At 71.4% G+C, this 112066-nt stretch carries 110 protein-coding genes, 1 tRNA gene and 2 pseudogenes (2 of these 113 running past the window's edge); 66 read left to right on the top strand and 47 right to left on the bottom strand.

The features are described 5' to 3' along the window. The 9 genes from AB0C12_RS21395 to AB0C12_RS21355 all read left to right on the top strand — a co-directional run. A protein-coding gene (locus tag AB0C12_RS21395; protein WP_360550409.1) for a PadR family transcriptional regulator crosses the window boundary here: on the top strand, nucleotides 1-130 show its 3' portion. 215 nt of this gene lie to the left of the window's left edge; the window shows 130 of its 345 coding nt (coding positions 216-345); the start codon falls outside the window, past its left edge; its stop codon occupies nucleotides 128-130. Continuing rightward, nucleotides 127-1143: a hypothetical protein gene (locus AB0C12_RS21390; protein ID WP_360550407.1), complete on the top strand. Its 1017-nt coding sequence runs from the start codon at nucleotides 127-129 to the stop codon at nucleotides 1141-1143. The genes AB0C12_RS21395 and AB0C12_RS21390 overlap by 4 nt, the downstream gene beginning before the upstream one ends. Continuing rightward, nucleotides 1140-1292, top strand: a complete 153-nt coding sequence (locus AB0C12_RS21385) for a hypothetical protein (RefSeq protein ID WP_360550405.1) — start codon at nucleotides 1140-1142, stop codon at nucleotides 1290-1292. Before AB0C12_RS21390 ends, AB0C12_RS21385 begins: the two co-directional genes overlap by 4 nt. Nucleotides 1293-1356: 64 nt before the next feature. After that, the gene (locus AB0C12_RS21380) at nucleotides 1357-1794 is read left to right on the top strand and encodes a hypothetical protein (RefSeq protein ID WP_360550403.1); all 438 of its coding nucleotides are present in this window, start codon (nucleotides 1357-1359) and stop codon (nucleotides 1792-1794) included. After that, nucleotides 1791-2663: an HTTM domain-containing protein gene (locus AB0C12_RS21375; RefSeq protein WP_360550401.1), complete on the top strand. Its 873-nt coding sequence runs from the start codon at nucleotides 1791-1793 to the stop codon at nucleotides 2661-2663. The genes AB0C12_RS21380 and AB0C12_RS21375 overlap by 4 nt, the downstream gene beginning before the upstream one ends. Beyond that, complete coding sequence (locus AB0C12_RS21370) at nucleotides 2644-4290, top strand: alpha-amylase family protein (RefSeq protein ID WP_360550399.1); 1647 nt, start codon at nucleotides 2644-2646, stop codon at nucleotides 4288-4290. Before AB0C12_RS21375 ends, AB0C12_RS21370 begins: the two co-directional genes overlap by 20 nt. A gap of 109 nt (nucleotides 4291-4399) precedes the next feature. Then, nucleotides 4400-5158 carry a 3-oxoacyl-ACP reductase FabG gene (gene fabG, locus AB0C12_RS21365; RefSeq protein ID WP_360550397.1) on the top strand — a complete coding sequence of 253 codons (759 nt, stop codon included), beginning with the start codon at nucleotides 4400-4402 and terminating at the stop codon, nucleotides 5156-5158. Nucleotides 5159-5243: 85 nt separating this feature from the next. Continuing rightward, the gene (locus AB0C12_RS21360; protein ID WP_360550395.1) at nucleotides 5244-5642 is read left to right on the top strand and encodes a hypothetical protein; all 399 of its coding nucleotides are present in this window, start codon (nucleotides 5244-5246) and stop codon (nucleotides 5640-5642) included. A gap of 3 nt (nucleotides 5643-5645) precedes the next feature. Beyond that, a complete protein-coding gene (locus tag AB0C12_RS21355; RefSeq protein ID WP_360550393.1) occupies nucleotides 5646-7109 on the top strand; it encodes a glutathionylspermidine synthase family protein in 1464 nt (487 codons plus the stop codon). Nucleotides 7110-7121: 12 nt separating this feature from the next. Here AB0C12_RS21355 and AB0C12_RS21350 read toward each other — a convergent pair whose 3' ends face one another. After that, on the bottom strand, nucleotides 7122-7553 hold the full coding sequence (locus AB0C12_RS21350) for a hypothetical protein (RefSeq protein WP_360550391.1): 432 nt from the start codon (nucleotides 7551-7553) through the stop codon (nucleotides 7122-7124). Beyond that, on the bottom strand, nucleotides 7546-7911 hold the full coding sequence (locus tag AB0C12_RS21345; RefSeq protein ID WP_360550584.1) for a hypothetical protein: 366 nt from the start codon (nucleotides 7909-7911) through the stop codon (nucleotides 7546-7548). Before AB0C12_RS21345 ends, AB0C12_RS21350 begins: the two co-directional genes overlap by 8 nt. Nucleotides 7912-7990: 79 nt before the next feature. Here AB0C12_RS21345 and AB0C12_RS21340 point away from each other — a divergent pair, with 79 nt between their 5' ends. Next, a complete protein-coding gene (locus AB0C12_RS21340) occupies nucleotides 7991-8902 on the top strand; it encodes a Gfo/Idh/MocA family oxidoreductase (RefSeq protein ID WP_360550390.1) in 912 nt (303 codons plus the stop codon). Here the strand turns inward: AB0C12_RS21340 and AB0C12_RS21335 are convergent. After that, nucleotides 8899-10125, bottom strand: coding sequence for a hypothetical protein (locus AB0C12_RS21335; RefSeq protein ID WP_360550388.1), 1227 nt, complete (start codon nucleotides 10123-10125; stop codon nucleotides 8899-8901). The genes AB0C12_RS21340 and AB0C12_RS21335 overlap by 4 nt on opposite strands. After that, nucleotides 10122-10634: a SigE family RNA polymerase sigma factor gene (locus AB0C12_RS21330; RefSeq protein ID WP_360550386.1), complete on the bottom strand. Its 513-nt coding sequence runs from the start codon at nucleotides 10632-10634 to the stop codon at nucleotides 10122-10124. The genes AB0C12_RS21335 and AB0C12_RS21330 overlap by 4 nt, the downstream gene beginning before the upstream one ends. A 152-nt stretch (nucleotides 10635-10786) precedes the next feature. Here AB0C12_RS21330 and AB0C12_RS21325 point away from each other — a divergent pair, with 152 nt between their 5' ends. The 5 genes from AB0C12_RS21325 to AB0C12_RS21305 all read left to right on the top strand — a co-directional run bounded on the left by AB0C12_RS21325 (nucleotide 10787) and on the right by AB0C12_RS21305 (nucleotide 14915). After that, nucleotides 10787-11407, top strand: coding sequence for a sigma-70 family RNA polymerase sigma factor (locus tag AB0C12_RS21325; RefSeq protein WP_360550384.1), 621 nt, complete (start codon nucleotides 10787-10789; stop codon nucleotides 11405-11407). Next, complete coding sequence (locus AB0C12_RS21320; protein WP_360550382.1) at nucleotides 11404-12162, top strand: anti-sigma factor; 759 nt, start codon at nucleotides 11404-11406, stop codon at nucleotides 12160-12162. The genes AB0C12_RS21325 and AB0C12_RS21320 overlap by 4 nt, the downstream gene beginning before the upstream one ends. 68 nt (nucleotides 12163-12230) lie before the next feature. Next, complete coding sequence (locus tag AB0C12_RS21315) at nucleotides 12231-12605, top strand: DUF4383 domain-containing protein (protein WP_360550380.1); 375 nt, start codon at nucleotides 12231-12233, stop codon at nucleotides 12603-12605. A gap of 100 nt (nucleotides 12606-12705) precedes the next feature. Continuing rightward, nucleotides 12706-13338 (top strand): fasciclin domain-containing protein, encoded by a 633-nt coding sequence (locus AB0C12_RS21310; RefSeq protein ID WP_360550378.1) that lies wholly within the window; start codon nucleotides 12706-12708, stop codon nucleotides 13336-13338. A gap of 68 nt (nucleotides 13339-13406) precedes the next feature. Then, the gene (locus tag AB0C12_RS21305) at nucleotides 13407-14915 is read left to right on the top strand and encodes a molybdopterin-dependent oxidoreductase (protein WP_360550376.1); all 1509 of its coding nucleotides are present in this window, start codon (nucleotides 13407-13409) and stop codon (nucleotides 14913-14915) included. 3 nt (nucleotides 14916-14918) lie between these two features. Here AB0C12_RS21305 and AB0C12_RS21300 read toward each other — a convergent pair whose 3' ends face one another. Next, nucleotides 14919-15209 (bottom strand): hypothetical protein, encoded by a 291-nt coding sequence (locus AB0C12_RS21300; protein ID WP_360550374.1) that lies wholly within the window; start codon nucleotides 15207-15209, stop codon nucleotides 14919-14921. A gap of 275 nt (nucleotides 15210-15484) precedes the next feature. On the opposite strand from AB0C12_RS21300, the gene AB0C12_RS21295 reads away from it, so the two are divergent. Together AB0C12_RS21295 and AB0C12_RS21290 are read left to right on the top strand one after the other, a co-directional pair. Beyond that, nucleotides 15485-15856: a hypothetical protein gene (locus AB0C12_RS21295; protein WP_360550372.1), complete on the top strand. Its 372-nt coding sequence runs from the start codon at nucleotides 15485-15487 to the stop codon at nucleotides 15854-15856. Between the two features lie 373 nt (nucleotides 15857-16229). Then, on the top strand, nucleotides 16230-16586 hold the full coding sequence (locus AB0C12_RS21290; protein ID WP_360550370.1) for an STAS domain-containing protein: 357 nt from the start codon (nucleotides 16230-16232) through the stop codon (nucleotides 16584-16586). Nucleotides 16587-16661: 75 nt separating this feature from the next. Here the strand turns inward: AB0C12_RS21290 and AB0C12_RS21285 are convergent, their stop codons facing one another. Beyond that, nucleotides 16662-17567, bottom strand: coding sequence for a LysR family transcriptional regulator (locus AB0C12_RS21285; protein WP_360550368.1), 906 nt, complete (start codon nucleotides 17565-17567; stop codon nucleotides 16662-16664). A 72-nt stretch (nucleotides 17568-17639) separates the two neighbouring features. Between AB0C12_RS21285 and AB0C12_RS21280 the strand changes: the two genes are divergently transcribed. Then, nucleotides 17640-18491 carry an oxidoreductase gene (locus AB0C12_RS21280; RefSeq protein WP_360550366.1) on the top strand — a complete coding sequence of 284 codons (852 nt, stop codon included), beginning with the start codon at nucleotides 17640-17642 and terminating at the stop codon, nucleotides 18489-18491. 6 nt (nucleotides 18492-18497) lie between these two features. Then, entirely contained in the window at nucleotides 18498-18959 is a 462-nt protein-coding gene (locus AB0C12_RS21275) for a VanZ family protein (RefSeq protein ID WP_360550364.1), read from the top strand. Here AB0C12_RS21275 and AB0C12_RS21270 read toward each other — a convergent pair. Beyond that, on the bottom strand, nucleotides 18874-19776 hold the full coding sequence (locus AB0C12_RS21270; protein WP_360550362.1) for an alpha/beta hydrolase: 903 nt from the start codon (nucleotides 19774-19776) through the stop codon (nucleotides 18874-18876). The genes AB0C12_RS21275 and AB0C12_RS21270 overlap by 86 nt on opposite strands. A 77-nt stretch (nucleotides 19777-19853) precedes the next feature. Here AB0C12_RS21270 and AB0C12_RS21265 point away from each other — a divergent pair, with 77 nt between their 5' ends. Beyond that, a complete protein-coding gene (locus AB0C12_RS21265; RefSeq protein WP_360550360.1) occupies nucleotides 19854-20225 on the top strand; it encodes a helix-turn-helix domain-containing protein in 372 nt (123 codons plus the stop codon). Here AB0C12_RS21265 and AB0C12_RS21260 read toward each other — a convergent pair. From AB0C12_RS21260 to AB0C12_RS21245, 4 genes and pseudogenes are all read right to left on the bottom strand, one after another. Beyond that, nucleotides 20171-20827 (bottom strand): NAD(P)-binding domain-containing protein, encoded by a 657-nt coding sequence (locus tag AB0C12_RS21260; RefSeq protein WP_360550358.1) that lies wholly within the window; start codon nucleotides 20825-20827, stop codon nucleotides 20171-20173. The genes AB0C12_RS21265 and AB0C12_RS21260 overlap by 55 nt on opposite strands. A gap of 53 nt (nucleotides 20828-20880) precedes the next feature. After that, nucleotides 20881-21426: a VOC family protein gene (locus tag AB0C12_RS21255; RefSeq protein WP_360550356.1), complete on the bottom strand. Its 546-nt coding sequence runs from the start codon at nucleotides 21424-21426 to the stop codon at nucleotides 20881-20883. 875 nt (nucleotides 21427-22301) lie between these two features. Next, on the bottom strand, nucleotides 22302-22580 hold the full coding sequence (locus tag AB0C12_RS21250; protein ID WP_360550355.1) for a DUF3817 domain-containing protein: 279 nt from the start codon (nucleotides 22578-22580) through the stop codon (nucleotides 22302-22304). A gap of 419 nt (nucleotides 22581-22999) precedes the next feature. Next, nucleotides 23000-23314: pseudogene (locus AB0C12_RS21245) on the bottom strand (hypothetical protein); the annotation flags it as partial. 95 nt (nucleotides 23315-23409) lie between these two features. Between AB0C12_RS21245 and AB0C12_RS21240 the strand changes: the two are divergent. After that, a complete protein-coding gene (locus AB0C12_RS21240) occupies nucleotides 23410-24357 on the top strand; it encodes a helix-turn-helix domain-containing protein (protein ID WP_360550354.1) in 948 nt (315 codons plus the stop codon). Nucleotides 24358-24367: 10 nt separating this feature from the next. Here the strand turns inward: AB0C12_RS21240 and AB0C12_RS21235 are convergent, their stop codons facing one another. Beyond that, complete coding sequence (locus AB0C12_RS21235) at nucleotides 24368-24835, bottom strand: hypothetical protein (RefSeq protein WP_360550352.1); 468 nt, start codon at nucleotides 24833-24835, stop codon at nucleotides 24368-24370. Then, the gene (locus AB0C12_RS21230; protein WP_360550350.1) at nucleotides 24832-25218 is read right to left on the bottom strand and encodes a helix-turn-helix domain-containing protein; all 387 of its coding nucleotides are present in this window, start codon (nucleotides 25216-25218) and stop codon (nucleotides 24832-24834) included. Before AB0C12_RS21230 ends, AB0C12_RS21235 begins: the two co-directional genes overlap by 4 nt. A 74-nt stretch (nucleotides 25219-25292) precedes the next feature. On the opposite strand from AB0C12_RS21230, the gene AB0C12_RS21225 reads away from it, so the two are divergent. The 4 genes from AB0C12_RS21225 to AB0C12_RS21210 all read left to right on the top strand — a co-directional run bounded on the left by AB0C12_RS21225 (nucleotide 25293) and on the right by AB0C12_RS21210 (nucleotide 29526). Then, the gene (locus AB0C12_RS21225) at nucleotides 25293-26288 is read left to right on the top strand and encodes a zinc-binding alcohol dehydrogenase family protein (RefSeq protein WP_360550348.1); all 996 of its coding nucleotides are present in this window, start codon (nucleotides 25293-25295) and stop codon (nucleotides 26286-26288) included. A gap of 33 nt (nucleotides 26289-26321) precedes the next feature. Then, complete coding sequence (locus AB0C12_RS21220; protein ID WP_360550347.1) at nucleotides 26322-27488, top strand: serine hydrolase domain-containing protein; 1167 nt, start codon at nucleotides 26322-26324, stop codon at nucleotides 27486-27488. A 60-nt stretch (nucleotides 27489-27548) separates the two neighbouring features. After that, nucleotides 27549-27917 (top strand): nuclear transport factor 2 family protein, encoded by a 369-nt coding sequence (locus AB0C12_RS21215; RefSeq protein ID WP_360550345.1) that lies wholly within the window; start codon nucleotides 27549-27551, stop codon nucleotides 27915-27917. Nucleotides 27918-28080: 163 nt separating this feature from the next. Then, nucleotides 28081-29526, top strand: coding sequence for a protein kinase (locus AB0C12_RS21210; RefSeq protein WP_360550343.1), 1446 nt, complete (start codon nucleotides 28081-28083; stop codon nucleotides 29524-29526). Nucleotides 29527-29717: 191 nt separating this feature from the next. Here AB0C12_RS21210 and AB0C12_RS21205 read toward each other — a convergent pair whose 3' ends face one another. Then, nucleotides 29718-30500, bottom strand: a complete 783-nt coding sequence (locus tag AB0C12_RS21205; protein WP_360550341.1) for a helix-turn-helix transcriptional regulator — start codon at nucleotides 30498-30500, stop codon at nucleotides 29718-29720. Between the two features lie 63 nt (nucleotides 30501-30563). On the opposite strand from AB0C12_RS21205, the gene AB0C12_RS21200 reads away from it, so the two are divergent. Both AB0C12_RS21200 and AB0C12_RS21195 read left to right on the top strand, forming a co-directional pair. Continuing rightward, a complete protein-coding gene (locus AB0C12_RS21200) occupies nucleotides 30564-31370 on the top strand; it encodes an SDR family NAD(P)-dependent oxidoreductase (RefSeq protein ID WP_360550339.1) in 807 nt (268 codons plus the stop codon). Between the two features lie 211 nt (nucleotides 31371-31581). Continuing rightward, on the top strand, nucleotides 31582-34947 hold the full coding sequence (locus tag AB0C12_RS21195) for a CARDB domain-containing protein (protein WP_360550337.1): 3366 nt from the start codon (nucleotides 31582-31584) through the stop codon (nucleotides 34945-34947). 48 nt (nucleotides 34948-34995) lie between these two features. Here AB0C12_RS21195 and AB0C12_RS21190 read toward each other — a convergent pair whose 3' ends face one another. The 4 genes from AB0C12_RS21190 to AB0C12_RS21175 are packed head-to-tail and all read right to left on the bottom strand — an operon-like array spanning nucleotide 34996 to nucleotide 37544. Further along, on the bottom strand, nucleotides 34996-35649 hold the full coding sequence (locus AB0C12_RS21190) for a nucleotidyltransferase domain-containing protein (protein ID WP_360550335.1): 654 nt from the start codon (nucleotides 35647-35649) through the stop codon (nucleotides 34996-34998). A gap of 8 nt (nucleotides 35650-35657) precedes the next feature. Beyond that, a complete protein-coding gene (locus tag AB0C12_RS21185) occupies nucleotides 35658-36617 on the bottom strand; it encodes a hypothetical protein (protein ID WP_360550333.1) in 960 nt (319 codons plus the stop codon). 31 nt (nucleotides 36618-36648) lie between these two features. Beyond that, complete coding sequence (locus AB0C12_RS21180) at nucleotides 36649-37227, bottom strand: helix-turn-helix domain-containing protein (RefSeq protein WP_360550331.1); 579 nt, start codon at nucleotides 37225-37227, stop codon at nucleotides 36649-36651. 23 nt (nucleotides 37228-37250) lie between these two features. Further along, nucleotides 37251-37544 carry an antibiotic biosynthesis monooxygenase gene (locus AB0C12_RS21175; protein ID WP_360550329.1) on the bottom strand — a complete coding sequence of 98 codons (294 nt, stop codon included), beginning with the start codon at nucleotides 37542-37544 and terminating at the stop codon, nucleotides 37251-37253. 105 nt (nucleotides 37545-37649) lie between these two features. Between AB0C12_RS21175 and AB0C12_RS21170 the strand changes: the two genes are divergently transcribed. After that, nucleotides 37650-38261: an NAD(P)H-binding protein gene (locus AB0C12_RS21170; RefSeq protein ID WP_360550327.1), complete on the top strand. Its 612-nt coding sequence runs from the start codon at nucleotides 37650-37652 to the stop codon at nucleotides 38259-38261. A gap of 76 nt (nucleotides 38262-38337) precedes the next feature. Next, the gene (locus AB0C12_RS21165; RefSeq protein ID WP_360550325.1) at nucleotides 38338-39201 is read left to right on the top strand and encodes a hypothetical protein; all 864 of its coding nucleotides are present in this window, start codon (nucleotides 38338-38340) and stop codon (nucleotides 39199-39201) included. A gap of 154 nt (nucleotides 39202-39355) precedes the next feature. Here the strand turns inward: AB0C12_RS21165 and AB0C12_RS21160 are convergent. From AB0C12_RS21160 to AB0C12_RS21150, 3 genes are all read right to left on the bottom strand, one after another. Beyond that, a tRNA-Arg gene (locus tag AB0C12_RS21160) sits at nucleotides 39356-39427 on the bottom strand. 66 nt (nucleotides 39428-39493) lie between these two features. Further along, nucleotides 39494-40159: a DUF305 domain-containing protein gene (locus AB0C12_RS21155; RefSeq protein WP_360550323.1), complete on the bottom strand. Its 666-nt coding sequence runs from the start codon at nucleotides 40157-40159 to the stop codon at nucleotides 39494-39496. Beyond that, nucleotides 40159-40968 carry a DUF3105 domain-containing protein gene (locus AB0C12_RS21150; protein ID WP_360550321.1) on the bottom strand — a complete coding sequence of 270 codons (810 nt, stop codon included), beginning with the start codon at nucleotides 40966-40968 and terminating at the stop codon, nucleotides 40159-40161. The genes AB0C12_RS21155 and AB0C12_RS21150 overlap by 1 nt, the downstream gene beginning before the upstream one ends. Nucleotides 40969-41064: 96 nt before the next feature. On the opposite strand from AB0C12_RS21150, the gene argS reads away from it, so the two are divergent. The 4 genes from argS (at nucleotide 41065) to thrC (ending at nucleotide 46553) form a co-directional block, all read left to right on the top strand. Further along, entirely contained in the window at nucleotides 41065-42729 is a 1665-nt protein-coding gene (argS, locus tag AB0C12_RS21145; RefSeq protein WP_360550319.1) for an arginine--tRNA ligase, read from the top strand. Between the two features lie 2 nt (nucleotides 42730-42731). Beyond that, complete coding sequence (lysA, locus tag AB0C12_RS21140) at nucleotides 42732-44117, top strand: diaminopimelate decarboxylase (RefSeq protein WP_360550317.1); 1386 nt, start codon at nucleotides 42732-42734, stop codon at nucleotides 44115-44117. Next, nucleotides 44114-45424, top strand: a complete 1311-nt coding sequence (locus AB0C12_RS21135) for a homoserine dehydrogenase (RefSeq protein ID WP_360550315.1) — start codon at nucleotides 44114-44116, stop codon at nucleotides 45422-45424. The genes lysA and AB0C12_RS21135 overlap by 4 nt, the downstream gene beginning before the upstream one ends. A 79-nt stretch (nucleotides 45425-45503) precedes the next feature. Continuing rightward, nucleotides 45504-46553, top strand: coding sequence for a threonine synthase (gene thrC, locus AB0C12_RS21130; protein ID WP_360550313.1), 1050 nt, complete (start codon nucleotides 45504-45506; stop codon nucleotides 46551-46553). 172 nt (nucleotides 46554-46725) lie between these two features. Here thrC and AB0C12_RS21125 read toward each other — a convergent pair whose 3' ends face one another. Continuing rightward, nucleotides 46726-47232 (bottom strand): MarR family winged helix-turn-helix transcriptional regulator, encoded by a 507-nt coding sequence (locus AB0C12_RS21125; protein WP_360550311.1) that lies wholly within the window; start codon nucleotides 47230-47232, stop codon nucleotides 46726-46728. A gap of 136 nt (nucleotides 47233-47368) precedes the next feature. Here AB0C12_RS21125 and AB0C12_RS21120 point away from each other — a divergent pair, with 136 nt between their 5' ends. Then, nucleotides 47369-50710 carry an efflux RND transporter permease subunit gene (locus AB0C12_RS21120; RefSeq protein ID WP_360550309.1) on the top strand — a complete coding sequence of 1114 codons (3342 nt, stop codon included), beginning with the start codon at nucleotides 47369-47371 and terminating at the stop codon, nucleotides 50708-50710. A gap of 73 nt (nucleotides 50711-50783) precedes the next feature. Beyond that, a pseudogene (locus AB0C12_RS21115) lies at nucleotides 50784-52004 on the top strand (MFS transporter); the annotation flags it as partial. Between the two features lie 543 nt (nucleotides 52005-52547). On the opposite strand, the gene AB0C12_RS21110 reads toward AB0C12_RS21115, so the two are convergent. Together AB0C12_RS21110 and AB0C12_RS21105 are read right to left on the bottom strand one after the other, a co-directional pair. After that, nucleotides 52548-53360 carry a hypothetical protein gene (locus AB0C12_RS21110; RefSeq protein ID WP_360550307.1) on the bottom strand — a complete coding sequence of 271 codons (813 nt, stop codon included), beginning with the start codon at nucleotides 53358-53360 and terminating at the stop codon, nucleotides 52548-52550. Nucleotides 53361-53602: 242 nt separating this feature from the next. After that, on the bottom strand, nucleotides 53603-54088 hold the full coding sequence (locus AB0C12_RS21105; RefSeq protein WP_360550305.1) for a hypothetical protein: 486 nt from the start codon (nucleotides 54086-54088) through the stop codon (nucleotides 53603-53605). A 64-nt stretch (nucleotides 54089-54152) separates the two neighbouring features. On the opposite strand from AB0C12_RS21105, the gene thrB reads away from it, so the two are divergent. The 3 genes from thrB (at nucleotide 54153) to AB0C12_RS21090 (ending at nucleotide 58912) form a co-directional block, all read left to right on the top strand. Further along, entirely contained in the window at nucleotides 54153-55088 is a 936-nt protein-coding gene (gene thrB / locus AB0C12_RS21100; RefSeq protein ID WP_360550303.1) for a homoserine kinase, read from the top strand. 293 nt (nucleotides 55089-55381) lie between these two features. After that, nucleotides 55382-57598, top strand: coding sequence for a transcription termination factor Rho (gene rho, locus AB0C12_RS21095; RefSeq protein WP_360550301.1), 2217 nt, complete (start codon nucleotides 55382-55384; stop codon nucleotides 57596-57598). Nucleotides 57599-57733: 135 nt separating this feature from the next. Then, entirely contained in the window at nucleotides 57734-58912 is a 1179-nt protein-coding gene (locus AB0C12_RS21090; protein WP_360550300.1) for a nitric oxide synthase oxygenase, read from the top strand. Between the two features lie 97 nt (nucleotides 58913-59009). On the opposite strand, the gene AB0C12_RS21085 is transcribed toward AB0C12_RS21090, so the two are convergent. From AB0C12_RS21085 to AB0C12_RS21075, 3 genes are read right to left on the bottom strand one after another with little or no spacing between them, the layout of a single operon-like run. Next, nucleotides 59010-59642: an RNA ligase family protein gene (locus AB0C12_RS21085; protein WP_360550298.1), complete on the bottom strand. Its 633-nt coding sequence runs from the start codon at nucleotides 59640-59642 to the stop codon at nucleotides 59010-59012. After that, the gene (locus tag AB0C12_RS21080; RefSeq protein ID WP_360550296.1) at nucleotides 59642-60538 is read right to left on the bottom strand and encodes an AAA family ATPase; all 897 of its coding nucleotides are present in this window, start codon (nucleotides 60536-60538) and stop codon (nucleotides 59642-59644) included. Before AB0C12_RS21080 ends, AB0C12_RS21085 begins: the two co-directional genes overlap by 1 nt. Continuing rightward, a complete protein-coding gene (locus AB0C12_RS21075) occupies nucleotides 60535-61608 on the bottom strand; it encodes an RNA ligase (protein WP_360550294.1) in 1074 nt (357 codons plus the stop codon). The genes AB0C12_RS21080 and AB0C12_RS21075 overlap by 4 nt, the downstream gene beginning before the upstream one ends. Before the next feature lie 229 nt (nucleotides 61609-61837). On the opposite strand from AB0C12_RS21075, the gene rpmE reads away from it, so the two are divergent. After that, on the top strand, nucleotides 61838-62062 hold the full coding sequence (gene rpmE, locus AB0C12_RS21070; RefSeq protein WP_212994012.1) for a 50S ribosomal protein L31: 225 nt from the start codon (nucleotides 61838-61840) through the stop codon (nucleotides 62060-62062). A 78-nt stretch (nucleotides 62063-62140) separates the two neighbouring features. After that, nucleotides 62141-63232, top strand: coding sequence for a peptide chain release factor 1 (gene prfA, locus AB0C12_RS21065; RefSeq protein ID WP_360550292.1), 1092 nt, complete (start codon nucleotides 62141-62143; stop codon nucleotides 63230-63232). On the opposite strand, the gene AB0C12_RS21060 is transcribed toward prfA, so the two are convergent. After that, nucleotides 63216-64565, bottom strand: a complete 1350-nt coding sequence (locus AB0C12_RS21060; protein WP_360550290.1) for a hypothetical protein — start codon at nucleotides 64563-64565, stop codon at nucleotides 63216-63218. The genes prfA and AB0C12_RS21060 overlap by 17 nt on opposite strands. A gap of 25 nt (nucleotides 64566-64590) precedes the next feature. Next, the gene (locus tag AB0C12_RS21055) at nucleotides 64591-66096 is read right to left on the bottom strand and encodes a GGDEF domain-containing protein (RefSeq protein ID WP_360550288.1); all 1506 of its coding nucleotides are present in this window, start codon (nucleotides 66094-66096) and stop codon (nucleotides 64591-64593) included. Between the two features lie 98 nt (nucleotides 66097-66194). On the opposite strand from AB0C12_RS21055, the gene prmC reads away from it, so the two are divergent. Genes prmC through AB0C12_RS21035 form a run of 4 tightly spaced genes read left to right on the top strand, consistent with a single transcriptional unit; the run spans nucleotide 66195 to nucleotide 69328 of the window. Next, nucleotides 66195-67070 (top strand): peptide chain release factor N(5)-glutamine methyltransferase, encoded by an 876-nt coding sequence (gene prmC, locus AB0C12_RS21050; RefSeq protein ID WP_360550286.1) that lies wholly within the window; start codon nucleotides 66195-66197, stop codon nucleotides 67068-67070. A 37-nt stretch (nucleotides 67071-67107) separates the two neighbouring features. Further along, a complete protein-coding gene (locus AB0C12_RS21045) occupies nucleotides 67108-67752 on the top strand; it encodes an L-threonylcarbamoyladenylate synthase (RefSeq protein WP_360550284.1) in 645 nt (214 codons plus the stop codon). A gap of 2 nt (nucleotides 67753-67754) precedes the next feature. Further along, nucleotides 67755-68378 (top strand): phosphotyrosine protein phosphatase, encoded by a 624-nt coding sequence (locus tag AB0C12_RS21040; protein ID WP_360550282.1) that lies wholly within the window; start codon nucleotides 67755-67757, stop codon nucleotides 68376-68378. Continuing rightward, nucleotides 68375-69328, top strand: coding sequence for an L-threonylcarbamoyladenylate synthase (locus tag AB0C12_RS21035; RefSeq protein WP_360550280.1), 954 nt, complete (start codon nucleotides 68375-68377; stop codon nucleotides 69326-69328). Before AB0C12_RS21040 ends, AB0C12_RS21035 begins: the two co-directional genes overlap by 4 nt. A 15-nt stretch (nucleotides 69329-69343) precedes the next feature. On the opposite strand, the gene AB0C12_RS21030 is transcribed toward AB0C12_RS21035, so the two are convergent. Next, nucleotides 69344-70792, bottom strand: coding sequence for an SDR family oxidoreductase (locus AB0C12_RS21030; RefSeq protein ID WP_360550278.1), 1449 nt, complete (start codon nucleotides 70790-70792; stop codon nucleotides 69344-69346). Between the two features lie 81 nt (nucleotides 70793-70873). Between AB0C12_RS21030 and glyA the strand changes: the two genes are divergently transcribed. From glyA to AB0C12_RS20965, 13 genes are all read left to right on the top strand, one after another. Next, complete coding sequence (glyA, locus tag AB0C12_RS21025) at nucleotides 70874-72163, top strand: serine hydroxymethyltransferase (RefSeq protein WP_360550276.1); 1290 nt, start codon at nucleotides 70874-70876, stop codon at nucleotides 72161-72163. A gap of 83 nt (nucleotides 72164-72246) precedes the next feature. Beyond that, on the top strand, nucleotides 72247-72648 hold the full coding sequence (locus AB0C12_RS21020) for a hypothetical protein (protein WP_360550582.1): 402 nt from the start codon (nucleotides 72247-72249) through the stop codon (nucleotides 72646-72648). Between the two features lie 209 nt (nucleotides 72649-72857). Continuing rightward, nucleotides 72858-73091 (top strand): hypothetical protein, encoded by a 234-nt coding sequence (locus tag AB0C12_RS21015; protein ID WP_360550274.1) that lies wholly within the window; start codon nucleotides 72858-72860, stop codon nucleotides 73089-73091. Nucleotides 73092-73106: 15 nt separating this feature from the next. Next, nucleotides 73107-73898 (top strand): F0F1 ATP synthase subunit A, encoded by a 792-nt coding sequence (atpB, locus tag AB0C12_RS21010; protein WP_360550272.1) that lies wholly within the window; start codon nucleotides 73107-73109, stop codon nucleotides 73896-73898. Between the two features lie 68 nt (nucleotides 73899-73966). Next, nucleotides 73967-74209, top strand: coding sequence for an ATP synthase F0 subunit C (locus tag AB0C12_RS21005; RefSeq protein WP_203775387.1), 243 nt, complete (start codon nucleotides 73967-73969; stop codon nucleotides 74207-74209). A 26-nt stretch (nucleotides 74210-74235) separates the two neighbouring features. Further along, complete coding sequence (locus AB0C12_RS21000) at nucleotides 74236-74790, top strand: F0F1 ATP synthase subunit B (RefSeq protein WP_360550270.1); 555 nt, start codon at nucleotides 74236-74238, stop codon at nucleotides 74788-74790. Next, a complete protein-coding gene (locus AB0C12_RS20995; RefSeq protein WP_360550580.1) occupies nucleotides 74787-75608 on the top strand; it encodes a F0F1 ATP synthase subunit delta in 822 nt (273 codons plus the stop codon). Before AB0C12_RS21000 ends, AB0C12_RS20995 begins: the two co-directional genes overlap by 4 nt. Before the next feature lie 80 nt (nucleotides 75609-75688). Then, nucleotides 75689-77341: a F0F1 ATP synthase subunit alpha gene (gene atpA, locus AB0C12_RS20990; RefSeq protein ID WP_360550268.1), complete on the top strand. Its 1653-nt coding sequence runs from the start codon at nucleotides 75689-75691 to the stop codon at nucleotides 77339-77341. Nucleotides 77342-77344: 3 nt separating this feature from the next. Further along, nucleotides 77345-78274, top strand: a complete 930-nt coding sequence (locus AB0C12_RS20985) for a F0F1 ATP synthase subunit gamma (RefSeq protein ID WP_360550266.1) — start codon at nucleotides 77345-77347, stop codon at nucleotides 78272-78274. Beyond that, entirely contained in the window at nucleotides 78271-79716 is a 1446-nt protein-coding gene (gene atpD, locus AB0C12_RS20980; RefSeq protein WP_360550264.1) for a F0F1 ATP synthase subunit beta, read from the top strand. The genes AB0C12_RS20985 and atpD overlap by 4 nt, the downstream gene beginning before the upstream one ends. A 211-nt stretch (nucleotides 79717-79927) precedes the next feature. After that, nucleotides 79928-81061 (top strand): LCP family protein, encoded by a 1134-nt coding sequence (locus tag AB0C12_RS20975; protein ID WP_360550262.1) that lies wholly within the window; start codon nucleotides 79928-79930, stop codon nucleotides 81059-81061. A gap of 112 nt (nucleotides 81062-81173) precedes the next feature. Beyond that, nucleotides 81174-81455: a F0F1 ATP synthase subunit epsilon gene (locus tag AB0C12_RS20970; protein WP_212994031.1), complete on the top strand. Its 282-nt coding sequence runs from the start codon at nucleotides 81174-81176 to the stop codon at nucleotides 81453-81455. An 8-nt stretch (nucleotides 81456-81463) separates the two neighbouring features. Then, nucleotides 81464-81931, top strand: coding sequence for a DUF2550 domain-containing protein (locus AB0C12_RS20965; RefSeq protein WP_360550260.1), 468 nt, complete (start codon nucleotides 81464-81466; stop codon nucleotides 81929-81931). 1008 nt (nucleotides 81932-82939) lie between these two features. Here AB0C12_RS20965 and AB0C12_RS20960 read toward each other — a convergent pair. Continuing rightward, the gene (locus tag AB0C12_RS20960) at nucleotides 82940-83512 is read right to left on the bottom strand and encodes a cob(I)yrinic acid a,c-diamide adenosyltransferase (RefSeq protein WP_360550258.1); all 573 of its coding nucleotides are present in this window, start codon (nucleotides 83510-83512) and stop codon (nucleotides 82940-82942) included. Between the two features lie 40 nt (nucleotides 83513-83552). On the opposite strand from AB0C12_RS20960, the gene murA reads away from it, so the two are divergent. Continuing rightward, the gene (murA, locus tag AB0C12_RS20955; RefSeq protein ID WP_360550578.1) at nucleotides 83553-84839 is read left to right on the top strand and encodes a UDP-N-acetylglucosamine 1-carboxyvinyltransferase; all 1287 of its coding nucleotides are present in this window, start codon (nucleotides 83553-83555) and stop codon (nucleotides 84837-84839) included. 24 nt (nucleotides 84840-84863) lie between these two features. On the opposite strand, the gene AB0C12_RS20950 is transcribed toward murA, so the two are convergent. Both AB0C12_RS20950 and AB0C12_RS20945 read right to left on the bottom strand, forming a co-directional pair. Beyond that, nucleotides 84864-88130 carry an NACHT domain-containing protein gene (locus AB0C12_RS20950; RefSeq protein WP_360550256.1) on the bottom strand — a complete coding sequence of 1089 codons (3267 nt, stop codon included), beginning with the start codon at nucleotides 88128-88130 and terminating at the stop codon, nucleotides 84864-84866. A 104-nt stretch (nucleotides 88131-88234) separates the two neighbouring features. Further along, complete coding sequence (locus tag AB0C12_RS20945) at nucleotides 88235-88591, bottom strand: hypothetical protein (protein ID WP_360550254.1); 357 nt, start codon at nucleotides 88589-88591, stop codon at nucleotides 88235-88237. 124 nt (nucleotides 88592-88715) lie between these two features. Here AB0C12_RS20945 and AB0C12_RS20940 point away from each other — a divergent pair, with 124 nt between their 5' ends. Next, entirely contained in the window at nucleotides 88716-89564 is an 849-nt protein-coding gene (locus tag AB0C12_RS20940; protein WP_360550252.1) for a 3-hydroxyacyl-CoA dehydrogenase family protein, read from the top strand. Here the strand turns inward: AB0C12_RS20940 and AB0C12_RS20935 are convergent. The 6 genes from AB0C12_RS20935 to AB0C12_RS20910 form a co-directional block, all read right to left on the bottom strand. Continuing rightward, complete coding sequence (locus AB0C12_RS20935) at nucleotides 89561-90343, bottom strand: ABC transporter permease (RefSeq protein WP_360550250.1); 783 nt, start codon at nucleotides 90341-90343, stop codon at nucleotides 89561-89563. The genes AB0C12_RS20940 and AB0C12_RS20935 overlap by 4 nt on opposite strands. Next, entirely contained in the window at nucleotides 90340-91218 is an 879-nt protein-coding gene (locus AB0C12_RS20930; protein ID WP_360550248.1) for an ABC transporter ATP-binding protein, read from the bottom strand. Before AB0C12_RS20930 ends, AB0C12_RS20935 begins: the two co-directional genes overlap by 4 nt. 24 nt (nucleotides 91219-91242) lie before the next feature. Then, on the bottom strand, nucleotides 91243-91980 hold the full coding sequence (locus AB0C12_RS20925; protein ID WP_360550246.1) for a hypothetical protein: 738 nt from the start codon (nucleotides 91978-91980) through the stop codon (nucleotides 91243-91245). Then, nucleotides 91967-94600: an FtsK/SpoIIIE domain-containing protein gene (locus AB0C12_RS20920; RefSeq protein WP_360550244.1), complete on the bottom strand. Its 2634-nt coding sequence runs from the start codon at nucleotides 94598-94600 to the stop codon at nucleotides 91967-91969. Before AB0C12_RS20920 ends, AB0C12_RS20925 begins: the two co-directional genes overlap by 14 nt. Before the next feature lie 85 nt (nucleotides 94601-94685). After that, complete coding sequence (locus tag AB0C12_RS20915; protein ID WP_360550242.1) at nucleotides 94686-96041, bottom strand: hypothetical protein; 1356 nt, start codon at nucleotides 96039-96041, stop codon at nucleotides 94686-94688. 8 nt (nucleotides 96042-96049) lie between these two features. Next, the gene (locus AB0C12_RS20910) at nucleotides 96050-96676 is read right to left on the bottom strand and encodes a DUF4126 domain-containing protein (protein ID WP_360550240.1); all 627 of its coding nucleotides are present in this window, start codon (nucleotides 96674-96676) and stop codon (nucleotides 96050-96052) included. 58 nt (nucleotides 96677-96734) lie between these two features. On the opposite strand from AB0C12_RS20910, the gene nucS reads away from it, so the two are divergent. Continuing rightward, on the top strand, nucleotides 96735-97394 hold the full coding sequence (gene nucS / locus AB0C12_RS20905; RefSeq protein WP_360550238.1) for an endonuclease NucS: 660 nt from the start codon (nucleotides 96735-96737) through the stop codon (nucleotides 97392-97394). On the opposite strand, the gene AB0C12_RS20900 is transcribed toward nucS, so the two are convergent. Genes AB0C12_RS20900 through AB0C12_RS20890 form a run of 3 tightly spaced genes read right to left on the bottom strand, consistent with a single transcriptional unit; the run spans nucleotide 97391 to nucleotide 101062 of the window. After that, nucleotides 97391-98902 carry a DUF6297 family protein gene (locus tag AB0C12_RS20900; RefSeq protein WP_360550236.1) on the bottom strand — a complete coding sequence of 504 codons (1512 nt, stop codon included), beginning with the start codon at nucleotides 98900-98902 and terminating at the stop codon, nucleotides 97391-97393. The two genes, nucS and AB0C12_RS20900, sit on opposite strands and share 4 nt — an antisense overlap. Further along, a complete protein-coding gene (locus AB0C12_RS20895) occupies nucleotides 98899-99546 on the bottom strand; it encodes an ATP-binding cassette domain-containing protein (RefSeq protein ID WP_360550234.1) in 648 nt (215 codons plus the stop codon). The genes AB0C12_RS20900 and AB0C12_RS20895 overlap by 4 nt, the downstream gene beginning before the upstream one ends. A gap of 22 nt (nucleotides 99547-99568) precedes the next feature. Continuing rightward, nucleotides 99569-101062 (bottom strand): aldehyde dehydrogenase family protein, encoded by a 1494-nt coding sequence (locus tag AB0C12_RS20890; protein WP_360550232.1) that lies wholly within the window; start codon nucleotides 101060-101062, stop codon nucleotides 99569-99571. A gap of 57 nt (nucleotides 101063-101119) precedes the next feature. Between AB0C12_RS20890 and AB0C12_RS20885 the strand changes: the two genes are divergently transcribed. Further along, complete coding sequence (locus AB0C12_RS20885) at nucleotides 101120-101449, top strand: hypothetical protein (protein ID WP_360550231.1); 330 nt, start codon at nucleotides 101120-101122, stop codon at nucleotides 101447-101449. Nucleotides 101450-101459: 10 nt separating this feature from the next. After that, nucleotides 101460-102260 carry an alpha/beta hydrolase gene (locus AB0C12_RS20880; RefSeq protein WP_360550229.1) on the top strand — a complete coding sequence of 267 codons (801 nt, stop codon included), beginning with the start codon at nucleotides 101460-101462 and terminating at the stop codon, nucleotides 102258-102260. 4 nt (nucleotides 102261-102264) lie between these two features. On the opposite strand, the gene AB0C12_RS20875 is transcribed toward AB0C12_RS20880, so the two are convergent. The 4 genes from AB0C12_RS20875 to mce all read right to left on the bottom strand — a co-directional run bounded on the left by AB0C12_RS20875 (nucleotide 102265) and on the right by mce (nucleotide 107696). Beyond that, nucleotides 102265-103437, bottom strand: a complete 1173-nt coding sequence (locus AB0C12_RS20875) for an AI-2E family transporter (RefSeq protein WP_360550227.1) — start codon at nucleotides 103435-103437, stop codon at nucleotides 102265-102267. A gap of 312 nt (nucleotides 103438-103749) precedes the next feature. Continuing rightward, nucleotides 103750-105453, bottom strand: a complete 1704-nt coding sequence (locus AB0C12_RS20870; RefSeq protein ID WP_360550225.1) for a Laminin subunit beta-1 — start codon at nucleotides 105451-105453, stop codon at nucleotides 103750-103752. Between the two features lie 229 nt (nucleotides 105454-105682). Further along, nucleotides 105683-106981, bottom strand: a complete 1299-nt coding sequence (locus AB0C12_RS20865; RefSeq protein WP_360550223.1) for a DivIVA domain-containing protein — start codon at nucleotides 106979-106981, stop codon at nucleotides 105683-105685. 280 nt (nucleotides 106982-107261) lie between these two features. After that, the gene (gene mce / locus AB0C12_RS20860) at nucleotides 107262-107696 is read right to left on the bottom strand and encodes a methylmalonyl-CoA epimerase (protein WP_360550221.1); all 435 of its coding nucleotides are present in this window, start codon (nucleotides 107694-107696) and stop codon (nucleotides 107262-107264) included. Nucleotides 107697-107758: 62 nt separating this feature from the next. Here mce and AB0C12_RS20855 point away from each other — a divergent pair, with 62 nt between their 5' ends. Both AB0C12_RS20855 and meaB read left to right on the top strand, forming a co-directional pair. Further along, on the top strand, nucleotides 107759-108943 hold the full coding sequence (locus AB0C12_RS20855; RefSeq protein ID WP_360550219.1) for an acetyl-CoA C-acetyltransferase: 1185 nt from the start codon (nucleotides 107759-107761) through the stop codon (nucleotides 108941-108943). A 26-nt stretch (nucleotides 108944-108969) separates the two neighbouring features. Then, a complete protein-coding gene (gene meaB, locus AB0C12_RS20850; protein WP_360550576.1) occupies nucleotides 108970-109929 on the top strand; it encodes a methylmalonyl Co-A mutase-associated GTPase MeaB in 960 nt (319 codons plus the stop codon). On the opposite strand, the gene AB0C12_RS20845 is transcribed toward meaB, so the two are convergent. Next, entirely contained in the window at nucleotides 109926-110522 is a 597-nt protein-coding gene (locus tag AB0C12_RS20845) for a helix-turn-helix transcriptional regulator (protein ID WP_360550217.1), read from the bottom strand. The genes meaB and AB0C12_RS20845 overlap by 4 nt on opposite strands. Before the next feature lie 62 nt (nucleotides 110523-110584). On the opposite strand from AB0C12_RS20845, the gene AB0C12_RS20840 reads away from it, so the two are divergent. Beyond that, nucleotides 110585-111766, top strand: a complete 1182-nt coding sequence (locus tag AB0C12_RS20840; protein ID WP_360550215.1) for an FAD-dependent monooxygenase — start codon at nucleotides 110585-110587, stop codon at nucleotides 111764-111766. Between the two features lie 85 nt (nucleotides 111767-111851). After that, nucleotides 111852-112066: the 5' portion of a GGDEF domain-containing protein gene (locus AB0C12_RS20835; protein WP_360550213.1), read on the top strand. Its footprint extends 1303 nt past the window's final position; 215 of the gene's 1518 nt are visible here — the first part of the coding sequence; its start codon is at nucleotides 111852-111854; its stop codon lies off the right edge, out of view.

The following is a 112066-nucleotide window of genomic DNA, read 5'->3' as shown; positions in this document are numbered from 1 at the left end:
CCGCTACTACCGGCTCACGGGGGCCGGGGAGAAGCGGCTGGCCGCCGAGAGCAGCCGCCTGCGCCAGCAGGCCACTCTGGCCGAGGGCCGGCTGCGCGCCCGGCACGACCTGGGAGGGGCACCCGCGTGACCGCACCGCTCGAGATCCGGTACCGCCGCCTGCTGGCGATCTATCCGCCGGCGCACCGCCACGCCTACGAGGAGGAGATGGTGACAGTGCTGATGGAGGGCGCCGCACCCGGGCAGCGCAGACCCGCCCTGGGCGAGGCCGTCGACCTGCTCCGGGCCGGCCTCCTCGCGCGCCTCGGCCGCGGCGCGCAGGGCCTGCGCACCTCCGCCTGGCGCGATGCCGCCGCGGTGGCGGCCCTGCTCGGCGCGGTGCTGCTCACGGCGATCGCGGGGCGCCGGCTGATCGTCGGCCTGCTGTACGCCCGGGAGTCCGGCGACCCGATGCGCGCCTTCGGCCTGGACGGTGGCCTGCTGATCGACGTGGCCGCCCGTTCGCTGGCGTGGCTCGCGGTCGTGGTCGCCCTGCTGCTCGCCGCCCGGCGTACGGCGACGGCGCTCACGATCGTGGCGGTGCTGGTCGAGATCGCCGCCATCGCGGTGTGGCTGCCGAGCCAGGAGTTCCGCGCGGTCCGGATGTCCTGGGCCCTGGTCGCGGCCCTGCTGACGGTCGCTTTGCTGGTGCTGTCCCGCCAGGGTCGCCCGGCCACCGTGATCCTGGGCCGGCGTGGTGGCGCCCTCCTCGCCGCCGGTCTGGTCCTGGCCGCGGCAGGTGCGTTCTCGCTCCCGTGGTGGTCGATCCCGCCGCAGATCCTGGGGCTGGTCACCGTGCCCGACGCCCTGCTCCTCGCGGCCGGCGCGATGCTGCTGGCGGGTCTGCACCGGATCCCCGCTGGGATCCGGCGCCGCATCCTGGTGCTGCTCGCGCCCCTGCTCGCGGTGCCGGTGGCGCAGCGGCAGCTGGAGCAGGCGATCGACATCAGCCTGGCGCGGTCCGTGACGCCCGGCATCGTCGTGGTCGACGTCCTGCTGATGACCGGCGTCCCGCTGCTGGCCTTCGCCCTCGCGGCTGCCGCGTTGCACCTGCGGGAGAACATCACGGTGACGATCACCCGGACCCCGGAGCAGGCCGCATGACGTCCGAGGCGATCCTGGAGCGCCGTCACCGGCAGTTGCCGCGGCTCTTCCGGGGCGGGACCCCGGTGGTGCCGCTTGCCGCCGCCTGGGTGGTCGTCCGCCCGGATCGCCGGTTCGAGCAGAGTCCGCCGGGGTCGCCGTCCGTGTGAACGGGGCCGCCGCGTCGTGCCGGGATGGTCCCGGGTGGCGCGGCGGCGGTAGTGTCCCGGCGCGATGGAAACGTTGAGTACGCGCGGGCGGACGACCCGGGTCGCGGTGACGGTGGCCGGGCTGGTGCTGCTGCTCCTGGGCACCTTCTGGGGGCAGGACGACGACTTCCCGTTCGGGCCGTTCCGGATGTATTCCACGGCACCCGATCCGAACGCCGACGCGCCGGACACCCGGGTCGAGGGGGTCGACATCAGCGGGCGCACGGTGGTGCTGACCGAGGCCAACAGCGGGTTGCGCCGGGCCGAGATCGAGGGCCAGCAGCAGGCCTACATCGAGGACCCGGCCCGGCTGCGACAGGTCGCCACGGCATACGCGGAGAAAAGTCCCGGGGCCGCGCCGCTGCGCACCGTACGGATCGTCATCCGCTGGGAGGGCATCGAGGACTCGCGGCCCACCGGCACCAGCCGGGACGAGATCATCGCCTCCTGGAGCGCACCGTGAACCGGCTCACCCGCTGGCTGACCGAGCCGGTTCCGCTGGGCCGGGTCGCCGCGTTCCGTACGCTGATCTATCTCTTCGTCGCGGCCGACCTGGTGATCTTCACGCCCTGGGTCCGCCACCACGCCAGCACGCCCGGCGATCTGTACAAACCGTTGCTGGTCGGCCGGTTGCTGCACCTGCCCACCCCGACCCCGCTGCTGGTGCACGGCATCTTCTGGGTGCTGCTGGTGGTAGCGCTGGCCGCGGCCACCGGGCGAGCTCCCCGGCTGCTCGGCTGGACCGTCTTCGCGCTCTACTTCGAGTGGATGGTCATCGCGATGAGCTACGGCAAGGTCGACCACGACCGGGTCGGTCTGCTGGTCGCGCTGGCCGTGCTGCCGACGGTGGGGCGGGCCCGGCACGGCGATCCCCGGAGCACGGAGGCCGGCGGCTGGGCGTTGCGGGTCACCCAGATCGCCGTGGTGTGCACGTACTTCCTGGCGGCCTGGGCCAAGCTGCGCTTCGGTGGCATCGACTGGGTGACGAGCTCGGTGCTGGCCCGGGCGATCATCCGCCGCGGCACGGACCTGGCCGACCTGATCGCCGGTGTGCCGTACCTGCTGATCCTCGCGCAGTTCGGGATCGTGGCGTTCGAGCTGGCCAGCCCGGCGATCTTCTTCCTGCGGCCGCGCTGGCGCAACTACGCGGTGGCGTTCTTCTACTCGTTCCATCTGGTCACGTTCGCCACCATCACCATCTCGTTCGCCCCGCACCTCGCCGCGATCACCAGCTTCCTCGCGCTGGAGAAGGTCCGGCCCCTGACGTGGGCCCGACGTTTCCTGAAGCGGAGCCGGGGACAAGTAAGGGGACATGAGCGACCGGTGGTATGAGAAGGCCGTCATTTACTGCGCCGACATCGACACGTTCGCCGACTCCGACGGCGACGGGGTCGGCGACATCAAGGGCATGATCGGGCGGCTGGACTATCTGGCCCGCCTCGGCATCACCTGTCTGTGGCTGAACCCGGTCCACCCGACGCCGAACCGCGACGACGGCTACGACGTGGCCGACTTCTACAACGTCGACCCGCGCCTGGGTACCCTCGGCGATTTCACCGAGCTGGTGCACCAGGCCCGGGACCGGGGCATCCGGGTCATCATCGACCTGGTCGTGAACCACACCTCCGACCAGCACCCGTGGTTCCAGTCGGCGCGTTCGTCGCCGGACTCGCCGTACCGGGACTGGTACGTCTGGTCCGAGACCCAGCCCGAGGACCGGCACCAGGGCATGGTGTTCCCCGGTGAGCAGGCCGAGACGTGGACCTACGACCGCACCGCGAAGCTCTGGTACTACCACCGGTTCTACAAGTTCCAGCCCGACCTCAACATCAAGAACCCCGAGGTCCGCGAGGAGATCAAGAAGATCTGCGCGTTCTGGCTGCAACTGGGCGTCTCCGGGTTCCGGATGGACGCGGTGCCGTTCATCATCGAGGAGACCGAGCCGGGCAACCCGAACTCGCCCAAGGACATGGCGTTCCTCAGCGAGCTGCGCCAGCACGTGCAGTGGCGCCAGGGCGACGCCGTGCTGCTGGCCGAGGCCAACGTCGAGCCGGAGCAGCTCAAAGACTTCTTCGGCGACGGCGGCGGTTCGGCCAACCGGATCCACATGCTGTTCGACTTCATGCTCAACGGCCGGCTGATGCTCTCGCTGGCCCGGCGCAACCCGGAAGCGATCATCGACGCGCTGCGCGACACGCCGCAGCTGCCGGTCGGCGGTCAGTGGGCCACCTTCCTGCGCAACCACGACGAGGTCGACCTGTCCCGGCTCACCGCCGAGCAGCGCAACGAGGTGTTCGCCCAGTTCGGCCCGGACGAGGACATGCAGCTCTACGGCCGGGGCATCCGCCGCCGGCTGGCCCCGATGCTGGGCGGCGACCGCCGGCGCATCGAGCTGGCCTACGCGCTGCAGTTCAGCCTGCGGGGCACGCCGGTGCTGCGGTACGGCGAGGAACTGGGCATGGGCGACGACCTCACCCAGGACGGGCGGAACGCGATCCGTACCCCGATGCAGTGGAACATGGCCGCCAACGGCGGCTTCTCCACCGCCCGGACCGGCCGGCTCGTGCGCCCGGTGATCACCGGCGGCGAGTACGGCTACGAGAAGGTCAACGCCACCCTGCAGCGGCACGACCCGAAGTCGCTGCTGTCGTGGTTCGAGCGGATGATCCGGACCCTCAAGGAGGCACCGGAGGTCGGCAGCGGGAGCTGCACCCACGTGGACGTGCCCGCCCCGGCGGGACTGCTCGTGCACCGCGCGGACGACTCCACCGGCACCATGCTCTTCCTGCACAACCTGGCCGAGGAGGACGGCGTGGTGGACCTCAGCAGCCTGTACCCGGAGGCCGACTTCCCCAACGACGTGCTCGCCGACCAGGAGTATCCGGAGCCGGGCAAGTTCGACCAGCTCAAGGTCGCGGGCTACGGCTACCGCTGGATCCGGCTGTGCCGGAAGCCGTGACCGTAAATTTGCAGCCTTGATGCAGAAAGATGACCCCACCAGGTAACCCGCGGGTAACAGCTGGGTTAGAGTCGGCCGACTGCGTAACAGATCAAGCGGGAGGCCAGCAATGACCCAGCCGAGTCGGGTAGCGATCGTGACCGGGGCCGCACGTGGCATCGGTGAGGCGACCGCGCGCAAGCTCGCCGCCGACGGCCTGTCCGTGGCGGTCGTCGACCTCGACGAGGGTGCCTGCGCGAACACGGTGACCGCGATCCACGACGCCGGCGGCACCGCCCTCGCCGTCGGCGCCGACGTCTCGGACGCCGTTCAGGTCGCCGCCGCCGTCGAGCGGGTCACCGCCGAGCTCGGCGCGCCCACCGTGCTGGTCAACAACGCCGGCGTGCTGCGCGACAACCTGTTGTTCAAGATGAGCGACGACGACTGGGAGACCGTGATGGCGGTCCACCTGCGCGGCGCGTTCCTCTTCAGCCGGGCCGTGCAGAAGCACATGGTCGACGCCCAGTGGGGTCGCATCGTCTGCCTGTCCAGCACGTCGGCGCTGGGCAACCGGGGTCAGGCCAACTACGCCGCGGCCAAGGCCGGCCTCCAGGGCTTCACCAAGACGCTGGCCATCGAGCTGGGTCGCTTCGGTGTCACGGCCAACGCGGTCGCGCCCGGCTTCATCGTGACCGACATGACCGCGGCCACCGCGGCCCGGGTCGGCGTCGACTTCGCGGACTTTCAGAAGGCGGCGATCGGTCAGATCCCGGTCGGCCGGGCGGGCCGTCCCGAAGACGTGGCGAACACCGTATCCTTCCTGGTCAGTGAAGGAGCGGGATTCGTCTCCGGCCAGGTGATCTACGTGGCCGGCGGTCCTCGCGACTAGCCGTCATGGCTTGATCCGGCGAGCTACACATGATGGAGCGGGCCGGACGGGTCGAAGGGTGGAGAAGCCGACAGTGAACCGACGGATGAGCTCTCGTAGTGTGTCGCTGACCAGCACGTTCCTGTTGCTGGCGGCAGGCGGGGTGGCTGCCTGCGACAACGGCAACGACTACCAGGACGAGGGTTTCTACTGCGCCGACGAGAACGGCGTCATCGTCGACGAGGACTACTGCGACGATGACGACAACAACGGCGGCGGCGGAGGCGGCTTCTTCATCTGGCACTCGTCGGGCTACCGCTCGGGCTACCCGGTCGGTTCGCGGCTGCCCTCGGGCGGCAGCAAGTTCGCCTACAACGACAAGACCGCACGCTCCCGGTTCGGGCTGCCGTCGTCCGGCCGGATCAGCAACGGCACGGTCAAGACCAGCGTTGTCGGCAAGGGTGGCAGCGGCACGTCCGGCAAGTCCGGCAAGTCGGGCGGCTGAGCGTTGAAGCGGGTTCCCTACGGCCCGGTCCGCGACGGCTGGCGACTCACCAACTACAGCCTCGGCCTGACCTACAACGACACCGAGCTGCCGGACGGCACGATGATGTCGTACTGGCAGGAGGGGCCGTACTACGACTTCAGTCAAGCCGAGATCGAGGAGCTGGAAGCGGCGACGACCGCGCTCAACAGCATGTGCCTCGAGGCCGGCGACTGGATGGTCCAGCAGTGCCCCCGGCACACCGCGCAGGGCCGCCGCGACGGCTACTTCGCCTCGGTCTGCGGCCCGGAGACCTGCTTCCTGGCCAGGATCGGCATCCCGGAGTACACCCACGAGCAGATCATCCGCACGTGGTTCGACGGCGACGCCGAGACCTGGACGCACCAGGACAAGGACCCGGACGGCCGGATCCCGATGCAGACCCCGGACTACTCGCCGTCCGTCTACGGCCGCTTCGACCTCTGGTACAACGGCGCCGGCAGCGTCCCGCGCCTGCTCGAATACAACGCGCAGACGCCGACGTCGCTGGTCGAGGCCGCGGTCATCCAATGGCACTGGGTCGACCAGACCGGTGTGACCCAGCACCCCTGGCGGCAGTGGAACTCCATCCACGACCGGCTGGTCGGCTGGGAGGCGGCCGACGGTGAGCCCGCCAATCCCGGCGCCTGGCGGCGCAACATCGGCAAGCTGCGCGAGGCGCGCCCGTGGCTGCCGGAAAAGCCCAAGATCTACTTCGCGTACGAGACCAGCGAGACGTCCGGTGAGGACCGGATGAACGTGGCCTACCTGATGGCGACCGCCGAGGAGGCCGGCTATCCGGTCGAGCTGATCGCGATGAGCCAGATCGGCTGGGACGTGGCCGGCGACCGGGTGCTCTTCGTGCCCGCCCCGGGCCAGGAGCACAAGGCGCAGCCGATCGACGTGATCTTCATGCTGTACCCGTGGGAGTGGTTCTGGAACGAGGAGGGCGGCAAGGCCTTCTTCCGCAACATGGCCGACCCCGCCAAGCGCGGCACGGTGTGGATCGAGCCCCCGTACAAGGCGGCGCTGCTGGGCAACAAGGCGCTGCTGCCGGTGCTGTGGAAGCTCTTCGGCGACGACCCGGAACGCGGTAAGTACCTGCTCCCGGCCTACTTCGCGGAGTCGTCGAAGGCGGCCACCCTGACCTCGTACGCGAAAAAGCCGGTCTGGGGTCGCGAGGGCGGCTCGGTCAAACTGGTCCGCGAAGGCGTCACCCTGGTCGACAACCCCACCGAGTACGGCAGCGACGGCCGTTTTGTGGTGCAGGAGCTGCTGGAACTGCCGTCGTTCGACGGCCTCGAAGGCACCGTGCACCCGGTGATCGGCGCCTGGCTGATCGACGGCGAGCCGGCCGGCATGGGCATCCGTGAGGGCCTGGGCACCGACGGCCTGGTCACCCGGGACAACTGCAACTTCCTGCCGCACACCGTCGGCGCCGATTCCTGAGGACCGGCCCGGTCAGCGATCTCCGGGCCGGTTGCGCCACAGCCACCAGAGGCCGATCAGCGGCAGCACCAGCGGCACGTAGCCGTACCCGCTGCCGAAGCGCGACCAGACGGTGGCGTCCGGGAACGCCTCCTGGTCGAGCACGCTGAGGGTGCCCACCACCAGGACGCCCACCAGCTCGATCGAGCAGCTGGTCAGGGCGATCAGGCGGCCCCGGGTGCCACCGACGGCGAGGCCGATGGTGGCCGCGAGGTAGACCAGCGCGGCGAACGCCGACAGCAGGAACGCCAGCGGCGCCTCGGAGAACTTGGTGGCGATCTGCACGCCGGCCCGGGCGCCCGCGGAGACCGCGAAGATGCCGTACACCAGCAGCAGCACCCGGCCGGCGCCGGTGCCCAGGGCCGCGTCCCGCGGCCTGGTGTGGGTCGGGGTCGGCTCAGCCACCGGTGGCCTCCGCGATCTGCTGCAACCGCAGCACGAGAACCGGCAGCACCAGGCAGGCGACGCCGAGGATGAGGGTGCCCCAGCGGGTCGGCTCGAGCCGGGCCAGATAGAAGCCGACCGGGGCGAACGCGACGGTGGTGATCAGGTAGCCGATGAAGGTGGTGGTCTCGCTCGGCCGGTCGCCGGTGATGAGCCCGACGACGGCCACCACGACGAGCACCGCGACCAGAGCGCTGAGACCGAGCATGGCCCACAGGTCGGTGTTGCCGGGGGCGCGGTTGAGCGCCGAGCGGATCAGATACCAGATCCCCAGCAGGAGGGCCACGACGATGGTCGCGGTCGACAGCGGGCCGTTCATCACCGGCACAGCGTACTGATCAGCGGCAGCGTGTTAGCTTTCGGCCGGGTGTGATCTCCAGCGGGAAGGCGGCACGAGGATGCGGTTCGGACTTTTCGGTACGGGACCGTGGGCCCACCAGGCGCACGCCCCGGCGCTGGCGGCGCACCCGGACGTCGAGTTCGTGGGGGTCTGGGGCCGGGACCCGGCCAAGGCGGCCGCGCTGGCCGGGGAGCACGGCGCGCAGCCGTACGCGGAGATCGACGCGCTGATCGCCGACGTGGACGCGATCGCCGTCGCGCTGCCCCCGGACGTGCAGGCCGACATCGCCCTGCGCGCGGCCAGGGCGGGCAAGCACCTGCTGCTGGACAAGCCGATCGCCTTCACCACCGAGGCCGCCGCCGAGATCGTCACGGCCGCCGCCGAGCAGCAGGTGGCCGGGGTCGTCTTCTTCACCCGGCGCTTCATGCCGCAGATCCAGCAGTTCATCGACCAGGTCCGGGAGGCCGGCGGCTGGCTGGAGGCGCGGATCGACCACCTCGGCTCGATCTTCCAGCCCGGCAACCCGTTCGGGGCGTCGGTCTGGCGCAAGCAGAGCGGCGGCCTGTGGGACGTCGGACCGCACGCGGTCGCCCTGATCCTGCCCGTGCTGGGCCCGGTCGCGCAGGTCACCGCGCTGGCCGGCGACCGCGACATGACGCACGTGCTGCTGCGGCACACCGGCGGCGCGATCAGCACGCTGACGCTGTCCGTCGACGCCCCGGCCGCCCTGGAACGCGAGGACGCGGCATTCTTCGGCGAGTCGGGGGTCGCCGACGTGCCGACGGTGCCGTGGCTGCCGGTGGAGGCCTTCGGCCGGGCGGTGGACGCCCTGATCGGCGCGGCGAAGGGTGGCCCCGCGTCGGCGCTGGATCTGACCTTCGGTGCGGAGGTGGTGGCCGTGCTGGCCGCGGCCGGTGAATCGATCTCCACCGGCCGCACCATCAGCCTGGAGCCGGGCGAGCCGGGCTAGCGGCAGCGCCAGAGCAGCGGGTGGTTCTCGGTGTTCGGCCCGGCCGAGTAGCCGGCCACGACCAGGCCGTCGTCGCTGATGCTCTCGACGATGTACTGCTGCTCGCCCTTGAGCTTCGGGTCCGCCGGGAGCTTCGTGTTGCGTTTGCCGACGGTGATCACCGGCCGGTCGGCCTCGCCCACCACCCAGCCGTTGGCCGCCACCCGCGCCGGCATCCCCGCGCCGGACACCAGCCGCTCGTAGGTATTGCTCGCGATGCGGTAGCGGAAGAAGGCGAACGATCGCGTGTCGGCGGTGTCGATCACGGCCCGGCCCACCACCCAGCCGTCGCGGATCGCGGCCGGCCAGAACATGGTCGCCTTGCGGCCGTCGACCTCGGGCAACGGCATACGGCGGGCGGTGCCGTCGGCCAGCCACAGGTAACCCGTGCCTTCCTTGCCCTTCGGCGTGATGGTGCCGAGCACGTTGCCGGCCTCGTCGATGTCGCCGGCCTCGCCGGACTCCGCGCCGGCCGGCAACGGCAGCCGCTGCGGCTTCGCGGTCACGGACGCCCAGCGCGCCGGGACGCCCTCGTACAGCGGACCGAGCGAGCCGACCACGACCCCGGCGTCGTTGATCGCCGACGCCGCGCCCTCGCCACCGGCCAGCGGCTTGACCTTGCCGTCGCGGTACGCGTACGGCCGGATCTCCGGGTCGAACCCGGAACCGACCGCCTGGCCGCGCGAGTTGATGTCGACGAAGCTGTCGTCGGAACCGCCGACCCGGATCTGGCTGACGATCTTGCCGTCCCGCCACACCACGAGGGGGCGACCCTGCCCGCCGCCCGGTGGGTACAGCCGGCCGACGTGCCAGCGCCCGCTCGCGTCACCCCCGGTGACCAGTGCTTTCTCGATGCCGGCGGTGGGCAGCCGGCTGACCGTGCAGTCCTTGGGTCCGGCCGGCGGGGCGGCCACCGCGATCGACGGGGACGGGGTGACAGCCGGGCGCGGCGGTGGTGGCGTGGGCCGGCCCAGGGCGGAGAAGGCCAGTGTGCCCCCGGCCGCGGTGGTCGCGGTGACGGCCACGACCGCCATTCCGCTGGTCCACCACCGGGTGCGGCGGCGGCGCCGGCCCTCGGCCATCGCGCCGGCCACGTCGATGCGGGACGGGCCGGCCGGATCGCCGGCGAGCGGGCTCAGCAGGGCCACCGCGTCGCGGTCGGCGCTGTCCGGATGCTGGTTCATCGTGTGCCCCCGAGGGAATGGATGCGGTCGCCGAGGATCCGGCGCAGGGCCGTGAGTCCATGGGCTGTCTGACTTTTCACGGTGCCCTCGCTGCAGCTCAGCACCCGGGCGACATCGGCAATTGACTGATCGCAGAGAAAGCGCAGCACCAGCACGGCCTGTTGCCGCGGCGGCACCTGGGACAGCGCGGCCCGCAGCACGGCGCGTTCCTCGACGCCGTGGCCGTGGTGCGCCGGCGCGGGCCGGTCGGGTGGGACGCCGAGGCGTACCTTCCACCAGCCCCGGCGTTTCTCGTCGAGGAAAATGCGGACCAGCATCGTGTGCACGTACGCGTCGATGTTGTCCACACCGCTGATCCGCGACCACCGCACATACAGCTTGGTGATGGTCTCCTGCACCAGATCGTCGGCATGGTGCTCGTCCCCGCAGAGCAGGTACGCGGTACGCCGCAGACCTGTCGTCCGCCCGTGCACGTACGCCAGGTACTCCGCGTCCGATCCGTTGGTCATCCCTGCTCCCGCCGTCGTCCCTGTAGTAAACGGTGACGTCGGACGATCGGTTGTATGCCGATGCGGCCGCTCTGTGGTGCGATGACCCATCCGCGTAGCCGTCCGTGCCGAATGGCAGTTGATACGGCATGAGCGATGGAGAGGCTGACTTCATGACTGAGCGCGGCGCCGCCCGCCGGCCTGACCATCTGTCGGCCGTGCCCGATGCTCCGGCCGGCCCCACCTCCGACGTCGGCGACCTGGTACGCGCGGTGGCCCGCGGCGACGAGCCGGCGTTCGCCCGCCTCTACGATCTGGTCTCGCCCCGGGTCTACGGCCTGATCAGGCGCGTGTTGCGCGATCCGGCCCAGGCCGAGGAGGTCGCGCAGGAGGTGCTGGTCGAGGTGTGGCGTACGGCGGCCCGCTTCGACGCCGCCCGCGGTACGGCGACGTCCTGGATCTTCACCATCGCGCATCGCCGCGCGGTGGACCGGGTGCGCTCCGAGCAGGCCTCGTCCGACCGCACCATGAAGGTCGGTATCGCCGCGGTGGAGACCCCGTACGACGAGGTCGTCGACGAGGTGGCCGGGCGACTGGAACGCCAGCAGGTACGGCACTGCCTGGACGATCTCACCGAGCTCCAGCGGCAGGCGGTGACGCTCGCGTACTACCAGGGCCACTCCTACCGAGAGGTGGCCGAACTTCTGCAGACCCCGTTGCCCACGATCAAGACCCGGATGCGTGACGGCCTGATCCGCCTGCGCGACTGCCTGGGTGTGGAGGTGACCGCGTGACCACGACGGACATTCACGCCCTGGTCGGCGCCTATGCGCTGGACGCGGTGGACGACCTGGAGCGGGCCGCCTTCGAGCGGCACATCGTGGCCTGCGAAGGCTGCCGCAGTGAAGTCGACGAGCTGCGCGAGACCGCGTCGCGGCTGGCCGACAGCACCTGGTCGGTCCCGCCGCCGAAGCTGCGCACGGACGTGCTCGCCGCGATCGGCCGGACCCGGCAGCTGTCGCCGGGCGAGTCGGCCCGGCCCGAGCCGGATGCGCGGGCGGCGGTGTCGCGCTGGCGCCGGTACACAGCGGGCGCGGCCGCGGCGTGCATCCTGGCCACCGGGGCGGGTGCGGCCACGTGGGCGGTGCAGGAGCAGCGGGTACGCGCCAAGAACACCGCAGTCGCCGCCGCGGAGCTGCGGGAGGCCCGTACCCAGGCCATCCTGGCCGCCCCCGACCTGGTGGTCCGCACCGCGCCGATGATCGGCGGGGGCCGGGTCACCGTGGCCTCGTCCGCTCAACAGGCGGCCAGCGTCGTCTCGATGCGGGCTGATCGGGCACCGTCGGCGGACCGGGCTTTCCAGCTCTGGACGATCCGCGACGTGTCCGCTCCGGCGCCGGTCAAGGCCGGGCTGCTGTCGCCCGGGGAAGCCTCGGCGGCCCAGATCGTCGAAGGCGTGCCCGGGAACGAGGCCTTCGCTGTCTCGGAGGAGCCGGCCGGCGGCTCGCCGCAGCCCACCCAAGTGGTGGCCCAAGTTCTCCTGACGTAGACCCATCCGGTCCCCATACCGCTCCGAATCGTCTGTAGAGGAAAGAAAACGACGAAACGGAGATACTGATGGTCACCGACATCCGGCGCGCGGCGGTCCAGGGGGTACGCGACAACAGCGGCCCCGTGACCTTCGCCTTCGGGTTGGTGCTGGTGGCCATCGGTATCGCCGGTTTTCTCGCCGTCGGCCGGGGTGAACTGCTCGGGCTGTTCGAGGTCACGATGCCGTTCGGTGTCCTGCACCTCGGGCTGGGCACCGCCCTGGTGTCCGCCGCGATTCTCGGCTCGCGTCCGGCGCGGGTCACCGCCACCTGGGCCGGTCTCACGTTGCTCGCCCTGGGTCTCGCCGGCCTGGCCGGTGTCACCCGGGTCGCGCCGAACGGTGCCGATATCGCCCTCTGTCTCGTTCTCGGTATAGCGCTGACGGCTGTCGGCCGCCGCTGATCATCAAGCACCGCCCCGTAAAAAGGCGCCCCTGTGCGCATCTGTTCGAGCAGTTCGTCACGAATATTCCGTGACATCCAATTCCGAAGGGGATCCCATCATGCGCGCCACCAAGATCACTGCCATCGCCGCCGCCCTCGTCTTCTCCGCCTCCCTGGCCGCCTGCGGCGGGGACGACGCGAGCGGCGAGAACACCGCGGCGGCGCCGGCCGCCACCACGGCGTCGGCCGCTCCCTCCATGGCCGGCACGGACTCCATGGCGACCTTCGGGGCCGGCTGTGCCGCCGTGCCGACCGAGGCGTCCGACCCGGGCAGCTTCGACGCCATGGCCAAGGTGCCGGTCGCGACCGCCGCCTCCGGTAACCCGCTGCTGTCCACACTGGTCACCGCGGTCAAGCAGGCCGGGCTGGTCGACACGCTGAACACCGCGCCCGCGCTGACCGTCTTCGCGCCGACCAACGACGCGTTCGCCAAGATCCCGGCGGCCGACCTCAAGGCCGTGCTGGCCGACAAGAAGACGCTGACCAGCATCCTCACCTACCACGTGGTCGAGGGGAAGCTCACCCCGGAGCAGCTGGCCGGCACCCACAAGACCATCCAGGGTGACGAGGTCACGGTCGAGGGCAGCGGCAGCGACTTCAAGGTCAACGAGGCGTCGGTCGTCTGCGGCAACGTGCAGACCGCCAACGCCACCGTCTACATCATCGACTCCGTCCTCATGCCGAAGGGCTGATCTTTCTTCGGGAGTGCGCCGGCCGTGGTGGTGACCACGGCCGGCGCCCGGCAGGGAAGGAGATCGTCGTGCGCCGTATCGCCTGGCCCGCCCTCATCGGTGTGCTCTCGGCCGCATTCGGAGTCGCTCTCGCGGAAGTGCTCGCGGCCGCGACCCGGCCTCAGGCCGGACCGCTGGTCGCCGTCGGGGGCGCGGTGATCGACGCGGCGCCGACGCCGCTCAAGGAGTTCGCGGTACGCACGCTGGGCACGAACGACAAGCCCGTCCTGCTCGCCACGATCGCCCTGGCCCTGATCCTGTTCACAGCCCTGGTCGGAGTGCTCAGTGTCCGCCGCCGCTGGGTTGCCGTGGCCGGTGCCGCACTGTTCGGCCTGGCCGGCGCGGTCGCCGCGGCACTACGACCCGCTGCGATCGCCTACGACGTGGTGCCGTCCATTGTGGGCGCCGCGATCGCCGGGGCCACGCTGCTGTTCCTGCTCCACCGCTCCTACCGGACCGCTCCGGCGGAGCCCGGCCCGGCCGGTTTCGATCGCCGCGCGTTTCTGCGGACCGCCGCGGTGATCGCCGGTGGCGCCGTTGTCGCGGGGGCCACTTCCGAAGTCGTCAAGCGGGTCCGCGGCGGAGCCGTCACCCGATCCCGCGAGGCCATCGAGCTGCCGGTGGCCGCGAGCCCCGCGAAGCCGCTGCCCGCCGGCACCGCCCCGGGCTTCGTGACCGCCAACGCGGACTTCTACCGGGTCGACACCGCCCTGACCGTGCCCTCCATCGACGTCGAGACGTGGCGCCTGCGCATCCACGGGATGGTCGGGCGGGAGGTCGAGCTGTCCTTCGACGACCTGCTGAAGCGGCCGCTGATCGAGCGGGACGTCACCCTGAACTGCGTGTCCAACGAGGTGGGTGGGCCGTACATCGGCACTGCCCGCTGGCTCGGTGTCCCGCTCGCCCCGCTGCTGCGGGAGCTCGGGGTCAAGCCGGGCGCCGACCAGGTGGTGGCCCGCTCGGTCGAGGGCATGACCATCGGCACGCCGGTCGAGACGGTCTTCGACGGCCGCGACACGATGCTCTGCGTCGGGATGAACGGCGAGCCCCTGCCCCTGGCGCACGGCTTCCCGGTCCGCATGCTGACCCCCGGCCTGTACGGCTACGCCGGGGCCTGCAAGTGGATGACTGAGCTCGAACTGACCACCTTCGCCGACTTCGACGCCTACTGGGTGCGCCGGAAGTGGGGTGCCCGCGGCCCGGTCAAGACGGCGTCGCGGATCGACAAGCCGGCGCCGTTCGCCAAGCTGGCGGCGGGCAAGCTGACCGTGGCCGGCGTCGCCTGGGCGCAGGGCCGCGGCATCAGAACGGTCGAGGTACGCGTCGACGACCGCCCGTGGGCCAAGGCCGAGCTGCTGCCGGTCCCGTCCACGGACACCTGGGTCCAGTGGCGCTACGAGTGGCCCGCCACCGCCGGTCTGCACACTCTTTCCGTCCGGGCCGTGGACGGCACCGGCGCTGTGCAGACCGAGCAGCGGGCGACACCGTTCCCGGACGGCGCGACCGGCTGGCACACGGTCACCGCAACGGTGGAGTGACCGTCAGGGAACCGTACGCTCGATGGCCGCCGCACCGTCGCGCTCCAGCTCCTGGCGGGCGCGCTCGATGTTCTCCGGCGTCGGGTCCCGGCCCTCGGCCTGCGCCAGGTCGACCGGCTCCCATTCCTGCTCCGCTCCGGTCCGCACCGCCGGCTCCTCGCCGGGCTGCAGAAACTCCGGGTTGTCGGAGTCGGGGCCGCCACCGGTGACGAAGGCGCTCACGGCGACGTCGTCCTCCACGGCGTCCGCGACCTCCTGCGTCTCCTCCAGCGGCGGGCGGTTCTCGTCGGTCATGGCCCCTCCAAGGTGGATGCCTCGATACCTCGATCTTCTTCTTACCCCGCCTTACCCGCCTTGCCCAGCACGCAGTCCACGGGCGCATAAATCGGACGATCGAGCCCTTCGACCTCCAAGCGAGCGTGATTCGGACAACGGTCGCGCGCATCGGATGGACGGTGTGTAGTGAGCCGAATACATTTCTGCGTTGGCACGTGTATGAGTGTTCCGGCGGGGACCGCTCAGTGCGTGGGCCGCCGGCGGCGACTCGCGGCACGTGGCGCGAGGGGAACGTGACAGATGATCGATCGCTGGGATGTTCAGAGGTGAGCAGCCTGCCGGATGCGGAGCGGGACGCGAGCGAGGTCGTCCAGTTGCTGGCGGGGCTGGCCGCTCTGCTGCGCGGCCGGGATCGCGCGCTCGACGAGGACACCCGCGTGATGCTGAACATGGCGCTGGAGGGCAGGCTCTCCGCGGGGCGCGTGCTGGAGTATCTCCACGCTCTGCAGGGCTCCGGTGACGGGGTGGCCGCCGCGGTGCCACCGCGGCTCGGCCCCTGGCGGGACTGGGTGCCGCCGAGGGGAAATCTGCTCGGCGAGAAGGCCGGCGCACCTCGGATAGAGGAGCTGCCCCGCCATCGTCGCCGCCACGACCCCGGCGAATAGCGGCGACCCGCGACCGGCGTCACTTCGAGGCGGAAAGCCGGGCGGCCGACCGTCCCAGGTCCGAGTCGGATCATGTCGTACGCGGCCGGCCGCCCGGCCTCAGCAGGCTTGAATCGCGCTCAGCCGCCGGCCCGGCCCGGGCCCGCCGGCCCTCGACGCGCGGGCCGTCCGCTGACCGATCCCGCACATTCTGGCCATATGAACTACTCTGGCGTTCCGCGCCTACCTGGCGTAACTTGCAGACCAGCGGACTGTTGTTGGACGCGGTATCCGGTCGGCGCCTGGGTGAGGCGCCGAGCTGCGCAGCTGGTCAGCGCAGAGACCCCCGCGCGGAGGTGGCGTCGTCCGCACGACGCCCAGGAAGAGGGCAGCTGTGTATCTGCCGATCACCACTCGTCAGTTGGCCGATGGCACCGTCGAGATCGCGCCGAGCGGCGAGATCGATCTCGACAACGCGCACGTGATGCGTGACGCGGTCAACGATGTGCTCACCACCTCCACACCCGCGAAGATCGATCTCGACCTTCAACGGGTGATGTTGATCGACAGTATCGGCATCGGCATTCTCGTGGCCTGCTTCCACGCGGCCGCCGCCAGCGGCGTCAAGCTCGTGGTGAGCCACCCGAGTCCGACGGTCTACCGCCAGCTCTGGATCTCCGGCCTGGTCGGCCTGCTGGGCTGCGCCGAGCCGCCCTCTCCGCGCACCTCGGTGGGCCTTCGGCCCAGCTGACCCGCGTCACCCGATCGAGGGAATTCGCGCGCCGGTCTGTCCGCCTCATCGTTGCCGGTATCCTCGCTGCCGGTCTCATCCGCCACGGGTGAGATCCGTCGAGGCCGCCAGGTCGGTGGCCACCTCGAGCAGGTGGGTCAGCACCGGCCGGTCGGCCCGCGGATGCCAGGCGACGACGGTTTCGGCCCGGTCCCCGGCCAGCGGCACGAAGACCACTCCACTGTCCCGCAACGTGCGGGCCGAGCGGGCCAGCCGGGTCACTCCGACGCCGGCCGCGACCAGTCCCAGCAGGCTCGGCACGGTGGCCGACCGCTGCACCACCCGGGGCGTGAAGCCGGCGACTGCGAAGTCCCGGTCGTACTTGGCGTGCCACGGCGGCCACGACTCGCGCGGTGTCAGCACCCACGGATCGCCGGCCAGCTCACCCAGCTCCACCTCGTCACGGCCGGCGAGGTGGTGCCCGGCCGGCAGTACGGCGCAGACCGGCTCGACGATCAGAGTGCGGGTGACCAGGTCGTCCACCAGCGGCGGCCGGGTGAAGGCGGCGTCGAACCGGCCGTCGCGCAGGCCGGCGACCAGCTCGGCGATGCCGGTGTCGGCGGTGACCAGCTCGACGTCCGGATACTGCGCCCGGAACGCCCGTACGACCGGCGGCAGCATGTAGTTCGCCACCGAGGACAGGAACGCCACACTCAGCCGGCCGATCTCACCCCGGGCCGCCCGGCCGACCGTCGCCACCGCCTCCTCCGCCCGCGCCAGCACGGCACAGGCCTCGGGCAGGAACAGCCGGCCGACCTCGGTGAGCCGGGTGCCGCGGCTGTCCCGATCGAACAGTCGCGCCCCGAGAATGCGTTCGAGCACGGTGATCTGGGCCGACAGCGACTGCTGGGCGATGTGCAGGTCGGCCGCCGCGCGGGTGAAGCTCAACCGCTCGGCCACCGCGACGAAGTAGCCCAGCTGCCGCAGCTCGGGAGTGGTCACAGTCTCCGACTGTAGTGACGTCAGGAAGTCGATGTTGGCCGCGCCGGACCCGGCACCGGCAGGCTGGCAACCATGGTCGAAACAGACAAGGTATGGCTGATCACCGGCTGCTCCGCGGGCTTCGGCCGGGAACTGGTGCGGGCGGCCCACGCGGCCGGCGACCGGGTGCTCGCGACCGCCCGCCGCCCGGAACAACTTACGGATCTGGTCGCCGCCGGCGGGGGCCGGATCGCCGCCACCGCCCTGGACGTGACTGATCCGGCATCGGTCGCGGCAGCCGTCCGCACCGCCCTGGACACGTTCGGGCGCATCGATGTGGTGGTCAACAACGCCGGGCACGGCTCGGTCGGCGCGGTGGAAGAACTCGAGATGGCCGACCTGCGCGCGCTGATGGAGGTCATGTTCTTCGGGGCGGTCGAGGTGACCAAGGCCGTCCTGCCCCACCTGCGGGCCCGGGGCAGCGGCGCGATCGTGCAGATGAGCTCGATGGGCGGGCAGGTGAGCATGCCGGGCTTCGGCGCGTACTGCGCGGCGAAGTTCGCGCTGGAAGGGCTGTCGGAGGCGCTCGCCGCCGAGGTCCGGCCGCTGGGCATCACGACCCTGATCGTCGAGCCCGGCGCCTTCCGTACCGAGTTCGGCGGGGGCCGGATGCACCGGTCGGCGCCGATCGACGCGTACCGGGAGTCGACCGGGCCGACCCGTGCGGCCGTCGACCGGATGGACGGCACCCAGCCCGGCGACCCGGCCAAGGCGGCCCGGGCCATCGTCACCGTGCTGCGCAGCGACGACCCGCCACTGCGGCTCGCCCTCGGTGCCGACGCGGTCGACCACATCGGCGCGCACCTCGACGCGGTCCGGGCGGATCTCGACAAGTGGGCGGAGCTGAGCCGTTCGACCGCGCTGTCCGGGGTCGCCTACCGTTGACAGATCATGGTGCGGCGGCTGACAGTCACGGTCTTCTTCCTGTACGCCCTGAGCGTCATCGCCATCACCGTCTTCCCGATCCGGGTCCGGTCCGCGGCCTACTGGACCGGCGAACCATGGTGGACGATGCTCCACTGGATCCCCGGCGACGTGGACGCGCCCAGCTTCGTGCTCAACGTCATCATGTTCATCCCGCTGGGCGTGCTGCTGCCGCTGCTCCGGCCGTCGCTGGACGCCGTACGCCGGCTCGCCGGGTGCGCGGCCGCGGCCAGCTCGGCCATCGAGCTGATCCAGTTCGTGCTCGGGATGACGCTGGGCAGCCGCCGTACGGTCGACGTCAACGACCTGATCGCCAACACCGCCGGCGCGCTGCTCGGCCTGCTCATCCTGCGGCTGGCCGTGCCGTCGCGGCGGCACCGCGCAGCGTTCGGCGCAGGAAGTCCGCCGTCGCCGTCACCGCCCGGCTGACGTGCGGTTCCCGGTCGTAGAGGTCGACGTGCTGCCCGGCGTCCAGCCAGACGATCTCCTTGTCGCCGGGCGTCTCCTCGTACATCCGGGCGGCGAGTTCCGGGCTGCAGTAGTCGTCCCTGCGGCCGTGCACGATCAGCAGTGGCGTCTCGGCCAGCAGCGCCGCCCGGCCCAGCGCGTCGAAGGTCAGCAACGCGTGCAGCGACCCCCGTGTCACCCTGTTCTCCCAGGTGGCGGCCGCGGAACGGGCAGTGCCGTAGTACGACCACGGTTCCGCGCCGGCCATCGCGGCCGCGCCGTCGCCCGGTGCCACGGCCGGCAGGTAGTCGTCGTAGGAGTCGATGAAGCTCCGCAGGCCGGCGCGGTAGGCGACCGGGTCACGGGCGAACCACGCCGGGCTGTTGTAGGCGCCGGCGATCCCGGCCACGGCGCGTACCCGGGGGTCGGTGGCGGCGGCGCTGACCGCGTACCCGCCGCCCAGACAGACGCCCACCAGGCCGATCCGTTCCGCGTCCACCTCGGAGCGCGCCTGCAGCAAGCTCACCGCCGACCGCAGGTCGGCGAGCTTGCCCTGAGTGTCCTCATGACCGCGACGCCCTTCGCTGGCCCCGAACCCGCGGTGGTCGAAAGCCAGCGTGACCAGGCCGGCCCGCGCCAGCCGCTCGGCGTAGCGGCCGGTGACCTGCTCCCGCACGCCGGTGAACGGCCCGGTGAGCGCGACCGCGCTGCCGTCGGCGCCGGCGGGCACGCGCAGAGTGCCGCGCAGGGCAAGGCCGTCGCTGGCAAAAGTGATTTCTTCGGTACGGATGTCGTCCACGAACCGACGCTAGGCTCAGCGCAGGCGGCTGCCCAGAAGGCACTTCACAGTGCCCATCCGGCTCGGGGGTACGGACGATGACGCTGGTGATCCCGGACGTGCTCGAGGAGAGCTGCGCGACGCGGCAGGCGCTCGAACGCCTCGCGGCGAAATGGCGGGTGCTGCTGATCTACGCGCTGCTGGCCGGCCCGCAACGCCCGGCCGCACTGCGCCGCCGGCTGCCGGGGATCACCCAGAAAGTGCTCACCGAGACGCTGCGGGCGATGGCCGCGGACGGCCTGGTGGAGCGACGGGTCCTGAAGGAGGAACCGCCGCAGCACGTCGAGTACGCCCTCACGCCGCTGGGCCGCACGCTGGAGGAGCCGCTGGCCGCGATCTGCGGCTGGGCCGCGTCTCAGGCCTCGTTGAGCAGTCCGGCCAGCTTGGCGGCGTCCACGTCGGGACCGTAGGCCGGAGTGCCGGGCTGCTGCCGCCGCGACTCGTCGAGCCCGCCGATGTCAACGGCGTCGAAGCCGAGCTCGTCGACCAGGTTGAGCACGACAACCTTGGCCCGCTGGTCGTCGCCGGCCACCGGCAGCGCCCGCCGGCCCTCGGTGCCCGGCGGAGTGGGCCGGTCCAGCAACTGCTGGGCGACGATGTTGTTGAAGACCTTCACGACCGGGTGACCGAGCTGCTCACCGACCCACCGCGAGGAGACCATCCCGTCGTCGATCGGACGGATCTGCCCGTCCCGCTGCGGGTAGTAGTTGTTCGTGTCGATCACGACGACACCCGGCGCGGCGCTGTCGAGCAGCCCCGTGGGCAGCTCGGCGACGGCCCTGAGCGGCACCGCGACGATCACGACCTCGGCGTCCCGCGGGGCGTCGAGGACATCGACCGGCGTGGCGCCGGTCCGGGCGGCAACGTCATCGAGGGTCTGGGGCCCCCGCGAATTGGCGATGGCCACCTGATGGCCGTGCCGGACAAGAAGCTGCGCCAGATTCCCGCCGATGTGCCCGGCGCCGATGATCCCGATCTTCATACCGATCCTCCGTCTCTCCGAGCATGACAATGCCCGATGACGCCCCCGTCATCCCGGACGTGTCGCACGCCATGCCGGCACCGTCAGACCATGAGCTCCGGCTCCACCTGATGAATCTTGATCGGCATCCCGTCGGGCGTCTCGACATGCAACCGCACCCCGAGATCCCGATCGACGGCAACCTCGACAACATTGACACCCTGCGCCCGAAGCAGCTGCTCGAGCCGGTCGAGCGGCATCGTGGCGGTGAAGTTGAGCTCAACGGTGGACTCGCCGCGCGAAGGGTCCGGCGGGCGGGTGACCAGGCCGATCTGGGAGGTACCGACCTGCATGAGGACCCACTCGCCGTCCCGGTCGCCGTGGTTGATCTCGCCGCCGAGCTTCTCGTAGAAGGCGACGGCCGCGGGCATGTCGTCGACGTGGACCATCGGCTGGAGTTGCAGTCCGGGGAGCACGGGGCGGACCTTGGCGACGCCTACGGTGTCGGGCCGGCGGCCGGTGGGCGGGGCGAAGGACCGCTGGTTGCCGGCGGCGGGAAGCGGGTTGGGCCGGGCGGCCGCGGGCGACGAGTTCTGCGGCTCCGACCGGCGCGGATCAGGTTCGGGGGTATCGGTGGGGGTGTCGCCCATTTCGGGTTCGTGCGGGTGGGTGGGCGTGCTGCTGGTCACGGGCCGGGGTGGATCGGTGGGCGTGCCTGCTGGGGGGTAGGGATGGGCCGCCGGCCCGGCTGAGTTCTCCGGCGGCGGGGTGCGCCTGGGGCTCGGCATCGGGCGACCGGACGTCCGGACAAATCGGGGGCCGCTGTTTGCCGTCGGGTCACCTTCGACCGGTCCGGCCGCGGGCTCCGTTCCGGTCGGCCTGAGCGCGCTGGTCGGGCCGGCTGCTCCGGCCGTTCTCGCCGCCGCGGCCGCTCCTGCCTCGCGGGCGGCTGTCTCCGCGCCTGCCATTCCGGTCGGGCCGGTGGCTGCCTCCGCTCCCGTCATTCCGGCTGGGCCGGTGGCTGCCTCCGCTCCCGTCATTCCGGCTGGGCCGGTGGCTCCCTTCGCTCCCGTCATTCCGGCTGGGCCGGTGGCTGCCTCCGCTCCCGTCATTCCGGCTGGGCCGGTGGCTCCCGCCGCTCCGGCGGCTCCGGGCGCTCGTTGTTCGAGCATGCTCCCGCGCTGGTCGGTGGCCGGGTGCATGGCCTCGGCAGAAGGCCGGCCGTGCTCCGCGTAGCCGGCTGCGGGAACGTGCTGTTCACCCAGGGCGTCAGGCGCCGGATGCTGCATGAACGGGGCAGCGATCGGCCGCGGGTCGGACGGGTCGCCCGCGGGTGGCCGCCGGGGGCCGGGTGGCGTGGGGACGGTCGGTGGGCGGGCCGGGGTGGCCTGGTGGTCCCGGGGATTCGCCGGCTTCCTGCCGCCGGGCGGGACCGGTCGTTGCTTGGCCATGGCGGGCTCCTGTCGCGCGGGCTCTCGGCGCCGGCGAGGTACCGGCCGCCGAAAGGTTCAACGACCCGTCGCGCTCATCGATACATCTCCACCCCCGCGGCCGGCGCCGGACCGCGCCGCAGCCGGCGGATCACGAGCAGGCCGCCGATGCCCGGCACGGCTGCCAGGAGACGGGTACGCAGGTCCCCGGTCACCTGAACGGTCGCTCCGATCACGAACAGATAGGCGCAGCCGTGCACCGGCCCGAGCAGCGACGCCACGGGCGCCCAGTGCACGGTCGCGAGGTTGGTCAGCAGCAGGACCAGGCTGGCCAGCTCGACCAGGGCCGCGATCCGCAACAGTCGGTTGGCCATGGTCAGACCCCCGTCGTCGAGCCGGGCCGGACGATCATCAGCACGACGACCACCGCCCACAGCAGGTTGAAGATGCCGGTGACCATGCCGAGCCGGGCAGCGAGGCGCCGTCCGGTCGTTTCGCCGGCCGGCGGGGCCAGCCCCACCGCATCTCCCGGCGGCGAGGCCAGCGCGGAAAGAGCCGGGGAAAAAGGCGCGATGGCCACCGGAGAGGCGGGTGCGGTGGCCGATTGCGAGTCGGGTGCGGTGGCCGGTTGCGCGGCGGGGGCGGAGGCAGGTGCGGTGGCCGACTGCGCGGCGGATGCGGAGGTAGGAGCGGTGGCCGACTGCGAGGCGGGTGCGGAGGTAGGTGCGGTGCCAGATGGCGAGGCAGGTGCGGTGACCGGCGGGGAGGCCGGGAGCGACCGCAGCACGGCAGCCTGGCCGGGCAGGACGAAGAAGATCAACATCGCTGCCGCCGCCGCGGTCAGGATGATCGAGATGATCAGCCAGGCGTCCCCCAGCACTCCCAGACTGCTCGCCGTGGCCAGCCCGAACACCGGGACCAGCACGCCCAGCGTCGCGTACACCCGGCAGATCCGGTGCAGGTTGTGCAGGACCGCCACCCCGCGCGGGTCCGTCGGCGAGGCCCAGGCGCGCCGGGTCGCCGCGGGGAACATGCTGGCCGCCACGGTCACCGGCCCGATGGCGATGATCGCGACCAGGACGTGGATCGAGAGAAGCAGTTTTGTCACGGTCGATCACGCTATGCAGGCCACCGTACGGCCGACAGTGGCTGGAACGCCACATGCCAACGGATTCTCGCCACGACTGGGTTAGGCTCCGCGCCATGCACATCGTGGCCGTGCTCGCGCTCGACGGCGTCGTCGCCTTTGACCTGTCCACGCCTCTGGAGGTTTTCGCCCGCACCCGCCTCGCCGGGGGAGAGCCCGCCTACGACGTACGGGTCTGCGCCCCCAAGCCCGAGATCGACGCCGGGGCCTTCGTGTTGCGGGCGCCGTGGGGGCTGGAGGCGCTGGACACGGCTGACACGATCATCCTGCCGGGGCTCGTTGAGCTGGCTGCCGCCGTACCGGAAGAGGTTCTGGCTCGGCTGCGTGCGGCCTCGGCGCGCGGCGCCCGGCTCGCCTCCATCTGTGCCGGCGCTTTTGTCCTTGCCGCGACCGGGCTGCTCGACGGGCGGCGCGCGACCACCCACTGGCTGGCCGCCGCCCAGCTCGCCGAACGCTTTCCGGCGGTTGACGTCGACCCGGACGTGCTCTACGTCGACGAGGGTCAGCTCCTGACCTCGGCCGGGGCCGCCGCCGGGCTCGACCTCTGCCTGCACCTGATCCGGCGGGACCACGGCTCCGCGGTCGCTGCCGATGCGGCCCGGCTCTCCGTCATGCCGCTGGAACGCGACGGTGGCCAGGCGCAGTTCATCGTGCCGGAGCGGCCACCGGCGCCGCGGGGCTCCATCATGGAACCGCTGCTGCGCTGGCTCGACGAGAACGCCGGCCGGGAGCTGACCATGGCCGAGATCGCCGCGCACGCCGGCATGAGCACGCGCACGCTCAACCGCCGGTTCCGCGAGCAGACCGGGACGACGCCGTTGCAGTGGCTGCACCGGGCCCGGATCCGTCAGGCGCAGCACCTGCTGGAGACGACCGCCGAGGGCGTGGACCGGATCGGCGCCCGGGTCGGTTTCGGCTCACCCACCGCCTTCCGGGAACGCTTCAAGCGCATCGTCGGCACCAGCCCGCACGCCTACCGCCACGCCTTCCGTTCGGCCGTCTGAAAGCTCTCTCCTAGTCGTTGAGCTGGGCTCTTTCGATCTCGCCGAGCGCCAGCGTGATCACCTCCGCCAGCGGCCGCGGCCCCAGCAAGTGGGCGATCAGCAGCGCGGAGTGCCGGGCCAGCGCGTCGGCCTTCGGCGCGGGATCCTCGTCGTCGTGCACGCCCAGCGCGCCCGCCAGCAGGACCAGCATCACGTGCGGGTCCACCTCCGGCTGCCAGATCGCGGCCGCCCGGACGCTCTGCTCCAGGACGGCGCGGATGTCGTCGCCGTCCAGGCCGTCCGGGTGGGTCAGCTCCAGCAGCAGGCGCACCGTCGTGCCCAGGATCAGGCCCGTCTGGGCCTGATCCAGCGCGGCCAGCTCATTGACTGCCGAGGTCAGCGCCTCGGCGTCGTGATCCCGAGCGGCCACGACGGCGGCGTCGGTGGCCGCGGCGATCGGCCGTGCGGGTGCGGGCAGGTGCCGCCACTGGTTGGTCACACTCCGACGTTAGCGGTCGGGTCCGACAGAACCGGGCCGGGGAAGCGGTCGATGTTGTCGACCACCCAGCGGCGCAGCAGCGCCAGCGGCTCGCAGGCGTCCTGGCCCAGCGGGGTCAGCGAGTATTCGACGTGCAGCGGAACCGCGGGATACACCGTACGGTCGACCAGGCCGTGCTCCTCGAGCCGGCGCAGTGTGGCGGTGAGCACTTTAGGGCTCACGCCCTCCAGCTTCGCGCGGATGGCGCCGAAGCGGCGCGGACCGTCCTCCAGGGCGCCCAGGGCCAGGGCACTCCACTTGTTGGCCAGCAGATCCAGCATGTCCCGGCACGGGCACGCCGCCGCGTAGACGTCGTGCGGCTTGCCGCAGGAGGTGGTCGCCATCGGGCCATCGTAGTTCCCTTTGGGTACCAGTGACCGTTGACGGTAACCAGGACCACCGGCATAGCTTCGCGGGCATGGCTGAACTCATGCGCGCGGTGGGCTACCGCAAGAATCTCCCGATCTCCGACCCGGCGAGCCTGCTCGACCTGGAGCTGCCGGTGCCGGTCCCCGGCGAGCACGACCTGCTGGTCAGGGTCGAGGCTGTCTCGGTCAACCCCGTCGACGTCAAGGTCCGGGCGGGCAGCGACCCGGGCGGAGAGCCCAAGATCCTGGGGTACGACGCGAGCGGCGTCGTGGTCGCGGTGGGCAGCGCGGTCACGCTCTTCCGGCCGGGCGATGAGGTCTGGTACGCCGGTTCGATCGCCCGCCCCGGCACGGACGCCCAGTTCCACCTGGTCGACGAGCGGATCACCGGCCCCAAGCCCGCGTCGCTGGACTTCGCCGAGGCCGCCGCCCTGCCGCTGACCACCCTGACCGCCTGGGAGGCCCTCTTCGACCGGCTCCGCCTCACCGCCGGCAGCACGGGCACCCTGCTGGTCCTGGGCGCGGCCGGCGGCGTCGGCTCGATCCTGGTCCAGCTCGCCCGCCGGCTGACCGACCTGGAGGTCATCGGTACGGCGTCGCGCCCCGAGTCGCAGCAGTACGTCCTCGACCGTGGCGCGCACCGGGTGGTCAACCACCACGACGACCTCGCGGGCGCCCTGCCCGACGGCGTCGACTACGTCTTCTCCCCGCACTCCGCGGGCATGATCGACACGTTCGCCGAGATCGTGCGGCCCTTCGGCGCGGTGGTGGCCATCGACGAGCCGGCCGGGCTGGATCTGCGGCCGCTGAAGTCGAAGAGCATCGCCTGGCACTGGGAGCTGATGTTCACCCGGGCCCTGTTCGACCCGGAGAGCACCGCGCAGCACGACATCCTCCGGCAGGCCGCCGAACTGGTCGACAAGGGTGTGCTGCACACCACCCTGACCGAGCGGATCGACGGCATCACCGCCGAGCACCTGCGGCGGGCCCACGGGATCGTGGAACGCGGCTCGGCGATCGGCAAGACGGTCCTCGCCGGGTTCTGATTTTTGTCGGTGCCGGATGGCAGGGTGGTCGTCATGCAGACCTCGAAGATGCGGCAGGCGATGACGGCACGCGTCGAGCGTGGCGAGTTCCCCGGGATCGTCACGCTCGTCGCGCGCGGCGACGACGTCCGGGTCGAGACGATCGGCTCGACGGCGTTCGACGGTGGCGTGCCGATGCGCCGCGACACCGTGTTCCGGATCGCCTCGATGACCAAGCCGGTGCTCGCCGCGGCCACGATGATCCTGGTCGAGGACGACGTCATCGACCTCGAGGAGCCGATCCACAAGCTGCTGCCCGAGCTGGCCGGCCAGCGGGTGCTGGCCCGGATCGACGGGCCCCTGGAGGAGACCGTCCCGGCGCACCGCCCGGTCACGGTGGAGGACCTGCTGTCTTTCCGCAACGGCTTCGGCACCCTCATCGAGCCCACCTTCGACCCGCCGTTCCCGATCGTCCGGGCCGCGGCCGAGCTGGAGCTCGAGCTCGGCCCACCGACTCCGCGGACGCCGCACGACCCCGACGAGTGGATCCGGCGTTTCGCCACGCTCCCCCTGATGTATCAACCCGGCGAGCGCTGGCAGTACAACGTCGGCACCCTGATTCTCGGTGTGCTGCTCGCCCGGGCGGCCCGGCAGCCCCTCGGCGACCTGCTGCGCGAGCGCCTGTTCGAGCCGCTGGGCATGACCGGCACCGGCTTCTGGCTGCCGGCCGAGCGGGCCGCCGAGCTCCCGGCCCACTACCTGACCGATTCCGCGACCGACCAGCTCACCGAGCAGCTGACCAGCCCACCCGAGTTGTGGAGCAGCCCGCCGGTCTTCCCGTCCGGCTCCGGCGGTCTGGTGTCCACCGTGGACGAGTTTCTCTCGTTCGCCCGCATGCTGCGGCACCGCGGCGTGCACGGCGGCACCCGGCTGCTGTCCGAGCAGTCCGTCGAGCTCATGACCACCAACAGGTTGACGCCGGAGCAGATCGCCACCGGCGGCATGCTCCTGTCCGGCAGCGGCTGGGGCCTCGGCCTGGCCGTGATCGTGACGCCGCAGGCGCCGGCCACCAGCCCGGGGCAGTACGGCTGGTCCGGCGGCTACGGCACGACCTGGTTCAACGACCCGCACGAGGACCTGACCGCCATCGCGATGACCCAGGTCAGTGACTTCCTGTGGAGTGGCGCCCTCGACGAGTTCCGGCAGGCGGCATATTCGTGAGCGCCACCGGCCGACCGGCTCGGTAGGCTGACCTGCGGTGTTCCCACGGAAGGGGAGACGATGACCAGCCTCGACGCGGTCACTGCCTGGGTGCGTAACTACCGGCGGGCCTGGGAGTCCAACGATCCCGGGGACATCGGCGGGCTGTTCACCGACGACGCGGTGTATTTCACGGAGCCGTACGCCAAGCCGTGGCTCGGCCGCGACGAGATCGTGACGCAGTGGCTGCAGGCCCGCGACGAGCCCGGCACCACCACCTTCGAGTGGCATCCGCTCATCGTCACCGAGGACCTGGCGATCATCGAGGCCACCACGGTCTACCGGGAGCCCGCCCGGACCTACAGCAACATGTGGGTGCTGCGTCTGGACAATCAGGGTCAGGCCCGGCAGTTCACCGAGTGGTGGATGAAGCACCCAGCGGCGGAGTGAGGCTCAACCGCCGGTGGGTTTTCTCCTCATCTGCAAGATCTCCCCGTGATGAGCCGCTCACTTTCCGATTTGAGTGCTCTGGTCGCCGTCCCGGGTGAAGGTGAGCCCCCTTCACCGGCGCCGTACGGTGCGTATCCGCGTCATTGCAGGCAGACTGCCTCGGGTGGAGGTGCAGCAGAAGATTCTCGGTGGCCGCTACACGCTGCTGCATGAGCTCGGCCGGGGCGGCATGGCGGTCGTCTGGCGTGGCCGCGACGAGGTGCTCGGCCGCTCGGTGGCGGTCAAGGTGCTCGCCGGCCGGTACGCCGGGAACCCGCAGCTCCGGGCGCGGATCCGCGATGAGGCCCGGGCCGCCGCCACGCTGTCGCACCCCAACATCGCCCAGGTTTACGACTTCGGCGAGTGCGACGGACAAGACGTGCCGGTCCCGTACGTGGTGATGGAGCTGATCCACGGCAGCACGCTGCACCAGCGGATGAAGGCCGGGCCGATGCCGCCCGGGCAGATCTTCCGCATCTGCGGCCAGGTGGCGGCGGCGCTCGCCGCGGCCCACGCCGACGGTCTGGTGCACCGCGACATCAAGCCGGGCAACGTCATGGTGACCGAGGAGGGCGCCAAGGTCGTCGACTTCGGCCTGGCCGCGGCGGCCGGACCGGCCGATCCGGACGACGAGGTGTTCGGCACACCCGCCTACCTGGCGCCGGAACGGCTGACCGGCGGCCCGGTGGAGCCGGCCTCGGACGTGTACGCCCTGGGCGTGCTCATGTACAGGTTGCTGGCCGGCGAGTCGCCGTGGACCGTCGAGAGCACGACGCAGATGCTGACCGCGCACGTCTACGTCGAGCCGACGCCGCTGCCGCCGCTGCCGGCGGTTCCGTCGCAGGTCACCGAGCTGGTGAATCAGTGCCTGGGTAAGGAACCAGCGCGCCGGCCGAGCGCGGCGAAGGTGGCCACGGTCCTGGACCGGGCCGCTCTCCTGACGCCGCTGCCGTCGCCTTCGCCGCCTCCTGCTGCCCCCGGAACGCCTGTCGTCGGGCGGCCCCGCAAGCGGCTGATCCTCGGCGCTGTCGCCGCAGCCGCGGTGGTGGCCGGCCTGTTGTGGCTGGTCCTGCCCGGTGGCTCCGAGGGTGACACCGAGGTGGCGGCGTCCCCGTTGCCGTCGGTCTCCGGCCGGTACGGCAGCGGCGCTGCCCCCGGCGGACCCGCTACGACCGTGCCCAGGCCGGGAACGGTGGCAACGCCCGGCGGGCAGCCCCGCCCCACGCCGTCCGTGACGGTGTCGGCTGCCGTCGTCGTGCCACCGGCCGAGACCGACGAGCCGTCCGCGCCCGTGACGTCGTCGACTCCGGCGGCCGAACCGTCCACGGCGCAGCCGATCGCGAATGTCCGGACCTTCGAGTCCCGCGGCGGGACGATCGAGGCGCGTTGTGACTCCCGGGGCCGGGCGGAGCTGACCTCCTGGACGCCGGCGGATCCCTACGAGGTGCAGCGGGTCAACGAGGGGCCGGCGCTCACGGCGGTGATCGTCTTCCGGGACGGCAAGAGCCGGATCCGCATGACGGTGACCTGCGTGGCGGGCACACCCACCGTCGTCAGCCTCCCTTTGTAGGCGCAGCCACCGGAATGCGGCCGAGCCGGTGCCGCGACCGGAATGCGGGCGGAGCCGGCGCCGCGACCGGAATGCGGGCCGAGGCGGCGCCGCGACCGGAATGCGGGCCGAGTCGGTGCCGTGACCGGAATGCGGGCCGAGCCGGTGCCGCCGCCGGAATGCCGGGTCGGGCCAGGCGCGTGTCGCCGCTGCTATGCCAGTCGGGCGAGGGCCGCCGCCGACAAACTGCCCGGCTCGGCCTGGTAGGCGATGATCACCTGGTCTTCGGCGCCGGCCACCACCAAGGCCTGCCGCCGCAACGTGAGCGGGCCGACCACCGGATGGTGGAAATGCTTGGTCTCGTCCCGCGCCGGCCGTACGTCGTGCCGCGCCCACCATCGCCGGAAATCGGCATCCCGATCCAGCTCCGCGACCAGGGCCATCAGCTCCGGATCCCGGGGATCGGCGCCGGCCCGCAACGCCGCAACAGTCTGCGCCGCGATGACCTCCCACTCCGGGAAAAGCTTGCGCACACTCGGCTCCAGGAACATGTCCCGGGCGAGGTTGCGTCCCGCTGAATACATCGGCGACAGCGCCGCAGCCAGCCGGTTACCGGCCAGCACGTCCAGGTGCGGACCACGGACATATGCCGGAGTGCCGGCCCAGTCGTCGAGCAACCGCTGCACCGCCGGATCAAGCGGACGCCGCTGCCCACGAACGGGCGGCTGCGCCAGCGCGTGCAGGTGCGCAGTCGTGTCCGCGTCCAGGCGCAGGGCCCGGGCCAGCGCGTCCAGGACCTGCGGCGACGGGTGCCGGTCGCGGCCCTGTTCGAGCCGCATCAGGTAGTGGGTGCTCACTCCGGCGAGCCGCGCGAGCTCGTCACGCCGCAGCCCGGCGACGCGTCTGCGGCCGTACGGGATGAGCCCGACGTCCTGTGGCAGCAGCAGTGCCCGGCGGGCTTTGAGGAACTCCCCGAGCGGGTTGCCGTCCACCATCGCTGCAGGGTAGCCCGGCCACGGTACTGGCTACCGCCACCCGCCGGAGCGAGCGTGGAGCTCATGAAGACATGGTTCATCACCGGCGCGGCCCGCGGCCTCGGCAACGTCTGGGCGGCCGCGGCCCTCAGCCGCGGCGACCGCGTCGCCGCCACGGCCCGGCACCCTCAAGACCTCAAACCCCTGATCGACGCGTACGGCGACAGCGTCCTCCCGCTGGCCCTCGACGTCACCGACCGCCCAGCGGCGTTCGCGGCGGTCGAGCAGGCGGCCCGGCACTTCGGTCGCCTCGACGTCGCGGTCAACAACGCCGGCTACGGACTGTTCGGCATGGTGGAGGAGACCACCGAGGAGCAGGCCCGCGCGCAGCTGGAGACCAACCTGTTCGGGGCGTTGTGGGTGACCCAGGCAGTGTTGCCGATCATGCGGGCCCAGGCGGCCGGCCACATCCTGCAGGTGTCGAGCATCGGCGGCGTCGCGGCGTTCCCGACGCTGGGTCTCTACCACGCGTCGAAGTGGGCGCTGGAGGGACTGAGCGAGTCGCTGGCCCAGGAGGTCGCACCGCTGGGCGTCAAGGTCACGATCGTCGAGCCGGGCCCATACGGCACCGACTGGTCGGGCGCGTCGGCCGTGCACACCGAGCCGATCGCCGCGTACGAGCCGATCCGGGAGGCACGGCGGGCGGGGGCGGCCAACCGGGCGCCGAACGATCCCGCCTCGACCGCCGCGGCGATTCTGACCCTGGTCGACGCGCCGGAGCCGCCGCTGCGCCTGTTCCTGGGCTCGTTCCCGTACGCGGTGGCCGAGCGTGCGTACCGCGATCGGCTCGCCACCTGGGAGGCCTGGCGGGCGGTGGCGGAGACCGCCTGATCCCCGCGCTGTGCCGATCGGCCCGTCCGGCTCTGCCGGGCGGGCCGATGTCGTATGTGTTTCCGGGCGTTGACGAACCAGTGAAGCATCTGCAACATTGAATGCCCGCCCCGCAAGAACTCGACAGTAAGCCCGCAATTTTCGTGGTTCCTGTCGAAAAAGTCGCGTCATTCCCCCTGTTGCCCTCACGGACAAGGACGCCATGAAACCCATGCAGCTCAGGAGACGGCTGGTCAGCAGCCTGTTCGCGGCCGGTCTCGTCGCCGCCGCCGCGCTCGTCCCCACCCCGGCCCTCGCCGCCGGCGGCCCGAACCTCGCCGCCGGCAAGTCAGCCTCCGCCAGCGGCGCCAACGGCCCGTACGGCGCGGCCAACGTCAACGACGGCAACGCGCAGACCTACTGGGAGAGCCCGTCCAACGCGTTCCCGCAGTGGGTGCAGATCGACCTCGGCAGCGCCGTCGCCCTCGATCAGGCCGTCCTGAAGCTGCCGCCCGCGACCGCGTGGGGCGCCCGTACCCAGACGCTCAGCCTGCAGGGCAGCACCACCGGCAGCAGCTTCAGCGTGCTGTCCGGCTCGGCCGGACGGGTCTTCGACCCGGCCTCGGGCAACACCGTGACGATCAACTTTACCGCGGCGACCGTCCGGTACGTGCGGGTGGTCATCACCGGCAACACCGGCTGGCCCGCCGCGCAACTGTCCGAACTGGAGGTCTACGGCGTCGCCGGCACCGACCCGGATCCCGACCCCGATCCGGACCCGCCGACCGGGACGAACCTGGCCGGCGGCAAGCCGATCGAGGCGTCGTCGTCGATCTTCACCTTCGTCGCCGGTAACGCCAACGACACCAGCCCGACCAGTTACTGGGAGTCCAACGGTTTCCCGGCCACGCTGACCGTCAAGCTCGGTGCCGACGCCGACGTCACGGGCGTGGTGGTCAAGCTCAACCCCGACCCGGTCTGGGGTACGCGTACCCAGAGCATCCAGGTCCTCGGCCGCGCGCAGACCGCCACCGGGTTCACCTCCCTGAAGGCCCGGGCCGACTACACGTTCAACCCGGCGACGAACCAGAACGCGGTCACCATCCCGGTCACCGGCCGGGTCGCGGATGTGCAGCTGCAGATCTTCAGCAACACCGGCGCACCCGGCGGGCAGGTCGCCGACCTGCAGGTGCTCGGCACCGCGGCGCCGAACCCGGACCTGGTCGTCACCGCGGCGACCTGGACCCCGGCGGCGCCGAGCGAGGCTGCGCCGATCACCCTTTCCGCCACCGTGAAGAACCAGGGCACCGCGGCCGCCGCGGCGACCAAGGTGGACTTCAAGCTGGGCGGCACGGTCGTGGGCAGTGCGCCGGTGGGCGCGCTCGCGGCCGGCGCCTCGGCCACGGTCTCGGCGAACGTCGGGGCACAGCCGATGGGCAGCTACAGCGTCGCGGCGGTGGCCGACCCGGCCAACACGGTCGCCGAGCAGAACAACGACAACAACACCTTCACGGCGGCGACGCAGCTGGTGGTCGGCCAGGCCCCGGGCCCGGACCTGCAGGTCACCGGCATCACCTCCAACCCGGCGAGCCCGGCCGCCGGTGCCGCGGTCTCGTTCACCGTCGCGGTCAACAACCGAGGCACCTCCGCGGCCGGCGCGTCCAGCACCCGCCTGGTCATCGGCGGCACCACGCTGACCGGCGCGACCCCGGCGATCGCGGCCGGGGCAACGGCGAACGTGGCGATCAGCGGCACCTGGACCGCCACCAACGGCGGGGCCACCCTCACCGCCACGGCCGACGTGAGCAACGCCGTCGCGGAGACGAACGAGAACAACAACACGCTGGCCCGCTCGATCGTCGTCGGCCGCGGGGCCGCGGTGCCGTACACCGAGTACGAGGCGGAGGCGGCCCGCTACCAGGGCACGTTGCTGGAGACGGATCCGCTGCGCACGTTCGGGCACACCAACTTCGCCACCGAGTCCTCGGGCCGCAAGTCGGTGCGGCTCAGCGGCACCGGTCAGTTCGTCGAGTTCACGTCGACCAACCAGGCCAACTCCATCGTGGTGCGCAACAGCATCCCGGACGCGCCGGGCGGTGGCGGCCAGACCGCAACCCTGAGCCTGTACGCGAACGACACCTTCGTGCAGAAGCTGACGCTCTCGTCCCGCAACAGCTGGCTCTACGGCACCACCGACGACACCGAGTCGCTGTCGAACTCACCGTCGGCCGACGCGCGCCGGCTGTTCGACGAGTCGCACGCGCTGCTGGCCCAGTCCTACCCGGCCGGCACGAAGTTCAAGTTGCAGCGGGACTCCGGTGACAACGCCGCCTTCTACGTCGTCGACCTGATCGACCTGGAGCAGGTCGCTCCGGCCGCGAGCAAGCCGGCCGACTGCACCTCGATCACCACCTACGGCGCGGTGCCCGACGACGGCGTCGACGACTCCGCCGCGATCCAGCGGGCGGTGACCGACGACCAGAACGGGGTGATCAGCTGCGTGTGGATCCCGGCCGGGCAATGGCGCCAGGAGCAGAAGATCCTCTCGCCGGACCCGGCCCGCGGCCAGTACAACCAGCGCGGTATCCGCAACGCCGTGATCCGCGGCGCCGGCATGTGGCACTCGCAGCTCTACACGACCACCGAGCCGCAGAACGTCACCGGCAACATCAACCATCCGCACGAGGGCAATGTCGGCTTCGACATCGACGACAACACCCAGATCTCCGACCTGGCCATCTTCGGCATGACCACGAACCGGGCCAACCGCGGCCACGGCCTCAACGGCCGGTTCGGCAAGAACACGAAGATCACCAACGTGTGGATCGAGCACGTCAACGTCGGCGCCTGGGTCGGCCGCGATTACTCCGACACCCCGGCCTACTGGAACCCGGGCGACGGCCTGGAATTCTCCGGCATGCGGATTCGCAACACCTTCGCGGACGGGATCAACTTCTCCAACGGTACGCGTAACTCGAAGGTCTTCAACTCGTCCTTCCGTTACACCGGCGACGACTCGCTGGCGGTGTGGGCCAACCCGTACGTGAAGGACCAGGCGGTCGACATCGCTTCGAACAACCACTTCCTCAACAACACAGTGCAGCTGCCGTGGCGGGCCAACGGCATCGCCATCTACGGCGGCTCGAACAACTCGATCGAGAACAACCTGGTGTCCGACACGATGAACTACCCGGGCATCATGCTGGCCACCGACCACAGCCCGCTGCCGTTCGGCGGGACGACCCTGATCGCCAACAACGGCCTGTACCGCACCGGCGGCGCTTTCTGGAACGAGGACCAGGAGTTCGGGGCGATCACCCTCTTCCCGTCCACGAAGGACATCACCGGGGTGACGATCCGCGACACGGACATCGTCGACTCGACCTACGACGGCATCCAGTTCAAGAACGGCGGCGGCAACATGCCGAACGTCGCCATCACCAACGTCCGCATCGACAAGTCCAATAACGGCGCGGGCATCCTGGCGATGAGCGGCGCCCGCGGCAACGCGACCCTGTCCAACGTGACCATCACGAACTCGGCCGACGGCAACGTCGTGATTCAGCCGGGCTCGCAGTTCACTATCGCCGGCAGCTAGCCCGTTCTGCCACAGGTGGCCCCCGGCCGTTCCGGCCGGGGGCCCTTCTCAAGCCCGATAGCCCTCGAACAGAGGACCGCCGGCCTTCGCGAGCACCTCCGCAGCGAATGCAGCCGGTTCATCCCGGGCGGCCAGCCACCGGTCGGCGAAGTCCGGGTCGAGGGCCCGCAGCTCGCGCAGCAACCACTTGCCACTGCTGAGCCACCGCCCGGCGAACGCCAGGGCCACGCGGGCCGACTCGGTCCAGACCGCGGCGGCGATCACCGCACGTTCGCCGACGTCCACGGCGTGCTTGTGGTCATCGAGCAGGTCGGTCAGGCCGTACCGCAGGCGGTCGCCCTCGGCCGCGGTCAGCGGAGGCGGCCCGTCGGCCAGGACCCGCGCGCACCGCCCCGCCAGATCTCCTGGATCACCGCGCAGCGGTACGCCCAGCGCGATCATCCGATGTGTGCTCGGCTTCCGCTGGGCCAGCTCCCTCTCGAGGGTGCCGGCCAGCCGGTCCGGCGTGTGCACGAACAACTCCACCGGCCACCCGCGGAAGTAGAGACTCTCGCGAAAGCCGGGCTCCTCCCGCAGCACCACGATGTCCAGGTCGGAGCCGGCCGTCCGGTCGGGACCGAGCACGCTGCCGGTGAGCATCGCCCAGGTGGCGTTCGGGAACCGCTCGGCCACCAGATCCCGGGCATCGGTCAACGCGTCCATGCCGCCCCCTAAGGCTCCCGGCGCGGTGTGATCAGGTAGGTCAACCGTTGGCGAAGCCGGGGGAGTGCGCCGGTCGCGTCGAGCAGCGTGAGCCCACCGACGGCCAGCGCCAGCCCCATCGTGGCCAGCAGCGGCACCGTGATGAGTTCCCGCCCGTCACCGGTGAGGCCGATCAAGGTGCCGACCGCGGTGAGCGACACCCCGGCCAGGGCAAGCAGTACCCCGACGAACGGGCTGTGGCGTTCCGGCAACCACAGGACGACCTCCACGCCGGCCAGGCAGAGCGCGGAGAACAGGGCCAGAACGGTGGCTGCCACATGCTCCCCGGTCGTCAGCGCGAGGACGCAGAGCACCACGATGACGCCGTTGAGGCTGATGAGCAGGCCGGATCCCGGCCCCTCGGCGACGAACCGGCGAAGGCGTCGCAGGCCGGCCATGGTCAGCCCGGCCGGGCGGACCACCCGTTCGGGACGGCTCAGCACGGCCAGCCCGGCCAGCGAGATCATGACGCCGAAGGAGACGAAGACGGCCACGAGCAGACCGGGAGCGGTCGGTGCCGGGGCTAGGAAAACCAGGCTGACGCCGTACGTGAAGACGCTGATCCCGATCAGTGACGCGAGCACGGTACCTCGCTGCGGGGTGAGCAGGACGAGCAGAACGATCAGCAGGATCAGCGTCCCGACGACCGGCCGGGACCAGGACGCCGGCAGCAGCAGGGCCGCCACGATCCCGGCCGTGATGACCCGCAGCAGCATCCTCGGCAGACCCCGCACCAGCGGCGCCGTGGCGTCCAGCCGGCTGAGCCCGTACAGGATCGCGACCAGCAAGAGCGCCCCGGCCACGACCACATAGGGCACGACGTCGGCGAGCTGGTTGAGCGCCACCCCGCACACGGCGGGACCCAGCCACCGCACCAGCGTCCGCTGCCACCGGGGGACCGCCGGCGTCAGCGGCGTGTCTTCGGCCATGAGGACAGTCTGTGGCCTACCCGCTACCCCGTCAGCCCCGGCGGGGCCGGAGCCCGTCGCAGGCGATCTCGATCATGCGCTGCTGGGCGGCGCCGTCGTCGTCACGGGCGATGCAGCCGGCGATGAGGGCCTTGATGTCCGCGGTGTCGACGTCGGCGCGGACCGTTCCGGCCTGCTGTGCCCGGCTGAGCAGGCCGGTCATGGCCGCGCCGAAGTCGCTGATGGCTGTCGACGCCGCGGCCTGGAGATCGAAGCCAGCACCGGTGAGGGCGTCACCGACGGCGTGATCGGCTGCGCTCTGCCGTACCAGGAACGCGAAGAAGGTGAAGAACGCGGTCGCCGGAGCCTCCCGGGCGGCGATGTCCTCCGCGCTGCGGACGAGGTGTTCGATCCGGTGCAGCGCAACCGCCCGGAAGAGCGCCTCCTTGGTGGGGAAGTGCCGGGTGACGGTGCCAGTGCTCACGCCGGCTCGGCGGGCGATCTCGCGGATCGGCACCGCGGCGCCGTGCGCTGCGAAGGCGGCGAAGGCCTCTTCCAGGACCCGCGCCTGATTGCGCCGGCCGTCGGCACGCTGGGGCCGGGCCGCCTTCGCGCCCGCGTCGGTGCTCATCGTTGCGATGGTAAGCCGCTTGCTCAGCCTCGGAGCGGGTCGGAGGCGCTGATCTCGTACCGGACGAGCTCCACGCTGCGCACGTCCGGCATCGGCGGCGCGGTCCGCGCGACGCCGGCCAGGTGGGCGTTGAGGTGGGCCTCCGATTCCCATCGCTCGTAGATGGTGACCCGATCGGGCTCGACCGGGTCGGCCGCGACCACGTAGTCCAGGCATCCGGCGGCGGCCCGGTTCCGACGGAGAGCCGGGGTGAGGCTCTCCAGGAGTGCATCGCGGTGGTCGGGGTCGACGTAGCCGGCTCCGGCGACGATCAGCATGACTGGCTCCCAAGGGTTGACGTCCGATGCGGCCATCGGCACTGTAACAACTAAGCGGGACAGGCGTCCCGGATAAGTTCGTCATCCCCATGTGAGGAGCATCAATTGCGGTTGGCCATCTTCGGCGGGACCGGCCGCGCGGGCCGCGTCGTCGTCGGGCAAGCCCTGCGGGACGGCCACGAGGTCAGCGCGCTCACCCGCGATCCGTCCCGGATCGGCCCGCACGCGCAGCTCCGCGTGGTCGGCGGCGACGTGCGTGATCTCGCGGCGGTGACCCTGACACTCAAGGGTGCCGACGCGATCATCAGCACCCTGGGCCGGCGACGGCGAGGCCCCGACGTGTGCACCGAAGGCATCCGTACGGTGCTGGCCGCCGCAGCCGGCAACGGCCTCCGTCGGCTGATCATCTTGAGCAACTACGGCGTCGCCGAAAGCCGCGACCGCAGCGCCTACGTCACCGCGTCATGGCTGCTCGAACGGGCGGTGCTCCGGGACAAGGAACAGATGGAAGCTCTCGTCCGGGACAGCGACACCCAGTGGACCGTGATCCGCGCACCGGTCCTCACGAACGGGCCTCGCACGGGCACCTACCACGTCGGCACCAACCTCCGGCTTTCCTTCACCGCCAAGGTGTCCCGCGCCGACCTCGCGGAGTTCATGCTCACCGAGCTTCACGACAACGCCTACCCGCGCCGAGCCGTGGCCATCACCTCGTGAACGGTCGCGCTCGACGAGATCAGGGTGACGCAGCGACAACGGTATGCTCCCTCGTCTGACAGCCATGGGGAGACCGATGAGCCCTTACCCGCCAGCAGCGAAACGCGAGTACCTGAAACGGCTGGGCGGGAGCTGGCGCGACCTGGCCGACGAGGTCGGCATGCCGCGCCACGAGTACGCCGGGGCCACGGACGGGGACGGGCCCCGCGTCGTCTGGGATTGGTTGGCGGACCGCAAACGGCTGGCCGGCCTGCCCGAGGCGCTTCGGGTCATCGGCCGAGGGGATCTGGTCGCAGAACTCGAGGCTTTGGCTGTCACCCCTCGGCCGTCAGGACCACAGGTCGGACCGGTCGAGCAACCGGCGGCCAAAGGGTCGGTCCGTCGCGGATGGCGGCCTGGATGGGCGTTGGCAGCGATGGCCGGGCTTGTGGCGCTCGTGGCTTGCGGGGCGATCGGTTGGGTGGTGTGGAACAGCCGGGACGCTGGAGACAAGAAGTCCTCCGGAGTGGACTCGACCCAGACCCTGCCCAGCGGGAGTGTCGTGGCGGAGGTCGACGTTCGTCCGCCGGACGGCGAGCAGTGTTGCGGGCCGGACCTCGCGGTCGAGTTCCAAACGACGGGGACCGCTCCGCGCGGCCGTACGCTGTGGCTCTGTGTGAGCCTCACACCCCCGTCGTCGTCGATCACCTACTACTTCCCACAGCAGTCGGTGTCGTCGCGACCCGGACCAGTCCTGCGGACTGTCGTACACGTCGACCGAGCCGCGGTGGGGTCCGTCGTCCGGGTCTTCGTCGCCAGTGTCGACCAACCGGGCTCGGCGACGCTGCAGGCGATGTTGGCACTCGACGATGGTGCGGGCGACTGGAGCGACAGGGCGGCGCTACCGCCAGGATCGCTGGTGGTGTCGGCGGGTGCGGACGTTCGGATGACCCATGCGTGAGGGCGTCAACCGTGCTGGGTGCTCGGCAACACCGGAGCCTCTCCGCCAGGCCGGCATCGTCGCCGCGCGACCCGGCAACAACCGGAGATACAAGAAGGGCCACCGACCGGCTCTCGCCTGGTCAGTGGCCTTGTTGTCAATGCTAAGCCTGGGGTGCCCCCGGCAGGATTCGAACCTGCGCTTTCGCCTCCGGAGGGCGACGCTCTATCCCCTGAGCTACGGGGGCTCAGCGGAACTGAGCCTAGCAGGCGCCGCGGATCCCTCGCCAATCGGTTCCGCGGCGCGCCGCCGGTCAGGTCGCCTGGATCTTCTTCAGCATCGAGTCGATCAGGTTGATCTCGCCCTGCTGGTTGCGGACCTGGGACTCCGCCAGCCAGGTGACGTCGGCGTTGTCCGACTCCTCGAGGATCTCCTGGGCCATGTGGATGCCGCCCAGGTGGTGCTGGCGCATGAGGGTCAGGTACTGCACGTCCAGGGCTTTGCCGGTCGCCTTGCGCAGGTCGGCCAGCTGGGCCGGGGTGGCCATGCCCGGCATCAGGCCGTTCTGCACCGAGCCCGCCGAGTCCTTCATCCAGGTCATCGGGGGTGTCGACGCCGTCGGGCTCAGGTGCCAGTCGCGCAGCCAGGCCTGCATGTAGCCGATCTGGCCGTGCTGGGTCAGGGCGATGTCCGCGCTCAGGGAGATGACTTCCGGGTCGGTCGAGCCGGCGTGGGCGATCATCGACATCTCCACCGCCTGGGCGTGGTGGGTGCTCATGTCGCGCAGGAAGCCGGCCTCGACCGAGTCGTCGCCGGGGGTGGTCAGGCGCGGGCCGAGCAGGCCGATGGCCAGCCCGACGAGCAGGCCGAAGACCAGTACGGCGGCGAGCCACGCCGCCCCGAACCGGTGGCGGCCGGCCGGAGTGGTGTCGTTCGCGTCGGCTTCGGCCGGGGCGGTCGACTCGGTCGAGACTGTCATCAGTTGCCCGCGGGAGGAGCTGCGGCCTGCAGCGGGCCGGTCGAGGTGTTGCCGCTCGAGCAGGCGGCGTTCGGCTCCAGTGACGCGTTCAGGCGCAGCGCCTGGATGAACTGGTCGATGCGCTTGTCGTCGGCGTTGTCGACCTTGAGCTGGTAGCCCCACGCCTGCAGGGAGATGTTCTTGTCCAGGTTCGCGATCGGGCTCATGAGCATGTAGTCCCGGCCCTGGACCTTCTCCTGGAGCTTGGCGACCTGGTCGGCGGCGAGACCCTGCTTGTACGTCACCCAGACGGCGCCGTGCTCGAGGCTGTGCACGGCGTGCTCGTTGGCGATCGGCTGGGCGTACACGTCGCCCATGCAGTTCTGCCACCGGGCGTTGTGCGCGCCACCCACCGGCGGGTTCGTCACGTACGTGAGCGGGCCCTCCTTGTGGTCCTGCGCGTTGATCGCCGGGTTGTTCTGAGCGCGGTAGTTGACCACGCCCTCGATCCCGGCCGCCTTGTCCTGCCAGGACTCGGTGCCCTTGATCGAGGCGAACACGCCGTACCCGATGATGCCGACCGCGATCAGCACGACCACACCGGCCACCGCGATCGGGCCCCAGTTGCGGCTGCCCTTGACCGTCACCGGCGCGGTGGGCTTGCGGCCCTTGCCGCCCTTGCCCTGCGGGCGGGCGCCCGGGCGGGTTCCGGACCTGGCCCCGGCGGACTTGGCCCCGGCGGACTTCGCGGGCGGCTTGCCCTGGCCCGACGTCTTGTCGACCTTCACGGTGGACGGGACCCGCTCGGGTCCCGGGGTGCTCATGCTCATCGTTCCTCGTCAATCCGATGGAAAGGTCGGGCCGGGCCCGCGAGCAGGCCCCGGTACGCCGCCGGGCGGCAAAGTCTACCCGGATAGCATGGCTCAGTGACTCCCGCTGACCTCGCTTCCACCGTTCTCACAGCTGCGCGTGCCGTATTCGTCACCCGCGGCCTGGATGTCTCCCTGCTGCCGGAGACCACGACGGTGGAGCGACCCCGAAACCCCGAGCACGGCGACTACGCGTCGACCATGGCGATGCAGCTCGCCAAGAAGGCCGGTGTCGCGCCGCGTGAGCTGGCCGCGGCCCTCGCCGACGAGCTCAGCAGCCGTCCCGGCATCAAGTCGGTGGAGATCGCGGGGCCCGGCTTCCTCAACATCCGCCTGGACGCGGCCGCGGCCGGGGTGCTGGCGCGCGACGTGGTGCTGGCGGGACAGGAGTACGGCCGCACCGACCGCCTGGCCGGCCAGCGGATCAACCTGGAGTTCGTCTCGGCCAACCCCACCGGTCCCGTGCACATCGGCGGGGTGCGCTGGGCGGCTGTCGGTGACGCCCTGTCCCGGCTGCTGCGGGCCGCCGGCGCCGACGTCGGCACGGAGTACTACTTCAACGACGCCGGTTCGCAGATCGACCGGTTCGCCCGTTCGCTGTACGCGGCGGCCAAGGGTGAGCCGGCCCCCGAGGACGGCTACGGCGGCGCCTACATCGCGGAGATCGCCACCGCGGTGCTGGCCGAGGCCCCGGACACGCTGAAGCTCGGTGAGGACGAGGCGCTGGAGGTGTTCCGGGTCGAGGGCGTCAAGCTGATGTTCGCCGAGATCCGGCAGTCGCTGGACGAGTTCGGCGTGCACTTCGACACGTACTTCAACGAGAAGGACCTGCACGACCGGGGTGAGCTGCAGGAGGCCCTGGACCGGCTGCGCGAGCAGGGGCACATCTACGAGGCCGACGGCGCCACCTGGCTGCGGACCACCGACTTCGGTGACGACAAGGACCGGGTGCTGCGCAAGTCCGACGGCGACTGGACGTACTTCGCCGCGGACTGTGCCTACTACCTGGACAAGCGCAAGCGTGGCTTCGACCGGGTCGTGATCATGCTGGGCGCCGACCACCACGGTTACATCGGCCGGATGAAGGCCATGGCGGCGTGTTTCGGCGACGATCCGGACGCCAACCTCGAGATCCTCATCGGCCAGCTGGTCAACCTGGTCCGCGACGGCGAGCCGCTGCGGATGAGCAAGCGGGCCGGCACGGTCATCACGCTGGAGGACTTCGTCGACGCGCTCGGTGTCGACGCGGCCCGGTATGCCCTGGCCCGGTTCTCCTCCGACTCGCCGATCGACATCGACATCGCCCAGTGGACGCGGGCCAGCAACGACAACCCGGTGCACTACGTCCGTTATGTCGCGGCACGGACGGCCGGGGTCGCGCGCAACGCCGCCGACGTCGGCCTGACCCGGGGCGAACCGGACGACTTCCACCCCGAGCTGCTGAGCCACGAGAAGGAGCACAGCCTGCTCAAGCGGCTGGCGTCCTACCCCGACGAGGTGGCCACCGCCGCCGAGCTGCGCCAGCCCCACCGGATCGCCCACTACCTGGAGAAGCTCTCCGGCGATTACCACCGGTTCTACGACCAGTGCCGGGTGCTTCCCGTGGGCGACGAACCGATCACCGACCTGCAACGCTCCCGCCTGTGGCTGAATGACGCCACCCGAACGGTGATCGCGAACGGTTTGGCACTGCTGGGCGTCTCCGCCCCCGAGAGGATGTAGTCATGCGGGCACATGAGGCCGGGGCGCTGCACGGCGACATCGGCAACCGGGGACCGGCGTGGCTGCGTACCCCGCAGAACGTGAACGCGCTCGTGCCGCAGCTCTGGCCGCGGACCGTGCGCCGCGCCGAGGCCGGGGCCCTGGAGATCGGCGGCGTGAGCGTGCTCGATCTGGCCGCCGAGCACGGCACTCCGGCGTACTTCCTGGACGAGGACGACCTGCGCTCGCGCTGCCGCGACTTCGCGGCCGCCTTCGCCGGCGCGGATGTCTACTACGCGGGCAAGTCGTTTCTCTGCAAGGCCGTGGTCAAGGTCATCGACGAGGAGGGCCTCTTCCTCGACGTCTGCTCCGGCGGCGAGCTGGCCGTCGCGCTGGCCGCCGGTTTCCCGGCCGAGCGGATGGGCTTCCACGGCAACAACAAGTCGATCTCCGAGCTGACCCGGGCGCTGGACGCGGGCGTCGGACGGATCATCCTGGACTCGTTCCAGGAGATCGACCGGCTGACCGCGCTGGCCCGGGAGAGCGGCAAGCGGCCCAAGGTGCTGATCCGGGTCACCGTCGGCGTCGAGGCGCACACCCACGAGTTCATCGCCACCGCGCACGAGGACCAGAAGTTCGGCTTCTCGCTGGCCGGCGGGGCCGCGTTCGAGGCGGCGATCCGGGTCCTCGACGAGGGCGTGCTGGACCTGCACGGGCTGCACTCGCACATCGGCTCGCAGATCTTCGACACGTCCGGCTTCGAGGTCGCCACCCGGCGGGTGCTCGAGCTGCAGGCGCAGATCCGTGACGCGCGCGGCGTCGAGCTCGAGGAGCTCGATCTCGGCGGCGGCTTCGGCATCGCCTACACGACCCAGGACGACCCGTCGCCGGCCGGCGACCTGGCCAAGCGGATCAACAAGATCGTCGACGCCGAGTGCGCGGCGGAAAATCTGCGGCGGCCCAAGCTCTCGATCGAGCCCGGCCGGGCCATCGTCGGACCGGCCGTGTTCACCCTGTACGAGGTGGGCACGGTCAAGGACGTCGACGGCATCCGGACGTACGTGAGTGTGGACGGCGGGATGAGCGACAACATCCGCACCGCCCTCTACGACGCCTCGTACTCGGCCACGCTGGCCGGTCGCGAGTCCGACGCGCCCCCACTGCTCGCCCGCGTCGTGGGAAAGCATTGTGAATCCGGGGACATTGTCGTGAAGGATGAATTCCTGCCCGCCGACGTGCAGCCCGGAGATCTTCTCGCCGTGCCCGGTACGGGTGCGTACTGCCGGAGCATGGCCAGCAATTACAACCACGTGCCCCGGCCGCCGGTGGTCGCCGTGCGCGACGGCGCGTCTCGCGTGATCGTCCGCCGGGAGACCGAAGATGATCTGCTCGCATTGGATGTGGGATGAGTTCTGAGAAGCCCGCGGTTCGCCTGGCCCTGCTCGGATGCGGCACTGTCGGCAGCGAGGTCGTGCGCCTGCTGCACGAGCAGTCCGAGGATCTGACCGCCCGGATCGGCGCCCCGCTGGAGCTCGTCGGCATCGCGGTGCGCCGGCCGGGCCGGCAGCGCGGCAGTGACATCGACCCGGCGCTGTTCACCACCGACGCGCTCGGCCTGGTCAAACGCGACGACGTGGACGTGGTCATCGAGGTGGTCGGCGGGATCGAGCCGGCGCGCTCGTGGCTCACCGAGTCGCTGAAGGCCGGCAAGAGTGTGGTCACGGCCAACAAGGCGCTGCTGGCCGAGGACGGCGCGACCCTGCACGACGCCGCCGCCGAGGGCGGCGCCGACCTCTACTACGAGGCCGCCGTCGCCGGTGCGATCCCGCTGCTGCGCCCGCTGCGCGAGTCGCTGCACGGCGACCGTGTCACCCGGGTGACCGGCATCGTGAACGGCACGACCAACTTCATCCTGTCGTCGATGGACGCCACCGGCGCCGGCTTCGGCGAGGCCCTGGACGAGGCCACCGAGCTGGGGTACGCGGAGGCCGACCCGACCGCCGACGTCGAGGGTTTCGACGCCGCCGCCAAGGCCGCCATCCTCGCCTCGCTCGCCTTCCACACCCGGGTCACCGCCGCGGACGTGTTCCGCGAGGGGATGACCGGTGTGACGGCGGCCGACATGGCCAGCGCCAAGGAGATGGGCTGCACGATCAAGCTGCTGTGCATCGCCCAGCGCGGCCCGGACTCCGCGGGCACCGACTCGGTCAGCGTCCGGGTGCACCCGGCGATGATCCCGCGCAGTCACCCGCTGGCCGGCGTCGGCGACGCCTTCAACGCGGTGTTCGTCGAGGCCGAGGCCGCGGGGCAGCTGATGTTCTACGGCCGGGGAGCCGGGGGTACGCCGACCGCCAGCGCCGTGCTCGGCGACATCGTGGCGGCGGCCCGCAACCGGCTCTCGGGCACCCGCGCGCCGAGCGAGAGCTCGTACGCCCACCTGCCGATCCGTCCGATCGGCGAGTCCGTCACGCGCTACCACATCAGCCTCGACGTGGCCGACCGCCAGGGTGTGCTGGCCACCGTGGCGGGCGTCTTCGCCAAGCACGAGGTGTCCATCGCGACGGTGCGGCAGTCCGGCCGGGACGAGGACGCCACGCTGGTGATCGTGACCCACGGTGCGCCGGACGCGAACCTGGCGGCCACCGTCGAGGATCTCCGGTCGCTCGACATCGTCCGCTCGATCGCCAGCGTGCTGCGCGTCGAGGGCGGCGCCTGATCCCGCGTACTGGACGGTCAGTCTCGGTATTCGGGTGAGTACGGCATGCTTGCAGGGTTGACGACGAAGGGGCAGTGCCATGTGGCGGGGCTTGATCGAGGCGTACCGGGACCGGCTGCCGGTGTCGGAGACCACCCCGGTGGTCACGCTGCATGAGGGCAACACGCCGCTCGTGCCCGCGCCGGTGCTGTCCCGGCGCACGGGCGCGGACGTCTACCTCAAGGTCGAGGGGGCCAACCCGACCGGCTCCTTCAAGGACCGCGGCATGACGATGGCCGTGTCCAAGGCCGTCGAGGAGGGGTCGAAGGCGATCATCTGCGCCTCGACCGGCAACACCAGTGCCTCCGCGGCCGCGTACGCCGCCCGGGCCGGGCTGACCTGCGCGGTGCTGGTGCCGCAGGGCAAGATCGCGCTCGGCAAGCTGGCCCAGGCGCTGGTCCACGGGGCCAAGCTGCTCCAGGTCAACGGCAACTTCGACGACTGCCTCGCGCTCGCCTCGAAGCTGTCCCAGGACTTCCCGGTCTCGCTGGTCAACTCGGTCAACATCTTCCGCCTGCACGGGCAGAAGACGGCCGCCTTCGAGATCGTCGAGGCGCTCGGCACCGCGCCCGACATCCACTGCCTGCCGGTCGGCAACGCGGGCAACATCTCCGCGTACTGGATGGGCTACCAGGAGGACCACGAGGCGGGCAACAGCAAGGTCGTGCCCAAGATGTACGGCTTCCAGGCCTCGGGCGCGGCCCCGATCGTCAACGGCCAGGTGGTGCCGGAGCCGTCGACGATCGCCACGGCCATCCGGATCGGCAACCCGGCGAGCTGGACGAAGGCCCTCGACGCCCGGGACAGCTCCGGCGGGCTCATCTCGGCCGTGACCGACCGCGAGATCCTGTCGGCCTACCGGCTGCTGGCCCGTGAGGTGGGCGTCTTCGTCGAGCTGGGCAGCGCGGCGAGCGTGGCCGGGCTGTTGCAGCAGGCCGAGGCGGGGATGATCCCGGCCGGCAGCACGGTGGTCTGCACGGTCACCGGGCACGGCCTCAAGGACCCGGAGTGGGCGATCAGCACCGCGCCCTCACCGACCACGATCCGGAACGACGTGATGGCGGCCGCGCAGGCCCTCGACCTGGCCTGACGGCCCGCCGCGCACCGCCGGACCTGCCGCCCGTCTCCCGTGCGTCGGGTCCGGGCCGCGCCCGGTTTGGGCCGCGCCCGGTTTGGGCCGCGCCCGGTTTGGGCCGCGCCCGGTTTGGGCCGCGCCCGGTTTGGGCCGCGCCCGGTTTGGGCCGCGCCCGGCTGGGGCCGCGTCAGGTTTGGGCCGCGTCGACGGATGATGGCGTGTCGGCGGCCGGCGGAACTCCGCACGCGGCCGACTCGGCCTCCTCCGAGGCCGCCCGGACCATCGCCGTCATCGCTTCCGCGACCGTGCGCAGCTCGGCGTCCGTGAGCCGCTTGAGCACCCGGGTCTGCTTCTCCGTCCCGGCCGTGATGATGGTGGCGATCATCCCGGCGCCGGTGCTGCTCAGCGTGATCCGGCGGACCCGGCGGTCGTGCGGGTCCTCCGTCCGGGTCACCAGGTCGTGCGCCACCAGCCGGTCGACCATGCCGCTCATCGTCGCCAGGCTCACGCCCAGCAGTCCGGCCAGTTCCCGGCCCGACGTGTCACCCAGGCGGTGCAGCAGCAGCAGGATCTTGAGCTGCGGCATGGTGAGCTGGGAGGCGAAGAGCGGGTCCGAGCGGTCATAGGCGAACAGGTGCTGGAGCCGCTGCTGCGCGCCCATAATGTCGGCGATGAGTCGTTCTTTCTCGGCCACCGCACCTCCTGTGTTGCGCGCCGGTGGCCGGAGCGCGTCCTTCTTGTGACGGGACGCTATCAGCGGACCCCGGCGAAAACCATTTGTTCGCGTCGGGCAAACTATATGCCTTGGCCGAACTTTCACGGGGGAGCACATGTCGTTTCTGACCAGGCTCAGTCTCGCCAACCGGGGGCTCGTCGCCCTCATCGCGGTGGTGATCACCGGTTTCGGCATCTACACGGTGCCATCGCTCAAGCAGCAGCTGCTGCCTTCGCTCGAGTTCCCGGGCGCGTTCATCGGGGTGGTCCTGCCCGGTGCCAGCCCGGAGATCATGGAAGCGCAGGTGACCAAGCCGATCGAGGACGCCGTCAAGGGCGCCGACGGCCTGGACACCATCACGTCCACCACCCGTGAGGGCTCGGCCACCATCCAGGTCCTCTTCGAGTTCGGCACCGACCTCGACAACGCGGTCAACCAGCTGACCACCTCGGTCAACCGGATCCAGCCGACGCTGCCCGACGACGTCGAGCCGACCATCTTCGCCGGCAGCACCGACGACATCCCGGCGATCATTCTGGCCGCGTCCGACGGCGGCAAGGACCAGGCGGCGCTGGCCAACCGGCTCCAGCAGAACGTCGTGCCCGAGCTCAACGCCATCGAGGGCGTCCGCGAGGTGGCCGTCACCGGCACCCGGGCCCAGCAGATCGTGATCACGCCCGACCGCGCGAAGCTCGGGGCCGCGGGCGTCGACCCGCGCGCGATCGCCACCCTGCTGCAGAGCAACGGCGTCTCGATCCCGGCCGGTGCGGTCACCGACGGCAGCCGCTCGCTGAGCGTGCAGGTGGGCCAGCCGATCCAGACGATCGACGAGCTCAAGGGCCTCTACCTGAGCGGCAGCAAGGGCCCGGTCACCCTGGGCTCCGTCGCCTCGGTCAACCAGCAGCTGGCCACGGCCACGTCGTTCACGCGTACGGACGGGGTCGAGAGCCTCGGCATCGCGGTCACCGCGTCGCCGGACGGCAACCCGGTCAACATCTCCCACGAGGTCCGCGACAAGATCGCCGAGCTGGAGAAGTCCTCGAACGCCAAGCTGACGGTCATCACCGACCAGGCGCCGTTCGTCGAGAAGTCGATCGAGAGCCTGACCACCGAGGGCCTGCTCGGCCTGATCATGGCCGTGATCGTCATCCTGGTGTTCCTGCTGTCGGTGCGTTCGACGCTGGTCACCGCGGTGTCCATCCCGCTGTCCGTGGTGATCGCGCTCATCGCTCTCAAACTCGGCGACTATTCGCTCAACCTGCTCACCCTGGGGGCGCTGACCATCGCGGTCGGCCGGGTGGTCGACGACTCGATCGTCGTGCTGGAAAACATCAAACGGCATCTGGGGTACGGCGAGACGAAGGTCCACGCGATCACGTCCGGCGTCAAGGAGGTGGCCGGCGCGGTCACCGCCTCCACGCTCACCACGGTCGCCGTGTTCGCCCCGATCGCCCTGGTCGGCGGCTTCGTCGGTCAGCTCTTCGCGCCGTTCGCCATCACGGTCACGGTCGCGCTGATCGCCTCGCTGTTCGTGTCGCTGACCGTCGTGCCGGTGCTCGCGTACTGGTTCCTGCGGCCCGCCGCCGGCGGTTCCGAGTCCGAGGAGGTCCGCCGGGCCGCCGAGGAGAAGGAGCTGCGCAGCCCGCTGCAGCGCGCGTACCTGCCGATCATCCGCTGGGTGACCCGCAGCCGGATCACCCGCTGGAGCACCATCGCGATCGGCCTGGTCATCCTGATCGGCACGCTCGGCCTGGCCAGCCGGCTCGAGACGAACTTCCTCGACGAGTCCGGCCAGGACACCATCGCGCTCACCCAGGACCTGCCGGTGGGCACCGACCTGGCGACCACCGACGCGGCGGCCAAGAAGGTCGAGACCGTGCTGGCCGCCCGCAACGACATCAAGAACTACCAGGTCACCGTGGGCAACGGGGAGTTCAACCCGTTCGTCGGCTCCGGCGGGGCCAGCGGCGCCAGCTTCAACGTGGCGCTCAAGGAGGACGTCGACGCGGCCAAGGTCTCCGACGAGCTGCGCGAGCAGTTCAAGGGGATGACGGACGTCGGCGAGGTCACCGTCGGCAACGACAGCGGCACCGGCTTCGACGGCAGCGCGCTGGCCGTCGTGGTGCAGGCGGGCGATCAGCAGGCGCTGACGGCCGCCACCAAGCAGGTGCAGGACGCGATGGCCGGCACGCCGGAGGTCACCGACGTGAGCAGCACGCTCGCGGCGAGCGTTCCGCGTCTCGACGTCAAGGTCGACCGGGCCGCCGCCGCGGCCCGCGGGCTCACCGAGGCCGCGATCGGCCAGTCGGTGGCCGGGGCGTTCCGCTCGGCTCCGGCCGGGCAGATCACCGTCAACGGGGTCGGCCAGGACGTCGTCGTCGCGCTGGGCGCGCCACCGGCCGGCGCCGACGCGCTGCGCAAGCTGCCGCTGGCCACGCCCGGCGGCCAGCTCGTCACCCTCGACTCGGTGGCCGACATCACCGAGGTCGACGGTCCGGAGGAGGTCACCCGGATCGACGGCAACCGCAGCGTCACGGTCGAGGGCACGGCGACCGGCTCGAACGTCGGCAAGACCACGACGGAGCTGACCAAGCGGCTCGACGCGCTGCAGCTGCCGGCCGGTGCGAGCTACGAGATCGGCGGCGTCAGCCAGGACCAGGCGGACGCGTTCGCCGACCTCGGCCTGGCCGTGCTGGCCGCGATCGCGATCGTCTTCGTGATCATGGTGGCCACGTTCCGCAGCCTGCTCCAGCCGCTGATCCTGCTCATCTCCATCCCGTTCGCGGCGACCGGCGCGATCGCGCTGCTGCTGGCGACGGGCACCCCGCTCGGCGTCCCGGCCCTGATCGGTGTGCTGATGCTGGTCGGCATCGTGGTCACCAACGCGATCGTGCTGCTCGACCTGATCAACCACTACCGCCAGGCGGGTCTGGGCGTGCAGGAAGCCGTCGTCGAGGGCGGCCGGCACCGGTTGCGCCCGATCCTGATGACGGCCATCGCGACGATCTTCGCGTTGCTGCCGATGGCCCTCGGGCTCACCGGCGAGGGCGGCTTCATCTCGCAGCCACTGGCCATCGTGGTCATCGGCGGCCTGGTGAGCTCGACCCTGCTGACCCTGGTCCTGGTGCCCGCGCTCTACACCATGGTGGAGAACACCAAGCTGAAGGGCCGCACCCGGCGCGAACGGCGCCGGGCCCGCAAGGCGATGAAGCGCAGCGGTGCGACCGAGGCGGCGGAGACGCCGAAGCACGCGGCCGACGAGCCCGGGGGCGCGGTTCCGGCCGACGACGCGGTCCCGGACTCGAGCGGCGGCGCGCACGAGGCGCCGGAGGGCGCACCGGCCGGACAGCCGGCGCGGGCCGAGGCGGAGCCGCAGAGCGGAGCCCTGCGCGGCTACACGGACCAGTTCGAGGTCCTGAAGATGCCACGCCGCCCGGCGACACCACCGCCGGCCTGACAATGCCGCGGCGGCCGGCCCTGCGGGGTCGGCCGCCGCGCCGCATCAGGACCCGACCGGTAGATTCCGGTACGTGGCGACTCCCTTCTCGGTCCTTACCCGTAACCGTGACTTCCGGCGGCTGTTCGGGGCCGAGCTGGTCGTGTTCGGCTCCGACTGGTTCGTCATGGTGCCGCTGCTGGTGCTGCTGCCCGAACTGACCGGCAGCGGCGTGTGGGGCGCGCTGGTGCTGGCCGCGGACACCGGGATCAATGCGCTGCTGCTGCCGTACACGGGAACCGTCGCCGACCGCCTGGACCGCCGCACCATCCTCATCGCGGCCAACGTGGCCGCGCTCGTGGCCATCCTGCTGTTGTTCTTCGTCCGGTCGGCGGCCACCGCACCGCTGGCCCTGGTGGCCATCGGCGCCGTGGCGATCGCCAAGGCTTTCTACTCGCCGGCCGCGTCCGCGGCCCTGCCGAACGTGGTCGACCCGGCGGACCTCGCCGCGGCCAACTCGGTGGCCGGCTCGGCCTGGGGCACGATGACCATCGTCGGCGCCTCCCTGGGCGGCATCGTCAGCAGCGCCTTCGGCCCGTACGTGAGCTTCGCGGTCGCCTCGGTCAGTCTGTTCGTGGCGGCCGTACTGACCGCGATGATCCGCCGGCCGCTCCAGGCGCCCCGAGACCCGAACTATGTGCCGCCGCGAGCCTGGCACGCCCTGATCGAAGCGCTGCGCTACATCGGGGCCCGGCCGAGGCTGCGCGCTCTGGTCACCGTGAAGTCGGCGGTCGGTCTCGGCAACGGCGTACTGACAGTCTTCCCGCTACTGGCCGGCATCTACGGCGTCGGCGCCCTGGGCGCGGGCCTGCTCTTCGCGGTACGCGGCGCCGGCGCCCTGGTCGGACCGCTGGTGATGCGGCCGGTCCTGAACCACCGCACCTGGCTGCTGCCCGGCCTGGCCCTGTCGATGGGCCTGTACGGCCTCGGCTACATCGGCGTGGCCTTCGCGCCGTGGTTCCCCCTCGTGCTGGCGCTGGTCTTCGTGGCCCACTTCGCGGGCGGAACGAACTGGGTGCTGTCCAACTACGCCCTGCAGGGCGAGGTGCCGGACCGGCTCCGCGGCCGGGTCTTCGCCACGGACATGATGCTGGCGACACTGGCGATCTCGGTGAGCCAGCTCGGCGCGGCGGCCTTCGTGGACCGCGTGGACGAACGCGTCATCCTGATCGCCTGCGGCCTGATCACCCTGCTGTACGCGATCGGCTGGCGCTTCGCGACCCGTCGGCTGTCGCTGGCCGACCCGGTGGCCGCCGACGGCAGCGAGCCGCCGCCCGGTGCGTCGGCGCACCACCCCGCCGGCTCGGCTCTCCCCGATGGCCCGGCTCATCCCGCCGGCCCGGTGCGGGTCGACGGCTCGGCTCATCCCGCCGGCCCGGTGCGGGTCGACGGCTCGGCGCGGGCCGCAGGGCCGGCGGATTCCGGCGGGGTGGGGCAGGCTGACGGCTTCGGTCGGGCCGATTCCGCGGTGCCGGGAGCTGGGCCGGCACATTCCGCCGCGACGGGGCAGGTCGCCGGCTCGCCGCAGGTTGCCGGCTCGCCGCAGGTCGCCGGCTCGGCGCAGGTCGCCGGGTCGCCCCCCGGCGGTGGGTGGCCCGGCTGCCAAGGTCCCACCGCCGAAGGTCTGCCCGGCGATTCCGCGCCGGCCCCGAAGCACTAGCCGAAGCGTCCGGAGACGGCCGGGTCCGTAGCTGCCGGCGAGCCGGGGACGAAGTGACCCGGCAGACGGGACGCTGGTTCCAGCCGCTCGGCGAGGGCCGGTCTTACCGCCCGGCCCTCGCGAGATCGGGTGGGTCACTCAGGACAGGACGGCCGGCACGAGTCCTTCGGTGCTGAGCGTCGGCACGGGCTTGCCCGGCGGCTCCGGAGCGGCGGCGGCACCGCGGGGGAATGCCGGCAGTGTGGCGCCCCAGTTGCTCAACAGCGTCTGGATCGGGATGAAGCAGCCGTTGTGGGTGTCCTCGTAGTAGGCGACGGTGATGCCGACGGCCACGACCCCGCCGGCACCGTCGGTGCGCCAGACCGGTCCACCGCTGTCTCCGGCCGAGGTGCGCGCGACGCTGCAGTAGGCGGTCATGCCGTACCAGGGGATGGTTCCGTAGATTCTGCCTTCGGTCCAACCGGTGGTCACGCCCATCTTGCCGACGAGGACGCCGTTGCCCAGCGAGCTGGTCGGGAAGACCCCCGAGACTTTGCCCGGGCTCCGGCCGGTCCTGGGATCGACGACGATCTGGTACGCGTCGACTCCGCTGTCCGGCTGGATCAGGGCAGTGTCGTTGGTCGTCCACCGGCTGTACGCGATGCGGCCGAACCGGGCGTCGGTGCCGTAGATGACCGAACCGACGCCGCCGCAGTGGCCGGCGGTCAGGAAGAACAGCCCGCTCGTGCCCCGGATCGCGTAACCACCGGTGCAGGGCACGCCGGACCTGCCGCCGACGAAGGTGGGGTGACCCGGTTGGAAGAAGTAGGTGGCGGCTTGTGCGGGACCGGCCCCGGCGAGCGCGCCGACGGCGGTGACTGTGGTGGCGACCAGCAGGGCCGCCAGGCGCCGGCCGGCCCGTAACCAAGCTTCGCCGTTGATCGCGCGAAGTCGTCCTACGGGATCGTTCATGCGAACCTCCATGTCCGGGAATCAGGACATCGATCGTCACGCATGTCTGAACGGTGCCGTCGCGGATGGCCGCATCCTGCCAAGCGCGGTCGGAGTCGCTCCGCGGAGCGGGTTCGCACGAGGGCGCCGCTTCGTCCGGCGCTGAGAACGTCGCGGTCAGGTCCTCGATCTCCCGCTGTGGTCCGGCTGATGGCCGGCCACTCACGGGGCCGCTCGGCTGTGCGGTCCCGCCGGCGAAGGGGTCAGCCTGTGAAGGGCGAGCCGGCGGGCCGGTCCCCGGCGCCGTAGGGCGGATCGCCGGCAGGGGTATGTCCGAAGGGCGGGCCGCCGAAGCCCTGGCCGCCCGGCGGAGGTGGTCCGGCGAACGGCTGGCCGCCCGGCGCCGGCCCCGGGAAGCCCGGTGCCGACCCGCGCGTCACCACGGCCGCGATGAGCAGGCCCACCCCCGTCGCCGAGATCAAGGCCGTGATCAGGCCGAACAGGCCGAACACGAGGCCGTACCGGGTCGCTGAGTAGTCCAGTGACGAGTACAGCACCGGGATCAGCATCGTCGAGGCGAACTGGAGCAGGCTGCCGAGCAGCAGCGCGCCCAGGCCCAGCCGGGCGAAGAGCATGCTGCGTGGGCCCAGCCGGTCTCGCCGGGCGGCGACCAGGACGAAGCCCGCGATCAGCACCGCCAGCAGGGGCAGGTGGCCCAGCAGGCCCGAGAACAGGTATCCCACCGTCATGTCCGCGACCTTAACGGCCGGGTGCGACATCCCGCGGATGATGATCAACGCCTAGCATGAGGCGATGGGCCTGACCTTCGTCTCCGAGCCGGTGCGGGTGCGTACCCCGGCGACCAGCGCCAATCTCGGTCCGGGCTTCGACACGCTGGGTCTGGCGCTCACGCTCTACGACGACCTGGGCGCCCGGGTCACCGGCGATTCCTGGACCGTCGCCGTGACCGGTGAGGGTGCCGGTGAGCTGCCCACCGATGAGAGTCATCTGGTTGTGCGGGCCATGCTGGCCACGTTCGACGAGCTCGGTGGCCGTCCGGCCGGGGTGGCTGTGGAGTGTGTCAACCGCATCCCGCAGGCGCGGGGGCTCGGGTCGTCGTCCGCGGCCATCGTCGGCGGGGTGCAGCTTGCCCGTGCGCTGGTGCGGGAGCAGCTGGATGACGAGGCCGCCCTGCGGATCGCGGCGCGGCTGGAGGGGCACCCGGACAACGTCGCTCCTTGTCTGCTCGGGGGCTTCACCATCGCCTGGACCGAGGCGAGCGGTTCCCGGGCCGTACGGCTGGACGTCGCTCCCGGCGTACAACCGACGCTCTTCGTTCCGCAGGAACGGGGCCTGACCGCCACCGCGCGGGCCGCGCTGCCCAGTGCCGTGCCCCATGCGGACGCCGCGTTCAACACCGGCCGGGCCGCGCTGCTGGTCCATGCCCTCACCCGGGAGCCCGAGCTTCTCTTCACCGCCACCGAGGACCGGCTGCACCAGGGGTATCGGGCCGAGGCGATGCCCGGCACGGCTTCCCTGGTGGCGGCGCTGCGTTCTGTCGGGGTTGCGGCAGTTGTCAGCGGCGCGGGGCCGACGGTGCTGGCGCTGAGCTCGGTACCTGCCGATTTCCGGCCCGGAACCGAATGGCGCGCCGAGTCGTTGGGCGTGGATAGCGGCGGCGCCCTTGTCAAAGGGAGTATGGTGGAACACGCCGAGCGGGGCCCTGTTGCCGCAGGTCGTCAGAGTTGACTACGCTCAAGACCTAGCACAGCCGCGAAGCAAGCGATCTCTGCGGTTCGGCGCGCACCCGAGACTCATGGCATTCTGCCGGTCTCAATTCTCATCAAGGCACGTCGCCGAGCAGCGGATCTCCAGATCGCTGCACTCGCCGAGACCTATCCGTCACTGTCCGACGGGTCGGGAAACCGTCGAGCTGCCGTGCTGCAAACTCCCGCGCCGCAGTTGCGAAGCGGGTTCCGAGGGCACCCGGCCACCAGGCTGCAGACCCGGGTGGACTTGGCTTTTTCGACGGAAGGAATCCATTGAGCGACACCACCGACGTGACGTCGGGTGTTTCTGACGTCGCTGACGACGGCGCCACCACCGCTGCTGTCACCAAGCGTCGCCGCGGCGGCACCGGGCTGTCGGCGATGCTGCTGCCCGAGCTGCAGAGTCTCGCCGCCTCCCTCGGCATCTCCGGCACCGCCCGGATGCGCAAGGGCGAGCTCATCACGGCCATCTCGGAGCGCCAGAGCGGCGGGGCCCCGGCTGCCTCGGCTGCCTCGACCAAGGCCACCAGCACCCCCCGCGCGCGCACAGCGAACGGTTCCGCCGCCAAGACGGCCGAGCCCGCCGCCCAGGTTCCGGCGACCCAGGTTCCGGCGGCTCAGCCTCCTGTAGCCGAGGCCCCGGTGGCCCAGGCCGCAGTGGTCGAGGCCCGGGCGACGGCGGCTCCGGCCCCCGAGACGCAGGCCCAGCCCGCCGCCACCCAGTCCGCCGCCGCCCAGTCCGCGGCTCCGGCGACCGAGCAGCCCGCGACCGAGGCCGAGCCGGCCCGCCGCAGCCGCCGCGACCAGTCCAGCCGCGACCAGAGCGGCCGCGACCAGGGTTCCCGCGAGCAGGGTGGTCGTGACCAGAACGGTCGTGACCAGAACGGCCGCGACCAGAGCGGCCGCGACCAGAACGGCCGCGACCAGGGCGAGAGCCGGCGCGACAGCGCACCGGCCGACGGCCAGGGCGACACCGAACGCGCCGACCGGGGGGACCGGCCGGAGCGTGGCGAGACGCGCAACCGAGACCGCCAGCGCAACCCGCAGCGGGCCGAGGGCGGCGACCGTAACGACCGCCCCGACCGCGGCAGCAACGACCGTAACGAGCGCTCCGACCGCAACGACCGCGGCCCGCGCAACGACGGTCCGGACGACGAGGACGGCGACAACGGCGAAGGCGGTCGGCGCAGCCGGCGCAGCCGGTTCCGGGACCGCCGGCGTGGCCGGGACCGTGACGGCGAGGGCGGCGGCACCGGTGGTGGCCGCGACGGCGGCCGGGACGGTGGCCGCGATGGTGGCCGGGACAGCGGTCGGGACGGTGGCCGCGAGCCGCACGTCAACGAGGACGACGTGCTGGTGCCGGTGGCCGGCATCCTCGACGTGCTGGACAACTACGCGTTCGTCCGCACCACGGGTTACCTGTCCGGTCCCAACGACGTCTACGTCTCCATGTCGCAGGTCAAGAAGCACGGGCTGCGTCGCGGGGACGCCGTCACCGGTGCCGTGCGGGCCGCGCCGCGCGACGGCGGCAGTGGTGACCAGCGCCGGGACAAGTACAACCCGCTGGTCCGGCTGGACACCATCAACGGCATGGAGCCCGAGGAGGCCCGCCGGCGTCCCGAGTTCTACAAGCTGACCCCGCTGTACCCGCAGGAGAGGCTGCGTCTCGAGACCGAGGCGCACATCCTCACCACCCGGGTCATCGACCTGGTCATGCCGCTCGGCAAGGGCCAGCGGGCCCTGATCGTCTCGCCGCCGAAGGCCGGTAAGACGATGGTGCTGCAGGCGATCGCCAACGCGATCACCCACAACAACCCCGAGTGCCACTTGATGGTCGTGCTGGTCGACGAGCGGCCCGAAGAGGTCACCGACATGCAGCGCTCGGTCAAGGGCGAGGTCATCGCGGCCACGTTCGACCGGCCGCCGCAGGACCACACCACGGTCGCCGAGCTGGCCATCGAGCGGGCCAAGCGCCTGGTCGAGCTGGGCCACGACGTGGTCGTGCTGCTCGACTCGGTGACCCGGCTCGGCCGGTCGTACAACCTGGCCGCGCCGGCCTCCGGCCGCATCATGTCCGGTGGTATCGACTCGACCGCGCTGTACCCGCCGAAGCGGTTCCTCGGTGCGGCGCGCAACATCGAGAACGGTGGCTCGCTCACCATTCTCGCGACGGCGCTGGTGGAGACCGGCTCGATGATGGACACCGTCATCTTCGAGGAGTTCAAGGGCACGGGTAACGCCGAGCTCAAGCTCGACCGGAAGATCGCTGACCGGCGTACGTTCCCGGCCATCGACATCCACCCGTCCGGCACGCGCAAGGAGGAGATCCTGCTCGGCAAGGAAGAGCTGGCGATCGTCCACAAGCTGCGCAAGGTGCTGAGCTCGCTGGAGTCCTCGGCGGCGCTGGATCTTCTGCTCGATCGGCTCAAGCAGTCCCGGACGAACATCGAGTTCCTGATGCAGATCGCCAAGTCCACGCCTGGCGAGTAAACGCCCGAAAACGGCATAAAGGGGCAGTCACCGCGAGGTGGCTGCCCCTTTGTCGCACAACGTGTGCGTTTCGACCCTTACGGGATCATGCGAACCTCCCCCTCACACCTCAGCTCAATGTGGGGAGGACGCTCGATGATCCCTGGCTACCGGGACCAACCGACCGAGAGATGGGACCCGATCGCACCGGTTGATCCCGGCGAGGCCGAGGACTTCCTGCGGCAGTGCTACGTCGAGAACCCCCGGCTGGGCCCGGTCGAGCCGCGACTGGCCATCGTGCGCGCGCAGATCGCGGCGACCGGCGGCTACGTGCACACCACCGAGGAGCTGGCGTACGGCGCCAAGATGGCCTGGCGCAACGCGAGCCGCTGCATCGGCCGCCTCTACTGGCGCAGCCTGGTCGTGCTGGACCGCCGCCGGGCCCGGAGCGCCGACGAGATCTTCTCGCTGCTCGTGCACCACCTGCAGACCGCTGGTGGTGGCAGCGAACGCCCGGGCGCGATCCGGCCGGTCATCAGCATCTTCGCCCCGGCGCTGCCCGGTCAGCCGTACGCGCGGGTCTGGAACGAGCAGCTGATCCGCTACGCCGGCTACCGCACCGAGGACGGCAGTTCGGTCGGGGACCCGCGCAACGAACAGTTCACCGCCGCCATGCAGGGCTTCGGCTGGCGCGGCAAGGGCGAGGCCTTCGACGTGCTGCCGGTGGCGATCGAGACCCCGGCCGAAGGCGTACGCCTCTACGAACTCCCGGAACGCGCCATCCTCGAGGTGCCGCTGACCCATCCCGAGTTCGGCTGGTTCGCGGAGCTCGGCCTGCGCTGGCACGCCGTCCCCGCGATCGCCAACATGCGGCTCACCATCGGCGGTGTGCAGTACCCGCTGGCGCCGTTCAACGGCTGGTACATGGGCACCGAGATCGGCGCTCGCAACCTGGCCGACGCCGACCGCTACAACATGCTGCCGATCGTCGCCGCCCGGATGGGACTCGACACCAGCCGCGAGTCGACGCTGTGGCGGGACCGGGCGCTGGTCGAGCTGAACCGTGCGGTGCTGCATTCGTACGAGAAGGCCGGTATGAAGATCACCGACCACCACACCGAATCGGCCCGCTTCCTGACCCACCTGCGCAACGAGGAGAAGGCCGGCCGCCGGGTGCCGGCGGACTGGACCTGGATCGTGCCGCCGATGTCCGGTGGCATCACGCCGGTCTTCCACCGCTACTACGAGGAGCTCGACCTGCGGCCCAACTTCTACCTGGATCCGGAGGCGGCGGCTCTGTCGCGGGAGGGGACGCGCTGCCCGTTCGGCGGATAGATCAAGATCATGATCAAGGGCCAGCGGTCGTGCCTGGTTGCATGGTGCTGACCGTCGCTCCCGCCGATGACATGTCCGTGCGTGGGGAAACCCGGGCTCAGGCGAACTCGTTCAGCGGGAAGTCGTCACGGTGGCGCCAGGCCGCATCCGTGCGGACATGATCCTCGCGGACCCATTTCAGGAGCCGATGGGAGAACTCCGCCGCCGGGATGCGGCCCGCGCTGCGGACCACAAAACCCTCCGACGTCTCCTGGTCGCGGACCCTGGCCCAGGCCGCGCGGGCCTCGGTCAGGCTGCCGCCGCGGTACAGGACCGGGACCACCGGCAGCTCCAGGCGCTGTGCCCAGTCGACGGTGTCGTCCCAGCCGAGCAAGGTGTCCGTCTCGTCCCAGATGCCGAAGACGATGAAGACGCCCGGCAGGTCCGTGTAGGCGATGCTGCGGCGGGCCCACATGGACTCGCCGCAGACCCGCCAGTCGTCCGGGATCCGGTACGCCGTCATCGCCCACAAAGCCTTGGCCGGCCGGTCCCACGGGTTGGTGCCGGAGTCGACGGAACGGGCGTACATGGCGTCGCGGGTGAAGGTGAGGTTGCCGCCGTCGAGCTTCTCCGTCACCACCAGCTCACCGTCCAACCAGGACAGGTCGGGCTGGACCCGGTCGTCGGCGGTGGCCCCGGGGGAGTCGGGCAGGTGGAAAGTCCGCGGATACTTCCCGTCCCGCCCGTCCATCAGAAGTCCCCCTCCGCCACCTGGAACACCGTCAGGCCCAGGGCGCGCCACATACGTACCACCTGCTGACGGTCGTCGAAAACCCCGATGACCCGCCAGCGGTCGCGGATCTCCCGATCGAAGATCTCCCGCTTGACGACGGCGTCCTTGCGCGAGTCCCCCTCGGGCCGCATGAAGAGTCCTTCGTACGGCACATCGACATAGAGGTCCAGCCACGCCTCGGTCTCGGCGCGGCACACCTCGTCCCGCCCCGAACAGAAGACGATGGCGTGCCCGGCCGCGTGCATGGCCCGCACGGCCGCGATGACCGCCGGATTCGGCGCGTCCGCACCGACCCGGCCCCAGTCGTACGGGCTGCGGCCGTTCATCAGCGCCACCGTGCCGTCGATGTCCACCAGCACCACCGGCGGCAGCTCCGGATCCGGGTCGTAGACGACACCCGGCCCGCCCGGATCGACGTACGGCACCGGCAGCGGCAGGTTCTTGCCGGCCAGATACCGCTGGTGCATCCGGCGGATCCCGGCCTCACCGACCCGCTCGTCGTCCGGCCGCCCGGCGTCCCGGCGCAGGCACTCCTCCAGCGGCACATCGGTGAAGTCGTGCACCTCGAAACTCGCGTGGAAACGCGCGGCCAGCTCGGCCCACTCGCGTACCGTCTTGGCCCGCAGATTGGTGTCATCGACGATCACGTCGGCGTGGGCGCGCAGCAGCGCCTCGACGGCGGCCCGCTGGGCGTGCGTCACCTGGCCCTCGGCCCACTGGGTGAACAGGCGCTGCCCGTGCAGCATCCGCCGCAGATCGTCGCGGTTGACCCGGACGACCTGCGGCTGCAGCTTGCGCGCGAAGGTGGTCTTGCCCGAGGCGGGCAGCCCCCGGGTGATCAGCAGTCTGGTCATTCCTCACTCACCTGGTTACCGCCGGGCGTGACATCGCCGGCCGGCCGGACGAGCTGCCACAGGCCGGGACGGTAGTCCTTGTCGTCGAGCCGCAGGAAGAGTGCCCCACGGTGCTCGCTGCGCACGGCCCGGGCCGCGAACTCGCGCCGGCCCCAGCCCGCCGGCAGCTCGGCCACGATCGCCGCGAACTCGGCCTCGACGGCCTGGGCCAGCGCCGCGACGGCGCCGGTCAGCTCGGCGGCCACCGCGCTGACCCACGCGTGGAACTCGTCGGGCAGCGGTTCGGTCAGCGCGTCCAGGTCACCGCCGGAGACCAGGACCTCCCATACGGTACGGGCGGACAGCCCGGTGACGAGCCGGTGCAGGCGTACGTACTCCGCGTACTTGATTTTCACCCGCTCGTCCGAATCGGTGAGGTGCACGACCAGCCCCTCCCGGCCGTTCCGCGGCGGCGCGGCGAGCGCCTCGGCCAGCGTCGCGTACGCGAACGACTCCACGACCGGGCCCGGCCACTCCGGCACGGCGGCCGGGCCGAAGGTGCGGCCGGTCGCGATGTCGACGGCGCCGAGCAGGATCAGGTCGTCCAGGCTGCCGTAGTCGAGCACGATCCGGTTGCCCGGGTAGACGATCTCGACCAGCACGGTGAGCCCCGCGGGCGGCGTGAAGTCCGCATAGCGGGTACGCAGCACCGCGGTCGCGTGCCGCGCCTGGTCCGAGGCGAACGAGCCCCGGGTCGCGACCGCCCACCCGTCCTCGTCGGGGAAGATGATGCCCAGGCTGCCGTCGGCCTTGTCGGTCACCGAGACGGGCGCGTCCGGCCGCAGCGGGGGCGCGTGTCCCTCGGAGTGGTTGAAGAACTTCCGCCAGGGCCGGGCCAGCACTGTGTCGCCCGTCACGATCAGACCGCGGCAGGCCAGCGTGACCGGGGTCCAGGCGCCGGCGTACTGGCAGGCCTCGGTGTAGTTGTAGATCTCGTACGGCCGCGACGGGTGACGCTGGACCCGCACGTGCCCGTTTTCGACCGCCGAAGCCAGTTCGGCCGGGTCCAGGACGTCCGCGAGCAGCGTCATGACAATTCCTCCCGTGCGATCCCCGCCGCGGGAATGCGGTGAGGGCGGCTCACGTTATCGATCACGGACGCAGGAATGCCTCCTGATTTCTGATCAGGGCACGTGACATGGCAGACTGGTCCATCGGCCAGCAAAGGTTCCGGTTCACGCTCGAGTCGTCCGCCCTAGCGGGGCGGTTCGGTGCTGACGGCGACCCGGCGACCACTTCATCGAGAGGGACCGAGTAACCATGAAGAGCGGTATCCACCCGGAGTACACCTCGACCGAGGTCATCTGCTCCTGCGGCAGCACCTTCACGACCCGCAGCACCGCCAAGGGCGGCGAGATCCGCGTCGAGACCTGCAGCGCCTGCCACCCGTTCTACACGGGCAAGCAGCGCGTGCTGGACACCGCGGGCCGGGTCGCCAAGTTCCAGGCCAAGTACGCGAAGGTCAACGCGACCAAGAAGAAGTAGCTACCTCGACGGCGCCCACCCCGGAATCCGGGGTCGGGCGCCGTTCGTGTGTTCGATCCCCAGTGAAGGAGGCGCGGCGTGAGCACAGACCGGTTGTCGACCCTGCTCGAGGAGTACGCGCAGCTCGAGAAGCAGATGGAGGACCCCTCCATCCACTCCGACCAGGCCCTGGTGCGGCGGGTCGGGCGGCGCTTCGCCGAGCTCGCGCCGCTCTATGCCGCCAACGCCGAGCTGGAGGCCGCCCGCGCCGACCTGGCCGCCGCCAAGGAGCTGGCCGCCGAGGATCCCTCGTTCGCCTCCGAGGTCGAGGCGGTCGCCGCCGTGCTGGCGCCGCTGGAGGAGAAGCTCGGCGAGATGCTCATTCCGCGTGACCCGCACGACGCCAAGGACGTGATCGTCGAGATCAAGGCCGGCGAGGGTGGTCAGGAGTCGGCGTTGTTCGCCGGCGACCTGCTGCGGATGTACACCCGGTACGCGGAGAAGCACGGCTGGGTGGTCGAGGTCATCGACGCGCAGGATTCCGATCTGGGCGGGGTCAAGGACGTCTCGGTCGCGGTCAAGACCAAGGGTGTGCCCGACGGCGGCCACGGTGTCTGGTCGCGGCTCAAGTGGGAGGGTGGCGTGCACCGCGTGCAGCGGGTGCCGGTCACCGAGTCGCAGGGCCGGATCCACACCAGCGCCGCCGGGGTGCTGGTGCTGCCTGAGGCCGAGGACGTCGACGTGCACATCGAGCCGGGCGACATCCGGGTCGACGTGTTCCGGTCCTCGGGTCCCGGTGGCCAGTCCGTCAACACCACCGACTCGGCCGTACGCATCACCCACCTGCCCACCGGCACCGTGGTGAGCTGCCAGAACGAGAAGAGCCAGCTGCAGAACCGGGAGTCGGCGATGCGCATCCTGCGGTCCCGGCTGCTCGCCATGGCCCAGGAGCAGGCCGACGCGGCCGCCTCCGACGCCCGCAAGCTGCAGGTCCGTACGGTGGACCGGTCGGAGCGGATCCGGACGTACAACTTCCCGCAGAACCGGATCAGTGACCACCGGATCGGCTACACCGCGTACAACCTGGATCTGGTGCTCGGCGGGGAGCTCGATCCGGTGCTCGACGCGCTGGCCGAGGCCGACCGGGCCGCCCGGCTGGCCGGCGAGACGGAGATCAGCCGACGTCCGTGACGGTCAGCCGGTTGTCCGAGGTCTCGCAGACGATCAGGTCGCCGCTGCTCTGGCAGCCGAAGTCGAGCACCGTCGCGACGGTGCCGCGGAGCAGCACTTCGCCGGATGCCGCGTCCACCCGGCTGATCAGCGTCAGGTCGTTGGAGGTCTGGGCGCGGGCGACCACGTAGCGGGTGCCTTGCAGCCCGTAGTCCCAGACCGGCATCGCCGTGCCCAGGTCGACGAGCGGCCGGCCGGTGGCGGTGTCGACCAGGCGGTGCCGCGCGCCGGTCTCGTCGTCGCCGACCAGCAGCAGACCGTTGAGCAGCGGGAAGCCGTTGGCGGCGCCGGGGATCCGCCAGCGGACCTCGCCGGTCGCCCGGTCGTGGCCGGTGGTGTCGTCCGTCCCGTTGAGACAGACCACCGGGCCGCAGCCGTAGGCGCCGCCCGGCGCTGTCCCGTCGATGCGCCAGAGCTGTCGCAGGGTGTCGGTGTCGTAGGCGGTGACTGTCGACGTGTCGCCCTCGCTGCGTTCCAGATAGAGCTGTCTGCCGTCCACGGTGACCGTCGTGTAGTCGTTCTCGGACGCCGACTCCGGTCGCCAGGGGAATGTGCCGGTGGCCACCAGCGAGCCGTCGTGCAGGTCGAGCACCTCGGCCCGGCCCTTGGCGGTGACGGTCACCAGGCGGTCGGCTCTCGCGCCGGGTGCGTTGTCGGTGGACCAGGAGCCGATGTCCCCGGCCGGGCGGGACCAGATCGTGCTGCCGTCGCTGAGCCGTACGGCCCGGATGGTCGTGATCTGGTCGCCCGCCTGGTTCCATTCGGTGAGCAGGGCCCGATCGTCCGCGGCGTTGATCAGCTCGCCGGCCTGCCGCCAGAGCAGGCGGCCGGTGACGGTGTCCACGGCGGCCGTGTCCCGGTTGAGCTCGCGGGTGACGGTGGAGCCGTCGGCGTCCTCGTACGTCGCGGTCGACAGTCCGGTCGGCAGCAGCAGCGCGCCCGCCCGGATGCCGCTCAGCCAGCTGCTGTCGTCCGGCGCCGGGTGTGACCAGCGCAGCCCGCCGGTGCGCAGGTCGTAGGCACTGAGCCGGTCCTGTCCCGCCTGGGTCAGCACGTAGACGCTGTCCGGGGTGAGCGTGTAGGCGCCGCCGCCCAGCTCGAACGGGATGCTCCAGAGCTCGGTCAGCCCGCTCGGGTCGGGCCGCGCCGACCCGGTCACCGTGAGAACGCTGACGGCCGTGACGATCGCCACCAGCAACGCCCGCAGGTCGCGCCGGCCGAGCGGGCGCCGGGCGGGCCGGACGTCCGGCTCGTCGCCGCCCTCGCTGACGAGCCCGAGCTCGATGACGGCCATGCGTCGAGCCTAGGACCCGGACGCCCTACGCGGGGGTACGGTGCGAGGCCGCGGCGGCCAGGGCGGCGCTGAGCGTACGGCCGTTGGTGCCGACCTCGGACCAGCCCGCGGCCAGGCCGATCGGCGTGCCCGGGACCAGGACCTGCCAGTTCTCCGCGGCGGCGGCCGCGCTGATCCGCCGGGACACCTCCGCCGCCTGGGTCGGCCCGGCGCCCGGCAGCACCACCACGAACTCGTCGCCGGCGAAGCGGGCCACGAAGTCGCCGCGGCGCATGACCCGGTTGAGCACACCGGCGATGCGCTGCAACACCAGATCGCCGCAGTGCCGCCCGTGCCGGGCGTTGACCGCGGTGAAGCCGATCAGGTCGCAGACGCCGATCGCCGCGCGTTCGCCGCGGGTCAGCATCGCCGCCACGTAGCGTTCGAGCTGGCGGCGGTTGGGCAGGCCGGTGAGCGGATCGGTGAGGTTCTCGTCGCCGTAGCGGCCCATGTCGCGGTGGGTCTCCTCGGCGTCGAGGCGGGCCGCGACCCCGTCCAGGTAGCCGTCGCGGAGCCGGTCGATGCGCTGGGCGGCCAGCCGGAAGGCGTACCGGTCGGCGGCGTGCGCGGCCTCGTGGTCGCCGGCCGAGGAGTGGCAGATGCTGCGCAGCCGGGCCGGTTCGGCCGGGCCGAGGATCTCCTGGGAGACCGGTACGGCGTCGAGCTTGCGCAGCGCGTCCCCGGCTTTGTCGGCGGCGATGTCGAGGCACACGGTGCCGAGATGCCGCAGGTCGCGGGAGCGGACGCTGTCGCCGCCGCCGGTCAGCAGGGCGGCCACGTCGGTCTGCGTGGACTCGCCCAGGGCGGCCCGGCGGGCCAGCGCGTAGCCGTAGACCGGCCGGCTGCTCGGCCGCAGCCGCACGTCGGCGCCGGTGGCGACGTAGCGGGTCAGCTCGGCGTCGATGTCGCGCAGCACCCGCAGGCAGCCGTCGGTGTCGCCCTGGTGGTCGAGCGAGACCGCGTTGCGCAGCCGGATGCCCGGCGCGGCGAAGACCTCGCTGGCCATGCCGGCCGCGGCACCGACCTGGCGGGCCTGCTCGATCGCGGTCAGCGCGTGGCCGTGAAAACCGAGATAGCTGTACGCCATGGCGAGGTCGTGCCAGCCCCACGCCGTCTCGCTGTCGCCGTCCGGCACCGCCGCCAGCGCGCGCGACGCCTGCACGAGGTGGGTGACCCCGCGGTCCAGGGCGCTCTGCAGGTGGGCACCCAGAGCCGCGAACGCGTGCATCTGACCGCGCAGGTACGGGTCGGAGGTCTCCCGGACCGCGTTCGAGGCGAGCGTCATCGCGGTGGCGAACTCGGCGACCCGGCCCAGGTTGATCAGGGCGCCGAACCGCTGGACGAGCGCGTACGCCCGGGTCAGCGGGTCGGTCGTACGGGCGAGCACCTTGTCGAGGATCGTCAACGCCTCCGCGGACCGGCCGCCCTGCTGGAGCTTGCCCGCCGTACGCAGGTCGTCAACGTTGTCGCCGAGCTGATCGAGCCACGTCATGGTGCCGCCACGGCCATCCAGGCCCCTCCCGCCGACGCCGTTCATCGCCGAGTGACCCGGCCGGTCACCGTCGAGAGACGACGTTCCATGATTATGCCGTGACGCCGACGCACGAACACCCCTCGACCGGAACGGAACGGACGCGCCTGGCCCCGGTGCTGGCCAAGGCCACCGCACTGCTTGCCGGGGCGGGCGTTTCGTCGCCGCGCGTCGATGCCGAACTGCTCGCCGCGCACGTTCTCGGGGTGGGGCGCGGCCGGTTGCTGCTGATCGACACCGTGCGCGGCGACGAGGCGAGCCGGTTCGCCGGGCTGGTCGAGCAGCGGGCGCGGCGGATCCCGTTGCAGCACCTGCTCGGCACGGCCGCCTTCCGGCATCTGGAGCTGGCGGTGGGCGAGGGGGTGTTCGTGCCGCGGCCGGAGACCGAGCTGCTGGCCGGCTGGGGGATCGAGCACACGGCGCCGGGTGCCACGGTGGTCGACCTGTGCAGCGGTACGGGCGCCATCGCGTGCTCGGTCGCCGACGAGGCCGCGCCGGGCCGGGTCATCGCGGTGGAACGGTCCCCGGCGGCGCTGGCCTATCTGAGCCGCAATGCCGCGGCGTTCCCCGTGGTGCGGGTGGTGCCGGGCGACGTGACGGATCCGGGGTTGCTGGCCGACTGCCGGGGCATGGTGGACGTGCTGCTGTGCAACCCGCCGTACGTGCCGGACGGGACCGCCGTACCCCCGGAAGTGGCCGACCACGACCCGGCGGAGGCCGTCTTCGGCGGCGCGGACGGCCTGGTCGTGATCCGGCCGGTGATCGCCCTGGCCGCGGTGCTGCTGCGGCCCGGCGGTGTGCTCGGTGTCGAGCACGACGATGTGCACGCGGCGGCCGTTCCGGAGCTGCTGCGGGCCGACGGGCGCTTCACCGGGGTCGCCGCCCATCAGGATCTGACCGGCCGCCCACGATATGCGACGGCCCGCCGCGTGTAGGGCACTTCGTGCGCGCCATGGCACACTGCAACTTGTGATGCTCTACGACTGTCGGGCCGTGGCCGAGCGCGATCGCGGCATCGCCGCGGCTGTCGAGGCGGTCAAGAGCGGTGAGCTCGTCGTGCTGCCCACCGACACCGTGTACGGCGTGGGTGCGGACGCGTTCACCGCGCATGCCGTCAACGCCCTGCAGAACGCCCGCGGTGCGGACCGGCGCGTGCCCCCGCCGGTGCTGGTCGGCTCCAGGCACACCCTGGACGGCCTGGTCTATTCGCTGCCCCGGGCGGCGCGTGAGCTGGCCGACGCGTTCTGGCCGGGTGCGCTGACCATCATGGTCGAGCATTCGCCCAGCCTGCAGTGGGACCTGGGCGACACCGGCGGCGTGGTCGCGGTCCGGATGCCGCTGCACCCGGTCGCGCTGGAGGTGCTGCGCGAGGTGGGCCCGATGGCCGTCACCACGGCCAACAAGATCGGTCAGCCGGCCCCGACCACCGCCGAGGAGGCCCGCGACCAGCTGGAGTACGCGGTCCGCGTCTACTTGGAGGCCGGGGCGGCCGCCGACCCGGCGCCGAGCACGATCGTCGATGTCACCGGTGACGTGCCCCGGGTGCTGCGCAACGGCGCGGTGCCGTTCGAGAAGCTGCGGGACGTCGTGCCGGACATCCTGGCCGTGGAGTCCTGACGATGCCGTTCACAGTGCTGCACGTGTGCATGGGCAACATCTGCCGGTCGCCGATGGCCGAGCGGCTGCTGGTCCTGGCCGCCGCCCAGCGCCTCGGCAAGCTCGATCCCGACGCCGAGCTCGACGACCTGCTGCGCAGTGTCAGCGCGGGCACCGGCGGCTGGCACGAGGGCGAGGAGATGAACCCGCCCGCGGCCCGGCAGATCACCCTGCGCGGGGGCAGCACCGACGGTTTCCTGGCCCGCAAGCTGACCAGCGCCCAGCTGGACGAGGCCGACCTGATCCTGACCGCGACGGCCGACCAGAGCGACTACGTGCACGCCCTGCTGCCGGGTGCGGACAATCGCACGTTCGTCCTCGGGCATCTGGCCCGGCTGCTGCGCGACCTGGAGTCCGGGTCGCTCCCGCCGGCCGGCACCGACCCGGAGACCTTCGCCGCCCGCGCCGCCGCCGTGGTGGCGGCGGCTGCCCGGCTGCGCGCCGAGACCGAGCCGCAGCCCGGCGACGACCTCGACGACCCCTGGGGCCGCGGCGACCAGACGTTCCAGCGCATCGGCGACACCATCGAAGAGGCGCTGTACCCGCTCGTGGACGCCCTGCTGCCGGGAGCACCGAGGCCCGCGTGACGATCGTCGGACCGGACGCCGGCGGCCTGCGCCGCGCGGTGGAGCTGCTGCGGGACGAGTCCGTCGTCGCGTTCCCCACCGAGACCGTGTACGGCCTGGGCGCCCACGCCTTCTCGGCGAAAGCCGTGGCCGAGGTCTACCGCCTGAAGAACCGCCCGTCCTGGAATCCGCTGATCGTGCACGTGGCCAATGTCGCGGCGGCCCGCGCGCTGGCCCACGAGTGGCCCGACGCCGCGAACGAGCTGGCCGCGCAGTTCTGGCCGGGGCCGCTGACCCTGGTCGTCGAGCGGGCGAAGCACCTGCCGCAGGTGGGCGCCCCGACGCCGACGATCGCCATCCGGGTGCCGGCGCACGAGGTGGCCCTGAAGCTGCTGGAGGCCGCGAACCTGCCGCTGGCGGCGCCCAGCGCGAACAGGTCGGAGGGCATCTCACCGACCACCGCCGAGCACGTGCTGCGCAGCCTGCCGGACGTGCCGCTGGTGCTGGACGGCGGCCCGGCCTCGTGGGGCATCGAGTCGACGGTGCTCGACCTGACCACGCCGACGCCCACGCTGCTGCGCCCGGGTGCGCTGGCGCTGCGCCCGTTGCGCGAGGTGACCGGCGCGATCGCACTGCCCGCAGCGGTGGTCACCGACGGCACGGCCCGGCCCTCACCGGGCATGAGCCGGCGGCACTACGCCCCGAAGGCGACGGTATTGCTCGTCGACGACGTGAAAACGGTGAACCGCAGCGGCCTGGCTGCCCCGGTCGCGGTGCTGAGCTATGAGACAGCCGGCGACTACGACGCGGCGGAGGTGCTCAGCGCCGACCCCCGCGAGTACGCGGCGGATCTCTACGCGGCCCTGCACCGCCTGGACGACGCCGGGGTCGGCACGATCATCGTGCAGCGGCCGCCGGACACCGAGGACTGGCTGGCCGTCCGTGACCGGCTGAGCCGCGCCGCCCGGTGAGCGTGCGGCCGCCGGTCAGCGGGTGGCCTGGTTGGCGATGTTGCGGGCCATGCCGCTGAAGATGACCCCGTGGAACGGCACCACGCTCGCCCAGTACGCGTGCCCGGCCAGCCCCCGCGGCACGAAGATGGCCCGCTGCCGGTAGACGCTCGTCCCGTCCGGTCCGGGCTCGGCCGACATCTCCAGCCACGCCCGCCCCGGCACCTTCATCTCGGCGCGCAGCCGCAACAGCTCGCCCGGCTTGATCTCCTCGACCCGCCACCAGTCCAGCGCCTCGCCGACCAGCAGGTGGTTGCGGTCGCGCCGGCCGCGGCGCAGGCCGACGCCGCCGACGAGCCGGTCCATCCAGCCGCGCACCGACCAGGCCAGCGGGAACGAGTACCAGCCGTTCTCGCCGCCGACACCCTCGATCACCCGCCACAGCGCCCGGGTCGGCGCGGCCACCGTACGGGTGCGTTCGTCGACGTAGACGCTGCCGCCGGACCAGTCCGGATCGCTGGGCAGCGGCTCGGCCGCCGCGTCCCGGCCCACCGCGTTCGACCACCGGGTCTCCACGTTGGCGTCGCGGACCTTGCCGAGCGCCAGCCGCACGGCCTCGTCGAAGCCCAGCAAGCCGTCGTCGGGGACGTACTCGGCGATGTCGTGCTCCTGGGCGAAGGCCTCGTGGATGAGGCTGCCGACCAGCGGCCGGGCGATGGCATTGGGCACGGGCGTGACGGCACCCACCCAGTGCGCCGACAGCCACGGGCTCAGCGGCCGCAGCGGCAGGATGATCCGCCGGCGCAGACCCGCGACCCGGGCGTAGCGGCGCATCATCTCCAGGTACGTCAGCACGTCCCGCCCGCCGATGTCGAAGCCCCGGTTGACCTCGGCCGGCAGCGTGGCCACGCCGATCAGGTAGCGCAGCACGTCCCGGACGGCGATCGGCTGGATCCGGTTGCGCACCCAGCGTGGAGTGATCATGATCGGCAGCCGCTCGGTCAGGTAGCGCAGCATCTCGAACGACGCCGAGCCCGAGCCGATGATCACCGGCGCCCGCAGCACCGCCGTCGGCACCCCGCTGTCCAGCAGGATCCTGGCCACCTCGGCCCGGGAGCGCAGGTGGGCCGAGGGGTGCTCGTCGGGCGGCGGCTCGGGACCGCCGAGGTAGACGATCCGGCTGACCCCGGCCGCCTTGGCCGCGGTGGCGAAGTTGTGCGCCGCCTCGCGGTCGATGCGCTCGAAGTCCGGCTGTCCGAGCGAGTGCATGAGGAAGTAGGCGACGTCGACGCCGGCGAAGGCGGCCGGCAGCGTGCCGGGGTCGGACAGGTCGCCCTCCACCACCTCGGCCCGGCCGGCCCAGGGCACGTCGCGGAGCCGGGCGGCACTGCGGGACAGGCAGACGACGGAGTGGCCGGCATCGAGCAGACGGGGCGTCAGGCGGCCACCGATGTACCCGGTGGCGCCCGTGACGAGGCAACGCATACCACCACTGTGCCCGCAGGCAGGCCCCCATAAGCCATATGCTCGATCTCGGCAGCGTCGCCGACGGTGAGGGAGCGTGTCATGGAGACTTTCTGGGGTCCCGACTTCGGCGCGCTCGAGCACCAGGACCCGGAGATCGCGGAGGTGATCCTGGGCGAGCTGACCCGCCAGCGCGGCGGGTTGCAACTCATCGCCAGTGAGAACTTCACCTCCCCGGCCGTCCTCGCCGCGCTCGGCTCGACGCTGACCAACAAGTACGCCGAGGGGTATCCGGGACGGCGCTACTACGGCGGCTGCGCCGAGGTCGACCGGGCCGAGGAGCTGGCGGTCGACCGGGCCAGGGAGCTGTTCGGGGCCGAGCACGCCAACGTCCAGCCGCACTCCGGCTCGTCGGCGAACATGGCGGCGTACGCGGCGCTGATCCAGCCGGGCGACACCGTGCTGGCCATGGGGCTGCCGCACGGTGGCCATCTCACCCACGGCAGCCGGGTCAACTTCTCCGGCAAGTGGTTCCACCCGGTCGGCTACACCGTGCGCCGCGACACCGAGCTGATCGACTACGACGAGGTCCGCGACCTGGCCCAGGCGCACCGGCCCAAGCTCATCGTCTGCGGCGCGACGGCCTATCCCCGGCTGATCGACTTCAAGGCCTTCCGGGACATCGCCGACGAGGTGGGGGCGTACCTGATGGTCGACGCCGCGCACTTCATCGGGCTGGTCGCCGGGCGGGCCGTCCCGTCGCCCGTAGCGCATGCCGATGTCGTCACCTGCACCACCCACAAGGTGCTGCGGGGACCGCGGGGAGGCATGATCCTGTGTCGTGAGGAGCTTGCCGCACGCATCGACAAGGCCGTCTTCCCGTTCACCCAGGGCGGGCCGCTGATGCACGCCGTCGCCGCGAAGGCCGTCGCCCTGCGGGAGGCGGCGCTGCCCGACTTCCAGTCGTACGCCCAGCAGGTGGTCAAGAACAGCCAGGCGCTGGCCGCCGGGCTGGCCGCCGAGGGGATGCGCCCGGTCTCCGGGGGCACCGACACCCACCTGGCCCTGGTCGACCTGCGCGACACCGGGGTCAGCGGCCGCGACGCCGAGGCGCGCTGCGACCGCGCCCGGATCACCCTGAACAAGAACGCCATCCCGTACGACCCGGAGCAGCCCATGACGGCGTCGGGCATCCGGGTCGGCACTCCCAGCGTCACCACGCAGGGCATGCGCGAGGCCGAGATGCGCCAGATCGCCGGGCTGATCGCCGTGGCGGTGCGCGCGGACCCGGCCTCGGTCGGCGGGGCCACGCAGCTGCGCGAGGTCGCCGACGAGGTGGCCGAGCTGGTCCGGGCCTTCCCGGCGTACGACCGGGCGGGGGTGCCGGCGTGAACGACTCCGCCGACCGTGTGGTCCCCGCCCAGCCGACGCCCGCCCGGAACGACCACGACGACGACAACCGTCCGCTGCCGGATCTGCCGCCGCTGCCGGAGGACCCGCGCTGGCGGGTGGAGCACCTGCCCTTCCTGACCGCCTTCTCGGTCGCGCTGATGATCTGCGCGGCGTCGGTCGGCTTCTTCGCCGGTGGCGGCGCCGCCGCGGTGGGCGCCGCGGCCGGCGTGGGCGTCGTGACGGTCAGCTTCACCATGACGACCCTGGTGTTCGCGTGGGCCGACACTGTGCGCCCGGCCCTGGTGATGCCGCTGGGGCTGCTGACGTACGTGGTGAAGTACGCGTTGCTCGGCGTGATCATGGTGTTTGTGATCTCCTCGGAGTGGCCCGGCCGGCTCGCGATGGGCTGGGGGATCGTCGCCGGGGTGCTCGGCTGGACGGCTGTGCAGATCTGGTGGGTGGCCCGGACCAGCCTGTCCAAGTGATCTTCAGCACCGGCGTTTCGACTGGTCAGTGCCCCTTTGGAAGGGCTCTGTCCACGAACCGGTGACTGACGTCCGACAAAGTTGTCCGGTTCTGGCGGAGGGGGAGTACCGTGTTGCCGAGTTGCGAGACCCCTGACGCCTGGACAACTGCGGTTGTGCGGGGGGTCCCGCTTAGCTTCGTGTTACCTGCTGATATCGTTCGGGCCGTCATGACCGGTCAAGAACCTCCCAGCAACCCCCACGGCGACGACGGTCAGAACCCGCCCGACACGGGCCAGGGGATGACGGCGGTCAGCTATCTCCTCGGGGGCATGTTGGTCTGGGGCGGGATCGGCTGGTTGGTCGACCACTACGTCGGCACCAAGGGCATCTTCGCCGGAATCGGCGCCGTCGTTGGTATCGCCGGCGGTGTCTACCTCATCGTGCGCCGTCTCGGCGCCTGACAGGAAAGGGCTACGGTGATCGGTCAGTCGACGGTCCTCGCAGCGGAGTTCCCGCCCAGCGTCGAGGACTTCTACCTGCCCAGCATCCTGCCGTGGGGCGCTCACGACTCGTACTGGTTCACCAAGATCACGTTGTTGGTCTGGGTGGCCGTTGCTCTGATCATCATCTTCTTCCTGGTGTCCTACCGGAAGCCGCAGCTGGTGCCCACGAAGAAGCAGTGGCTCGCCGAGAGCCTCTACGGATTCGTGCGCAACAACATCGCCGTCGAGATGATCGGGGCGCGAGGTGTCGCGTTCGCGCCGTACCTCACGACGCTGTTCTGCTTCATCCTGCTGAACAACCTCTTCAGCATCGTGCCGCTGATCCAGATCTCGCCGAACTCGCACATCGCGTTCCCGGCGATCCTCGCGGTCATCAGCTACGTGATGTTCATCTATGTCGGCATCCGGCACCACGGCGGCTTCTTCAAGTACATGAAGGCAGCGCTCATCCCGCCGGCGCCGTGGTTCATCCTGCCGCTGCTGATCCCGATCGAGTTCTTCTCGAACTTCATGGTCCGTCCGTTCTCGCTGGCGGTCCGACTCTTCGCCAACATGTTCGCCGGCCACATGCTGCTGCTGGTGTTCACGCTCGGTGGCTTCGCGATGGTCAGCGCGAACGTGTGGTTCACGCCGTTCTCGATCGTGTCGTGGATCATGACGATCGCCCTGACCTTCCTCGAGTTCCTGGTGATCGTGCTCCAGGCCTACGTGTTCACGGTGCTGACCGCGAGCTACGTCCAGGGCGCGCTCGCCGACGAGCACTGAGCTGTTCGAGTACCACCCCGTTGTCGTCCCGCGTGACAGTCACGCGAGATACCAGGAGGAACTGAGCAATGATTCTCGCCGAAGTTGTGGGTAGCACCGCCGCCATCGGTTACGGCCTCGCCGCGATCGGTCCCGGCATCGGTGTCGGTCTGGTCTTCTCCGCCTACATCCAGTCGACGGCTCGCCAGCCGGAGTCCTCGCGCCTGACCCTGCCGTACGTCTGGATCGGCTTCGCCGTCATCGAGGCGCTGGCGCTGCTGGGCATCGCGTTCGGCTTCATCTGGCAGAACCTGGCTCCGAACGTCGGCTAGTTCTCCCCTTGCGGAACGGAGCTCCCATGCTTGCGTACCTGGCCGCCGAGGGCGGCGAGACAACTGAACACAACCCGATCATTCCCGCGTGGGAAGAGATCGTGGTCGGTACGGTCGCGTTCGCCCTGCTCTGCTTCGTGCTGATGAAGTTCGTCTTCCCGATGATGGAGAAGACGTTCGCGGCGCGGGTCGACGCGATCGAGGGTGGCCTCAAGCGCGCCGAAGCCGCCCAGGCCGAGGCGAACGAGCTGCTCGAGCAGTACCGCGCGCAGCTGTCGGAAGCTCGTACGGAGGCCGCGCGCATCCGTGACGAGGCCCGCGCCGACGCCGAGGGCATCCGTCAGGACGTCCTGGCCAAGGCCCGGGAGGAATCCGACCGCATCATCGCGTCCGGGCGCGACCAGCTCGCCGCCCAGCGCGAGAGCATCGTGCGCGACCTGCGCTCCGAGGTGGGCACGCTCGCCGTGGACCTGGCCGGCCGGATCGTCGGCGAGTCGCTCGCCGACGAGGCGCGCAGCCGGGGCACGGTGGACCGGTTCATCTCCGAGCTGGGTGCCGGCACGGGCACCGGGCGGCGCTGATGGCGACCGTCAACCGGGAGTCGTACGCCGCGGCGGCGGAGAAGTTGACCGCGGACACCCGGACGGCCACCGCCGCGCAGCTGGCCACGGCCGCCGACGAGATCCTGTCGGTGGCGCGGCTGCTGCGCGGCCAGCCGCGGCTGCGCCGGGCGCTGACCGATCCGTCGCGCAGCGGCGCCGACCGGGCCGAGCTGGTTCGCTCGCTGCTCGCCGGCAAGCTGGGGGAGACCGCCGTGGAAGCGGTGGCGACCCTGGCCGGCGGCCGGTTCAGCCGGCCGGCCGAGCTGCTCGACGCGGTGGAGCGCCTGGGCGTCGACACCGTGCTGGCGGCCACCGAGAAGGCGGACGAACTCGCCGAGGTCGAGGACGAGCTGTTCCGCTTCGGACAGGTCGTGTCGGGTGACTCCGAGCTGGCCGTGACGCTGGCCGATCCGGGCGCATCGATCGACCGTCGCGTTAAGCTGGTTCAGGACCTGCTGAAAGGCAAGGTCCGGGCGGGCACGGGACGGCTCATCGAGGTGGCCCTCGAGGGATTCGGCGGCCGCGGCTTCGAGACCTCGCTGAGCCGGCTGGTCGAGCTGACCGCCGCGAGGCGGGACCGTCAGGTCGCGTACGTGACGGTCGCCAAGCTCCTCGACGACGCCGAGGAGCAGCGGCTCGCCGCCAAGTTGTCCGACATCTACGGTCGGCAGGTGTCGCTGAAGGTCGATGTGGATCCGAGCATCATCGGCGGTGTCAGCGTCCGTGTCGGCTCCGACCTCTACGACGGCACGATCCTGCGGCGACTCAACGAAGCCCGGCAGGCGTTCGCTAAATAGTTTTTCCCCTCGGTGGCGGCGACGTCCCGAGCACGCCCTCGGCGGCGGCGACGCCCCGAGCCGACTAGAGAAGGCAGAGGATGGCCGAGCTGACCATCTCCTCGGACGAGATCCGGGGGGCGCTAGAGCGCTACGTCTCGTCCTATTCGCCCGAGGTCTCCCGTGAGGAGGTCGGCATCGTCTCCGATGCGGGCGACGGCATCGCGCACGTCGAGGGTCTGCCCTCGACGATGGCGAACGAACTCCTCGAATTCGAGGACGGCACGCTGGGTGTCGCCCTGAACCTCGACGTCCGCGAGATCGGCGCCGTGGTCCTGGGTGACTACACCAACATCGAGGAGGGCCAGCAGGTCAAGCGGACCGGCCGCGTCCTGTCGGTCCCGGTCGGCGACGCCTACCTGGGCCGCGTCGTGGACGCACTCGGCAACCCGATCGACGACCGTGGTCCGATCGAGAACGAGGGCTTCCGCGAGCTCGAGCTGCAGGCCCCGAACGTCATGTCCCGCCAGCCGGTGAAGCAGCCGCTGCAGACCGGCATCAAGGCGATCGACGCCATGACGCCGATCGGCCGCGGCCAGCGCCAGCTGATCATCGGCGACCGCAAGACCGGTAAGACCACGGTCGCGCTCGACACGATCATCAACCAGCGGGCCAACTGGGAGTCCGGCGACCCGCAGAAGCAGGTCCGCTGCATCTACGTCGCGATCGGCCAGAAGGCCACCACGATCGCCAGCATCCGGGGCACGCTCGAGGCCCAGGGCGCGCTGGAATACACCACGATCGTGGCCTCGCCCGCCTCCGACCCGGCCGGCTTCAAGTACATCGCCCCGTACACCGGCTCGTCCATCGGGCAGCACTGGATGTACAACGGCAAGCACGTCCTGATCGTCTTCGACGACCTGACCAAGCAGGCCGAGGCGTACCGCGCCGTGTCGCTGCTGCTGCGCCGCCCGCCGGGCCGCGAGGCGTACCCGGGCGACGTGTTCTACCTGCACAGCCGCCTGCTCGAGCGCTGCGCCAAGCTCTCCGACGAGCTCGGTGGCGGCTCGATGACCGGCCTGCCGCTGATCGAGACCAAGGCCAACGACATCTCGGCCTACATCCCGACCAACGTCATCTCGATCACCGACGGTCAGATCTTCCTCGAGTCGGACCTGTTCGCCTCGGGTGTGCGCCCGGCCATCAACGTCGGCACCTCGGTGTCCCGCGTCGGCGGTTCGGCGCAGGTCAAGGGCATGCGCCGGGTCTCCGGCCGGCTCCGCCTGGACCTGGCCCAGTACCGCGAGCTGGAGGCCTTCTCGGCCTTCGCCTCCGACCTGGACAAGGCCTCGCGGGCTCAGCTCGAGAAGGGCGTCCGCCTGGTCGAGCTGCTCAAGCAGCCGCAGTACTCGCCGCTGTCGGTGGCCGAGCAGACCGTCGTCATCTGGGCCGGCACCACGGGTCAGCTCGACGACATCCCGGTCGGCGACGTCAAGCGTTTCGAGGCCGAGCTGCTCGACTGGATCAAGCGCAACCGCAGCGAGACCTTCACGGCGATCGAGTCGACCGGTCAGCTGACCGACGAGCAGGTCGAGACCCTGCAGAGCGGTGTCGACGAGTTCAAGGTGCTGTTCAAGCAGGGCGAGACCGGCAGCAATGTCGGTAACGAGGCGCAGGCCGAGCCCCTGGCGGACGGCAGCGAGAGCCGCGAGACGGTGACCCGCGAGGTCCGGTCCAGCACGGACGAGAGCTAAGCCATGGCCGGTCAGGTACAGGCACTTCGGCGGCGCATCCGCACCGTCAAGTCCACCAAGAAGATCGCCAAGGCGCAGGAGCTGGTCGCCACCAGCCGCATCGCCAAGGCGCAGGAGCGGGTGACCGCCTCCAAGCCGTACGCGGAGGCGATCACCCAGGTGCTCACGGCGCTGGCGTCCAACGCGTCGGTCGACAACCCGCTGCTGCAGCCGCGTGAGCGGGTGCGGCGGGCGGGTGTCCTGCTGATCACCAGCGACCGAGGCCTGGCCGGCGCCTACAACGCCAACGCGATCCGCACCGCGGAGCAGCTGATGGCGCGCCTGCGGGCGGACGGCAAGGAAGTGGCGCTGTACATCGTCGGCCGCAAGGGCGTCGGGTACTACCGGTTCCGCAACCGGGCGATCGAGACGAGCTGGACGGGCTTCTCCGAGCGGCCGTCGTTCGCCGACGCCCGCGCCATCGGCGACGCGCTGCTCGAGGCGTTCGTCGCCGGTGCGGACGACGAGGACGGCCACTACGGTCCGGACGGCATCCAGGGCGTCGACGAGCTGCACATCGTCAGCACCCGGTTCAAGTCGCTGATGACCCAGGCCGCGGAGGCGCGCTTCCTGGCGCCGATGCAGGTCGAGGAGCGCGAGCGCGAGCCCGGGCTGCGCCCGGCCTACGAGTTCGAGCCCGAGGCCGAGGAGCTGCTGAACGCGCTGCTGCCGAAGTACCTCAACACGCGGATCTACGCGGCGTTGCTGGACTCGGCGGCCAGCGAGTCGGCGTCCCGGCGGCGGGCGATGAAGAGCGCGTCGGACAACGCGGACGACCTGCTCAAGCGGTACACGCGCGAGATGAACTCCGCGCGGCAGGCTGCGATCACCCAGGAAATCAGTGAGATCGTCGGCGGCGCCAACGCGCTGGCCGCGGCGGGAAGTGATGGATGATGACTGCTGTAGCTGAGCCCACCAAGACGCAGGCCGGTGTCGGTCGCGTAGTCCGGGTCATCGGCCCGGTCGTCGACGCCGAGTTCCCCCGCGACGCCATGCCCGACATCTACAACGCGCTGCACGTCGAGGTGACCCTGTCCGAGGGCACCAAGACGCTGACCCTCGAGGTGGCGCAGCACCTGGGCGACAACATCGTCCGCGCCATCTCGATGCAGCCCACCGACGGCCTGGTCCGCGGTTCCGAGGTCAAGGACACCGGCTCCGGCATCTCGGTGCCGGTCGGTGACGTGACCAAGGGCCACGTGTTCAACGCCCTCGGCGAGGTCCTCAACGCCGACCCGGCCACCCTGGACATCCAGGAGCGGTGGAGCATCCACCGCAAGCCGCCGGCGTTCGCCGACCTCGAGCCGAAGACCGAGATGCTGGAGACCGGCATCAAGGTGCTCGACCTGCTCGCGCCGTACGTGCGCGGTGGCAAGATCGGCCTGTTCGGCGGCGCGGGCGTGGGTAAGACGGTGCTCATCCAGGAGATGATCATCCGGGTGGCCCGTAACTTCGGTGGTACGTCGGTGTTCGCCGGCGTGGGCGAGCGCACCCGCGAGGGCAACGACCTCATCCTGGAGATGGAAGAGGGCGGCGTGCTCGACAAGACCGCGCTCGTCTTCGGCCAGATGGACGAGCCGCCGGGCACCCGCCTGCGGGTCGCCCTGACCGCGCTGACCATGGCGGAGTACTTCCGGGACGTCCAGAACCAGGAGGTGCTGCTCTTCATCGACAACATCTTCCGGTTCACCCAGGCCGGTTCCGAGGTGTCGACGCTGCTCGGCCGCATGCCGTCCGCCGTGGGTTACCAGCCCACGCTGGCCGACGAGATGGGCGAGCTGCAGGAGCGGATCACCTCGGTCCGGGGCAAGGCGATCACCTCGCTGCAGGCGATCTACGTGCCCGCCGACGACTACACCGACCCGGCGCCGGCCACCACCTTCGCCCACCTGGACGCGACGACCAACCTCGAGCGGTCGATCTCCGACAAGGGCATCTACCCCGCCGTGGACCCGCTGGCCTCCAGCTCGCGGATCCTGGCGCCCGAGTTCGTCGGGGCCGAGCACTACGCGGTCGCCCGTGAGGTGCAGCGGATCCTGCAGAAGTACAAGGACCTGCAGGACATCATCGCCATCCTCGGTATGGACGAGCTCTCCGAGGAGGACAAGGTCACGGTGCAGCGGGCCCGCCGCATCGAGCGCTTCCTGTCCCAGAACACGTACGCCGCGGAGCAGTTCACCGGCGTTCCCGGCTCGACGGTCCCGCTCAAGGAGACCATCGAGGCGTTCAAGAAGATCAGCGAGGGTGAGTACGACAACTACCCTGAGCAGGCCTTCTTCATGTGCGGTGGCCTCGAGGACCTCGAGAAGAACGCACACGAGCTGATGAAGGGCTGATCCTGACGGATCATCTCGGGCCGCGCCGGCACTTGCCGGCGCGGCTCATCCGTTTCCAAGTGCCCGTTTTGTCCGTTTGACCTCGGGTGCGACGGTACGCGGACGCGAAGTTTTCTTCCGTTGTTCGGATACTCTTGGCACTGCTTGTGGCGCGGCCCCGCGATCAGCCCATTGATCGCGGCTGGTATCGACCGGCATGGTTGGGGATCGAGTGGCGAAGAGCGCGAAACCGAAGAGCGGCCGGCGTGCCCCCCTGTGGGCGCGGCTGTGCGCCATCTTCGGCTGTGTCCTGATGGTCCTCAGCGGCGGCGCGCTGGTCACGAGCCAGGTGCTCGTCGCCCGCTACGCGAACGCGGTGCAGACCAAGGACCTCTTCGGCAACGCCGCCTCCGGTGCCACCAAGCAGCAGGTCAGCGACATCAAGGGCCCGCTCAACATCCTGCTCGTGGGCATCGACCCGCGCAACGACACCACCGCGCCGCTGTCCGACTCGATCATCGTCGTGCACGTGCCCAAGGGGCTGAAGACGGCGTACCTCTACTCGATCCCGCGGGACCTGCGCGTCGAGATCCCGCCCTTCGCCAAGACCAAGTTCGGCGGCGGCACGGCGAAGATCAACGCCGCGATGTCGTACGGCAGCTCGATCGGCGGCGGCAAGCACGACGTCGCCCAGGGCTTCGACCTGCTGGCCAAGACGGTGAGCAAGCTGACCGGCATCAAGAAGTTCGACGCCGGCGCGATCATCAACTTCAACGGCTTCAAGGACATCGTCGACGCGATGGACGGCGTCACGATGACCATCGACCAGAACGTGAAGTCGGAGCACCTGCAGCCGAACGGCAAGCCGCGCCCGCGCCGGCCGGAGTGCGCCAGCAACAACTGCGAGCACCCGTACATCGGCCCGCAGAAGCAGTACAAGAAGGGCACGTACCACCTGGAGGGCTGGGAGGCGCTGGACTACGTCCGGCAGCGCTACGGCCTGCCCCGCAGCGACTACGACCGCCAGCGGCACCAGCAGCAGTTCATCAAGGCGATGGCCTCGCAGGCGCTGAGCAAGAACGTGGTGACCAACCCGGTCAAGCTCGACAAGGTGCTCAAGGCAGCCGGCGACGCGCTGATCTTCGACGGCAACGGCCACTCGGTCGTCGACTGGGGTCTGGCCCTCAAGAGCCTGCGCGCCGACGACATGACGCTGGTGAAGCTGCCGGGCCGCAGCCTGATCACGAACGGCAGATATCAGGGCGAGGCGCTCGACTCCAGCGCCGAGGACTTCTTCGCCGCCGTGCAGAGCGACACGATCTCCACGTTCCTGATCGACCACCCGGACTTCCTCCAGAAGCTCTGACCCGCCGGCCCGGGGCCCGGCCGCAGTGGCGGTCGCCACCCCAGGCACCGGCAGGTCACCCAGCCGTTTAGACTTCACCTCAATCGGTTCCGCCGGCTTTAAGGGAGACAGCGTGGCCAACCAGCTGCACGTTCAGGTCGTCGCCGTCGAGGAGAAGGTCTGGTCCGGCGACGCCGAAATGGTCGTCGCCCGCACCACCGAGGGCGAGCTCGGCGTCCTGCCCGGTCACTCCCCGCTGCTGGGCCTGCTCAAGGAGCCCTCCCAGGTGCGGGTCAAGCTCGCCGGCGGCGAACAGCTGACCTACGACGTAGCAGGCGGCTTCCTCTCCGTCGACGCGAACGGCGTGACCGTCCTCGCCGAGAGCGCCACCCCCGCCACTCCCGACGCGCACTGACGCCGACGATGCGGGTTCTGGAAGTCATCGGAATCTGCGTCGTCGCGCTGCTCGTCGTCCTGCTCGCGATCTTCCTCCGCCGCCGACTGCTCATGGCCGGCGGCGGCACCATCCGGCTCCAGGTCCGGGTCAGCACCATGGTGCCGGGCCGCGGCTGGTCCTCGGGCATCGGTCAGTTCGTCGATGACGAACTCCGCTTCCACCGCATGTTCAGCTTCGGCATCCGGCCGAAACGCGTGCTGAACCGCCGCACCCTCTCGGTCGGCTGCCGCCGCCTGCCGGCCGGCCCGGAACGCCTGACCATGCCGGGCCACTGGATCATCCTGCTCTGCACAACAGGCAACAACGAGCTCGAGATCGCCATGGCCGAGTCCACGGTGACCGGCTTCCTCTCCTGGCTGGAAGCAGGCCCCCCGGGCCAACCCGGATCGGTGGCCCCCCGCCCGACAATCACCCCACGCCCCGCCGAACGCTGAAATCCCTCTCCCGGCACGCATCGCGGGACGTTTTTCCGGTACGCGTCTCGCCGTGACCAACCGCAAACACCGACTCGAGTGTCGCAGCGTTTGAGGCCACGGCCGGTCCAGGCCGAGGGATCCGCCGCCGGGCGGTTCGCCACTCCCCGAAAGCCCCCGCGTCTGTGCAGTGCTACAAACAGAACGAAATACACGCGCGGCACCTTCGGCCGGGCGGCGTTGTGACCGCTGCTGTCCTTCGCCAGGTTGGCTGTGCGGTGTTGCTCGGGTCGGAGCCGGCGCCCATGTTGCCGGTGGCTGTGGACGTCGGCGCCTCGGCGGTTGCTCCAGCCACGCCCCGGGCTTCGGCCGGGCGGCGGCGTGCGCGCTGGTGTCGTTCGCCAGGTTGGCTGCACGGTGCTGCTCGGGTCGGAGCCGGCACCCACGTTGCGGGTGGCTGTGGACGTCGGCGCCTTGTGAGTCGCTCCTACCGCCCAGCAGCTTCGGCTGGGCGGCGGTGTGCGCGCCGCTGTCATCTGCCCGGCCGGCTATCTGACATTGCCGGGCCGGAGCCGCACCCATGTTGCCAGCCGCCGAGGCCATTGGCTTACCGGCCGACCGCACGCTGGCCGACCGCTGGCCGACCGCACGCTGGCCGACCGCTGGCCGACCGCACGCTGGCCGACCGCTGGCCGACCGCTGGCCGACCGCACGCTGGCCGACCGCTGGCCGACCGCACGCTGGCCGACCGCACGCTGGCCCACAGGCTTGCCGGTTTAACGCAACGCTGGCCCACAGGCTTGCCGGCCTAACGCACGCTGGCCCACACCGGCCCACCGGCCCAATGCACGCCGGCCCGCCAGCCCGTTGCACACCGGCCCACCGACCCTTCGGCGGGCAACGACTGGACCGCCCGGCAGCAGATCCCACGGCCTTGACCCGGCACGGGCCCAAGAGCTGCGGGAACGTCAGCCCCGATGATGCGGTTGAGCACCCCGAGACGCGTAGCAGTGGATCCCAAGGGCAGGGTCAAGAGACCCCGCCCGGCACCCATTTCACGTCGCCGCCCGGGTTGGCCGTGCGGCCCAGGATGAACAGCAGGTCGGAGAGGCGGTTCAGGTATTTCGCCGGCAGCAGCGACGTGCGCTCCTTCTCGACCTCGTAGAGCGCCCACGCCGAGCGTTCCGCGCGGCGGGCGACCGTGCGCGCCACGTGCAGCAGCGCCGCCCCCGGCGTCCCGCCCGGCAGCACGAACGAGTCGAGCTCCGGCAGCTGTTCGTTGTATTCGTCGCACCAGCCCTCGAGCCGGGTCACGTACGCCTCGGTGATCCGCAGCGGCGGGTACGGCGGGTCCTCGGCCAGCGGGTTGCACAGGTCGGCGCCCACATCGAACAGATCGTTCTGCACCGCGGTGAGCACGCTCTTCACGTCCGGGGCGAGTGCGCCCATCGCGAGCGCCACCCCGATCGCGGCGTTGCACTCGTCGGCGTCCGCGTACGCCACGACCCGGGGATCGGTCTTCGCGGCCACCTCGTTGTTGCCCAGGCGGGTCGAACCGGCGTCGCCGGTGCGGGTGTAAATGCGGGTGAGATGCACGGCCATGCCCCCCACCCTACGGACGCGGGTGGGCGCGACCCATACGATGGCCCGCGTGGATGTGATCAGAGTCAAGGGTGGCGCCCGTCTGTCCGGCGACGTCACAGTCGACGGCGCGAAGAACTCCGCGCTCAAGCTCATGGCGGTCGCCCTGCTCGCCGAGGGCCGCAGTGTGGTGGCCAACGTCCCGCGCATCACCGACGTGGCGATCATGGCCGAGGTGCTGCGCCGGTTGGGCTGTGAGGTGTCGCTGGCGAACGGCGAGGCGACCATCGATGTGCCCGCCGAGCCCGGCAGTGAGACCGACTACGACCTGGTGCGCCGGCTGCGCGCGTCCATCTGCGTGCTGGGCCCGCTGCTGGCCCGCCGCGGCTACGTGCGGGTCGCGCACCCGGGCGGCGACGCGATCGGCTCCCGCGGGCTCGACATGCACGTCGCCGGCCTGGCCCGGATGGGCGCGGAGATCTCCGGCGAGCACGGCTTCGTGATCGCCTCGGCCCCGGGCGGCCTGCACGGCGGCAAGATCTGGCTGGATTTCCCCAGCGTCGGCGCGACCGAGAACCTGCTGATGGCCGCGGTCCTGGCCAAGGGCGTCACGGAAATCGACAACGCGGCCCGCGAGCCGGAGATCGTCGACATCTGCGACATGCTGACCGCGATGGGCGCGCAGATCGACGGCGCCGGCACCTCGACGCTCACCGTCGAGGGGGTGGAGGCGCTCAAGCCGGTGCGGCACACCACGGTGGGCGACCGGATCGTCGGCGGCACCTGGGCGTTCGGCGCGGCGATGACCCGCGGCGACGTCACCGTGCACGGCGTCCGGCCGGAATACCTGGCGATCGCCCTGGACAAGCTGGTCTCGGCGGGCGCGGTGGTCGAGCCGGGTGACAACCAGTTCCGGGTACGCATGGACGACCGCCCCAAGGCCGTCGACATCGTGACCCTGCCGTACCCGGGCTTCGCCACCGACCTGCTGCCGATGGCGATCGGGCTGGCCGCGGTGAGCGCGGGCTCCTCGCTGATCACCGAGAACATCTTCGACGGCCGGTTCATGTTCGTGAACGAGATGGTCCGGCTGGGCTCCGACATCCGTACCGACGGTCACCACGCGGTGGTCAACGGCCGCGAGCGCCTCTCCGGCGCGCCGGTCCGGGCCACCGACATCCGGGCGGGCGCGGGGCTGGTCATCGCCGGGTTGTGCGCGGACGGCATCACCGAGGTCGGCGAGGTGCACCACATCGACCGCGGCTACCCGGACTTCGTGTCGGACCTGGCCAACCTGGGCGTCGACGTCGAGCGCGCGGTGGTCACCGAGCCGACCTTCGACTTCTGAGCTCGGTAGGCGGCTCGGTGGTCGTCAAGGATCGCGATCGAGCCGGACGCCGTTCACCGAGACCTGCACTGCCGGGGAATCGCTCGGGACGTCCCCCATCTGGGCCATCACGCTGCTGCTGACCCCGGCGTACTGGAGGATCGTGGCGATTCCCGCCCGCCGGGCGGAGAACCGCTCCACCAGGCAGATGCGTAGCGCCGGCAGGGCGGGCAGTGCCTTGAGCGTGCGCGTGACGCCGGCCTCGAACGCGGGGTAGGGGTAGTCCTTGAAATTGGTCGCCTTGAACGAGTGCATCGTGTCGTCCGTGGGGACGATGACCCGAAGAGTGCGCAGCGTGGCGCACGATCCCAGGTGACTGAGCTCCAGCTCGCTGGGCCAGCCGGCGAGGCTCACCTCCGTCAGGCCACGCCCGCTGATGTCCTCGTCGAAGGTCGGGCGCCGCCAGGCCCAGAGATCATGGCGCTGGACAGTGCCGGACGCCTGGCTGCCCGCAGCCCACTGGTAGTCGAGATCCAGGCAGGAGGCGAAGGAAGGGCCGGACAGGAGCGCGACAGAGCGCAGCTCGGGAAGCTTCGGGATCTTCCACATGCCGTGGGTCAGCGTGACGTCAAAAACCAGACGCCGGAGACCGCGCAGCCGCGCCAGGTTTTCCGGCGCGCATCCGTCGCCACCGAGGATGTGAAGTTCCTGTAGTTCGCTGAGCGAACCGCGCAGCAGTTGGCTGCTGCCCTGGCAGACGTACAGTCGGAGCTCGCGCAGGTGGGACAGCGCATCGACCACCGGCTCGTTGCACCGTTCCAGCTCGAGACGTTCGAGCAGGGGAAAGTCGGCCAGCGCGACGAGCTTGCCGCTCACGTCGCTGACCTTCAGACGGCGTACTGCCGGCAGCGCGGTCAGAGCCTGCAGACGACGCTCGCCGACGGCATGGAAGACGGCGGCGTCGGCGTCGACCTCCTTCAGCACGAGATCCACATAGTGCTCCGGGACGACGTCCTCCGGCCAGGTCGCCGCCAGGTCCGCCTGGTGTGCCGGAACGCCGTTGCGAGCCAGTGCGGCCAGGACCGGGATGGAATCGTCGCCGCCCAGCCCGCGGACGGCATGCAGGAACCAGCCGATCTCCAGCTCCGACAGGCCGGCCGGGTCCGGGATGAGGTCGAAGATGATGTCGCCGACCTGGGCCAGCTCGGTGGCGTCGTCGGCCGAGGTCGGCCTCATGATGCGTTTCAGCCGCTCGCGAACGGCGTGTTCGAGTTTCGGGTCGACCGAGGTGGCCTGCTCGAGGCAGGCCCCGGCCAACAGCTCCAAGGTGCGCCGGTACGGTGGCTCGGCGTCCGCACGGGCGCAGAGCCGCCGCAGGATCTCGTCGCGCTCGCGGCGTCTGGCGATTCCCATGGCCATCACCGCGGTGTCTCGCCAGGCCGGATCGTGGGCGTTGTGCACCAACACGTGCAGGTCGCCGTCGTCGATCAGGGCATGGGCGGCAAGGTAGTCCTGGAACGTCCGGTGGATGAAGTCGACCCGGCCCTCGACCGGCTCGCCCAGCACCCCTGAGCGGGTCACCAGGTGGGTGAGGACGTCGCCGGGAGCGGTGGACGTGCCCATGCCTTTGAGGTACGAGCGGATCCGCTCCTCCGCCGCGTTCCGGTCGACCTCGTTGAGCCGGTTTCTCAGCATCCAGTAGCCCAGTCGTTGCAGGATCTCCTCCTGCTGGTCCTGGGTGATGTCCAGGGCGACGACGGCGCGCTCTCTGTCCCGCCGGACCAGCAGCATTTCCAGGGCAGCGCGGTACAGCGTGTTCCGGTCGCGCGGCAGATCCCTCAGCCGATCATGGTGTAGAGCGCAGATGAGCGCGCAGAGCAGCGGATTTGTCGCCAGCTGACGCAAGGACCTGCGTTGTGCCATCTTTTCGATCAGATCCCCCTCGTCGTCGGCGAGGCGCTGCTGCATCTCCTTGTCGCCGGCGGCCTCGCCCATGGCGAGGTGCCAGTAGCTGATGAACAGACGGACGTCGGGCTGGGTCATCGGCAGCAGCGTCAGTGATTCGAAGTTGTCGGACTCCAGCCACGCGTTCGGTGCCGCCGGGGGCCGGCTGGTCACGACGAAGTGGGCGGTGGGGAAAGTGTCGACCAGATCAGCGAGCCAGGACCGGATCTCCTCGCGCCGGACCTCCGGCAGTTCGTCGACACCGTCGATCAGTACGACACCGTCACCGTGCTGCAGAACCTTCCGTATCCAGCCGTCGGGGGCGCCGCCGGCCAGGGCGACACCGGCCTCCCGGGCGAAGTCGTCGACGTGGGGAAGGGCCGTGGCGGCGTACCGGCGTAGCGGCAGCAGGAACGGAACTTTGCCCTCCCAGCCCGGCGGCGTCTCCGGGGACCTCGCGGCCAGTACGACGGCCAGCCATTGCAGCAGGGTGGTCTTGCCCGAGCCGGCCTCGCCGCGTACCAGCACCCGCCGGGTGCGGCCGAACGCCTCATCGACCCGCAGGGACGGAGCTTGCAGGGCGGCATCGAAAGCGCTGCTGCCGCCCTTCGGCACCCGGTAGGCCGCCGCGCGGGTCACCGTCAGATTGAGATAGGCGGTGCTCAGCGGGTACGGCTTGGCGCGGTTGACGGTGACTCCGAACAAGCGGAGCTGGTTGAGCTTGACCGCCACGCGTCGCAGATAACTCCGCTCGAAGCGCGCCTCGGCCGTATCCTGCTCCGCCGCCAGCTGACGGTCGCGTGCCTCCTGGCGTATCTCCTCCAGCCGCCGGATCGTCTCGATGCCGGCTGAGCGGACGAACTCCGGTCGGGAGGCGGTGTACTCCACAAGTTGCACGCAGCATTCGTGCAGAAGGCGGCGATATGCCTGAGTGCCCAGCTCGCTCAGTCCGGCGATGGCGGGCCGTTCGGCGTCCAGCGTGAGCAGGACGTGGCAGAGGAAGTCCGGCTGGAGCCCAGTAGCCATGATCAGTTCTTTGGGGGTCAGGTCGCTGTATCGGCTCCTACCACCGGAGCGCCCGTCCGCGATGGTGTGGGCAACCGCGTCGATCATCGCGGTCCACTCCGCAGAGTCGATGTTGGCGAACTCGGTCTGCCGCATGGGCCCGAACAGGGAGCTCAGTTTTTCCAGCAGCCTGCGGATCTCCGCTTTGTCGACCCTGTTCCGTTCCGCCGGGGAGAGCCGGTGCCACGGCCGCAGGACGACCGGGGACTTGGCGACGTCCGCGCGGGGCGGCTTCTGCAGAGCCTGGGTGAGGACAGTGCGCAGCGCGGGACCCAGGATGCGCACAATCTGATCAACCGGCACGTCGCCACCTTCCCGAGCAAGGAAAGCGCTGAGGCGACGATTTTACCGGGATCGGGCAAACTGATCAGGTGGTGTCGCTCGTACGGCTGAGCCGCGATGCCCGCTCACAATGCCGGGGAGCCGCCGACGAGCCGGCGGGCCTCGTCCACTTCTTCCGGGAAGACCAGCACCAGCAGCCGGCCGTCCGGGCGTACCGCCGAGGTCGAGCGGATGCCCGCGGCCGCCAGCAGGGTGCGGATCTCCTCGGCGATGTCCGGGTCGTCGGTCGCCGCGGCCGGGCAGAGCAGGCCGTAGTCCTCGGCCTCGCCGAAGATGGCCAGGCCCGCGTACAGCTCGCGGAGCGGGTCCTCGCGGGCCTGCGTCCACTGCAGTCCCATCCGCCAGAAGATCGCGCCGAGGAAACCGACGAGGGCGACGGCGATGAACGGCCCGAGGAGGTACCAGCCGTCGCTTGGTGGCATGGGCACAGTCTGGCACCGGCGGCGGGGGATTTCCCGGGATTTGCCCCGATCGAGGCCCTGAGCGTTCGTTAAGCGCGGCGGCTAGGCTGTCGGCGTTACCTCAACGTGGAGAAGGAGAGCACACATGGCGGGTCGACTCGCGGTCATCGGCTCCGGTCTGATGGGTTCGGGCATCGCCCAGGTGGCGGCCCAGGCCGGCTGGCAGGTCACCCTGCGGGACCTGGACGAGGCCTCGCTGGCCCGGGGCGTGGCGGCGATCCGGGAGTCCCTGGGCCGCTTCGCGACCAAGGGCAAGATCTCGGCGGAGGACGCCGAGGCGGCCGTCGCCCGGATCACCACCACGACCGAACTCGACGCGATGGCCGACGCCGACGTGGTGGTCGAGGCGATCTTCGAGAAGCTGGAGGCCAAGCACGAGGTCTTCCGCGCGCTGGACAAGATCTGCAAGCCCGGCGCGGTGCTCGGCACCAACACCTCGGCCATCCCGATCACCCAGATCGCGGCGGTCACCTCGCGGCCGGAGTCGGTCGTGGGCATCCACTTCTTCTCGCCGGTGCCGATGATGAAGCTGGTCGAGCTGGTCCGCGGCTACCAGACCTCGGACGAGACGATGGCCAGTGCGCGCAACTTCGCCGAGGAGGTCGGTAAGACCTGCGTCGAGGTCAAGCGGGACGTGGCCGGCTTCGTCTCCAACCGGCTCTTCTCCGCGCTGCTGGTCGAGGCGATCAAGCTGGTCGAGACCGGTGTGGTGTCGGCGGCCGACCTGGACACGGTGATGAAGCTCGGCTTCGGGCACGCCATGGGCCCGCTCGCCACCGTCGACCTGACCGGCCTGGACGTCATGCTCAACGCGACGTCGAACATCTACCACGACACCGCGGACGAGAAGTTCTTCCCGCCCGAGCTGCTGCAGCGGATGGTCACTGCCGGCGATCTCGGTCGCAAGACCGGTAAGGGCTTCTACACCTATTAGCCGTCGCGCTTGGTGGTCCATCGGAACGTGGTCAGACACAGGACGAGGGCCACCAGGCACCACACCCCCAGCACCAGGGCGACCATCGGCAGGTCGTAGGAGCCGCCGGGCTCGCGCGGGCCGAAGGACTCCGGCAGGAAGACCGAGCGCAGGCCCTGGCACATCCACTTCAGCGGGAAGATCGACGCGACGTTCTGCATCCAGCCCGGCAGGCTGGTGAAGACGAAGAACACCCCGGAGATGAACTGCAGGATCAGCGCGACCGGGGTGACCACGGCGGGCGCGCTGCGACCGGTACGCGCGAGCGACGAGAACGCCACCCCGCAGAGCGTGCACGCGGTGATGCCCAGCGCCGACACCCACAGGAACGTCAGCCACTTGGCCCCGGTGTCCGGCAGGTCCAGGTCGAACAGCAGTGTCGCCACGGTCAGCAGGATGACGGTCTCCAGCACCGCGATGAACGCCACCATCAGCACCTTGCCGGCGAAGTAGACCCAGCGCGGCATCGGCGTGCCGAGCAGCCGCTTGAGCACACCCCGGTCGCGTTCCTGCGGGATCTGGATGGCCAGCGCCTGGAAACCGGCCGTCATCAGCCCGGTGGCGATCATGCCGGTGACGAAGTACTGGGTGAACTTGACGCCGTTGCCGATGTCGCCGGAGAAGATCGAGCCGAAGACCAGGATGAGGATCGCCGGGAAGGCCAGCGTGAACATCACCTGCTCGCGGCTGCGCAGGAACTGCCGGATCTCCAGCACACCCTGCCGCAGGCCGAGGTTCATGCCGTCGCTCCGATCATCGTGAGGTAGATGTCCTCCAGCGTGGGCCGGGTGACGGTCAGGCCCGGCACCTCGCCGCCGAAGCGCGCGGCCAGGTCGGCCACCAGCGCCGTCGGCGTCGCGCTCTCCGCGCGTTCCCAGACCCCTTCGGGGGTACGCCAGGAGACGGTCGCGAGGGCGGAGTCCCGGTTGCCGAGTTCGCGGGGCGTGTCCACCGCGATGAGCCGGCCGGCCGTGATGACCCCGACCCGGTCGGCCAGGGTCTCCGCCTCCTCCAGGTAGTGCGTGGTCAGCACGATCGTGGTCCCGCCCCGGGCCAGGTCCCGGATCAGCGCCCAGAACTCGCGCCGGGCCTGCGGGTCGAAGCCGGTGGTGGGCTCGTCCAGGAAGAGCAGCTCGGGCCGCCCGATGATGCCCAGGGCCACGTCGAGGCGGCGCTTCTGACCGCCGGAGAGGGTGTGCGTGCGGGCCCGGGCCTTGGTGGACAGGCCGACCCGGTCGATCACCGCGGCCGGGTCGTCGGGGGCGGGGTAGAAGCGGGCGAAGTGGGCGACGACCTCGCTCACGGTCAGCTCGTCGAACTCGCCGGTGCCCTGCAGCACGATGCCGACCCGCTCCCGCCAGCGCCGCACGGCCGGATCCGTACGGGTGCCCCGGCCGTGCACCACGGCCGGGTCGACACCGAGCACGCTCACCTGCCCGCCGTCGCGCCGGCGGTAGCCCTCGAGGATCTCCACCGTGGTCGTCTTGCCGGCCCCGTTCGGTCCGAGCAGCGCGAAGATCTCGCCGCGCCGGACCGTGAGATCGAGGCTGTCCACGGCGGCGGTGGCACCGTAGAGCTTGCGCAGACCATTGACCTCGATCGCGGTCTCTTCCATAGGCAGAGACCATACGGGGGCAGGTCAGCGGGAGGACGCGAAGGTCACCGAGAGCACGGTCGCGGCGAGCATCCCGCCGATCAGGGTCAGCCCGATCCCGCCGATGTCGAGCCGGGCCCGCAGCTTGCGGTGGGCGAGCGCGGCGGCCACCGGTACGCCCGCGGACGGCGCGACCACGAACGCCAGCCAGCCCACTCCGCGCAGCACGGCACCCCCGGGGATCCCCGTACCCCCGAAGGTCACCAGCCCGGCCGCGACCAGCCCGCACATCCCGGCCACCAGCGCGCCCAGCAGCGGCAGCAGCGGCAGCGACCAGCGCGGCAGCGACCGGCGCAGCGGTGGGCGCACGGTCACGTCGATCCGCTCGGCCGCCCGGGCCAGCAGCGTCCGGGCCGACTGCCGGGGCGCCGGCAGGGTCGAACCGGAGTCCGGCCCGCTCTCCAGCGCGGTACGCGGCAACGCCTCGACGGACACCGGTTCGGGCACCTCACCCAGCGCCCATACCCGCAGGCCCGGAGCCCGCCGCAGCTGCTCCCACAGCCGCGCCGCCTCCCGGTCCACGTCGAGCACCTGAGCCGCCGCGGCACCGGCCCAGCGATCGGCCGAGATCGCGTCGCCCTCGGCCCGGGCGAGTTCCCCGGCGGCCTGCGCGGCACTCGTCTGGTACGCCTGCTCGGCGTCCGCCAGAGCCGCGTCCCGCCGCCGGGCGACGTCGGCGAGCGCGCTCATCATCAACTGGTAGTCGCGGTCACGTGTGGTCACTGTTCACCTCGTACGGGATGATCACTTCCGGATGGCGGTGCACCGAGCGGTCGAAGAACAGCGCCCGGCGGGCGCGCGGATACCAGACCGGCCCCCCGGGCTGGGGTGAGAGCGGACTGAGCTCGGGGCCCTGCACGTCGAGCGCCACCCACGCGCCGATGGTGTCCAGCCGGGCGCCGGGACCGCCGAGGTCGTCGCGCAGCCGGGGCACGGACCGCCACCAGCCCAGCACGTGGATGCGCTGCTCGGGCCCGTCGGTCAGCAGGGCCCGCCAGCGGTCGCGGTAGGACGCGCCGGCCGCGTCCAGGGCGTAGCCGAGGACGTAGTGCGGGATGCCGTCCGGCGCCAGGACGTCGAAGAACTGGTCGAGGTCGCCGCTGCCGTACCAGTCGGCCTGGGGCAGCTCGGCGACGAGCCGGGCCGCCGGGCGTTCCGCGCCGGGTTCCAGGCAGACGACGCTGAAGCGGGCCGGCCCCTGCGCGGCCAGCGAGAGCGCGGCCGCGGCGAGCACGTCACAGGCCTCATCGGTACGGGTGCCGAGCACAGCCAGGTTGCGCCCGGGCATCCGGCCGAGCCGCAGCCGCGCGGGGCGGGCAGCCACGTCGATCCGCTCGCCCAGCACCGCCCCCGGGGACGAGCCGATGTCGCCGCCGGACTGCACCACCCGCCCGGCGGGCCGGTACGCCTGCGGCAACCGTGGCACCGCGTCCCCGTCGAAGAGCCGGGGCGGCACGCAGCTGTCCGGCCGCCGGTGCCAGAGCTTGCGTTGCAGCGTGCGCCACGTCTGCCGGTCGCCGGCGTCGGGCAGCCGGACGATGTGGTTGGCCCCGGCCGCGCCGGAGTCGGCGTTGACGACCGCGTGGAAGCGGGGGACGACGGCCGCGGCCAGGTTGGTGTCCGCCAGGATCCGCCGGGCCTTGGGCAGCGCGATGCGGAGCGTGAACTGTCCGATCAGGCCGGAGCGGCCCCACAGCGCCTCGATGCCGGAGACGTCCTGGCTGGCCAGCACGAGGTGGATGCCCTGGGAGCGGCCACGCCGGGCCAGGTCCTCCAGCAGAGTCACGGCCTCCTCGGCGACCGCGTCCCGTCCGGCCAGCAGCACCTGGAACTCGTCGATGACGGCGACGATCCGCGGCCAGTGCCCGGCCGGGTCCTCGGCGCGCAGCTCGGCCAGCTTCGAGGCCTCGTGGCGCTTGGCCGCCTGGGCCCGGGCCCGCAGCTCCTCGCCGAGGTGGCGCAGCAGGGCCAGACCGAACTCCCGGTCGCCGTTGACGTTGATGCCGGCCAGGCGCACCTGGGGCAGCCAGCTGGGGTCGCGCGGGCCCGGGGCGAACCGGGCGAACGACACCCCCTCCTTGAAATCGAGCAGGTAGAAGGCGAGTTCCTCGGGACCGTACCGGGCGGCCAGCGAGCCGATCCAGGCGTAGATCAGGTTGGTCTTGCCGGAGCCGGACGGGCCGCCGATCAGCGCGTGCGGCGGATCGTCGCCGAGCGGCACCGGGATCAGCGAGCCGTCCGTGCTGTCCCCGATCGGCGCGCTCAGGCCGTGCGCGGACGACTCCAGCCAGAGCTTCTCCGGTTCCAGGTCGGCGAACCGGGCGGGCGGCGGGCCCTGGCGCAGCTTCTCGGCCGTGGCCCGGCAGAAGCCGGCGATCCGGTCCGGGGGCGGGGCCGCGTCGAGCCGTACGGTGAGGTCGCCGATGGTGTCGCAGGTGGCGGTCTCGCCGTGCACCTCGATGCGTTCCACCGTGGGATGCGGGGCCAGCTCCAGGCCCCGGACGACCAGGTGCACGCCACAGGCCACCCCGGTACGGGCGATCCGGTCCAGCTGGGCCCGCTGGTCGGGGCTCAGCTCGGCGTCCGCGAGCAGCACGATGATCCGCCACGGTTCCGGGCGGGGGCCGGTCGTGGCGGCAATGAGCTCGGCCAGCGAGGCGTACTCGCCGGCCAGGACGGTCTCGTTGACCCGGCAGATCTGCTCCACCAGGTCGTCGAGCACCGCGCCGAGTCCGCCGGGGCCGATGAAGGACAGCAGCCCGGCGTTGCCCAGCGGTGCGAACGCGGCCAGCGTCCCTCCGAGCTGCTCGGGGTCGTAGACGGTGAGCCGGACGTCGCCGGGCCGGGTGGTGCCGAGCGCGCGCAGCAGCAGGCCCGAGATGACGCCGTCCACGGCCTCCCGGTCACCGGCCAGGTTGAGGTGGGCGTGGTCGAGCAGCGGCACCAGGGCGGGCAGGCGTCGTTCACCGTCGCCCGGGTCGTAGCCGATGGTGCCGATCCGGAGCAGCCCGGGACGGGTGACCCGGTCCGGCTCGGTGGGCGTCCAGTAGCGCCACGCGGTGCCGGCCGCGCCGGAGGCGTACAGGGCGGCGAGCGATTCGACGTTGCGGGTCAGCGAGCCGGCCTCGCTGCGGGTCCGGCGCAGGATGTCCTCCCGGGCCGCCTCCCGCGCCTCGGCCAGCTGGGCCAGGCAGGTCGAGTACGCGTCCCGGATCAGCTGTTTGCGGCGCAGCGCCTCACTGCGGGCCGACTCGGCGGCGGCCAGCACGGCCCGGGCGGTGCCGCGCGCTTCGGCCAGCTCCTGCCGGACGACGGCGACCAGTGCATTGCGGTGGCTACCCACTGCACCCCCCGGATGTCAATATGGGGGATTTTAACCATTTTGGGGTCTGTGTCTGGTTGAGGCGGCGCGTGTCGCCATTCAACCGTCACCGCACGGGTTGCCGCCGCGCACCCGCTCCCGCCCCGGTCAGCCAGCGCGGATCGGTGCTCACCAGGTCCCGCCAGAGCTGCGCGGAGACCATGGCGGCCCCCTCGGCCTGCCACCGGCGCAGCGAGCGCCGGGGCACGTACCGGCGGAACCAGTCCACGGCCCGCCGGGCGTCCCGGTCCAGTCCCTCCGGCTGCGGACCCCGCTGGTACGGCCGCAGCCCCATGACGGTGCAGTAGTGCAGCGCGTTGAAGAACCGCCACTCCTCGGTCGTGCCGAACGCCCCGGCCGGCTTGAGCCGGGCCACGTGCTCACTCAGCACCGCCTGCAGCTCGGCCGCCCGGACCAGCGGCTGATCGGCCACCCCGGGCCCGCGCGCGGCCAGCCGGCGGTCCACCGTGGGCAGCTCGACCAGCGGATTGCGCAGCAGCCGGCCCACGTCGCCGAAGTCCTCCAGCGCGCGGCGGGTCAGCCGGCGGAACTCGTCGGCGTCCAGGGCGAGCATCTGGTGCCGCTCCCGGCGCCGGGGCAGCGCTTCGGCGGCCCGGTACAGCGGGCCGCGGGTGAGCCGCAGCCGGTCGTCGGTGAGGAACGCGAGCCGGTCCAGCCCCGCGCGCAGCTCGCCCGCCAGTCCGACCGCGCTCAGCACCATCGCCACCAGGACGAACTGCAGCACGGCGACCGTGTCGAGGCCGGGCGCGGCCAGCATGGTCAGCGCCGCCGGACCACCGCACAGCAACACGGCGAGCGTCGCGGCCAGCAGGGACCGGCGCAGGTCGGGCAGCAGACGCTCGCCCGCCTCCACGGCGTCGGCCACCGCCACCAGGTAGCCCATCACCAGCAGGTCGAGCCCGATCGCGGCGATCACCAGCGCGGGCGGGCCGATCTCGATCGGGCCCAGCACCACGATGAGCCCGAGGCTGTAGAGGATCGCGGCGGCGGTCAGCGCGGTGGGCAGCGAGGCCGGGCGTACCCGCTCGCGGTAGCGCAGCAGCAGCACGATGGCACCGGCCAGCGGGGCCAGGGCGACCAGCTTGCCCACATCCGGCAGCGCGGCCGCCAGGACCAGGAACACCAGCGCGGCGACCGGCCAGCCGCGGTTGACCTGCCGGTGCTCGGGTGCGCTCGGCGGCAGCAGCCCCACCGCGACCCCGGCCCAGCACAGGGCCGGCACGCAGAGCAGCACCTGGGCGAGCCCGGAGCCCGGCTGCACCGTCCAGGCGGCCACCGCGACCGCGTACGCGACCAGCGCCCCCGCCGCGCGCCACAGCAAGGCCCGGGTGGGATCACGCCCCACCAGATAGCAACCGAGCCACCAGGTCAGGGCGAAGGCTGGTACGGCGATCGCGGCCACCGCAGCAGTCAACCAAACAGACGCCCGGTCCCGACACCCTCAACCGGCCGCCGTTCCCGCTTGCGCCGCCGGCGCCGCCTGATCACCCACCAGCCGCCGAGCACCAGCAGCGCGAGTCCGAGCAGGACCAGCACCGGCAACAGGATCGCCAGCAGGGACAGCACGACGCTGCCGAAATCCTCGGCGGTGCTGGCCACGGGCGCGCCGACCCCGGCCGTGGTGGCGTTCACCACCGGCCGGGAGGCGGCCTTCACGCCGTGCACGCAGAGCGCGATCACGACGCCGGCAGCCACCGGCACCCACTGGTGGGAGCCGAAGAACGCGCCCGGGTCCGACACGGTGACCGTCTCGGACGACGACCCGGCCCCGAACGCCAACCCGCCCGCGGTCGGCCGGACCACGGTCTGCACGATGTCGTTGACGTGGTCCACCACGGGGATCTTGTCGGCGACCACCTCGACCGCCAGCAGCAGGGCGAGGATGGCGACGACCCAGCCGTTGGAGAGCCACTGCCAGCCGCTGGGCAGGTTGATGGCGTCGGTGTAGCGGGCCAGCAGACCCATGGTGAGCAGGGGGATGTAGGCATTCAGCCCGGCGGATGCCGCCAGGCCGGAGCCGGTGAGCGCTTCGAGCACCCCATCAGCATGGCACCGCCGCGCTCGCCCGGCAGGGCACGGAGGCTACCCTCGTCGGGTGCGCCTGGTCATTGCGAAATGCTCCGTGGACTATGTCGGCCGTCTCTCCGCCCACCTGCCGTTGGCGACCCGGCTCCTGATGGTCAAGGCCGACGGCTCGGTGTCCATCCACGCCGACGACCGTGCCTACAAGCCGCTCAACTGGATGAGCCCGCCCTGCAAGCTGCAGGAGGCCCCGGGCGTGTGGAAGGTCGTCAACAAAGCCGGCGAGGAGCTGCGGATCACCCTCGAGGAGATCTTCCAGGACACCTCGTACGAGCTGGGCGTCGATCCCGGCCTGGTCAAGGACGGCGTCGAGGCGCACCTGCAGGAGCTGCTCGCGGCCCATCCGGCGACCTTCGGTGAGGGCTGGACCCTGGTCCGCCGCGAGTACATGACGGCGATCGGCCCGGTCGACCTGCTCTGCCGCGACGCCGCCGGGGGCGCGGTGGCCGTGGAGATCAAGCGCCGCGGCGAGATCGACGGCGTGGAGCAGCTCACCCGCTATCTCGAGCTGATGAACCGCGACCCGCTGCTCGCGCCGGTCCAGGGTGTCTTCGCCGCGCAGGAGATCAAGCCGCAGGCCCGGGTGCTCGCCACCGACCGCGGCATCCGCTGTGTGGTGGTCGACTACGACAAGCTGCGCGGCATGGAACGCAACGAGCTGACCCTCTTCTAGCGGCCGCTGAGCTCCACCCGGTCGGTCTCGGTGGTCGCGTTGAGATAGGCGCGCATGCCGATCCCCGCGACCGCGGCCTGCACGACCACGCCGGTCCAGCTCAACGGGCCGCCCTGGGCGATCTGCACGACCGTGGGCAGGCCCAGCAGCAGCACGTCGAGCCCGGCGACGGCGGCGAGCACGGGCCCGGTCGACACCGAGCCCATCGGGGTGTCCAGCGGCAACAGTCCGTTGTCGACGAAGCCCGCCCGGGCCTTGCGCATCGTCGCCGCCGCACCGACCGGTCCCAGCGCCAGGCCGAGCGCCCACCAGGGCCCGGCCGGCAGGTCGCCGAGCGCCCACAGCAGAGTCAGCGCCGTGGCGTACCAGAGCCCGGAGAGCACCCCGGGCACCCAGAGCCGCTGGCCGATCGCCCGGCGCGAGCTCAGGCCCAGCAGGCGCAGCAGGACCGGGTTGCCGGCGTCGGTGCGGATCGTCCCGGCCGTCACGCCACCGGCGATCAGGCCGCCGAACAGCACGGCGACGCCGAGAATCCAGGCCGGCAGGTGGGTCAGCAGCGCGGGCAGCGTGGCGGCCCCGGCCACCCACAGCACCCGGCGCGGTCGGCGGCGCAGCAGCAGGAGGTCCTGGGCGACCAGGACGGGCACCCGGGACCACAGGCGCCGGGAGCTGAGTTTGCGGTGGGCCCAGTAACGCCGCTCGACCATCTCGGTCACGAAGGACGGTTCCATGCCGTACGCGGAGTCGAAGAGCGTGCCGGCCGTCTTGGACGCTTCCAGAATCCGTTCGTTCGGGGTGGTGGCGAGCCGGCGTACGGCCAGCACCAGGAGCACGGTCACGACCAGCGCGAGCGCACCGCCCAGCGCGGTGACGAGGGGCGCCGCCGGCCACCCGGCATCCGGGCGGGGCGCGCCCACGGCCGAGTCGACGACCAGCCCGGCCAGGCCCACCGCCGTCACCAGGTACGCCACGTGGTCCGACCAGGCCGACCACCGGCGACCGGCCTGCGCCCCCAGCGCCACCAGCAGCAGCGCGCCGCCGAGCAGGGCCCCGACCAGCGGCAGCAGTCCGTCGGTCCCGGGCACCGGCCGTGCGGCGACGTGGCCCAGCACGGCCAGGCCGCCCACGGTGCCGGCGAGGGCGGCTCCGGCCAGCGCTGTCCACAACGACGGCAGCAGCAGACGGCGCCGGCTGACCGGGGCCGTGAGCAGCCAGGACGCGGCCGGGCGGCTCAGGGCCAGCGGGCCGAGGCGACGCAGGGCCAGGTACAGCCCGCCCGCGAGGACCAGCATCAGCGAGTCGCCGGCCAGCTCGGAGGCGTTCGGCTCGGCCGGCCACAGCACGGCGGCGATCTGCTTGTGCACGATGCCGCCGACGATGAGCACGAACAGCACGGCGAAGTAGTAGTTGCCGAGGGCCTCGCCGCGCTCCCGGTGCGCGGACTGGGAGCGGCGCACCCAGCGGCGCAGGCCCCGGACGCTGACCGGGGCGGTCACCGAGGCGGTCACCGGGCGTCGGCGGAGTGCAGGTCCGACATGCTCACGGTGCTGGTGCCGGCCGCGGCCGCGAACGCGTCGTCGTGGCTGGCCATCAGCACCGTGCCGCCGTCGGCGAGATAGTCGTGCAGCAGGCCGGCCACCAGCGCCCGGCCCTCGGGGTCGAGGCGTTGCTCCGGCTCGTCCAGGATCAACAGCCGGCTGGGCCGCAGCAACGCCAGCGCCAGCGTGAGGCGCTGCTTCTGCCCCGACGACAGCGACGGCGGGATGGCGTCCGCGTGTGAGGCGATGCCGAAGCGGTCCAGCGCCTCGTCCATCCCGGCCGCCGCCGGGTCCAGGCCGTGCGCCCGGCAGACCAGCTCGGCGTGCTCCCGGGCGGTCAGGCCCGGATACCAGGTCGGCGGCTCCACGGTGGTGACCACGGCCCGCCAGAACTCCGGTGTGGACCCGGGTGGGGCGCCGAAGATCTCGATCTCGCCCGCGTCGGCCCGCTGCAGGCTGGACACACAGCGCAGCAGCGTCGACTTGCCGATGCCGTTCTCACCGATCACGCAGACGCCGGCGCCGACCGGCACGGTGAGCTGGACGCCGGTCAGCACGGGCGTGGAGCCGTAGCTCACCGACAGGTCGCGGACCTCGATCGCGGAATGATCCACCGGGTGACGCTAGCAGGCCGGGTCAGGGGCGGCGGCCGTACAGCAGCTTGACGGCCTTGACGATTCGCGCCACCTGGGCCGGGGTGCGCTCGAAGGTCATCGCGGGCAGCAGCGACGGTCCCCGCCGTACGGTGATCGACTTGGCCCGGCCGAACTCGCGCAGCCCGTCCTCGCCGTGGATGCGCCCGAAGCCGGAGTCGCCGACCCCGCCGAACGGCAGCGTGGCCATCCCGACGAAGCTCAGCGTCGAGTTCACCGCGACCATGCCGGTGTGCAGGCGCCGGGCGATCCGGATCCCGTGCGCCTTGCCGAAGACCGCCCCGCCCAGCCCGTACGGCAGCGCGTTGGCCCGGCTGATCGCCTCCTCGGTGTCGGCCACCTTGGTGATGGTCACCGTGGGTCCGAAGGTCTCCTCGCGGATCGCGGCCGAGTCCTCCGGCACGTCGACCAGCACGGTCGGGGCGACGTTGGGCGGCTGCACGCCGTCGGCGCCACCGAGCAGCGCCCGGCCGCCGCCGGCCAGCGCGTCGTCGATGTGCCGGCGGATGACGTCCACCTGGCCCGGCATGGTGATCGGCCCGATCTCCTCGCCGAGGCGCAGCTTGCCGGCCTTCTCGACGACGGCCGCGACGAAGGCGTCGTAGACCGGGGCGACCGCGTAGACCCGCTCGATGCCGATGCAGGTCTGCCCGGCGTTGGTCATGGAACCCCAGACGGCGGCCTCGGCCGCCGCGTTCACGTCGGCGTCGGCGTCGACGATGAGTGCGTCCTTGCCGCCGGCCTCCAGCACCACCGGGGTGAGGGTCTCGGCGCAGGCGGCCATGACCTTCTTGGCGGTGGCCGTGGAACCGGTGAAGGCGATTTTGCCGACCCCGGACCGGCACAGCGCGGCGCCGACGTCACCCAGGCCGTGCACGACCTGGAACACCGGCTCCTCGGGCACGATCTCGGCGAACGTGTCGGCCAGCCACTGGCCCACCGCGGGGGTGTACTCGCTGGGCTTGAGCACGACCGCGTTCCCGGCGGCCAGCGCGCCGCTGATCGGGCCCAGCGGCGTGAGGATCGGATAGTTCCACGGCCCGATGACGCCGACCACCCCGTACGGCTGGTACTCCAGGTGGCCGGAGTGCTCGGCGACCAGCAGCCGGGTCCGCATCCGGCGGGGGCCCAGCACGCGCTTGGCGTTGCGGGCGGCCCAGTCGATGTGCTCGATCGCCGCGGTGGCCTCGACGATGGCGTCGGCGAGCGGCTTGCCGGTCTCCGCGTGGGTGAGCGCGGCCAGCTCCTCGATGCGCTCGGCGAGCAGGGCCCGCCAGCGCAGCAGCCGGGTCCGGCGGCCGTCGAAGTTGAGGCCGGCCCACCAGGAGCCGGCGGTGCGGGCCCGCTCCACGACGGCCACGACCGCCTTGTCGTCCGAGATCGGGACGCGGCCCGCCTCGGCGCCGGTCGCAGGGCTGGTCGAGACGAGGAAACCGTCCTCGACCACGGGCATGCCGGGAGTACGGGTAGCCGTCATGAACGTGAGTCTAAGTCGCATTCGGCGTGCCGCACCTCACACGTACGCTTGATTATCGTGAGTCCTCGCCGTAACCGCCCCCGACGCGACGCCGCGCCCACCCCGCTGGGCGACGAGCGCACCCGCAAGGGCATCGAGGGCGTCCAGCAGTACCAGGACGGCGAGTGGCTGGTCCGGTCGATCTTCGGCGGCGCGGCCACCAAGACGTACCGCTGCCCTGGCTGCATGCAGGAGATCCGCCCGGGCGTCGCGCACATCGTGGCCTGGCCGGCCGACGAGCGGGGCGACGAGAGCGACCGGCGGCACTGGCACACCGGCTGCTGGCGCGCCCGGGACCGGCGCGGCCCCGGGGTGGAGCGCTCACGCAACGCCCCTCGCTATGGGTAAGGATGAAGGCGTGACCAACCAGATCCGTGCCAACGCCGTCCTGCCCGCCCGGCGCGAGGACATCACCCTGCACACCGTCGACGGCCTCACCCTGGTCGGTGAGCTGGCCCGGCCGGAGTCCGGCGAGCCCGTGGCCACGCTGATCTGCCTGCACCCGCTGCCCACCCACGGCGGGATGATGGACAGCCACGTCTTCCGCAAGGCGGCCTGGCGGCTGCCCGCGCTGGCCGGGGTGGCGGTGCTGCGGTTCAACACCCGGGGCACGTCCAGCGTGCGCGGCACCAGCCAGGGCGAGTTCTCCTCGGGCGTCGACGAGCGCTTCGACGTCGCCGCCGCGATCGAGTACGCGGAGTTCCACGACCTGCCGAACATCTGGCTGATCGGCTGGTCCTTCGGCACCGACCTGACGCTGATGCACGGTCTGGACCCGGCCGTCACGGGCGCGATCCTGCTCTCCCCGCCGCTACGCTTCTCCCAGCCGGAGCACCTCGCCGCCTGGGCCGCCGGTGGCAAGCCCCTGACCGCGCTCGTGCCCGAGTTCGACGACTACCTGCGGCCGGCCGAGGCGCAGTCCCGCTTCGCGGCGATCCCGCAGGCCGAGGTCGTCGGGGTGCCCGGCGCCAAGCACCTGTGGGTCGGCGACGCGGAGAAGGTGCTGGACGAGATCGTGCGACGGGTCGCCCCGGACGTGCCGGTGCCGCTGCCGCGGACCTGGGACGGGCCCATCGAGTCGGGCGACATGAACGCGTACGCCGACCGCACGGTGGCCGCCTTCGCCGACGTGCCCGTCCCCAAGCCCCTGGCCGACTGAGCTCCTACTTGTTCTCCATGCTGGGGTTCACGACCTCCCGGACGATCAGCTGGATCGCCGCGACCATCGGGATGGCGATCAGCGCGCCGATCACCCCGAAGAGCCCCACGCCCAGCAGCGCGGCCGTCACCGCGGCCACGTCGCTGACCTTCACCGACCGGCGCATCACGTTCGGATAGATCAGATAGTTCTCCACCTGCTGATAGATCACGAAGAAGACGATGCACGCGATACCGGTCGGCAGCGAGGCGGCCAGCCCGACCAGGCTGACGACGACCGCGCCGAGCGTCGCCCCGATCTGCGGGATCAGGTCGCAGACGGCCACCACGACCGCCAGCGCGAACGGGTAGGCCAGCCCCACGATCATCGCGAACACCCAGGTGCTCAGCCCGGCCAGCACGGCGATGGCGATCGCCCCGACCATGTACGCGCCGACCTTGCCGAGGATCTCGTCGGTGAGCAGCCGCACCCGCTGCCGCCGGGAGCGCGGGACGAGGGCGTACCCGCCTTCCTTGATCCGGTCGAACGCCGCCAGGAAGTAGATGACCAGCACCAGCACGGTCAGCACGTTGAAGATCGTGCCGAACAGCAGCCGCGCGCCGCCCACCACGCCGCCCAGCGCGTTGGTGACCGTGCCGGCGTCCAGGGCGCTCTGCACCCGGGACAGGATGTCGTAACGCTGGACCAGGTCCCGGACGGTCTCGTTGCGTTGCAGGCTCTCGATGAAACCCGGCACGTTCTCGATGAGCTGCCCGGTCTGCGTGACCAGCGGCGGCACCAGCGCGAAGACGCCGCCGCAGAGCAGCAGCACCACCGCCAGGGCGATGACGGTCACGGCCAGGCCGCGGGGGAGACCCCAGCCGCGCAGCCGGGTGACGGCCGGGTTCAGGCCGATGGCCAGGAACAGCGCGATGAAGATGAGCACCAGGATCGATGCCGCGTTGCGCAGGCCGAGGAAGATCCCGTACGCCGTGAGCAGGCCCAGCCCGCCCAGCAGCCCGACCAGGAAAGGGTTGCGCCTGTTCAGCGGGGGACCGGGCGGGCCGAACTGCCCGTCGGGGTCGTGGTCGGGGTCGGGGTGCGGGTCGTCCGCGGGTGGCTCCGGCCCGGCCTCAGGTGGGCGAGCCGGCGACGCGTCGGCGTCGTCCTCGACCGGACGGGGCGCGTCGGCTGTCACCGGGACCTCCACACGGGAACGTGGGAGGCCCGGGCAGCGGTGGACCACCGGTGCGGCGACCGGACTCCCCGGCGCGCAATCTATCGCGCCGGGTAAAGACCGCGCCGGTCAGGCGGAACGGGTGAAGACCGTGCCGGTCGGCGGTGACGGGTTAGGAGCGCGCCGATCGGCGGTGACGGGTGAAGACCGGGCCGATCGGGCGGGATGGGCAAAGACCGCGCCCGGTCGGCGGTGGCGGGTGAAGACCGTGCCGGTCGGTGGCGGCGGGTGAAGACCGTGCCGGTCGGTGGCGGCGGGTGAAGACCGTGCCGGTCAGTCGGCGTCGACGCCGACCCGGCTGCCGGCCGGGCGGGTGGTGACCTTGGCCGAGGCGCTCACCTTGGCCGGTGCCGGCGAGCCCGGGGCCGCGGCCTTGTCGGTCGGGGCGGCGGCGGCCTTGTCGGTCGGCGCGGCCTTCTCGGCCGATGCCGGCTTCTCCGGGGCGGCGTGCTGACCGGCCGACTTCACCGGGGACGCGGGTTGCGGCGTCACCGCGGCCTGCCCCGTCGCCGTCACCGGCTGGGTGGTCGCGGGCTGGGCGGCCGTCGCCTGGCCGGTCGCGGGCTGGCCGGTGGAGGGCTGGACGGTCGCCGACTGGGCGGTGGTGGGCTGGACGGTCGCGGGCCGGGCGGTTCCGGTCGGGCTCTGAGCGGCCGGGCTCTGAGCGGCCGGGCTTTGAGCGGCCGGGCTGTGGGCGGGCGCTGCCTGCGCCGGCGCGTCGTCCTCGTCGTCCGGGTCCGGCGATGCCGCGGCGGCGAGCACGGCGGCCGAGGCCAGCTCGGCGACGCGCTTGGCCTCCCGCTGCACCTGGCGGCGGACCTCGGTGGCGCGGCGCTCGGCGGCCTCGCCGGCCCGCTTGGCCTCCTCGACGTGCACGAGCTCGCGTTCCAGCTCCGCCTTGACCTCGGTCAGGCGCTGCTGCACCCGCTGCGTCTCCTGCTCGGCCTGCTGGGCGCGCTCGGCGGCGTCGGCCGCCTTCTTCTCCGCCTCGGCCACCTTGGCCTGCGCGGCCGTCAGGTCGCGGCCGGCCGCGGCGATCTTGTGCTGCTGGCCGGCGATCTCCTGGCGGATCGCGGTGGCCTGCTCGTCGGAGCGGCGCAGGATCTCCTCGGCGTACTTGTCGGCCTCGCTGCGCAGGTCGGCGCACTGCTTCTCGACCGCGGCGCGCATCTGGGTGAGCTCCTGGGTCAGCTCCTGGCGGCGCTGCGCGATCTCGCGGTCGGCGGCGGCCTTGAGCTCGGTGCGCTCCCGGTCGGCGTCCGCCCGCTGCTTTGTCACTTCCTGCTGGGTCTTGTCGCGCAGGGCCTTGATCTCCTGGTCGGCCTGGACCCGGGTGGACTTGACGTAGCCCTCGACCTCGGCCCGCTGGCGCTGCACCTCCTGCGCGGCGCGCTCGGTGAGCTGCTGGGCCTCGGCGCGGGCCCGGGCGAGGGTGGACTCGGCCTCGGCGCGCAGCTGCTCGGCGGCCTGGCGGCTGCCCGCGACGGCCTTCTCGGCGGCGGCGCGGCGGGCGACGTCGACCTTCTCCTCCTCGGCCCGGCGGGCGGCCAGGGCGATCTCGAAGTCGCGGATGCCGTCGTGCGCGTGCGCCTCGGCCTCGGCGCGGATCCGCTCGGCCTCGGCCAGCCGGGCGGCGATGTCGTCGGTCGCGGAGCTCTTGATGTCGGCGGCGACCTCCTCGGCCTTGGCCAGGATCTCCTCGACCTTCGGCCCGAGGTGCCGGAAGGAGACGTCGGCCAGGCCCGGCTGGCGCCGCGACTGGGCGGCCTCCTGCTGCAGGCGGTCGATCTGGCCGGCCATCGCCTGGATCTGCGAGTAGGCCTGCTCGCGCTCACTGACCAGGGCGGAGATCTCGTTCTCGGCCCGCGCCACGTAGCGCTCGACCTGCTTCTTCTCGTAACCCCGCAGGGCGGTCTCGAAGCTGGGCTCGGAGGCAGCGTCTCCACCGAGACCGAAGATTTCCCCGCCGTGCGACATACTTTCCATCCTCACATACCCATCGTCCCGTGACGTGTCGATACACACCGGCCTGGCGGGACTATGCGTCTGGTTGCGATTTGTCAGGGCTCAGGCTACTGGCGGACACAAACGGGCCGTACCGGAGGACTCCGGCACGGCCCGCAGATGCTTCGCACAGCCCACCCGGTCGTCTCAACCGTGGCGCACACCGGAGGGTGGCGCAACCGGGGACCGAGTGGTGAACGACTCAGCTCGTCTTGGCAACCGCCTCGGGCTTGCCGGCGTCGCCGGCCTCGGCCGGCCGCTGGGCCGGGGTGTCGGCCTTGGCCTCGGCCTGCTTGACGGTCTCGGCCGCCTTGGCCGCCGCACCGACGGTCGGCACCAGGCCGGACAGGCCGGACAGCATCTGGCCGAGCTGGTTGGTGACGGCGTCCTTCTGCCGGGTGAGGTCCTCGACCTCGCGCTTGGCGGCCTGCGTGGAGAGCTCGGCCTCGGTGCGCGCCTCGCTGAGCAGCCGCTGCGACTCGGACCGGGCCTCGGTCACCGTCTTCTCCGCGAGGGCGCGGGCCTTCTCGACCGTCTCGATGGCGGTGCGCTCGGACTCGACCCGGCGGCTCTCGGCGCGCTGCTCGATCTCCTTGGCGCGGTCCTCGGCGGCGCGGGCCCGGCCCTCGGCCTCGGCCACCATCTTCTGGGTGGCGCTGACCTGGGCGGCGTGCCGCTGCGACTCCTCGCGTTCGCTCTTCTCCCGGCGCTCGGCGGTCTCCAGCGCGAGGGCCTGGAGGTCCTTGTCGCGCTTGTCGCGGGCGTCGGTCAGCATCTTGGTGGCCTCGGCGCGCTTCTCCTCGGCTTCCCGGGCCGCCTTGGCGCGCAGCTGGGTGATCTCGCGCTCGGCGGTGGCCCGCAGCGAGGCGACCTCACGCTCGACGGTCGACTTGAGCTCGGCGACCTCGTGCGCGGTGACCGTACGCAGCTGCTTGGTCTCGCGGTCGGCGTCGGACCGCAGCGTGTCGGCCTCGCGCCGGGCCTGCACCCGGTTTTCCGCGGCCTCGCGCTCGGCCTGCGTGCGGAGCTGCCCCGCCTCACGCTCGGCCGTCGCCTTCATCGCGGCTGCCTCGGCCCGCGCCTTGTCGGTGATCTCGCGGGCCTCGAGGCGCGCGGCGGAGAGGATGCCCTCGGACTCCCGCTTGGCCTCGCTGCGGTGGTCGTTGGCCTGTTCCTCGGCCAGCCGCAGGATCTGCTCGACCCGGGTGCCCAGCCCGGAGAGGGTCGGCCGGTTGTTCTCCTCGAGGAGCTTGTTGCTGTCGGCCAGCTTCTGCTCGAGGGCGTTGAGGCGCTGCTCCGCCTGCCGCAGCCGGCGCTGCGCGTCGTTCATCCGCTGCTCGGCCTCGCCACGGGCCTGCTCGGACTGGTTCAGGGCGGCGATGAGCCGGCCGAGGTGGGCATCCACCTGTCCGCGGTCGTATCCACGCAGGACAACGGTGAAGTCGGTCTGCGAATTTGCGGTCTCGAAGAACGCGAGATTGGCATCCTGCTGCTGGGGCATTGGGACATACTGGCAGACCCCCCAGGGGGCCACGCAAGACCGTACGGGCCGGGTATTCCGCCCTGTGATCACCTTCGGCCCGCCCGCCGAAGGCCGAGGTCGGCCGTTCGGGTGGCGCCGAGGTGCGCTTGCCCGCACAGCGTTGCCGCGCCGCTACCTGCTGTGCCGTCCCGAAGCAGAAGATCGTCTCACAGGGCCACCGGCCACCGCGGGATGATGGCCCCGATCCTGCCAGTCCGCAGCCCTGCCGTCAGGATGTTTCACCCGCAAGGCGTACGAATCAGGCAGGCTGCACCAACTCCACCAGAACGCCCCCGGCGTCCTTGGGGTGCACGAAGTTGATCCGCGAGCCGGCCGTCCCCCGTCGCGGCTCGTCGTAGAGCAGTCGCAGGCCGCGGGCGCGCAGGGCGGCACTCGCCGCCTCGACGTCGGCCACCGTGTAGGCGAGCTGTTGCAGGCCGGGACCGCTGCGATCGAGGAACTTCGCGATTGCGGAGTCGGGGCGCAACGGCGCGAGGAGCTGGATCCGGGCGCCCGTGCCGTCGTCGCCGGCGGCCAGCATCGCCTCGCGGACCCCCTGCTGCTCGTTCGTCTCCTGGTGCACGCACCGCATCCCGAACGCGCGATCATAGAAGTCGATGGCCTCGTCAAGGTCGGCCACGGCGATCCCGACGTGATCCACTCGCAGCAGGCCGACAGGCGGCAGAGAATCCATGCTGGAGAGTGTACTAGGCTGTACTTAACCATCGTTCAGGCCGGTAGAAAGTGAAGCTCCCTGTGACCAGCTCGGTGATCGTCAGCGGTGCCCGTACCCCGATGGGCCGCCTCCTCGGCAACCTCAAGAACGTGCCCGCCACCACCCTCGGCGGGTACGCCATCGCCGCCGCCCTCGAGCGCGCCGGCGTGGCCCCGGAGCAGGTGCAGTACGTGATCATGGGCCAGGTCCTGCAGGCCGGCACCGGGCAGATCACCGCCCGGCAGGCCGCCGTGGCCGCGGGCATCCCGATGACCACGCCGGCACTGACGGTCAACAAGGTCTGTCTCTCCGGCCTCGACGCCATCGCGCTGGCCGACCAGCTCATCCGGGCCGGCGAGTTCGACATCGTGGTGGCCGGCGGCATGGAGTCGATGACCAACGCGCCGCACCTGCTGATGGGTCAGCGCCAGGGCAAGAAGTACGGCGACATCCTGGTCCGCGACCACACCGCCTTCGACGGCCTGATGGATCCGTGGGACGGCATCTCGATGGGCGAGTCCACCGAGCGCAGCGGCGCCGAGCTGGGCATCAGCCGGGCCGAGCAGGACGCCTTCGCCGCGCTGAGCCACCAGCGCGCGGCCGCCGCCCAGCGCTCCGGACGCTTCGCCGAGGAGATCGTGCCGGTCAAGGCCGGCCTGCGGGGGGTCGACAAGCTCATCGACACCGACGAGGGGGTCCGCCCGGACGCGACCGCCGAGTCACTGGGCGGCCTGCGCCCCGCGTTCGCCAAGGACGGCACGATCACGGCCGGCAGTGCCTCGCCGATCTCCGACGGCGCCGCCGCGGTCGTGGTGATGAGCCGGGCCAGGGCCGAGGAGCTGGGGCTCACCTGGCTGGCCGAGATCGGCGCGCACGGCAACGTGGCCGGCCCGGACAGCTCGCTGCAGGCCCAGCCGGCCAACGCGATCCGGCACGCGCTCGGCAAGGCCGGGCTGACCGTCGCCGACCTCGACCTGATCGAGATGAACGAGGCGTTCGCCCAGGTCGTACTGCACTCGATGCGCGAGCTCAAGGTCAACGAGGACATCGTCAACGTCAACGGCGGCGCGATCGCCCTGGGCCACCCGATCGGCATGTCCGGCGCCCGGCTGGTGCTGACCCTCGCGATGGAGCTCAAGCGGCGCGGCGGCGGGCTCGGCGCGGCCGCGCTCTGCGGTGGCGGCGGCCAGGGCGACGCGCTGCTCCTCACGGTGCCCGCCGCCTGATCGTGGGGGAGGATGGCGGAGTGACCATCTCCGCGCGGCCGGGCCGCGACGTGCCGACGCTGGTGGCCCGGGCCCGGGAGGGTGATCCCCGTTCGGTGGCCCGCCTGATCAGCCTCGTGGAGAACGGCGACCCGAAGCTGCCCGAGGTGGCCGCCGCGCTGGCCCCGTACGCGGGCCGGGCCCAGGTCGTCGGCCTGACCGGCTCGCCCGGCGTGGGCAAGTCGACCACCACCAACGAGCTGGTCCGCGCCCTGCGGGCCGCCGGGCACCGGGTCGGCGTGCTCGCCGTGGACCCGTCCAGCCCGTTCACCGGCGGCGCCATCCTCGGCGACCGGATCCGGATGCAGGACCACGCCGGCGACCCGGGGGTCTACATCCGCTCGATGTCGAGCCGCGGGCAGCTCGGCGGGCTGGCCGCGGCCACCCCGCAGGCGGTGCGCGTGCTCGAGGGCGCGGGCTGCGACGTCGTGCTGGTGGAGACCGTCGGCGTCGGGCAGGCCGAGGTGGAGATCGCCTCGCTGGCCGACACCACGCTGGTGCTGCTGGCGCCCGGGATGGGCGACGCGATCCAGGCGGTCAAGGCCGGCATCCTGGAGATCGCCGACGTCTTCGTGGTCAACAAGGCGGACCGGCCGGGCGCGGACGCCACCTACCGCGACATCCAGGGCATGCTCTCGCTGGGTGAACGCGCTGCCGGGGACTGGCGGCCGCAGGTGGTGCGGGCGGTGGCGGTCAAGGGCGAGGGCATGGACGACGTGGTCGCGGCGATCGAGAAGCACCGCGCCTGGCTGGAGTCCGGCGGCCGGCTCCAGGCCCGGCGGGAGGCACGGGCCGCGGCGGAGGTCGAGGCGATCGCGCTCGGCACGCTGCGGGCCCGGCTGGGCTCGCTGCGCGAGGGTACGGCGCTGAGCGACCTCGCCGCCCGGGTGGCCGCGGGCCGGCTGGACCCGTACGCCGCCGCGGACGATCTCATCAAGGATCTCTAGCCGAAACGGGCGAGCGTCTCCGCGATCAGGCTCTCGTTCCAGTCGAGACGCCCGCTGCCCAGGTCGTCGATCAGTGCGCGCAGCCACTCCAGCTCGGCGCGCAGCATCGTGGCGCGGTATTCGTCCTCGATCAGGAACAGCCGGGGCAGGCCGGGCGGCGCCTGCCGTTCGAGCTGGGCGAGCTTCTCCGCCTGCACGGCCACCCGGCTCTCCAGCAGCGTGCGCACCTCGGCCGGGTGCAGGATCGGCAGGAACGCCAGCGCGACCGGGAACTCGGGGAACTCCCGGGCCGGGGCCGGCAGCATGGCGGTCAGCCAGCGGCGCAGCGTCGCCGCGCCGGCCTCGGTGATCTCGTAGACCGTGCGTTCCGGGCGTCCCGCCTCGCGTGCGGTGCCGCCGGGCCGGGCCAGCCCGTCCCGGACGAGCCGGTCCAGGGCCTGGTAGACGCTGTTGCGCTGGGCGACGTTGACCAGCTGGTCCTGGCCGCGTTCTTTGATCATCTGCTGCATCCGGTACGGGTGCATGGGCGCCTCGAGCAGCAGGGCCAGCAGCACCATCGCCAGCGTGGACCGGCGCGGCTCCGCAGACGTCATGGCCTCAGCCTAGGGGTTTTCCCAGGGTTGCCTCCGATAGTCATGAGATGGATAGTCATTCCATGACTAAGACTGTTCTCGTGGCGGGTGGCGGCATCGCCGGCACCGTCGCCGCCATCGCCCTGCACGACGCCGGGTTCGCCCCGGTCATCCACGAGGCCCACGACCGTGCGGCCGACGAGCGCGGCGCCTTCCTCACCGTCGCCGTGAACGGCCTGGCCGCCCTGCGCACGCTGGGTCTGAACCCGGCCGGGCTCTTCGCCGGGGGCTTCGCGACGCCGGCCATGGTGCTGCGCAACTCCGCGGGCCGTCAGCTCGCCCGGCTTCCCCTCGGCGGGCCGGACGCGGACGGCACGACGACCACGACGATCCGGCGCGCCGACCTCTACCTGGCCCTGCGCGGCGAGGCCGAGCGGCGCGACATCCCGATCCGGTACGGCAAACGGCTCACCGGGCGCACCCGTACGCCGAGCGGGGTGACCGCCCAGTTCGCCGACGGCACCACCGCCGGGGGTGACCTGCTGGTCGGCGCGGACGGTCTGCATTCGCGGACCCGCTCGGCGCTGGACCCGGCGGCGCCCGCACCGCGCTACCTGGGACTGTTGAACGCGGGCGGCCGCACGACCGGCCCGGTCCCGGCGGAGCTGCGCACCGAACCCGGGGTCATGCAGATGGCCTTCGGGCGGCGGGCGTTCTTCGGCTGGGTCACCGCCCCCGACGACTCGGTGTGGTGGTTCGCCAATCCACCGCGCCGGCGCCCGGTCGAGCCGCGCGAGTTCACCCCGGGCGGCTGGCGGGCCGAGCTGCTGGAGCTGTTCGCCGGGGACGAGGTGCCCGCGGCGGCGCTGATCCGGGCCAGTGCGGAGATCGTCGGGCCGTGGAACACCTGGGACCTGCCGCGGGTGCCGGTGTGGCGCGACGACCGCACGATACTGATCGGCGATGCCGCGCACGCCGTCTCGCCGTCGTCGGGCCAGGGTGCGTCGATGGCGATCGAGGACGCCGTCACCCTCGGACGCTGCCTGCGGGCCCGTACGGACATCGCCGGGGCCCTGGCCGACTACGAGCAGCTGCGCCGCAAGCGGGTCGAGAAGGTCGTCGCGTACGGGCGGCGCAGCGGCAGCACCAAGACCGCCGGTCCCGTCGGCGCGGCCGTACGCGACGCTCTGACGCCGCTGGTCATGCGGATGCTGCATCGCAAGGGCGACCCGCAGGCCTGGATCTTCGAGCACCGGATCGGCTGAACTCCTCAGCCCCGCCCCGGTGATGCCGAATGGACGGTTCAGGCCTCCCCTGACTCAGCGGTGACGACCGACGAACGAGGTGACCATGCACCGGCGGATCCCGCGTCCGTGGCGGCGCGCCGACCCGCTGGTCGTGGTGCTGATCGTGCTGGCGGTGACCGCCGTCGTCGGGTTCGGCGCCCGGCGCACCGGGACCGGACCTCAGGTGGCGATGTTCTGGCTGCTCATGGCCGCGGTGCACGGCTGTTTCGCGGTCCTCTCGGCGCAGGTCGCCCGGGCCGGACCGGCGGTCGCCCGGCG

Origin of the sequence: Actinoplanes sp. NPDC048967, from assembly GCF_040649415.1 — a bacterium.
In the GTDB taxonomy this organism is placed as follows: Bacteria; Actinomycetota; Actinomycetes; order Mycobacteriales; family Micromonosporaceae; genus Actinoplanes.
The sequence above is the reverse complement of the archived record's forward strand: the minus strand, read 5'-3'. Positions and strand labels throughout refer to the sequence as shown.

Bases quoted from the DNA above. Each gene is read 5' to 3' on its own strand.
- AB0C12_RS21055 (WP_360550288.1), bottom strand. From the start codon at position 66,096: ATGACGTGGCTCGATCAGCTCGGCGACAACGTTGACGACCTGCGTACG.
- fabG (WP_360550397.1), top strand. From the start codon at position 4,400: ATGACCCAGCCGAGTCGGGTAGCGATCGTGACCGGGGCCGCACGTGGC.
- AB0C12_RS21275 (WP_360550364.1), top strand. From the start codon at position 18,498: ATGGTGCGGCGGCTGACAGTCACGGTCTTCTTCCTGTACGCCCTGAGC.
- AB0C12_RS21165 (WP_360550325.1), top strand. From the start codon at position 38,338: ATGAGCCCTTACCCGCCAGCAGCGAAACGCGAGTACCTGAAACGGCTG.
- AB0C12_RS21250 (WP_360550355.1), bottom strand. From the start codon at position 22,580: ATGGCCAACCGACTGTTGCGGATCGCGGCCCTGGTCGAGCTGGCCAGC.
- atpA (WP_360550268.1), top strand. From the start codon at position 75,689: ATGGCCGAGCTGACCATCTCCTCGGACGAGATCCGGGGGGCGCTAGAG.
- AB0C12_RS21335 (WP_360550388.1), bottom strand. From the start codon at position 10,125: ATGAACCAGCATCCGGACAGCGCCGACCGCGACGCGGTGGCCCTGCTG.
- atpD (WP_360550264.1), top strand. From the start codon at position 78,271: ATGATGACTGCTGTAGCTGAGCCCACCAAGACGCAGGCCGGTGTCGGT.
- AB0C12_RS21005 (WP_203775387.1), top strand. From the start codon at position 73,967: ATGATTCTCGCCGAAGTTGTGGGTAGCACCGCCGCCATCGGTTACGGC.
- AB0C12_RS20890 (WP_360550232.1), bottom strand. From the start codon at position 101,062: ATGACGGCTACCCGTACTCCCGGCATGCCCGTGGTCGAGGACGGTTTC.
- AB0C12_RS21200 (WP_360550339.1), top strand. From the start codon at position 30,564: ATGAAGACATGGTTCATCACCGGCGCGGCCCGCGGCCTCGGCAACGTC.
- AB0C12_RS21310 (WP_360550378.1), top strand. From the start codon at position 12,706: ATGCGCGCCACCAAGATCACTGCCATCGCCGCCGCCCTCGTCTTCTCC.
- AB0C12_RS21370 (WP_360550399.1), top strand. From the start codon at position 2,644: ATGAGCGACCGGTGGTATGAGAAGGCCGTCATTTACTGCGCCGACATC.
- AB0C12_RS20935 (WP_360550250.1), bottom strand. From the start codon at position 90,343: ATGAACCTCGGCCTGCGGCAGGGTGTGCTGGAGATCCGGCAGTTCCTG.
- AB0C12_RS21090 (WP_360550300.1), top strand. From the start codon at position 57,734: ATGATCCCTGGCTACCGGGACCAACCGACCGAGAGATGGGACCCGATC.
- AB0C12_RS21280 (WP_360550366.1), top strand. From the start codon at position 17,640: ATGGTCGAAACAGACAAGGTATGGCTGATCACCGGCTGCTCCGCGGGC.
- AB0C12_RS21345 (WP_360550584.1), bottom strand. From the start codon at position 7,911: ATGAACGGCCCGCTGTCGACCGCGACCATCGTCGTGGCCCTCCTGCTG.
- AB0C12_RS20840 (WP_360550215.1), top strand. From the start codon at position 110,585: ATGACTAAGACTGTTCTCGTGGCGGGTGGCGGCATCGCCGGCACCGTC.
- AB0C12_RS20965 (WP_360550260.1), top strand. From the start codon at position 81,464: ATGCGGGTTCTGGAAGTCATCGGAATCTGCGTCGTCGCGCTGCTCGTC.
- AB0C12_RS20865 (WP_360550223.1), bottom strand. From the start codon at position 106,981: ATGCCCCAGCAGCAGGATGCCAATCTCGCGTTCTTCGAGACCGCAAAT.
- AB0C12_RS21040 (WP_360550282.1), top strand. From the start codon at position 67,755: ATGCCGTTCACAGTGCTGCACGTGTGCATGGGCAACATCTGCCGGTCG.
- AB0C12_RS21155 (WP_360550323.1), bottom strand. From the start codon at position 40,159: ATGACAGTCTCGACCGAGTCGACCGCCCCGGCCGAAGCCGACGCGAAC.
- AB0C12_RS21175 (WP_360550329.1), bottom strand. From the start codon at position 37,544: ATGCTGATCGTCGCCGGAGCCGGCTACGTCGACCCCGACCACCGCGAT.
- glyA (WP_360550276.1), top strand. From the start codon at position 70,874: ATGGAGACTTTCTGGGGTCCCGACTTCGGCGCGCTCGAGCACCAGGAC.
- AB0C12_RS21045 (WP_360550284.1), top strand. From the start codon at position 67,108: ATGCTCTACGACTGTCGGGCCGTGGCCGAGCGCGATCGCGGCATCGCC.
- AB0C12_RS21015 (WP_360550274.1), top strand. From the start codon at position 72,858: ATGACCGGTCAAGAACCTCCCAGCAACCCCCACGGCGACGACGGTCAG.
- AB0C12_RS21185 (WP_360550333.1), bottom strand. From the start codon at position 36,617: ATGGCCGAAGACACGCCGCTGACGCCGGCGGTCCCCCGGTGGCAGCGG.
- AB0C12_RS21380 (WP_360550403.1), top strand. From the start codon at position 1,357: ATGGAAACGTTGAGTACGCGCGGGCGGACGACCCGGGTCGCGGTGACG.
- AB0C12_RS21000 (WP_360550270.1), top strand. From the start codon at position 74,236: ATGCTTGCGTACCTGGCCGCCGAGGGCGGCGAGACAACTGAACACAAC.
- AB0C12_RS21330 (WP_360550386.1), bottom strand. From the start codon at position 10,634: ATGACCAACGGATCGGACGCGGAGTACCTGGCGTACGTGCACGGGCGG.
- AB0C12_RS21230 (WP_360550350.1), bottom strand. From the start codon at position 25,218: ATGGCGACCACCTCCTGCGGCAAGCCGCACGACGTCTACGCGGCGGCG.
- AB0C12_RS21105 (WP_360550305.1), bottom strand. From the start codon at position 54,088: ATGACGGTGGGATACCTGTTCTCGGGCCTGCTGGGCCACCTGCCCCTG.
- AB0C12_RS21315 (WP_360550380.1), top strand. From the start codon at position 12,231: ATGGTCACCGACATCCGGCGCGCGGCGGTCCAGGGGGTACGCGACAAC.
- AB0C12_RS20930 (WP_360550248.1), bottom strand. From the start codon at position 91,218: ATGGAAGAGACCGCGATCGAGGTCAATGGTCTGCGCAAGCTCTACGGT.
- murA (WP_360550578.1), top strand. From the start codon at position 83,553: ATGGCCCGCGTGGATGTGATCAGAGTCAAGGGTGGCGCCCGTCTGTCC.
- AB0C12_RS21080 (WP_360550296.1), bottom strand. From the start codon at position 60,538: ATGACCAGACTGCTGATCACCCGGGGGCTGCCCGCCTCGGGCAAGACC.
- AB0C12_RS20940 (WP_360550252.1), top strand. From the start codon at position 88,716: ATGGCGGGTCGACTCGCGGTCATCGGCTCCGGTCTGATGGGTTCGGGC.
- AB0C12_RS21030 (WP_360550278.1), bottom strand. From the start codon at position 70,792: ATGCGTTGCCTCGTCACGGGCGCCACCGGGTACATCGGTGGCCGCCTG.
- AB0C12_RS21190 (WP_360550335.1), bottom strand. From the start codon at position 35,649: ATGGACGCGTTGACCGATGCCCGGGATCTGGTGGCCGAGCGGTTCCCG.
- thrC (WP_360550313.1), top strand. From the start codon at position 45,504: ATGTGGCGGGGCTTGATCGAGGCGTACCGGGACCGGCTGCCGGTGTCG.
- AB0C12_RS21220 (WP_360550347.1), top strand. From the start codon at position 26,322: ATGCAGACCTCGAAGATGCGGCAGGCGATGACGGCACGCGTCGAGCGT.
- AB0C12_RS21060 (WP_360550290.1), bottom strand. From the start codon at position 64,565: ATGGCCGTCATCGAGCTCGGGCTCGTCAGCGAGGGCGGCGACGAGCCG.
- AB0C12_RS21110 (WP_360550307.1), bottom strand. From the start codon at position 53,360: ATGAACGATCCCGTAGGACGACTTCGCGCGATCAACGGCGAAGCTTGG.
- lysA (WP_360550317.1), top strand. From the start codon at position 42,732: ATGCGGGCACATGAGGCCGGGGCGCTGCACGGCGACATCGGCAACCGG.
- AB0C12_RS20845 (WP_360550217.1), bottom strand. From the start codon at position 110,522: ATGACGTCTGCGGAGCCGCGCCGGTCCACGCTGGCGATGGTGCTGCTG.
- AB0C12_RS21195 (WP_360550337.1), top strand. From the start codon at position 31,582: ATGCAGCTCAGGAGACGGCTGGTCAGCAGCCTGTTCGCGGCCGGTCTC.
- AB0C12_RS21300 (WP_360550374.1), bottom strand. From the start codon at position 15,209: ATGACCGACGAGAACCGCCCGCCGCTGGAGGAGACGCAGGAGGTCGCG.
- AB0C12_RS21385 (WP_360550405.1), top strand. From the start codon at position 1,140: ATGACGTCCGAGGCGATCCTGGAGCGCCGTCACCGGCAGTTGCCGCGG.
- AB0C12_RS21085 (WP_360550298.1), bottom strand. From the start codon at position 59,642: ATGGACGGGCGGGACGGGAAGTATCCGCGGACTTTCCACCTGCCCGAC.
- AB0C12_RS20960 (WP_360550258.1), bottom strand. From the start codon at position 83,512: ATGGCCGTGCATCTCACCCGCATTTACACCCGCACCGGCGACGCCGGT.
- AB0C12_RS20985 (WP_360550266.1), top strand. From the start codon at position 77,345: ATGGCCGGTCAGGTACAGGCACTTCGGCGGCGCATCCGCACCGTCAAG.
- AB0C12_RS21205 (WP_360550341.1), bottom strand. From the start codon at position 30,500: ATGGTGGACGGCAACCCGCTCGGGGAGTTCCTCAAAGCCCGCCGGGCA.
- AB0C12_RS21325 (WP_360550384.1), top strand. From the start codon at position 10,787: ATGACTGAGCGCGGCGCCGCCCGCCGGCCTGACCATCTGTCGGCCGTG.
- AB0C12_RS21255 (WP_360550356.1), bottom strand. From the start codon at position 21,426: ATGGGCGACACCCCCACCGATACCCCCGAACCTGATCCGCGCCGGTCG.
- AB0C12_RS21265 (WP_360550360.1), top strand. From the start codon at position 19,854: ATGACGCTGGTGATCCCGGACGTGCTCGAGGAGAGCTGCGCGACGCGG.
- AB0C12_RS21215 (WP_360550345.1), top strand. From the start codon at position 27,549: ATGACCAGCCTCGACGCGGTCACTGCCTGGGTGCGTAACTACCGGCGG.
- AB0C12_RS21075 (WP_360550294.1), bottom strand. From the start codon at position 61,608: ATGACGCTGCTCGCGGACGTCCTGGACCCGGCCGAACTGGCTTCGGCG.
- AB0C12_RS21225 (WP_360550348.1), top strand. From the start codon at position 25,293: ATGGCTGAACTCATGCGCGCGGTGGGCTACCGCAAGAATCTCCCGATC.
- AB0C12_RS21150 (WP_360550321.1), bottom strand. From the start codon at position 40,968: ATGAGCATGAGCACCCCGGGACCCGAGCGGGTCCCGTCCACCGTGAAG.
- AB0C12_RS21135 (WP_360550315.1), top strand. From the start codon at position 44,114: ATGAGTTCTGAGAAGCCCGCGGTTCGCCTGGCCCTGCTCGGATGCGGC.
- AB0C12_RS21360 (WP_360550395.1), top strand. From the start codon at position 5,244: ATGAGCTCTCGTAGTGTGTCGCTGACCAGCACGTTCCTGTTGCTGGCG.
- mce (WP_360550221.1), bottom strand. From the start codon at position 107,696: ATGGATTCTCTGCCGCCTGTCGGCCTGCTGCGAGTGGATCACGTCGGG.
- AB0C12_RS21340 (WP_360550390.1), top strand. From the start codon at position 7,991: ATGCGGTTCGGACTTTTCGGTACGGGACCGTGGGCCCACCAGGCGCAC.
- AB0C12_RS20945 (WP_360550254.1), bottom strand. From the start codon at position 88,591: ATGCCACCAAGCGACGGCTGGTACCTCCTCGGGCCGTTCATCGCCGTC.
- AB0C12_RS20870 (WP_360550225.1), bottom strand. From the start codon at position 105,453: ATGTCGCACGGCGGGGAAATCTTCGGTCTCGGTGGAGACGCTGCCTCC.
- rpmE (WP_212994012.1), top strand. From the start codon at position 61,838: ATGAAGAGCGGTATCCACCCGGAGTACACCTCGACCGAGGTCATCTGC.
- AB0C12_RS21120 (WP_360550309.1), top strand. From the start codon at position 47,369: ATGTCGTTTCTGACCAGGCTCAGTCTCGCCAACCGGGGGCTCGTCGCC.
- thrB (WP_360550303.1), top strand. From the start codon at position 54,153: ATGGGCCTGACCTTCGTCTCCGAGCCGGTGCGGGTGCGTACCCCGGCG.
- AB0C12_RS21240 (WP_360550354.1), top strand. From the start codon at position 23,410: ATGCACATCGTGGCCGTGCTCGCGCTCGACGGCGTCGTCGCCTTTGAC.
- AB0C12_RS21180 (WP_360550331.1), bottom strand. From the start codon at position 37,227: ATGAGCACCGACGCGGGCGCGAAGGCGGCCCGGCCCCAGCGTGCCGAC.